General features: G+C 38.6%; 72 protein-coding genes and 1 pseudogene (1 of these 73 only partly in view). 31 read left to right on the top strand and 42 right to left on the bottom strand.

Annotation, left to right across the window (positions count from 1 at the left end):
* From GA0116959_RS14420 to epmA, 3 genes are all read left to right on the top strand, one after another.
* Nucleotides 1-90, top strand: a 90-nt coding sequence (locus GA0116959_RS14420) for a hypothetical protein (RefSeq protein ID WP_244878580.1), incomplete at its 5' end; no start/stop codon positions are given.
* 168 nt (nucleotides 91-258) lie between these two features.
* Complete coding sequence (locus GA0116959_RS07600) at nucleotides 259-1,326, top strand: 4-phosphoerythronate dehydrogenase (RefSeq protein WP_092719953.1); 1,068 nt, start codon at nucleotides 259-261, stop codon at nucleotides 1,324-1,326.
* Nucleotides 1,323-2,315, top strand: a complete 993-nt coding sequence (epmA, locus tag GA0116959_RS07595; RefSeq protein ID WP_092719951.1) for an EF-P lysine aminoacylase EpmA — start codon at nucleotides 1,323-1,325, stop codon at nucleotides 2,313-2,315. The genes GA0116959_RS07600 and epmA overlap by 4 nt, the downstream gene beginning before the upstream one ends.
* A gap of 87 nt (nucleotides 2,316-2,402) precedes the next feature.
* Here the strand turns inward: epmA and GA0116959_RS07590 are convergent, their stop codons facing one another.
* The 6 genes from GA0116959_RS07590 to ahcY form a co-directional block, all read right to left on the bottom strand.
* The gene (locus GA0116959_RS07590) at nucleotides 2,403-3,638 is read right to left on the bottom strand and encodes a multifunctional CCA addition/repair protein (protein ID WP_092719950.1); all 1,236 of its coding nucleotides are present in this window, start codon (nucleotides 3,636-3,638) and stop codon (nucleotides 2,403-2,405) included.
* Between the two features lie 86 nt (nucleotides 3,639-3,724).
* Nucleotides 3,725-5,995, bottom strand: coding sequence for an NADP-dependent malic enzyme (locus GA0116959_RS07585; protein WP_092719948.1), 2,271 nt, complete (start codon nucleotides 5,993-5,995; stop codon nucleotides 3,725-3,727).
* A 146-nt stretch (nucleotides 5,996-6,141) separates the two neighbouring features.
* Nucleotides 6,142-9,003 carry a bifunctional diguanylate cyclase/phosphodiesterase gene (locus GA0116959_RS07580; protein WP_092719946.1) on the bottom strand — a complete coding sequence of 954 codons (2,862 nt, stop codon included), beginning with the start codon at nucleotides 9,001-9,003 and terminating at the stop codon, nucleotides 6,142-6,144.
* A gap of 160 nt (nucleotides 9,004-9,163) precedes the next feature.
* Nucleotides 9,164-9,880 (bottom strand): 16S rRNA (uracil(1498)-N(3))-methyltransferase, encoded by a 717-nt coding sequence (locus tag GA0116959_RS07575; protein ID WP_092719944.1) that lies wholly within the window; start codon nucleotides 9,878-9,880, stop codon nucleotides 9,164-9,166.
* Nucleotides 9,881-9,926: 46 nt separating this feature from the next.
* The gene (metF, locus tag GA0116959_RS07570) at nucleotides 9,927-10,763 is read right to left on the bottom strand and encodes a methylenetetrahydrofolate reductase [NAD(P)H] (RefSeq protein WP_092719942.1); all 837 of its coding nucleotides are present in this window, start codon (nucleotides 10,761-10,763) and stop codon (nucleotides 9,927-9,929) included.
* A 116-nt stretch (nucleotides 10,764-10,879) separates the two neighbouring features.
* A complete protein-coding gene (gene ahcY / locus GA0116959_RS07565) occupies nucleotides 10,880-12,262 on the bottom strand; it encodes an adenosylhomocysteinase (RefSeq protein WP_092719941.1) in 1,383 nt (460 codons plus the stop codon).
* Nucleotides 12,263-12,511: 249 nt separating this feature from the next.
* Between ahcY and GA0116959_RS07555 the strand changes: the two genes are divergently transcribed.
* Nucleotides 12,512-13,051: a cysteine peptidase family C39 domain-containing protein gene (locus tag GA0116959_RS07555; RefSeq protein WP_092719936.1), complete on the top strand. Its 540-nt coding sequence runs from the start codon at nucleotides 12,512-12,514 to the stop codon at nucleotides 13,049-13,051.
* Between the two features lie 103 nt (nucleotides 13,052-13,154).
* Entirely contained in the window at nucleotides 13,155-14,090 is a 936-nt protein-coding gene (locus GA0116959_RS07550; protein ID WP_092719934.1) for a DUF4424 family protein, read from the top strand.
* A gap of 38 nt (nucleotides 14,091-14,128) precedes the next feature.
* Here GA0116959_RS07550 and GA0116959_RS07545 read toward each other — a convergent pair whose 3' ends face one another.
* From GA0116959_RS07545 to radA, 6 genes are all read right to left on the bottom strand, one after another.
* Nucleotides 14,129-14,644: a tetratricopeptide repeat protein gene (locus GA0116959_RS07545; protein WP_092719932.1), complete on the bottom strand. Its 516-nt coding sequence runs from the start codon at nucleotides 14,642-14,644 to the stop codon at nucleotides 14,129-14,131.
* Between the two features lie 91 nt (nucleotides 14,645-14,735).
* Nucleotides 14,736-15,074 carry a DUF3325 domain-containing protein gene (locus tag GA0116959_RS07540; RefSeq protein WP_092719931.1) on the bottom strand — a complete coding sequence of 113 codons (339 nt, stop codon included), beginning with the start codon at nucleotides 15,072-15,074 and terminating at the stop codon, nucleotides 14,736-14,738.
* Nucleotides 15,071-16,768, bottom strand: a complete 1,698-nt coding sequence (locus tag GA0116959_RS07535; RefSeq protein WP_092719929.1) for a PepSY-associated TM helix domain-containing protein — start codon at nucleotides 16,766-16,768, stop codon at nucleotides 15,071-15,073. Before GA0116959_RS07535 ends, GA0116959_RS07540 begins: the two co-directional genes overlap by 4 nt.
* A gap of 1 nt (nucleotide 16,769) precedes the next feature.
* Complete coding sequence (locus GA0116959_RS07530) at nucleotides 16,770-17,123, bottom strand: hypothetical protein (RefSeq protein WP_171256880.1); 354 nt, start codon at nucleotides 17,121-17,123, stop codon at nucleotides 16,770-16,772.
* A 429-nt stretch (nucleotides 17,124-17,552) separates the two neighbouring features.
* Nucleotides 17,553-18,527, bottom strand: coding sequence for a Tim44 domain-containing protein (locus GA0116959_RS07525; RefSeq protein ID WP_092719925.1), 975 nt, complete (start codon nucleotides 18,525-18,527; stop codon nucleotides 17,553-17,555).
* 114 nt (nucleotides 18,528-18,641) lie between these two features.
* Nucleotides 18,642-20,033 (bottom strand): DNA repair protein RadA, encoded by a 1,392-nt coding sequence (gene radA / locus GA0116959_RS07520; protein WP_053578366.1) that lies wholly within the window; start codon nucleotides 20,031-20,033, stop codon nucleotides 18,642-18,644.
* Nucleotides 20,034-20,316: 283 nt separating this feature from the next.
* On the opposite strand from radA, the gene GA0116959_RS07515 reads away from it, so the two are divergent.
* The 7 genes from GA0116959_RS07515 to GA0116959_RS07485 all read left to right on the top strand — a co-directional run bounded on the left by GA0116959_RS07515 (nucleotide 20,317) and on the right by GA0116959_RS07485 (nucleotide 26,518).
* A complete protein-coding gene (locus GA0116959_RS07515; protein ID WP_092719923.1) occupies nucleotides 20,317-21,720 on the top strand; it encodes an amino acid permease in 1,404 nt (467 codons plus the stop codon).
* A gap of 131 nt (nucleotides 21,721-21,851) precedes the next feature.
* Complete coding sequence (locus GA0116959_RS07510) at nucleotides 21,852-22,085, top strand: lipoprotein (RefSeq protein ID WP_092719921.1); 234 nt, start codon at nucleotides 21,852-21,854, stop codon at nucleotides 22,083-22,085.
* 56 nt (nucleotides 22,086-22,141) lie between these two features.
* Nucleotides 22,142-23,386 (top strand): diaminopimelate decarboxylase, encoded by a 1,245-nt coding sequence (gene lysA, locus GA0116959_RS07505; protein ID WP_092719920.1) that lies wholly within the window; start codon nucleotides 22,142-22,144, stop codon nucleotides 23,384-23,386.
* A gap of 13 nt (nucleotides 23,387-23,399) precedes the next feature.
* A complete protein-coding gene (gene dapF, locus GA0116959_RS07500; RefSeq protein ID WP_092719918.1) occupies nucleotides 23,400-24,245 on the top strand; it encodes a diaminopimelate epimerase in 846 nt (281 codons plus the stop codon).
* A 94-nt stretch (nucleotides 24,246-24,339) separates the two neighbouring features.
* Nucleotides 24,340-24,975: an alpha/beta fold hydrolase gene (locus GA0116959_RS07495; protein WP_092719916.1), complete on the top strand. Its 636-nt coding sequence runs from the start codon at nucleotides 24,340-24,342 to the stop codon at nucleotides 24,973-24,975.
* A gap of 1 nt (nucleotide 24,976) precedes the next feature.
* The gene (locus GA0116959_RS07490; protein WP_092719915.1) at nucleotides 24,977-25,894 is read left to right on the top strand and encodes a tyrosine recombinase XerC; all 918 of its coding nucleotides are present in this window, start codon (nucleotides 24,977-24,979) and stop codon (nucleotides 25,892-25,894) included.
* 255 nt (nucleotides 25,895-26,149) lie between these two features.
* Nucleotides 26,150-26,518, top strand: a complete 369-nt coding sequence (locus GA0116959_RS07485) for a hypothetical protein (RefSeq protein WP_409140022.1) — start codon at nucleotides 26,150-26,152, stop codon at nucleotides 26,516-26,518.
* 69 nt (nucleotides 26,519-26,587) lie between these two features.
* Here the strand turns inward: GA0116959_RS07485 and GA0116959_RS07480 are convergent, their stop codons facing one another.
* The gene (locus GA0116959_RS07480) at nucleotides 26,588-27,082 is read right to left on the bottom strand and encodes an Lrp/AsnC family transcriptional regulator (RefSeq protein WP_092719913.1); all 495 of its coding nucleotides are present in this window, start codon (nucleotides 27,080-27,082) and stop codon (nucleotides 26,588-26,590) included.
* A gap of 113 nt (nucleotides 27,083-27,195) precedes the next feature.
* Between GA0116959_RS07480 and GA0116959_RS07475 the strand changes: the two genes are divergently transcribed.
* The 4 genes from GA0116959_RS07475 (at nucleotide 27,196) to gyrA (ending at nucleotide 33,454) form a co-directional block, all read left to right on the top strand.
* Nucleotides 27,196-27,801: a LysE family translocator gene (locus GA0116959_RS07475; protein WP_092719911.1), complete on the top strand. Its 606-nt coding sequence runs from the start codon at nucleotides 27,196-27,198 to the stop codon at nucleotides 27,799-27,801.
* A 495-nt stretch (nucleotides 27,802-28,296) separates the two neighbouring features.
* Nucleotides 28,297-29,046: an electron transfer flavoprotein subunit beta/FixA family protein gene (locus GA0116959_RS07470; RefSeq protein WP_053578356.1), complete on the top strand. Its 750-nt coding sequence runs from the start codon at nucleotides 28,297-28,299 to the stop codon at nucleotides 29,044-29,046.
* 17 nt (nucleotides 29,047-29,063) lie between these two features.
* Entirely contained in the window at nucleotides 29,064-29,996 is a 933-nt protein-coding gene (locus GA0116959_RS07465; RefSeq protein WP_053578355.1) for an FAD-binding protein, read from the top strand.
* A 449-nt stretch (nucleotides 29,997-30,445) separates the two neighbouring features.
* Nucleotides 30,446-33,454, top strand: coding sequence for a DNA gyrase subunit A (gene gyrA, locus GA0116959_RS07460; RefSeq protein WP_092719909.1), 3,009 nt, complete (start codon nucleotides 30,446-30,448; stop codon nucleotides 33,452-33,454).
* Nucleotides 33,455-33,602: 148 nt separating this feature from the next.
* On the opposite strand, the gene gltP is transcribed toward gyrA, so the two are convergent.
* The 5 genes and pseudogenes from gltP to GA0116959_RS07435 form a co-directional block, all read right to left on the bottom strand.
* Nucleotides 33,603-34,898: a glutamate/aspartate:proton symporter GltP gene (gltP, locus tag GA0116959_RS07455; RefSeq protein WP_053578353.1), complete on the bottom strand. Its 1,296-nt coding sequence runs from the start codon at nucleotides 34,896-34,898 to the stop codon at nucleotides 33,603-33,605.
* Nucleotides 34,899-35,167: 269 nt separating this feature from the next.
* Nucleotides 35,168-36,277: an ABC transporter permease gene (locus GA0116959_RS07450; RefSeq protein WP_053578352.1), complete on the bottom strand. Its 1,110-nt coding sequence runs from the start codon at nucleotides 36,275-36,277 to the stop codon at nucleotides 35,168-35,170.
* Entirely contained in the window at nucleotides 36,274-37,404 is a 1,131-nt protein-coding gene (locus tag GA0116959_RS07445; protein WP_092719907.1) for an ABC transporter permease, read from the bottom strand. The genes GA0116959_RS07450 and GA0116959_RS07445 overlap by 4 nt, the downstream gene beginning before the upstream one ends.
* Nucleotides 37,404-38,390, bottom strand: a pseudogene (locus tag GA0116959_RS07440) (HlyD family secretion protein); the annotation flags it as partial. The gene GA0116959_RS07445 and the pseudogene GA0116959_RS07440, both read right to left, overlap by 1 nt.
* 246 nt (nucleotides 38,391-38,636) lie before the next feature.
* Nucleotides 38,637-40,142 carry a TolC family protein gene (locus tag GA0116959_RS07435; protein WP_092719903.1) on the bottom strand — a complete coding sequence of 502 codons (1,506 nt, stop codon included), beginning with the start codon at nucleotides 40,140-40,142 and terminating at the stop codon, nucleotides 38,637-38,639.
* Between the two features lie 279 nt (nucleotides 40,143-40,421).
* Here GA0116959_RS07435 and serC point away from each other — a divergent pair, with 279 nt between their 5' ends.
* Nucleotides 40,422-41,501, top strand: a complete 1,080-nt coding sequence (gene serC, locus GA0116959_RS07430) for a 3-phosphoserine/phosphohydroxythreonine transaminase (protein WP_092719901.1) — start codon at nucleotides 40,422-40,424, stop codon at nucleotides 41,499-41,501.
* Between the two features lie 337 nt (nucleotides 41,502-41,838).
* Here the strand turns inward: serC and GA0116959_RS14250 are convergent, their stop codons facing one another.
* Nucleotides 41,839-41,979, bottom strand: coding sequence for a hypothetical protein (locus GA0116959_RS14250; protein WP_171250307.1), 141 nt, complete (start codon nucleotides 41,977-41,979; stop codon nucleotides 41,839-41,841).
* Nucleotides 41,980-42,384: 405 nt separating this feature from the next.
* Nucleotides 42,385-43,314, bottom strand: coding sequence for a hypothetical protein (locus GA0116959_RS07425; protein ID WP_092719899.1), 930 nt, complete (start codon nucleotides 43,312-43,314; stop codon nucleotides 42,385-42,387).
* A gap of 269 nt (nucleotides 43,315-43,583) precedes the next feature.
* Between GA0116959_RS07425 and GA0116959_RS07420 the strand changes: the two genes are divergently transcribed.
* Together GA0116959_RS07420 and GA0116959_RS07415 are read left to right on the top strand one after the other, a co-directional pair.
* Complete coding sequence (locus GA0116959_RS07420) at nucleotides 43,584-44,054, top strand: YaiI/YqxD family protein (RefSeq protein ID WP_053578347.1); 471 nt, start codon at nucleotides 43,584-43,586, stop codon at nucleotides 44,052-44,054.
* A gap of 12 nt (nucleotides 44,055-44,066) precedes the next feature.
* Complete coding sequence (locus tag GA0116959_RS07415; RefSeq protein ID WP_092719897.1) at nucleotides 44,067-44,978, top strand: DMT family transporter; 912 nt, start codon at nucleotides 44,067-44,069, stop codon at nucleotides 44,976-44,978.
* Nucleotides 44,979-44,980: 2 nt separating this feature from the next.
* On the opposite strand, the gene GA0116959_RS07410 is transcribed toward GA0116959_RS07415, so the two are convergent.
* Nucleotides 44,981-45,550 (bottom strand): PilZ domain-containing protein, encoded by a 570-nt coding sequence (locus GA0116959_RS07410; protein WP_092719895.1) that lies wholly within the window; start codon nucleotides 45,548-45,550, stop codon nucleotides 44,981-44,983.
* Between the two features lie 23 nt (nucleotides 45,551-45,573).
* Here GA0116959_RS07410 and GA0116959_RS07405 point away from each other — a divergent pair, with 23 nt between their 5' ends.
* The 3 genes from GA0116959_RS07405 to GA0116959_RS07395 all read left to right on the top strand — a co-directional run bounded on the left by GA0116959_RS07405 (nucleotide 45,574) and on the right by GA0116959_RS07395 (nucleotide 50,000).
* Nucleotides 45,574-46,809, top strand: coding sequence for a lipoprotein-releasing ABC transporter permease subunit (locus GA0116959_RS07405; protein WP_053578344.1), 1,236 nt, complete (start codon nucleotides 45,574-45,576; stop codon nucleotides 46,807-46,809).
* On the top strand, nucleotides 46,802-47,485 hold the full coding sequence (lolD, locus tag GA0116959_RS07400) for a lipoprotein-releasing ABC transporter ATP-binding protein LolD (RefSeq protein ID WP_092719893.1): 684 nt from the start codon (nucleotides 46,802-46,804) through the stop codon (nucleotides 47,483-47,485). Before GA0116959_RS07405 ends, lolD begins: the two co-directional genes overlap by 8 nt.
* A gap of 85 nt (nucleotides 47,486-47,570) precedes the next feature.
* Nucleotides 47,571-50,000 carry a DNA internalization-related competence protein ComEC/Rec2 gene (locus tag GA0116959_RS07395; protein ID WP_092719891.1) on the top strand — a complete coding sequence of 810 codons (2,430 nt, stop codon included), beginning with the start codon at nucleotides 47,571-47,573 and terminating at the stop codon, nucleotides 49,998-50,000.
* Between the two features lie 52 nt (nucleotides 50,001-50,052).
* On the opposite strand, the gene GA0116959_RS07390 is transcribed toward GA0116959_RS07395, so the two are convergent.
* Nucleotides 50,053-51,009, bottom strand: coding sequence for a lysophospholipid acyltransferase family protein (locus GA0116959_RS07390; protein ID WP_092719889.1), 957 nt, complete (start codon nucleotides 51,007-51,009; stop codon nucleotides 50,053-50,055).
* A 129-nt stretch (nucleotides 51,010-51,138) separates the two neighbouring features.
* Between GA0116959_RS07390 and sppA the strand changes: the two genes are divergently transcribed.
* Both sppA and GA0116959_RS07380 read left to right on the top strand, forming a co-directional pair.
* Nucleotides 51,139-52,164: a signal peptide peptidase SppA gene (gene sppA, locus GA0116959_RS07385; protein ID WP_092719887.1), complete on the top strand. Its 1,026-nt coding sequence runs from the start codon at nucleotides 51,139-51,141 to the stop codon at nucleotides 52,162-52,164.
* Nucleotides 52,161-52,967, top strand: coding sequence for an alpha/beta fold hydrolase (locus tag GA0116959_RS07380; protein WP_092719885.1), 807 nt, complete (start codon nucleotides 52,161-52,163; stop codon nucleotides 52,965-52,967). Before sppA ends, GA0116959_RS07380 begins: the two co-directional genes overlap by 4 nt.
* 68 nt (nucleotides 52,968-53,035) lie before the next feature.
* Here the strand turns inward: GA0116959_RS07380 and purN are convergent, their stop codons facing one another.
* Together purN and purM are read right to left on the bottom strand one after the other, a co-directional pair.
* Nucleotides 53,036-53,665, bottom strand: coding sequence for a phosphoribosylglycinamide formyltransferase (purN, locus tag GA0116959_RS07375; protein ID WP_092719883.1), 630 nt, complete (start codon nucleotides 53,663-53,665; stop codon nucleotides 53,036-53,038).
* A 9-nt stretch (nucleotides 53,666-53,674) separates the two neighbouring features.
* Nucleotides 53,675-54,742: a phosphoribosylformylglycinamidine cyclo-ligase gene (purM, locus tag GA0116959_RS07370; protein ID WP_053578337.1), complete on the bottom strand. Its 1,068-nt coding sequence runs from the start codon at nucleotides 54,740-54,742 to the stop codon at nucleotides 53,675-53,677.
* A 134-nt stretch (nucleotides 54,743-54,876) separates the two neighbouring features.
* Here purM and cxpE point away from each other — a divergent pair, with 134 nt between their 5' ends.
* From cxpE to GA0116959_RS07350, 4 genes are all read left to right on the top strand, one after another.
* Nucleotides 54,877-56,097, top strand: coding sequence for a chloramphenicol efflux transporter CxpE (cxpE, locus tag GA0116959_RS07365; RefSeq protein ID WP_092719881.1), 1,221 nt, complete (start codon nucleotides 54,877-54,879; stop codon nucleotides 56,095-56,097).
* Nucleotides 56,098-56,112: 15 nt separating this feature from the next.
* Complete coding sequence (gene hda / locus GA0116959_RS07360) at nucleotides 56,113-56,817, top strand: DnaA regulatory inactivator Hda (RefSeq protein WP_053578335.1); 705 nt, start codon at nucleotides 56,113-56,115, stop codon at nucleotides 56,815-56,817.
* Nucleotides 56,818-56,937: 120 nt separating this feature from the next.
* A complete protein-coding gene (rbtA, locus tag GA0116959_RS07355; RefSeq protein ID WP_092719879.1) occupies nucleotides 56,938-58,752 on the top strand; it encodes a rhombotarget A in 1,815 nt (604 codons plus the stop codon).
* A gap of 13 nt (nucleotides 58,753-58,765) precedes the next feature.
* Nucleotides 58,766-61,198, top strand: a complete 2,433-nt coding sequence (locus tag GA0116959_RS07350) for a CSLREA domain-containing protein (protein WP_092719877.1) — start codon at nucleotides 58,766-58,768, stop codon at nucleotides 61,196-61,198.
* A gap of 242 nt (nucleotides 61,199-61,440) precedes the next feature.
* Here the strand turns inward: GA0116959_RS07350 and GA0116959_RS07345 are convergent, their stop codons facing one another.
* From GA0116959_RS07345 to GA0116959_RS07325, 5 genes are all read right to left on the bottom strand, one after another.
* On the bottom strand, nucleotides 61,441-61,845 hold the full coding sequence (locus GA0116959_RS07345; RefSeq protein ID WP_053578332.1) for a DUF3106 domain-containing protein: 405 nt from the start codon (nucleotides 61,843-61,845) through the stop codon (nucleotides 61,441-61,443).
* A complete protein-coding gene (locus GA0116959_RS07340) occupies nucleotides 61,835-62,155 on the bottom strand; it encodes a hypothetical protein (RefSeq protein WP_053578331.1) in 321 nt (106 codons plus the stop codon). The genes GA0116959_RS07345 and GA0116959_RS07340 overlap by 11 nt, the downstream gene beginning before the upstream one ends.
* A complete protein-coding gene (locus GA0116959_RS07335; protein ID WP_053578330.1) occupies nucleotides 62,152-62,766 on the bottom strand; it encodes an RNA polymerase sigma factor in 615 nt (204 codons plus the stop codon). Before GA0116959_RS07335 ends, GA0116959_RS07340 begins: the two co-directional genes overlap by 4 nt.
* 166 nt (nucleotides 62,767-62,932) lie before the next feature.
* On the bottom strand, nucleotides 62,933-63,709 hold the full coding sequence (locus GA0116959_RS07330; protein WP_092719876.1) for a TrmH family RNA methyltransferase: 777 nt from the start codon (nucleotides 63,707-63,709) through the stop codon (nucleotides 62,933-62,935).
* A gap of 51 nt (nucleotides 63,710-63,760) precedes the next feature.
* Nucleotides 63,761-64,735, bottom strand: coding sequence for a class 1 fructose-bisphosphatase (locus GA0116959_RS07325; protein ID WP_092719874.1), 975 nt, complete (start codon nucleotides 64,733-64,735; stop codon nucleotides 63,761-63,763).
* Nucleotides 64,736-64,923: 188 nt separating this feature from the next.
* On the opposite strand from GA0116959_RS07325, the gene GA0116959_RS07320 reads away from it, so the two are divergent.
* Nucleotides 64,924-65,112 carry an NF038105 family protein gene (locus GA0116959_RS07320; RefSeq protein ID WP_092719873.1) on the top strand — a complete coding sequence of 63 codons (189 nt, stop codon included), beginning with the start codon at nucleotides 64,924-64,926 and terminating at the stop codon, nucleotides 65,110-65,112.
* A gap of 48 nt (nucleotides 65,113-65,160) precedes the next feature.
* On the opposite strand, the gene pal is transcribed toward GA0116959_RS07320, so the two are convergent.
* The 7 genes from pal to GA0116959_RS07285 form a co-directional block, all read right to left on the bottom strand.
* Nucleotides 65,161-65,730 (bottom strand): peptidoglycan-associated lipoprotein Pal, encoded by a 570-nt coding sequence (pal, locus tag GA0116959_RS07315; protein WP_092719871.1) that lies wholly within the window; start codon nucleotides 65,728-65,730, stop codon nucleotides 65,161-65,163.
* A 43-nt stretch (nucleotides 65,731-65,773) separates the two neighbouring features.
* Entirely contained in the window at nucleotides 65,774-67,057 is a 1,284-nt protein-coding gene (tolB, locus tag GA0116959_RS07310) for a Tol-Pal system beta propeller repeat protein TolB (RefSeq protein ID WP_171256885.1), read from the bottom strand.
* A 202-nt stretch (nucleotides 67,058-67,259) separates the two neighbouring features.
* Complete coding sequence (gene tolA / locus GA0116959_RS07305) at nucleotides 67,260-68,648, bottom strand: cell envelope integrity protein TolA (protein ID WP_092719869.1); 1,389 nt, start codon at nucleotides 68,646-68,648, stop codon at nucleotides 67,260-67,262.
* Nucleotides 68,649-68,651: 3 nt separating this feature from the next.
* Complete coding sequence (gene tolR / locus GA0116959_RS07300) at nucleotides 68,652-69,101, bottom strand: protein TolR (RefSeq protein WP_092719867.1); 450 nt, start codon at nucleotides 69,099-69,101, stop codon at nucleotides 68,652-68,654.
* Nucleotides 69,101-69,799, bottom strand: a complete 699-nt coding sequence (tolQ, locus tag GA0116959_RS07295; RefSeq protein ID WP_053578322.1) for a protein TolQ — start codon at nucleotides 69,797-69,799, stop codon at nucleotides 69,101-69,103. The genes tolR and tolQ overlap by 1 nt, the downstream gene beginning before the upstream one ends.
* A 25-nt stretch (nucleotides 69,800-69,824) precedes the next feature.
* The gene (ybgC, locus tag GA0116959_RS07290; protein WP_053578321.1) at nucleotides 69,825-70,232 is read right to left on the bottom strand and encodes a tol-pal system-associated acyl-CoA thioesterase; all 408 of its coding nucleotides are present in this window, start codon (nucleotides 70,230-70,232) and stop codon (nucleotides 69,825-69,827) included.
* A 304-nt stretch (nucleotides 70,233-70,536) separates the two neighbouring features.
* Entirely contained in the window at nucleotides 70,537-71,886 is a 1,350-nt protein-coding gene (locus GA0116959_RS07285) for an amidohydrolase (RefSeq protein WP_171256884.1), read from the bottom strand.
* A gap of 305 nt (nucleotides 71,887-72,191) precedes the next feature.
* Here GA0116959_RS07285 and GA0116959_RS07280 point away from each other — a divergent pair, with 305 nt between their 5' ends.
* On the top strand, nucleotides 72,192-72,773 hold the full coding sequence (locus tag GA0116959_RS07280) for a hypothetical protein (protein WP_092719863.1): 582 nt from the start codon (nucleotides 72,192-72,194) through the stop codon (nucleotides 72,771-72,773).
* Between the two features lie 156 nt (nucleotides 72,774-72,929).
* Here the strand turns inward: GA0116959_RS07280 and ruvB are convergent, their stop codons facing one another.
* From ruvB to GA0116959_RS07260, 5 genes are all read right to left on the bottom strand, one after another.
* A complete protein-coding gene (gene ruvB, locus GA0116959_RS07275; RefSeq protein WP_092719862.1) occupies nucleotides 72,930-73,931 on the bottom strand; it encodes a Holliday junction branch migration DNA helicase RuvB in 1,002 nt (333 codons plus the stop codon).
* Between the two features lie 193 nt (nucleotides 73,932-74,124).
* Entirely contained in the window at nucleotides 74,125-74,727 is a 603-nt protein-coding gene (gene ruvA, locus GA0116959_RS07270) for a Holliday junction branch migration protein RuvA (RefSeq protein WP_053578318.1), read from the bottom strand.
* 99 nt (nucleotides 74,728-74,826) lie between these two features.
* Nucleotides 74,827-76,167 (bottom strand): deoxyguanosinetriphosphate triphosphohydrolase, encoded by a 1,341-nt coding sequence (locus GA0116959_RS07265; protein WP_092719859.1) that lies wholly within the window; start codon nucleotides 76,165-76,167, stop codon nucleotides 74,827-74,829.
* Nucleotides 76,168-76,343: 176 nt separating this feature from the next.
* Nucleotides 76,344-76,475, bottom strand: coding sequence for a putative transporter small subunit (locus GA0116959_RS14345; protein ID WP_213030764.1), 132 nt, complete (start codon nucleotides 76,473-76,475; stop codon nucleotides 76,344-76,346).
* A 13-nt stretch (nucleotides 76,476-76,488) separates the two neighbouring features.
* Nucleotides 76,489-78,126 (bottom strand): sodium:solute symporter family transporter, encoded by a 1,638-nt coding sequence (locus tag GA0116959_RS07260; RefSeq protein ID WP_092719857.1) that lies wholly within the window; start codon nucleotides 78,124-78,126, stop codon nucleotides 76,489-76,491.
* 721 nt (nucleotides 78,127-78,847) lie between these two features.
* On the opposite strand from GA0116959_RS07260, the gene purL reads away from it, so the two are divergent.
* Nucleotides 78,848-82,678: a phosphoribosylformylglycinamidine synthase gene (purL, locus tag GA0116959_RS07255; RefSeq protein WP_092719854.1), complete on the top strand. Its 3,831-nt coding sequence runs from the start codon at nucleotides 78,848-78,850 to the stop codon at nucleotides 82,676-82,678.
* A 306-nt stretch (nucleotides 82,679-82,984) separates the two neighbouring features.
* Here purL and GA0116959_RS07250 read toward each other — a convergent pair whose 3' ends face one another.
* Nucleotides 82,985-84,212: the 3' end of an acyl-CoA dehydrogenase gene (locus GA0116959_RS07250; RefSeq protein WP_092719852.1), read on the bottom strand. 1,277 nt of this gene lie beyond the right edge of the window; 1,228 of the gene's 2,505 nt are visible here — the last part of the coding sequence; the start codon falls outside the window, past its right edge; it ends in the stop codon at nucleotides 82,985-82,987.

Raw genomic sequence — 84,212 nt, 5'->3', positions numbered from 1 at the left:
GAAGTGGTGAATACCTATGAAGGGACGCATGATGTGCATGCTTTGATTTTAGGTCGTGCGCAAACAGGCATTGCTGCTTTTTGTAATTAAGAAATAAAGGATTGAGTGCTGAGATTGAACAAGTGATCTATCTTAAAAATATAAGACTTATTTAAGATAGATTGTTTTTGTTTTATGCATTTACAATAGTATGAACCAGCATAGTCAGGTTCACGACTTCACGTTATGATAGCAATCTTCATGTCATTGGAATGCGCTATGAAAATCGTGGCAGATGAGAATCTGGCTTTTACCGAATATTTCTTTGCAGGCTTTGGGGAAATTCAACACGCTGCAGGGCGTACACTAACCCGTGCAGATGTACAGGATGCAGATGCTTTGTTGGTGCGTTCTGTGACCAAAGTAAATGTGCAATTGATAGAAAATACCGCAGTTAAATTTGTTGGTAGTGCCACGATTGGTACCGATCATTTAGATATTTCAGCTTTAGAAAAAAATGATATCGTTTGGTCAAATGCTGCAGGCTGTAATGCTCAAGCAGTCGCGGAATATGTCATTACGGCATTGTTATATTTACAGCCCGATTTAATTGAAAAAAATGAACAATTCACTTTAGGCATTATTGGCTTGGGAAATGTCGGTTCGCGTTTAGCTTATATGGCAAAATTGCTAGGTTGGAACGTACTTGCTTATGATCCCTATATCAAAGTTGAGCAGGTTCAACAGGTTGAGTTAACTGAATTATTAAAAACTGCAGATGCTATTTCTATTCATGTTCCTTTGACACTCACAGGCGATTATCCAACTTTTCATTTAATCAATGCAGCTACTTTGGCTCAAATGAAACCTAAAGCTATTCTCATTAATTCAGCACGTGGCCCAGTGGTTGAAGAGTCGGCTTTGATTGCTGATCTTCAAAGCACCAAACGCCAAGTCGTATTAGACGTATTTGAGCATGAACCCGAAATTTCAGAACAATTACTCAACGTCATTGATGTGGTAACGCCGCATATTGCAGGTTATAGCTTGGAAGGAAAGGCTCGCGGCACACAAATGGTTTATGAAGCATTTTGCAAAAACTTTCATTTTATTGTGGATAAACAGTTTGAAACGCAGTTGCCTGTATGTGTACAGTATTTTGAAAATCATCATTTAAAACAAGCGTTGAAACAGCATTTGACTGAGATGTATGATATTTCGCGTGATGATACCAATCTACGAGCTTGTTTAAAAGACGGTAAAATAGACCAAAATGCTTTTGATCATTTACGTAAAAATTATCCATTGCGCCGTGAATGGGCTGCACATGGAGGTCCAAAAGCATGAGTTCGGAAAATAAGAAAAGTATCAATTATCAGCCCACTTGTGATCTTCACGCCTTAAAAGCCCGTGCCAAAATGTATGGACAAATTCGGCAGTTTTTTACTGAGCGTGATGTGCTTGAAGTTGAAACCCCGCTCTTATCTCAAGCTGGTGTGACGGATGTGCATTTAGCATCTGTTCAGGCGCTGCGCCATATTGGTGGACATAAGCAAATCCATTATTTACAAACTTCACCTGAATTTGCCATGAAACGTTTATTGGCCAGTGGCAGTGGTGCTATTTATCAAATTTGTAAAGTCTTCCGCGATAATGAACATGGGCGTAAACACAACAGTGAATTCACTATGTTGGAATGGTACCGTCCAAATTTAAGCTTAAAAGAACTGATGTTTGAAGTGACAGATTTACTCAATCTGACTTTGGCACAGCGTTTTGGTGAGGTGCGCCCGACTATTTTGAGTTATAAACATGCATTTATGGATCGTTTGGATTTAAATCCTTTACAAGCCAGTTTAAAAGAATTGAAAGATTGCTGTCAGCGTGTAGGTTTAAATCTAGATTTGGGTGATGATCGTTTAGGTTATATCGATCTACTATTTTCGCACATGGTTGAACCGAGTTTAGGTTTTGATACAGCGGTCTTTTTAACGGATTTCCCTCCTGAAATGGCATCTCTGGCCAAAGTCAAACTGGATGAAGATGGTGAACAAGTCGCTGCTCGTTTTGAACTTTATATTGAAGGTTTGGAATTAGCCAATGCCTATGATGAGTTGATTGACAGCACCGTTTTACGTTCACGCTTTGAAGCGGATAATCTTGAGCGAAAAAAATTAGCTTTAGCTGTCATGCCTGTAGATGAATATTTACTGGCAGCTTTAGCAGATATGCCAGAATGTTCAGGCATTGCTTTGGGGATTGATCGTTTATTGATGATTGCAATGCAACAGATGAAGCTTGAAAAAGTTATTACTTTTCCAGCAAATGTATCTTAGGCAGCTTTGGGTTCCTTCTCTTTTTGGCCTAAAGTGAAGATGGGGGGAAATGATAAAAAGCTTCCCCATGGAGAAGCTTTTTATACCCTATATATTCGCGACCACTTGTCGATGTTTTAACGCTTCAATCGCTTGAATACGACGCTGAATCAGCATTTCACCAATATCAGGACCACGAATGTCTGCAGGCAAGTCCTGTGCTCGAATCCCACGCACCACCTGCATAGCATCGAGTACATATTTTGCTTGTGGATATTCACGATTTTCTAGACCGAGACGACCGCGGGAATCACATTCACAGGCTTGTACATAAGCTTCGACACGTTCTGGACGACGTAACACATCAAGCCGTTGTAATAAACGCCATAAAGTACCTGATTTGAGCGTTAATGCTTGATGGCATTTTAAATGTTCTTTGCATACTGCCAGCGCAAGCTGCTTGGTATTGGTGGGAACTTTAAGTCGCTCGCACACTTCAGTGACAGGTTTTATTCCACGTTCTTCATGCATGATGTGGCGCGGTAATTCATCAACGGGTGTTAATGCTTTACCCAAATCATGAACCAAGACTGCAAAACGAACATCAAGTGAATAATTGGCCTTACAAGCTTGTTGAAGCGACATCATGGTATGAATACCACAATCAATTTCTGGATGGTATTCAGGCCGTTGTGGAACACCATAAAGCGCATCAATTTCTGGAAATAAAACTTTTAGTGCGCCACAGTTACGTAGCACTTCAAAATATTCATCAGCATGCTGTTCCATTAAAGCGCGTGAAGTTTCTTTCCATACCCGTTCAGGCGTTAAAGCCTGTAACTCACCTGATTCAGCCAATTGCTGCATCATTGCCAAAGTCTCTGCGGCCACAGTGAAGCCGTATGCTTTATAACGTGCGGCAAAACGTGCAATACGTAAAACACGGAGTGGGTCTTCTACAAAAGCAGGGGAGACATGACGCAAGATTCGATCTTTCAAATCTTGCTGACCATCATAAGGATCATAAATTTTGCCATCTTCATCCATGGCCATGGCATTAATGGTGAGATCACGACGAATTAAATCTTCTTCGAGAGTAACATTGATATCGGTATAAAATTCAAAGCCGTGATAACCCTGCCCAGATTTGCGTTCAGTTCGGGCTAAGGCATATTCTTCTTTTGTTTGAGGATGTAAAAAAACAGGAAAATCTTTACCTACAGGTTGATAGCCCTGCGCTAAAAGTTGTTTAGGGTTTGCACCGACAACGACATAATCTTTTTCGTGATAGGGGTGACCGAGTAAGTGATCACGTACCGCACCGCCTACTAAATAAACTCGCATGAAAAAACCTCTATTCTTCAAGCAATCATGCTACAGAATAGAGGTTTTCTCAAGTAAAGAACTTTAGCTTTTGCTAAAGAACTTGATTAAGCTTCAGTTTGTTGAATTTCAGCAACAGTTAATGCAGTCATATTAACCAAACGACGTGTGGTTGTGGTTGGTGTTAAAATATGAACAGGTTTTGCTACCCCAAGTAAAATAGGACCAATAGTCACATTATTACCTGAAGTTGATTTCAATAGGTTGAATGAAATATTAGCCGCATCCAAATTTGGCATAATCAACAAATTGGCTGTGCCTTTAAAGCGCGAATTTGGGAATGCAAATTGACGAATATTTTCATCCAGTGCTGCATCACCATGCATCTCGCCTTCAACTTCAAGGTCAGGTGCAATTTCAGACAAAATTTCAAAAACTTTACGCATTTTTTGCGCGCTGGCATCTTGCTGATCACTACCAAAACTTGAATGAGAAAGTAGTGCAACGCGTGGTGTAATCCCAAAACGACGAACTTCTTCAGCAGCCAAAATCGTCATTTCAGCCAACTGTTCGGCAGTTGGATTGGTATTTACATAGGTATCTGCAATAAACAGATTACGATCTTGAAGCATTAATGCATTTAGAGTGAAGCATGTGCTGCGACCTTCTTTAAGGCCAATCACGTTCTTCACAAAATCTAAATGAATGTCATAGCTTGAATATGTACCACACAACATTCCGTCTGCATGACCGTGTTTGACCAGCATTGACGCAATTAGGGTAGAGCGGCGACGTGATTCACGTTGCGCATATTCAGGGGTAACGCCTTTACGCTGCATGGTTTGATAGTAATCATCAGCAAACTTTTCATAATGTGGGTTATTTTCTTGGTCCACGATTTCAATATTGACACCGTGTTCAAGACGTAAACCCAATTTTTTGATGTTTGCTTCAATGACTGAAGTACGACCCACAAGAATAGGGAACGCTAGACCTTCATCGACCGCAATTTGTACGGCACGTAGAACGCGTAAATCTTCACCTTCGGCATAAGCAATGCGTTTTGGATCAGTTTTAGCCTGAGCAAAAATAGGCTTCATCATAAAGGCTGAGTTATAGACAAACTCAGATAGTTTTTGACGATAAGCAGAAAAATCTTCAATTGGACGGGTGGCTACACCAGAATCCATTGCTGCTTGTGCAACTGCGGGTGCAATTTCAAGAATCAAACGTTGATCCAATGGGCGTGGAATGAGATAGTCACGACCAAATGATGCAGATTTTTCCCCATAAGTTGCAGCATCGGCTTCAACATGAGCCATACGTGCAATCGCATGAACACACGCAATTTTCATTTCTTCATTGATGGTGGTTGCACCTACATCAAGTGCGCCACGGAAAATATACGGGAAACAAAGGGCATTATTCACTTGATTTGGATAGTCTGAACGACCTGTTGCCATAATGACATCAGGACGTACTTCGTGTGCATGTTCAGGTAAAATTTCAGGATCTGGATTTGCCAAAGCGAAAATAATTGGATTTTCTGCCATCACTTTAACCATTTCTTTGGTTAAAATACCTGCCGCTGAAAGCCCCAAGAACATATCTGCACCGGCAATAACATCTGCCAGTTGAGTGCCTTCAATATCTTGCACATAACGTTTTTTTGATTCATCCAGATTGTCACGTTTGGTCGTGAGCAAGCCGCGCGAATCGGCAACAATAATATTTTCCTTGCTCGCACCTAAAGCACAAAGCAAATCTAAACATGATAATGCAGCTGCACCCGCACCTGAGGCAACAATTTTGATTTCTTCAATTTTTTTGCCTGTCAACTGTAAAGCATTGAGTAAGGCTGATCCAACGATAATAGATGTACCATGTTGATCATCATGAAACACAGGAATGTTCATGCGTTCACGAAGTTTTTTCTCGATATAGAAACATTCTGGCGCCTTGATATCTTCAAGGTTAATTCCGCCAAACGTTGGCTCTAATGCTGCAATAATATCCACAATTTTATCAGGATCATTTTCTGCAATTTCAAGGTCAAAAACGTCAACACCCGCAAATTTCTTAAACAGTACGCCTTTACCTTCCATGACAGGTTTAGACGCTAAAGGACCAATATTTCCAAGACCTAATACTGCCGTACCATTTGTAATAACAGCCACTAAGTTACCGCGTGCGGTATAGAGTGCTGCTGTTGATGGGTCACGTTCAATCTCTAAACATGGTGCTGCAACACCTGGAGAGTAAGCAAGTGCAAGGTCATGTTGATTGACCAGCTGTTTACTTGGTGTAACACTGATTTTTCCTGGTGTTGGATATTCGTGGTAGTACAAAGCTTGCTGTTTTAATGATTGATCGTCCATCTGAATCTCTATTGTTGCTTGAGTTGCCCAGCCCGAGCTGGTGGTTTTTTACTTGATTGAGTCGAATATAACATTTGTTGTGATCTTAGCACAGTTGCGAATATACCTTTTTCATGCAAAGTTTTATTTCGTCAGAAGGATCCAGTTTAAAAAGGAATCAGCCGATGACGTTCAAGAAAAAGAGTCGCTTCATTTTCAGGTAAGGGTTTTGAAAATAAATAACCTTGTGCAATATCACATTTAAGTCCATGTAAATATTCCATTTGTTGTGTAGTTTCTATCCCTTCTGCAACCACGACTAAGCCCATCGCTTTGCCCATTGCAATCATGGCACTGACGATAGCTTCTTGTTTGTTTTCACCTATTTTTGAAATAAAACTACGATCAATTTTTAATATATCAATAGGAAAATCGGCCAGATAGGAAAGAGATGAGTAGCCTGTTCCAAAATCATCTAATGAAATGTTGATACCCCGTTTCTTGATTTCACCCAGCAGCGTTTTAACTTTGGTTGAATTTTCGAGCAAGGAAGACTCAGTGATTTCAAGCTCTAAACTTGAACCTGAAATTTTATATTTTTCAATGGCATTATCTAGATCTTCAAGCAGTTGACCGCGTTGTAATTGTTGAGCAACCACATTGACTGAAACACAAATATATGGAAAACCGGCATCGTTCCATTGTCTAATTTGTTGAGCCGTTTGTTGGATGACAATTTTACCAATATCCGAAATTAAACTGGTTTGCTCAGCCAAAGGAATAAATAAGTTAGGTGGAATAATGCCTTTTGTTGGATGATTCCAGCGCACCAGCGCTTCAAATCCATAAATGTTTTGGTCAATAAAATTCATTTTGGGTTGATAGTAAACGATCAGCTCATTGTTATGAATAGCGAGTCTTAAATCTCGTTCGAGATAGGTATCGTGTGCTGGCAAAGACTTATTGTGGTTGGAATAATAACATACTGTATTACCCCCCAAGCTTTTGGCTTCAGTTAAAGCTTGTTCTGCGCAATTGTTAAGATAATCAAGTTGACGACCATGCTCTGGATAAAAAGCGACGCCCATCGAGAGAGTAATAATATGATCTTGGCCAAAAATATTAAAAGGCGAACAAAATGCTTCGCTGATTTGAGTACAGTACTGTTGTATGGATGTTTGAGTGGGCAGATATTCATAGACTAAAGCAAAGTTGTCACCATTTAAATAAGCCAGCGTTAAAGCCTCAATATTGGTTTGTCTTAATCTTTGTGCAACCTGACGTAATAACTCATTGCCACCACTGTTACTTAAAAATTCATTTAAAGGTCTAAAACGGTCAATATTGATGTGAATAATGGCCAATTGTTGAATTGATTCTTGTGGATTGACTAAATATTGATGAAGTTGTTCACTATAATAAAAACGATTGGGTAAATCGGTAAGCAAGTCATAATTTTCTAAATAAGATAAACGTTGTTCTTGTCGTTTTCGTTCAGTTAAATCTGAAACAATACCAATATAATGCGTGACCTGATTTTTTTCATTGGTCACAGCATTAATATGTACCCATAGGGTTAATTCTTTTCCGGACAGAAATTTTTCATTCATTTCACCATCAAATTCACCTTTCTGATGCAACTGATGTAGTAGCAAGTCTTGAGTGCTATTGAGATGAGATTCACAGTTTTTGCTAATATCAAAAAGATATTTGCCTAGAATGTCATGGTGTGAAAATCCAGTGATTTGTTCATAAAATGGATTCACTTGAAGAAAGCAAAGATGCTCATCCAGAATAAAAATACCTTCTGCGGCTTTCTTAAATACACTCGCTGCAAGTTTAATTCGTTCTTGATCAAGCCGTTCTTGATGAATATCGCGGCGGATACCCACCATACGTAAAGGTTTTTGATTGACGGGATGGCGCGAAATGACTCTTCCGCTATCATGCACCCATTTCCAAGTTCCTTGACTATTTTTTACACGGTAACTTGCTTCATAAAGATCAGTTTGACCACGTAAATGCTGCTTTAATAAAGATTTAAAGGTACTAAGATCATCGGGGTGAATGATATTTTGTAATTGGTAATGGTGCTGTTTCGAGGGTTTTAATACCTTTTGATACTTATAATCAGTGACCAAAATTTCTCGATCTGTAATATTCCAATCCCAAGGTCTTAAACCTGCGGTTTGATGGGCCAACATTAAATTGTGCTGTTGATTTTCTAAATGATTGTTCATTTGGGCAATATCAAAAGTACGTTTTTTGACTTTTTGCTCAAGCAATTGATTATTCAGTTTTAATTGTTGTTCAATATCTTTTGACTTATTAATTTCAGTTTGGAGTTGTTTACATAATTCATCGGACCAGAGAACTTGCTGTTCTGCATTACGCACCAAACGATTATTTTTAGTATACAGTAGCGAAATACGCTGATGAATGCGGGTACTGATATTGCCGCAGAGTAAAGTCACAATTAAAATAAAATTGATGCTCAAGTAAAATAAATAGCTATAACTTTCACCTGGCATAAACTGTGAAACAAAATAAGGTAAAATAGTGGGAATAAAAGCCCAGCAAAAATAATTGAGTCGTTGGGTGAGAAAAGTTAGCGCAAATGCTTGGCTGACGATCATTAAGAGTGCAGATAAAATGAGTCCATGCACATGGCTAAAATTTTGATTATATTCAGGTAAATAATAATAAAGTAATGCAATACCCGTAGCAATACAGTTGCCTATTACGAAAAGTTGAAATTGCAACCAGCGATTTGAACATTTTAAAGACAAAGTATGAGGCTTGAAATACAGGGTTGTAATGAGTAAAGCTAGGCAGCACAATATTTCAGTAACAATAAACCAGAGGTCAAAATAAGAAGAATCTTTCGTGAAATAAAATTGATAAATACCATATATATAGACAGATACAATCATGATACTGATGAGGAATAAGCGACTAAGCCGAATCGTATTGGTAATTTGAGCAGCACTCACATGCTTTTGAAGATATTCATCCTGAATATTTGACATAAAAGCAGAAACCTTATTTTTATTTTTCCATTCATTAAAATTTCACGTTTAATCAAACTAAATTAGCTTTTAACCTACATTTATATATTTGAATCAAGACTAATTCTGTTATCAAAAAAAATCAATCCAATTAAGATCGATTTATTGAAAATAAATTGAACTAGACAGTTATTTTATAATTGAGAATAGAAAGTGCAACGATAGGTGCAGTTTCTGTACGCAGCACGCGTTCACCAATACACCAATTCACAAAACCAACTTGATTTGAGGCTTCAATTTCAGCTTCGCTTAAACCACCTTCAGGACCAATAAGTAGGGCAATATCTGCTGTGATATGACTTAAAACGTCAACTTGTTCTTTGTTGGGTGCTAAAACTAATTTGGTACTGGGTAATGCGCTGTCTAGCCAATCTTGTAAAGCAATAGGGGCTAATACTTGTGGAACTTGGTTCATTCCGCATTGTTCACAGGCTGCAATCGCGACTCCTTGCCAGTGATCTAATTTTTTTTGATCGCGGTCATATTTAAGACGCATCTCACAACGTTCAGACGTGAGCAATTGAATGTTAGACACACCCAACTCTACCGATTTTTGAATGGCATAATCCATGCGATCACCTTTACTCATCACTTGTCCCAGTAAAGTGGTAAATGCGGGAGTGCGATTATCAGGATTAAAACTATTGATTGAAACGCTGGCTGATTTTTTTAAAACTTCTGTCAGCGTTACTTCATATTCACCGCCTTGTCCATTGAACAAAGTGGCAGATTCACCGACTTTTGCCCGTAATACTTTGACCCAATGATGAAAAACTGTTTCAGTTAATTCAATTTGGGTATTCACCGCCAAATCAGCTTCTATAAAAAAACGAGGCATTTAGTATTACTCTTAAAATCGGTGAAAAAGATTTGATCAATTTAAATCAGGCTAAACCTAAATCAAGTATCAGTTGGCGATTAGGCTCAGTATGATTCATGGTATAGAAATGCAAACTTGGTGCACCGCCTGCAATTAAACGTTCAGAAAGTTTGAGCACGACTTCATGACCAAAAGCTTTGATACTTGCAGAATCATCACCATAAGTTGCCAGTTGCTTACGAATCCAACGTGGAATTTCTGCACCTGTACCATCGGCAAAGCGAATTAAATTGCTAGCATTGGTAATTGGCATAATACCCGGTGCAACTGGAATATCAATTGCTTGCTTTGCTAAACGGTCTATAAAATAGAAATAAGCATCTGGATTGAAGAAAAATTGTGTGATTGCTGCATTAGCGCCCGCTTTCACTTTTTCAACAAAATGCTGGATGTCCTTATCAAAAGTTTCTGCTTGTGGATGCATTTCAGGATAAGCGGCGACTTCAATTTTAAAGTGATCACCAGAATGTTCACGGATGAAACGAACCAAATCTTGTGCATAAGGCAGTTCACCTAATCCGACTTGACCTGATGGCAAATCACCACGCAACGCAACAATACGGTCAATGCCTTGCGATTTATATAGATCCAATAATTCAGCAATACGCGCTTTGTCATCACCAATACAAGATAGGTGAGGGGCAACAGGTGTGCCTTTGCCATTAAAATCATTAATTGCAGCAAGTGTGCGTTCACGCGTTGAACCACCCGCACCATAAGTCACTGAAAAGAACTCAGGCTTCAGCAATTGTAATTCTTGATGAACAACACGAAGTTTTTCTGCACCTATATCTGTTTTTGTTGGAAAAAACTCAAAGGAGAAAGGAACACGTTTCGTCATTTTAAAATCCTTTTTTATAAATACTCTTTGTATGACCTTTGACTAGGAAAAATCCTCTCTTGGACTCTTTTTAATGCAGTACTTTAAAAAAGGGTTTAAAGAGAGGATGTCGTCAATTAGTATTTATAAGCATCAGATTTGAATGGACCTTCAACGGGAACACGCAAGTAGTCTGCTTGAACTTGAGTGAGTTGAGTTAAAACACCACCAAAACCGATCACCATTGCTGCCGCAACTTCTTCATCTAATTTTTTAGGAAGGAGTTCTACGCGAATTGCCGCTTGTTTTTGATCGTCAGCAAGATCAGCAAATTTTTCAGCGAACAAGTGCATTTGACCCAATACTTGGTTGGCAAAAGAACCATCCATAATACGTGATGGATGACCTGTTGCATTTCCTAGGTTCACCAAACGGCCTTCAGATAACAGGATTAAATAATCGTTTTCATTTTCTGTACGATATACTTGATGTACTTGAGGTTTAACTTCAACCCACTTGTAACCACGTAAATAGTTGGTATCAATTTCAGTGTCAAAGTGACCGATGTTACAGACTACTGCACCCGCTTTTAAAGTATCAAGCATGGCAGAATCACATACGTGATAGTTACCTGTTGTGGTTACGATCAAATCAGTGTTTTGAAGAAGATCTAAGTTGATGTCTTCTTTCTTGCCTGTTTGCACGCCATTTTTATATGGAGATACAACTTCATAACCATCCATACATGCTTGCATTGCACAGATTGGATCAATTTCAGTAACACGAACAATCATCCCTTCTTGACGAAGTGATTGCGCAGAACCTTTACCCACATCGCCATAACCAATCACAAGCGCACGACGACCAGACAAGAGCATGTCAGTACCGCGTTTAATCGCATCGTTTAATGAGTGACGGCAACCGTATTTATTGTCATTCTTTGATTTAGTCACTGAATCGTTTACGTTGATTGCAGGAACTTTAAGAGAACCGTCTTTCCACATCTCAAGTAAACGTTGAACACCTGTGGTGGTTTCTTCAGTAATACCGTGAATTTTAACAATCAATTCAGGATATTTTTCATGTACAACAGCGGTTAAGTCACCACCATCGTCTAAAATCATGTTGGCATCCCAAGGTTTGCCATTTACATTGATTTGTTGTTCAAGGCACCACATGTATTCTTCTTCAGTTTCGCCTTTCCAAGCAAATACTGGAACACCTGAAGCCGCAATAGCAGCAGCAGCATGGTCTTGAGTTGAGAAAATATTGCAAGATGTCCAACGAACTTCTGCGCCCAATTCAACGAGCGTTTCAATCAGAACCGCAGTTTGAATGGTCATATGAATACAACCAAGAATTTTTGCACCAGCAAGTGGTTTAGCGGCTGAATAGCGTTTACGTAAACCCATCAACGCTGGCATTTCTGCTTCAGCAAGTTTGATTTCTTTACGGCCATAATCAGCAAGTGAAATATCAGCAACTTTGTAATCTGTAAATGAAGCAGTAACCGCGTTCATCAGGATCTCCTAGGAAAAAATAGATTGGATCGTTATGTTCGCGGATGCCGTTGTTGATCAAAACGGGTATTTCACCGAAATTTTGACCGAATGGTCGAGCCTAGCGATCTTACATGACTATTTTTTGAAAAATCAGCTTATAAGAAAGTCGCAGCATCCCTCGACGAGTGCGCTATTGTACTTGGAAATGATTACAGTTCCAATCGTGTTTTGGTTATTATCAGCACAATTATATTTTGGAACAGAACGATGGCGTTAAATATTCCTGAAGCATTGTTGAATTTGGAAGCAAACTGTGGTGTTTTTGCCTTGTGGATGATTTTTCAACAGTATGGTGTTGAAATGGATATTGATGAATTGGTTAAAGTAAGTGGTCATCATTATGAAGATGGCACATTTACCCTTGCGCTTGCAATCGCCTTGAAAAAATATGGTTTTGAGGTGTCTTTTTATAGTGAGGTCGATCCTCATGTCGATCCAAAAGAAGTCAGTTATTATGAAACTGCACAAAAAATGCAGCTCTCTATTCAAGCTGCTTTAAGTTATCAGCAGATTCAACAGATATTTGAACAAGGTAAGTTGATCATCGTCTATTACGATACTTTAGAGGGGGTTGGGAATCAGTCTTTGGTGTATTCAATGGACGATCAGGAAATCTGTTTTTTTGATAGTTTTGATCCAATGCCCAAGATGATCTTTGAACAGCAACGAAAAGCAGAAGGCATTTGTCAGCAGGTAATTGTAATTGATGGCCGTCATTTACAACTGCAATCAATTAAATTGAATTGATGTTTCTTTTAGTGTTGAACTGTTTACATTAGATAAGAGAATAAAAAATTAGAATTTGAATCGAATAAAACATGCTTAAAGTCAAATGATGGAAGTGAAGGATATGAATAAATACAACTTAGGTTTAATCTTGTTCTTGAGTACTTGTATTTCTGCCAATGATAGTACGGGTTATGTGGGTACAGGCGGTGTGAAATATCTGAAAAACAAAAATATTCAAATGTACAGTGAAGAACTCTTGATTCGCAAAAATCTGATTAAAGTGGATTATCAATTTAAAAATTTAACCAATAAAGACATTACTGAGACGATACTTTTTCCTTTACCCAGAATTGATAATACCTTCGAATCTGATTTCGCTGACACTGAAAAACTACTCAAAAGTTTTAACGTTCAGGTCAATGGACAGTCAATTCAACCAGAAATGCATGTTCGGGCATTTATCCAGAAAGATGAACATTCAAAGCCTATAGATGTCACAGCAGAATTTAACCAGTGTGGCTTTACTGAAGTAGAAATGTTGAATCCATGGAACCGAACAAACGATAATTCTGAAAAATTTGAGAATAAATTAAGAAACTGTAAAAATTCAAATTTACAGCGCATTTTACCCAAGAATTATGATGATTCGATTATGTGGTCAGCACAAGTCATTTACAGTTGGCAACAAAGCTTTAAAGCAAATGCAATCACCCAAGTTCAGCATCAATATGCACCTTTAGTCGGTGGTTCTGTGTCTTTATATCCTGCAGAAGATTCTAAAACTTATTGTATGGATCAAAATTTTAGAACTGGTTTGAAAAAAGCTAAATCTCAACATGCGCCATACCAAGCATTGGGCTATATTTTAACCACAGGAGCAAATTGGGCTAAACCAATTCAAAACTTTAGACTTACGGTTGAGCGTGATGCCAATGAACTGGTTTCCTTCTGCTGGAATGGCAAGGTGAAGAAAATAAATGCAACTCAGTTTCAAATGACAGAAAAGAATTTTATACCCAAACAGGATTTAGATATTATTTTTGTTCGAAAACTTTAGTTGAAAAAAGCCCATCAAAAGATGGGCTTTTAAAAATTTTATTTTTCTTCCGCTATATGGGCTTTATCATTCCAATAATCCGCTTTTGCAGCATCAACATCTATACCCAAACCATGTTCATAAATGCAAGCCAAATCACGCATGGCTTGAGCTTCACCCAATTCAGCTGATTGTTTGACCAACGCAATAGAGTGAGCAACATCTTTGTCTACGCCATGACCTTTTCGGTATAAAGTTGCCAACTCTAAAATTGCTGCGGAATGATTACTTTCACTGGCTTGTTTAAGCCAGCGGTAGGCATGTTCAAAATAAGTTTTAGCCTCGTTCGGCTCTTCTTCGAGTAAGTCCTTGGCATAAAAAGCATAACCTTCACCAAGCCAGTACATGGCTTCCACATGACCTAACTGTGCGGCTTTAAGCGCCCATTCTTCGGCAAGTTCGACATGCTCTTCATTTTCACTTTGCATATAAATTTCAGCAAGTTCAAATTGTGCTTCACTGTTGCCTGCTGTGGCACGGTTGAATAGTTCAGGGGAAATAGGAAGATCAGACATAATAAATCCAAAAGTACAGAATATGCATAGCCTAATCGCTTGTTATCAAAAAACCAATCCGAAGATTGGCTTTTGTGAACATTGGGTATATTTATAAAATATCAATGAGCCCAGAAAGTGTACCTAAGATGGCTATAATCATAGCTATGCGCTTAATTTTCGTTTCTAAATAACTTAAACATAGTCCCGTGAATAAAGCTGCAAAGGTTAAAGCACCTAGCCAATAACTGATCATATTACTGACTGAACCTGAAACTACACACACCATTAAGACAATGATCAATAAAGCCCAACCGATTATTGTGGCATATCTGGTTTTTTGGCTATTTAATTCATGACCGAATATCTGTTTTTGATGTTTGGTCATTGAACTTGCAAGGGCAAAAAAACCAAGACTACTGATGGACCAAATGAAGAAAAAGAACATCATGATTCATTCTCCTGTGGTATGGTTTTTGGCAATTTGCCTTTTTTAACTGGCATACTCTGATGCTTTTTCACTTTATAGAATGCATAGGCAAATAAGGCGGCAAGTACCCACATCGCAAGATCAAAGCTGGCAATCATCCATTGATCATGAAGAATACTATTCCACAATGCTTGACCACCAGTCATAAAATTCACAATCGGAAGAAGTACAAAAGCAATGCTGGCAACCATCAGGAGTTCTAACCAAGCTTGACGATGACTACGAATCATGGCGTAGAAAAATGTCATCAACCAGATGCTAAAGAAAGTACGAATTTCCCAATTTAATCGCATTTCGATATCGGTAGGAATAAAACGGTTAGCATAGAAATAGGCTGCGCAAGCAATCGGTAAACCAATAATCGCTGCAATATTGGTAACTTCAACGACACGGTAGCCGAAAGATTTATAACCCTGTTTCTGCTGTTGTGGTGCACGTTTTACACACCATAAAATTAGACCTGTCGCGACCATTATGGTTCCTAAAATCCCAGATAAAAACAGTAACCACCGTAATGCTAAATCGACACCGCGTGCTTCATGTAATACAGTCACCACGTTGTAAATGCCATTTGGAATAGAAGGGTTGCGAATCTGAGGATTTTCAGCCGTTAAATTTTGACCTGTAACACCATCATATTCCACTGTTTCATAAATATTACGATGCGCTACACTGGCCGCATGTAAAGCACGAATTTCAATTTTGGCCTGATCAGTATTGGGCGCAACAATGTTGATGCTGGCAATAGGATTGTTTTTCCATTGAGTTTGAACCTCAGTCAAAATTGGGGTCAGATCAGTTAAAACAGCAGGTTTCGATTCGGGTTTTTGACGACGACCTTCTCCTCGGTCTTGCCGCTTTTGTTCACCAGATTGACGTTCGGGCCGCATTTGTTCTGTGGATGTGCTTTTTTCTCGGAGCATTGCATTGCGTTGTTCTTGTAAAAATTGACCGCGATTATCATAAATTTGATTCACGCCCCAAGGCATCAGGGTAAAAAGCAGCAAAAGTAAACCACTGAAAGTAATCATAATATGAAAGGGTAAGGCAAATACTGCGGTGGCATTATGTGCATCTAACCAAGAACGTTGTCCTTTACCTGAACGAAAAGTAAAGAAATCTTTAAATATTTTTTTATGTGTGATAATTCCACTGACAATAGCGACCATCATCAAGAGTGTGGCAATTCCAACAAGCCATCGCGCCCAGATACGTGGCAAGCCATAAAGTTCAAAATGGAAACGATAAAGAAAACTGCCACCGCGAGTTTCACGTGTTTCTAATACTTGTCCCGTTGCACTATCAATAGTAATGCGCTCTCCACCACGACGTGCGCGCGGATCTTCACCAATTTTACGGATATTTAATAAGGTCGTATTTTGCCGTGAATTAGGGAGTTGAATATTCCAGCTGCCTGCATTTGCATGATGAGTTTGTAAATAATTCAAAGCGATTTGGGTTTGCTGAATTTGTGAAGTGGGAGGAACAGACTGATGTAACTCCGGTTTCATCCAAATGGTAATTTCATTTTGAAAAAAACTTAAAGTTCCAGTCAGAAAAATAGCATACAGTAACCAGCCTAAAATAAGACTGGCCCAAGTATGTAACCAAGACATGGATTGGCGTGGGCCTTCTACTTTTGCATCTGCTCGCATGTCAGTTTCCTATAAACTTATATAGGACAAACAATAAAATGCTGGGCACAATAATGCCTAAACTTGCGTGAAATGTTTTATTGACCATAAATACCCAAATGAATACTGCTGTATGTAGGGTAAATGCCAAGAGGGTTGCAGACATGGCTGCACTTGTACCGTACGCCATAAAATATTGTGCAATTAAGATGGCCAGTAATGCAGAAAGCACATAACCACCCAATAAAGCTAAAACGAAGCGATAGAAAATCATACAACGATAAGCCAATAAGGCGGGTTTAGTTTTGACTTTTGAAGTGTGCGAAGAAGTCGCAACAGGAGTGGTCATCGTATTCATTTGAGAACTTTTCATCATGCTGGAGTGAAGAGTGGTGGGGTGTAAATTTAATAATGTAAATGATAACAATTATTGTTTATATTTAATATGCTAAAAACAATATAATTTAAATATTTAGTTAAAAATAATCTTTTTAAAAGACAAACATGTTTTTAATTTATTTCATTTGAGGATAAGAGTTTTTGAACAAAGCATTTTTATGGAGTTAATAAGTTTTAATAGTAGCTATTACGCTATTTAAAAAATTAAATCATCTAGCTAAGTAACTTATTATCAAAGCAATAAACATGAGATGGATTGAATTAGAAATACATTTAAATAGAACAATAAGGAATGTTTGGATATTTAATTTTTAGAAGTGCATGAATAAAAGCAAAGATGATGAGGAACAATGAAGTAATAAAAAAGCAGCGAACAAAGTCGCTGCTTTTTTAACTTTAAATGATTTTAAGCTTCTTGTTGGATACCTGCAACCAACCAATCTTGGTTAGAACCTGCAGGTTTGGTGAAGTGCCAAACTTCTGCAAAAGGTTGCGGTAAGCTGTTTAAATCTTCGCTTACAGTACCAGTGAAACGTACACTGACTACGTATTGACCATTTTCAGTGGCAGAATCTGTCACCATTGCATTTAGGTTAGAAAATTCAGCTACATCTTGATCTTGGTTAGTCATAATGTCGTTATGCATTGACTGATAAAGATTAGGTGTTAAATAACGTTGAATCTCAGTGATGTTGCTTGCCGTATTCATCGATTGAATATGATTAAAACGCTGACGAGCAACACGCAAGAATGCGGCAGGTTCAGTACCATCAGGTAATTGATTACCATTGCTGGTTGAAGCTGCACCAAAAGGGGCTTGAGTTGAAGCAGCGGCAGAACCACCTACTGATTGACCAAAAATATTGCTATTGTCATTTGAAGTACGTGGTGCTGCGTTTTGCTGACCGAACGGTGCTGTGTTTCCAGCATTGTTCGGTGCATACGGGTTGTTAGCGGTTAGTTTTTTTTTTGCTCCGAATTTACGGAATAAGAAGAAAGCAACTGCAGCAGCTAAAAGAATCCAAATCCAACTTGGAAGTCCACCTTTTTCTTCTTGCTGTTGGGTTGTAGCATCAGCACCGCTTGCAGCAGGATTATCATCTGCCATCGCATTTGCTGCAACTGCACCAATCGCAGCACCAGCAACACCAGCAGCAACCATACCACCTACACCCGGACCTGATCTTTGTTGTGCAGGTGCTGTAGTCGGTTGTTGAGCAGGAGCAGCTTGACGCGGTTGTTGGTAAGATTGGCTTGGTGCGGCAGAACGGCTCATGCCATGGCTTTTACCACCACCTGCACGTTTTGCTTCTGCTAATGGCGCAACCATTAAAGCAGCCATTAAAATACCCGTCATCAAACTACGCTGTCGAACTTCCATTGATTTTATCCTAAATAAAAAAGTAAATAATAGCCTTACATTTATGCAGTCATTTACATCGAATTTCAATATCAAATTGATGTTTTTTTTATATCACTGTTTATATGCTTAAGCTTAAGACAATTCTTCACTTAAATTCATGGCTTCACTGAGTGCTTCATGCAGCCGTGCCACAGAAATAATCTGAACATTGGGAATCGGTTTTTGTGGAGCATTGCCTCTTGGTAAAATAATATATTTAAATCCATGTTTAATGGCTTCTTTTAAACGCTCCTGACCATTAGGTACAGGACGAATTTCTCCTGATAAACCCACTTCTCCAAATACAGCCAATTGTTGAGGCAATGCTTTGCCACGTAAGCTAGAGGCACAAGCCAGTAAAACTGCAAGGTCTGACCCTGTTTCAGTGATTTTTAAACCACCGACCACATTGACATATACATCTTGTCCTGAAGTCTGTACTCCACCATGACGATGCATTACAGCAAGCAACATGTTCAAACGATTTTGTTCTAAACCCAGTGCTACACGGCGTGGTTGTCCATGTGCATCATCCACCAAGGCTTGAACCTCGACCAATAAAGGACGCGTACCTTCACGGCTAATCATGACAATGGAACCAGGAATAGCTTCATCATAACGGCTTAAGAAAATAGCGGATGGATTGGAGACTTCACGTAAACCTTTATCAGTCATACCAAATACACCAAGTTCATTGACTGCACCAAAACGGTTTTTGACCGCACGAATCATACGGTAACGTGAGTCGGATTGACCCTCAAAATATAGAACACAATCCACCATGTGTTCTAAAACCCGCGGACCGGCTAAAGCACCTTCTTTGGTTACATGTCCCACAAGGAAAAGTGCTGTACCACTATTTTTAGCAAAACGAGTCAGGAGTGCGGCAGATTCTCGAATTTGAGATACACCGCCTGGTGCAGATTGTAATGTTTCGGTATATAGCGTTTGAATCGAATCTAGAATCGCTACTGCAGGACGCTCTTGTGCTAAAACTTCACAAATACGTTCCACACAGGTTTCGGCCATAACTTTAAGATGATCAGTCGGTAGATCAAGACGGTGCGCGCGTAAAGCCACTTGAGAAAGTGATTCTTCGCCTGTGACATAAAGTGCGGCACTTTGTGCTGATGCCATGTGCGTTGCGGTTTGTAGAAGGATTGTGGATTTACCAATGCCAGGGTCACCCCCAATAAGAACAACAGACCCTGTGACCAGCCCGCCCCCTAAGACGCGGTCGAATTCTCCAATACCGGTCATTAAACGCGTTTCATGTGAAACAGAAACTTTATTTAAAGTGGTAATCTTTGCCGCTTGACCTGCATATCCACCGCCTATTTTCGGTTGAGCGCGATGGGTCACGGTTGGTTCAATACGGACTTCAGTTAAACTATTCCATTCTCCACAATCTATACATTGACCTGCCCATTTAGGATGATCCGTACCACATTGTTCGCAACGGTAAACAGTTTTAACTTTGCTCATGGAAAGAGTATCTATATATTAAGAAGATTGATGAAGAATGTAGCAATAGCTGTATGTAAATACAATTTTTTGCCGTTTATTGGGTCAAACTTTATATTGGCATAGAAACTGCTTTATCAAAGGAAATGAAAAACAGGAAAATAACATGGAGTGGAACTGGGTGAAAAAACAGCAGATATCGCATTTGATTGATACAAAATGAGGCAAATGCTCAAAAAACTTTATTCCTCTATTTAAAATTGAGCTACTTTTACCCTACAAAATTTGAGAGACGAAAATAAAAATGTCAAATGAACACTATCCTTCATCTGCTGGGAACGGTGAGCTTCAGCGAAGTTTATCGAATCGACATTTGCAACTTATTGCGATTGGCGGGGCAATTGGTACAGGTCTGTTTATGGGCTCGGGTAAAACCATCAGTCTAGCAGGGCCTTCAATTCTCATTATTTATATGATTATTGGTTTTATGGTTTTTTTCGTCATGCGTGCGCTTGGTGAATTATTATTATCTAACCTAGAGTATAAATCTTTTATTGATTTTAGTACTGATTTGATTGGGCCTTGGGCAGGCTACTTTGTGGGTTGGACCTATTGGTTATGCTGGATTACCATTGGTATTGCTGATTTATCCGCCATTATTTATTATCTACAATTCTTTAATGGAGGACTGCCCTTTAGCCCGACCGAAGGGGTGATGATTAGCGTCGCGGCCATTTTCTTTATTATGGGACTGAACTTGGTGACCGTCAGATTGTTTGGCGAGCTCGAATTTTGGTTTGCTTTAATCAAGATTATTGCGATTGTGGTTCTGATTGGTGTAGGTTTGTGGATGATTTTTACTGGATTCACCTCTACAGCAGGTGAGGTGGCATCATTCACGCATTTGTGGGCGCATGGTGGTGTATTCCCAACAGGTGCGACAGGTTTCTTAGCAGGTTTCCAGATTGCTATTTTTGCCTTCGTTGGGGTGGAGCTGGTCGGTACAACCGCAGCTGAAACCAAAGATCCTGAAAAGAACTTACCTAAAGCGGTCAACTCAATTCCAATCCGAATTATCATTTTTTATGTGTTGGCTTTAGTGATTGTAATGTCGGTGACGCCATGGAATCAAATTGATCCATCAATTAGTCCATTTGTGAACTTATTTAGTCAAGCCGGAATTGCGGCAGCAGCCATTATTATGAACTTGGTGGTATTGTCTTCTGTCATGTCTTCTATGAACAGTGGTGTATTTTCGACCAGTCGTATGTTGTTTGGTTTGTCGCGTGAAGAGCAAGGACCAAAAGCGTTTGGGCATTTAAATAAACGTGCTGTTCCTGCGAATGCTTTGTATTTTTCAGCAGTGTGTTTGTTGTTGGGCGCCGCACTTCAGTACTTCGTGCCGAATACGATTGAAGCTTTTACCCTAGCGACAACATTATCGACTATTTTGTTCATTTGTGTGTGGTTGATGATTATCTGGAGCTATATTGTTTATTATAAAACTCGTCCAGAATTACATGCAAAATCAACCTTTAAACTACCAGGTGGTTTGTTTACTTGCTGGGTCGTCATCATCTTTTTTATTGGGATGATTTATGTGTTGTCACTTGAAGCAGATACCATGAAAGCGCTCATGGTAAGTCCAATCTGGTTTGTTATTTTAATCATTGGTTACTTTGGTTTCTACAAACCAAAAAATAAATAAAGTTTTTGGTGTGAAAACGTCAGTTCAAAACTGGCGTTTTTTTTTTACTCACGATAATCTCTAGCGTTTAATCCTTTGGTCACGGCTGTGATCGAGTTATACTTCTTTGAAAATATAGGATAGGTGGTCAGATGCGTCTTGTCATTTGCTACATCAGTTTGTTGGTAACAGGTTTTAGTGTTGTTGGTTGTGGTCAATCTGGAACTTTACATTTACCGAATGACCCAAATTATGACAAACGTGCTCAATATTTGTTATATCCCAATGTCGATTCAAAACAGAAATCTGAGCAGAAATTAGCATCAGAGCAAGAGAAAGTTTCCGAACAGAAAGAAGTTACCGTACCAGATACTGAATCGAATTAATCTTCAAATTATCGAACTTTTTAACCGCTTAACACTTTCATAGAAAGGATAGATTCATGAGTTTTACCCGCATTGATGGGGTTTTGCACGCAGAGCAATGTTCTTTGCAACAACTTGCGCAGCAATTTGGCACGCCACTTTATGTTTATTCAAAAGCAACTTTTGAAAAGCATTATCTTGATATGGATCGTGCATTTGACTTTATCGATCATCAAATTTGCTTTGCGGTAAAGTCGAACTCGAATATTGCGGTATTGAATGTATTGGCGAAGCTAGGCGCAGGTTTTGATATTGTGACAGGCGGTGAATTGGCTCGTGTGCTCAAAGCGGGTGGAACAGCCTCTAAAATTGTGTTTTCGGGTTTGGGTAAATCAGAAGCAGATATTAAAAAAGCGCTGGAAGTGGGCATTGCTTGTTTTAATGTTGAATCGTATGCAGAGCTAGATCGCATTCAAAAAGTTGCGGCTGAACTGGGTAAAAAAGCCCCAGTTTCATTACGGGTCAACCCAGATGTTGATGCGAAAACACATCCATATATTTCAACTGGATTAAAAGAAAATAAATTTGGTATTCCATCCGATACTGTGTTTGAAACTTATCAATATGCAGCATCATTAGTAAATTTAGACGTGGTGGGTATTGATTGTCATATTGGTTCACAACTCACTGAAACTCAACCTTTTGTCGATGCCCTTGATCGCGTGATCATCATGATTGATCAACTCAAAGAGTTGGGTATTCACTTAAAACACATCGATATTGGTGGTGGTTTAGGGGTGACTTATAAAGATGAGATTCCACCGACTGTTGCTGAATATGCCAATGCATTGAAACCTGCTTTAGAAAAATTAGGCTTAAAAGTCTACATGGAGCCAGGACGGAGTATTTCTGCCAATGCGGGCGTATTACTCACACAAGTCGATATACTTAAGCCCACCAATCATCGTAACTTTGCGATCATTGATGCAGCTATGAATGACTTGATTCGTCCAGCTTTGTACGAAGCATGGATGGACATTCAAGCTGTTACACCCCGCACTGATGTTGAAGAAAAAGAGTGGGATGTCGTCGGGGCGATTTGTGAAACGGGTGATTTTCTAGGCAAAGAACGTCAGCTAGCGATTCAAGAAAATGATGTTCTTGCGGTGATGGGGGCAGGCGCCTATGGTTTTGTAATGAGTTCAAATTACAATAGTCGTGGTCGTGCGGCTGAAGTGATGGTCGATGCTGATCAAGCGCATTTAATTCGTGAACGTGAAACCGTAGAATCATTATGGGATAAAGAGCGCTTATTGCCTTAAGGAGTAATTCGAGATGTTTTTAGAATTTACCAAAATGCATGGCCTAGGCAATGACTTTATGGTGGTGGATCTGATTAGCCAGCGCGCGTATTTGGATAGTATAACTATTCAGCGTTTAGCAGATCGTCATTTTGGAATTGGTTTTGACCAACTCCTTGTGGTTGAGCCACCTGATTTACCTAATGTTGATTTTAAATATCGTATTTTTAATGCTGATGGTTCTGAAGTTGAACAGTGTGGTAATGGTGTGCGTTGTTTTGCTCGTTTTGTACATGAACGTAAATTAACAACAAAAACTAAAATTAAAGTACAAACCAAAGCAGGAATAGTTGAACCAGAACTTGGACAAAATGGTTGGGTACGCGTCAATATGGGTTATCCCAAATTTTTGCCTAAGCAAATTCCATTCCTTGCAGATGAAGCTGAAAACTTATATAGCTTGCTTTTAACCAATGATGAAAGTCTAACCATTGATGTCGTCAATATGGGCAATCCGCATGCAGTAACGATAGTTCCTGATGTGTTGACGGCTGATGTGGCAGGAATGGGGCCGCAGATTGAGTCGCATGAGCGTTTTCCACAACGCGTTAATGCAGGTTTTATGCAAATTATGGATGAAACACATGCACGCTTACGAGTGTTTGAACGGGGAGTGGGCGAAACCTTAGCGTGTGGTACTGGTGCATGTGCAGCGGCAATTTCTGGTATGCGCCGTGGTTTACTGGCCAATGCAGTGGAAATTGAATTGGCAGGCGGTAAGCTTCAAATTGAGTGGCGTGAAGGTGAAGTGGTCTGGATGACCGGCCCAACTACAAATGTCTATGAAGGTCGAATCGATCTCAGTTTTTATCAAACATAATATTTTAAAAACCCTGAATCATCAGGGTTTTTTTTATATGCGTTTTCAGAATGAGGTGGTTGGTCTGAAACGCATCAAAATAGAGATATGAAAAATGACACAAAAATCCCCACAATTGCTGTTCCTGCCAGGAGCATCCGGTAACACGTCATTTTGGTATCCACTTATTCAGTGTTTAAAGACATCTTATTCCCATAAAATCATTGCTTATCCAGGATTTGGTGATACTCCTGTACAACCAGAAATTCAAAGTTATGAAACCCTCACAGAGTATGTTTTAACTCAAATCGAAGAACCTTCAATATTGATTGCCCAGTCCATGGGAGGGATTTTTGCAGTCGCTGCAACATTACAAAAACCCGATCTAATTAAAGGATTAGTACTGATTGCAACATCAGGTGGAATTAATCTAGAACCCTTTCATGCACGAGATTGGCGTCAAGACTATCAGCAGCAGTATGAAGATTATCCTGATTGGTTTATGCGGGCAAATGTGAACTATGAAACCTTATTATCTGAAATTCAGCTGAATATTTTACTCATTTGGGGAGATTGTGATCCTATTAGTCCAGTGGCAGTAGGTAAACATTTACAAAATCAGTTTAAAGATGCACATTTGAACATTATTCAAGGCGGTGATCATATGCTGGCAGAAGCTCATGCCGATGAGGTGGCGCTTTTGATACAGGATTATTTATTGAATAATCCACACATAGGGATGGAAATTTAAAATGAATTATACATCAATACAATTGCTCTCTATGTGGCTGAAAGCAAGAGAAATTCAAAATCAGTCAAAACATACTTTGCAAGCGTATCAGCGTGATGTTTCCGATTTTTTGAACTTTTGTGAAATTAAAAAACTCAGTTTAAATAATATTGAATCCACCGATTTACGTGAATTTTTAGCACAAAAAGTTGAACGCTATCAACTTAGTTCTAGCAGTTTACAACGCCTTTTATCCTCTATTCGTCAGTTTATGAAATGGGCCGAACAAGGACAATATTTGGCTTTTAATCCTGCCGATGACTTTCAGCTCAAACGCTTTCCTAGACCCTTACCCGGTATGGTTGATATTGAAACAATTAATCAAATTTTAGATCAAGCTAAACCTGAAAGTGAAGTTCAACAACAAATGTGGTTGCGCGATAAGGCAATTTTAGAGTTGCTCTACTCGAGTGGTTTACGTTTGGCAGAAATACAAGGTTTATGCATTCGAGATATTGATTTTAATCGACAATTATTGCGCATTACAGGTAAAGGAAATAAAACCCGAGTGGTTCCTTTTGGATCAAAAGCCAAAGACGCGGTTATGCAGTGGTTAAAAATATATCCCTTATGGAATGGTGATTTTGTACCAGAAGCCAATGTATTCATCACCCAAAAAGGTAATCCATTGGGTGCACGCCAAATTGAAAATCGCGTCAAATTTCAGGCACAACGTGCTGGGGTTAATATTGACTTACATCCACATTTATTAAGGCATTGTTTTGCGAGTCATATGTTGTCAAACAGTGGTGATTTAAGAGCTGTACAGGAAATGTTGGGGCATACAAATTTAACCACCACGCAAATTTATACGCATGTTGATTTTGATCATTTGGCTAAAGTCTATGATCAGGCACATCCGCGAGCACACAAGTCCTGACTTGATTAAGAATGAATGTTTGTAATAGATAAACAGATTACTGGATTAATATACTAATTTAAAAATATAAATTCAAAATTCATCAATCTGGAATAAGACTTGCTTATTCTTTGTAAGCCTATTCATCCATAGACGGACAACTTAATTTATTGTATGAATGAATGCCGAATAAAAAGGTCGTATTTCATTTTTGTGGAATAAAAATAAGATAGTCTGCAGAAAAAATGAAAAATGCACAGCAAGAGGATAGAAAAAATGACCAATATTGAACAGAAATATGCACAACTCACTGCGGCTCAAAAAGATATTTTTGCCGGTTATGGCTTACGTCAGGTTAAGCATTTTGTAGAAATTAGTTTACCCAATATAGAGCCGTCATTACCTGAAAATACTCAGGTACAAGGCGTCAATGCAGAAGGTAAGGTTCAGGCGATTAATTTAGATACTCAACAAGTGTATATTTGGATTTCTGACCTGCAATGGCAGGAACGTCAAGTGAAAGCTATGCATATTGATTTAAAAGAAGATATCTTAAAAATTTGGGAAATATTTAATCTTCAAGCCTATGAACTGATTGATCTGAGTCATATCCACCGTGACTTTTTAAATCAATTATACGTTTAGCTTAAAATGTTGAGTCACTGATTTTGACCATTAAAGGCATACCAAAATTCAGGTTTAATTTGTGAAGCGTTAAAGATTATCTAATGGCAGTTGAAAACTTTGTTTAATAATCTGGCTTGGCAAATCCGTTTTGACACTGGTAATGCCATTTTTCTTGGTTAAATGAGTAGATTGAAACTTACGATAACTGTCTAAGTCAGGAACCACGACTTTAAGCATTGCATCGCATTCGCCCAAAATAATGTAGCACTCCATCACATGAGGCAGCTCTTTCATGGCTTCAATAAAGCCATCTATCGTTTCAGCATCTTGGCCAACCAGCCAAATACGTGAAAACAAAATAAGCGGTAAGCCAATTTTCTGTGGGTCTATCACCGTGGTGTAGTTTTGAATGACACCTGATTCTTCTAATAATTTGACCCGACGTAAACATGAAGAGGGTGAAAGTCCTATTTCGCGGGCAAGATCATTATTTTGCATACGACCATTTTGTTGTAAAGCCCGAATAATATTTTTATCGGTACGATCCAATTTTATTGAAATAGAATGAGAAGATAATTTCATAAATTAGAATTTAATGCTAAAAATAACTTTAATTATAGAATATTTAGCATCCTATTTTGTACTGATTATTGAATACTAATTTTCACTTTCAAACACGAGAAAGGGGAAAGGAAATGTCAGTATTTGTACTCTTTGCTTTAACAGTTATTCCGCTGATTTTTACACCTGGACCAGACATGCTTTTTATTTTGTCACAGGTGGCAAGTCAAGATGCAAAAGCTGGCATGAAAGCGACAGTGGGCATTTGTCTGGGGTATTTAGTCCATTCTATATTTGTGGCACTCGGTATTGCTGCGATTATCGTTTCATTTCCAGTATTGTTTGAAACAATCCGCTGGTTAGGGATTGGTTATCTTTTATTTTTGGCGTTTGGATTAATCAAGTCAGTTTTCAATCAGAAGAAACTTACTCTTATAAAAGCAAATACTGCACAACCGATTCAAAAAGGTTTTTTTACAGCGTTATTGAATCCGAAAGGAATATTGATTTATTTTGCAATCTTACCGCAATTCATAGACAAGACAGGTGATACCGTAACTCAAGGTCTAATTCTCTCATTCATTTTTATTGGTTTAATTTTTGTAGTGTATTGCAGCTTAAGTTTAATTTTGGCCAAAATTACCCAAAAAACTGAAATGAATCAACGTAAACAAAAATGGATTGATGGCGGTTCAGGTGGATTATTAATATTGGCGGCCGCTTGGTTAGGCATGAATTAATCAATAAATAGAGAGCATGTGTAAAAGCATGCTTTTTTATCAAGCAAATTTATGGAGTAAACTTAATTTGTTACACCTTAAATGGTAAAAAAAGCATAATTTTAGAGCAAATATCTAAAAAAAAATTCATCAATCTATCTTAAATGACAGGCTAAAATAAGTACTATTGTGCAAGAAAGGTAAAAATTTGACGTACTAGAAGGATTGAAATTAAAGATTTTATCAGAACATTTGATGAAGTTAATCAGATAAAAATATAATAAAAATCAATATTTAAAAATGAAAAAATAATGAGTAAATTCATCTTAATAAAAAAATTACAAAAAAATATGAACGCTAAGGTCAAGAATTTTTATCTATTTTAAGCTTGTTTCGATAATTGTGACTTGACCGAAATGCCAAACGCATTGCAAGATAGGGCACCTAAAAATTTTAAGTGAAGAGTTACACTCACTTTTCTCAACATTTACTTTTGTTAAAACAGCCGAGGATTACATGAAGGCTCTTGTTGCTGTAAAACGTGTGGTTGATGCCAACGTTAAAGTTCGCGTAAAACCGGATAACACTGGGGTTGACCTCACTAACGTTAAAATGTCGATCAATCCATTCTGTGAAATCGCAGTGGAAGAAGCGGTTCGTTTAAAAGAAAAAGGAACAGTTTCAGAAATCATTGTGGTTTCTATCGGTCCTAAAGAAGCGCAAGAACAAATTCGTTCTGCAATGGCGCTTGGAGCAGATCGTGGTATCTTGGTAGAAACTGCTGATGAGATTGGTGCACTTGAAGTGGCTAAAATCTTAAAAGGCATTGTAGAACAAGAAAAACCAGAACTGATTCTTTTGGGTAAGCAAGCGATTGATGATGACTCGAATCAAGTCGGTCAAATGCTCGGTGCTTTACTGGGTGCTGGTCAAGGTACATTTGCGTCTGTTGTAAATGTGGCTGGCGACAAAGTTCAAGTTACGCGTGAAGTCGACGGCGGTTTACAAACTGTTGAACTAAACCTCCCTGCTATTATTACCACTGACTTACGTTTGAATGAGCCGCGTTATGCTGCTCTGCCAAATATTATGAAAGCGCGTAAAAAGCCGCTTGATACCAAGTCTCCTGCGGATTATGGCGTTACAGGTACAACTCAACTTAAAACCGTTAAAGTTGAACCACCAGCAGAACGTAAAGCTGGCGTGCAAGTAAAATCTGTAGATGAGCTTGTTGAAAAACTTAAAAACGAAGCGAAAGTGATCTAATACAGAAGGATAAAATCATGAGTATTTTAGTTATCGCTGAGCACGACAATAAAGCACTAAATGGTGCAACTTTAAACGTTGTTGCTGCAGCTCAAAAAATCGGTGGTGATATCACTGTATTGGTTGCAGGTTCTGGCGCACAAGCAGTTGCCGACCAAGCAGCTCAAGTTGCGGGTGTAAGCAAAGTATTACTTGCTGACAACGCTGTTTATGCACAACAATTGGCTGAAAATGTGGCGGCTTTAGTGGCTGACTTGGGTAAAGGCTATAGCCATATCCTTGCTGCATCTACGTCAAATGGTAAAAACGTACTTCCACGTGCTGCTGCACTGTTAGACGTCAGCATGATTTCTGACATCATCGCGATTGAAAGCCCTAAAACCTTTAAACGCCCAATCTATGCGGGTAACGCAATTGCAACTGTAGAATCATCTGAATCTATCGTGGTTGCAACTGTTCGTGGTACTGCATTTGATCCTGTTGCTACGACTGGTGGTTCTGCGGCTGTTGAAGCAGTAAGCGATGTTCAAGATGCAGGCATTTCTAAGTTTATTTCTGAAGAAATCGTGAAATCTGAACGTCCAGAATTAACTGCTGCACGTATTGTAGTTTCTGGTGGTCGTGGTGTAGGTTCAGGTGAAAACTATCACACTGTACTTGATCCATTGGCTGACAAGCTGGGTGCTGCTCAAGGTGCTTCACGTGCTGCGGTGGATGCTGGTTTCGTACCAAACGATATGCAAGTCGGTCAAACAGGCAAGATTGTTGCACCAGATCTATATATCGCAGTTGGTATTTCTGGCGCAATTCAGCATTTGGCGGGTATGAAAGATTCTAAAGTGATCGTGGCGATCAACAAAGATGAAGAAGCACCAATCAATGCAGTAGCTGATTACTGGTTAGTTGGCGATTTAAATACGGTAGTACCTGAATTGGTTTCTAAAATCTAATTCATTACTGCATATTTAAAAAACGCTCCTAGTTTCTAGGGGCGTTTTTAGTTTTATAATTGCTTATTTTTCAAATGATTTTTAATTTTTCTTAGCATATTTAATTTTCAATATGATTGATAAATTTTTAATCATGTCTAAGTCGATTTAAAGTGAGCTTCTTATTCGCTGCAATAGATCTAAAGTATGTATTCTAAAATTTAAATTAGGATCAAGCGAGAGCCTGAATTTACATAAATAATCGACAATTAAAATGGATAAAAAAAGAATCCATAAATTGTAGAAAATTAACAAGATTAACCACACTTACAAGAGACAAAAATAAGAGAATTTATGCTACAATTTACGGCTGTATTTTAGATTTTAGCTCAACAAATTTTGGGTTAATTTTTTGCTAGATTGATTATATAAAACGAACAACTTCGAGTTGTTTGTAATAAGGAGTATGCATGAGCGTATCGGAAATCCGACCGATTGCCATTGAGGATGAACTCAAAAGCTCATATCTCGACTATGCCATGAGTGTAATTGTTTCTCGGGCATTACCAGATGTGAGAGATGGCTTAAAACCTGTTCATCGTCGTGTGCTTTTCGCTATGCACGAGTTAGGCAACGACTACAACAAAGCTTATAAAAAGTCTGCCCGTGTGGTGGGTGACGTGATCGGTAAATATCATCCGCATGGTGATTCAGCTGTTTATGAAACCATCGTACGTATGGCCCAAGATTTTAGCTTGCGTTATCAATTGGTCGATGGTCAGGGTAACTTTGGTTCTGTCGATGGCGACAGCGCAGCAGCAATGCGTTATACCGAAGTGCGGATGCGTAAACTGACTCATGAACTTTTAGCTGATCTAGAAAAAGATACGGTTGAATGGGAAGATAACTACGATGGCTCTGAGCGAATTCCTCAGGTGATGCCAACACGTGTTCCCAACTTATTGATCAATGGTGTGACAGGTATTGCCGTCGGTATGGCGACCAATATGGCGCCACACAACATGACTGAAGTTGTGAATGCATGTCTTGCTTATGCCAATAATCCAAACATCAGTATTGAAGGCTTGATGGAACATATATCGGGCCCAGATTTTCCTACAGGTGGTATCATTTACGGTAAATCCGGTATTGTTGATGCTTACCGTACTGGTAAAGGTCGTCTTCATATTCGTGGTAAATATCACTTTGAAGAAGATCCTAAAAACGGGCGTACCACGATTGTTTTCACTGAAATTCCGTATCAGGTCAACAAAGCAAGAACCATTGAACGTATTGCGGAGTTAGTTAAAGAGAAAAAACTGGAAGGAATTTCAGAGCTACGTGATGAGTCTGATAAAGACGGCATGCGTATTGCGATTGACTTAAAGCGTGGTGAAAATGCAGAAGTTATTGTCAATAACCTGTTCCAAAACACGCAATTAGAAAATTCTTTCAGTATCAACATGGTGTGCCTAGATAACGGCCAACCGAAGTTGATGAATTTAAAAGATATCATTGCAGCATTTATTCGTCACCGTCAAGAAGTAGTGACACGTCGTACGATGTTCGAACTTCGTAAAGCACGTGAACGTGGTCATATCTTAGAGGGTTTAACGGTTGCTTTAGCCAATATTGATGCAATCATTGAAACCATCAAAACCTCTGCCAATCCTGCCGAGGCGCGTGAGCGTTTACAGGCTGGTGAATGGTCGGCTGGTGGTGTCGTTGCATTACTGGAAAAAGCGGGTTCAGTTTCTGTTCGTCCAGAAATTATTGAAGGGGAAGATCTGTCTAAACCTTATGGTTTTGATGGAGGTATTTATCGTCTTTCGCCTGTTCAAGTCGGTGCAATTTTAGAATTACGTTTACATCGTTTAACGGGTCTAGAACAAGATAAATTACATGCTGAATATTCTGAAATTTTGGCTCAAATTGCTGAACTTACCGCAATTTTAAATGACTTTAATTTGTTGATGAATGTGATTCGTGAAGAGTTGGCGCTTATCATTCAGCAATATGGTGATGGACGTAAAACATCAATTGTTGAATCTCGTATCGATTTCTCTCGTGAAGATTTAATTCCTGAAGAGCAAATGGTTCTCACTGTTTCAAAAACAGGATATGCGAAAACACAACCACTTTCTGATTATGCTGCTCAGCGTCGTGGTGGTCGTGGTAAATCTGCGACTTCAATGAAAGAAGATGATTTCATTCAACATCTGATTGTGACGTCAAACCATGCCACTGTTCTATGTTTTACCAATGTCGGTAAAGTCTATCGCTTGAAAGTGTATGATGTGCCACAAGCATCACGTGGTGCAAAAGGTCGCCCAATGGTGAACTTGTTGCCACTGGATGCGAATGAAACGATTACTGCAATTTTGCCTGTGATTGATGCGCCGAAGAAATTTAAAGATCGTTTAGCCGATTTCCAAGCATTTGTGAAAGCCAATAAAGTCAAACTGCAACAAAATGAAATTATTAATGGTCATTTTGTAGAACTTGAAGCTGCTTTAGCTGAACTTGAAGATGGCGCAAATGATATATCAGATGCGTTACGTATCCAATTAAAACAATTGGGTATTGAGTTATCTACGACTGATTTAGATGACGACATCATGGCTGACTTTGCACAGCAAGCTGAAGCAGTGCGTAAAAACTTCTATGTGTTTATGGCGACCGAGTACGGTACGATTAAACGTGTAGAGCTTGAGCAATTCTCGAATGTGCGTTCAAATGGTTTACGTGCGATTGAGCTGAATGGCGACGATACCTTAATTGGTGTAGCCATTACCGATGGTGAACAGCAAATCATGTTGTTCTCAAATGAAGGTAAAGCAATTCGCTTCGCAGAAACTGATGTTCGTTCAATGGGCCGTTCTGCCAAAGGTGTGCGTGGTATGCGCGTGACCATTGGTGCAGCCGCGCTGCTTGAAGATGCAGAAACTGAGGTAGATTCAGATGATGAAGATACTTCAGATTCGGCATTCATCAGCCGTATCGTTTCATTGGTGGTTGTGCCAGAAACTGGCGAAGTGCTTTGTGCATGTGCCAACGGTTATGGTAAACGTACGCCAGTCGGCGAATTCCCAACCAAAAAACGTGGTGGTAAAGGTGTAATCGCCATTAAAACCTCTGAACGTAATGGTGAATTGGTCGGTGCAGTATCTATTGATGAAAGCAAAGAACTGATGTTGATTTCTGATGGTGGTACGATGGTTCGTACACGTGCTTCTGAAGTTGCAACCACTGGACGTAATGCACAAGGTGTTCGTCTGATTCGTTTAGGTCAAGAAGAAATTCTAGTTGGGGTTGTTTCTGTAGAAGCCGTTGAAGAAGAAGAGTTTATTGAATCAGTTGAAGGCGAAGAAGTCATTGTCTCTGAAGCTTTAATTGATTCTGAAACTTTGGTTGATGATGAGACGATTGCTGATAAAACTGAGTCTGAAACAGATTTAAATACGTCTGAAAAAGAGTAAGTTTTGGTTTAAAAAAAGAGCGCTTAGGCGCTCTTTTTTATATGCATAAAATGCAAGATGGTAATATTCAATTATCCATGTGATGCTCGTTTAAAGTTTTCATCATCATAAGAAAGGAAGCCGAAGCTTCCTTTTTTGTTTTGATTAATTAAGCAGCTTCTTTCATTTCAACTTGATATTCTTTTTGTTTTTCAGCATCGAATTGACCTTCCCATTTACTAATTACAAGAACAGCCAAAGAGTTACCAATCACATTCAGTACAGTACGTGCCATATCTAAAATACGATCAATACCTGCAATAAAGGCTAAACCTTCCAACGGAATACCGACACTTCCTAATGTTGCCAATAACACAACAAAAGAAACACCTGGAACACCTGCAATTCCTTTAGAGGTAATCATTAAGGTTAAAACCAAAACCAGTTGTTGTGTCAAACTTAAATCGATACCGTAAAGTTGCGCAATGAAAATAGCCGCAATACTTTGGTAAAGTGTTGAACCGTCTAAGTTAAATGAATAACCAATCGGAATAACAAAACTCGTAATCGATTTAGGAGCACCATAGGCTTCCATTTTTTCCATAATACGAGGTAAAACGGCTTCAGAACTTGCAGTTGAGTAAGCTAAAATAAGCTCATCTTTAAGAATTTTAATCAATTCCCAAATATTGAAACCACAGAATTTGGCAACAAAACCTAAAATGACGAAAATAAAGAATAAAATAGCACCGTATACCAAAAGTGCCAATTTAACCAAAGGCAGTAAAGAGCTAAAGCCAAAAGTCGCAACCGTTGCTGCAATCAGACCAAATACACCAAATGGTGCAAAAAGCATGATCATATGAGTCACTTTAAACATGGCTTGAGAAACAGCATTCAGTACATCGAGTAAAGGTTTTTTAGTTTCATGTGCTAATGAACCCAAACCTACACCAAAAATGACACAAAAGAAGATAATCGGCAGCATATGACCATCAGTCAACGAGCCAAAAATATTGGAGGGAATAACCGATAAAATCGTATTGACTAGACCATGTGCATGGCTACTGACTTCTTGTGAGGTCTCTTGATATTGGGAAATATCTGCTTGTGTTAAAGCTGACATATCAATACCAGCACCTGGCTGGAAAATATTAGCGGCAACTAAACCCACAACAATTGCAACAGTGGTAATAATTTCAAAATAAACAATGGTTTTAAAACCCAGTTTACCGATGTTTTGACCATGACTTGTATTGGCAATACCTAAAATCAGCATGGAGACTACAAGTGGAACCACGATCATTTTAATTAACGTAATAAAAATTGCACCCAATGGGCGAAGAAAATTATTAATCAATACATCACGGTATTCGGGAGAGTAGTGTAAAAAAGAGCCTACAAGTACACCTAAAATGAGTGCAATTACGATTTGCCATGCAAGGCTTATCTTAATTTTCTTCATGTTAATCCCTTAAAATCAGATATTTAGTAAATAAAAAGCTGTAATAACGCTGTCGATTTCATGGCGACATGTTAATGGGAGCATGGGGATGAGTATAAATATATACTCTGGGAGTATGGAAAAAACGCTATTTTGCATTGATAACTGCATACAATCTAACTTTTTCTATTTGATCATGGTTCAATTGATCAAAAATATTTCAGTTTTAGTTGAATATTCGATCTATTTATTTAGTTTTATTTATTAATCTTATCAGGAGTGCGCAAATTTTAATTTTTGGGGTTTTGCGTTAACCTAAAATATGACCAAATTAAAAGGATTGCTGCCATTGTTGATAAATAAATCATTTTAGGAATGACGATTTGTAGAGGGACACCCATTTGGTTGAGTTGAATAAACATTTGTATCCCTTGAGTTGAGGGAAGCAGATTGCCCAACCATTGAATCCATTCAGGCATGGCTGCATGTGGCCACGCAGTTCCTGAAAGTAAAAATAAAGGAATAGAGGTAAATACAAAGACATGGCCTGCGCGTTCAGGTAAATCTAAAAAAGATGCAAACAGCATGCTCAGACCAATCACACTGCTGATGAAAATAGGAACACCGAGTAACATACCCCAAAAATTTCCACCATGTGGATAATCATATAACCAGAAAGTAAAACCAAATAAATAGAAACAACCCAAACAGCCAATTGTTAAAATCGAGCTAAATATCGCAAAAAACTCCATTTTGTTCGGACGCCAATGCTGTATACGATATCCCGCAAGTAGCATGCCTAAGCCTAATAAAATGGTTTGGTGAACAATGAGAGGTGCAATAGCAGGAAAAACATAACTGCCATAACCTGACAGAGTGTTAAATAAAGGAATTTGATGAATAGAAAGTGCAAGGTTGAAATGTGAGATCTGTCCAAACTTTTCTGCTTGTTGCGCAACAGCATGTTCAATTGAGCTTGCTAGTCCTAAACCTATTTGCTTAGTTTTTAAAAAATTTGCTGCACTTAAATATAAACCCACGCCACCAATCTCTCCACGTCGTATGCTATTCGTCAGATTGTTTGGTAAAAGTAAGATACCATCAGCCTGTTGATTTTTGATCATCATTTCAGCTTCAGCAAAATTACCCGTAACTGCCTTAATTTTAACGTTTGGGCTGTTCGACACTTGAGTAATAATACGAGAACTTATCAGGCTTTGTTCTTCATCTACAATGACGATAGGCAGAGACTCTGCATGTTCAGCTTTATAAGCTGTTGGATAAAAAAAACTATATAAAAAAATTGATAAAACCAAAGTGGTAAAAATTGAGCTATTACCCAGAATATCTTTAAATGTTTTGAGATAAAAATGCAGGAATTTTTTGAAATTATTTTTCACGTCAATTTTTCCTTGAGATTTTTTTTAAGGAAGAAACAAGCACAAGCAAAATAAATGATGGTGTAAAAAAATAAAATGCCAAGCGGTAACAGTGAAACAGTGATTGGACTGCCAATGACCCATTGTTCGATTTGTAATTTTGCATACGGCGTATAAGGAATAATATTGGCCCAAAACTGTGTAAAGAGTGGGGCATTGTTAAGTGGTAGAGTAACTCCAGCAAAACTTAAAGACGAACCACCATAAATTGCAATAAAACCAAACGATTTAGCCAAGTTTCGTGTAGCTAACACAACGGTACTGCTCATAAATGCATAAGCACTGTATAACAAAAATTGACCGAGTAAGATGCTCCATAATTGACCTGCGACAAACCAACCGCGAATCTCAATTAACCAGAACATCCACAGCCATGTCCACACTGTAAAAATCAAAACATAAGTTATATTTTTGGAGAACAAAGCTTTAAGAATATTTTGCTGATTGAGCCATTGTTCTGTGGTATTAAATTTTAATTCTTGTCCGACTGAAAAAGCTACACAACAACACAAGAGTAAATGCAGAATTGCCAAAATCATAAATGGTTCAAGATAAAACTCATAACTTAAACTGGGATTGTACAAAGTAGAAATTTTAACATTTGGGGTAGGTACATCTAGATAAGGAATTCTATTTTCTAAATAACTTTGTCCACTAAATTCGGCAATGGCTTGCAAAGTACTGACCAACATGGCAGAGGATATGGTATTGCCTACACTAAAATAACTTTGGTTAAAAGCAATACTGATCTCTGCATCTTTGGCCTGTACCAAGCGTTGTTCTGCACCTGCAGGGATGACAATATAACCCCAAATTTTAGTTTGATTAATGAGACTTTCTACTTCCTCAGGGTTTTGGGAAATCAAGGCTATTTTTAAACTGGAATGATGACTGAGATGCTTTTCAATAGTTCGACTGAGCTCACTTTGATCTTGGTCAATAATCGCGATAGGTAAATGTTCAGCTTTACCCTGATAAAACATACTGCTAAACAATACAATAATAAATAAAGGTGCAAGTGTGACTAAGCACAAGTCCCATTTATGTGACAGTAAATAACGGAATTCACGCAGTAAGCCAGACCACATTATTTTGACTCTTGAATTTTAAACAAGACACTCATACCGACTTTTAAATCTGCGATGGGTTCGATGGGGACAAGATGAACTTTAAAACTGCGAATATCATAACCACCTGTTTGTCGTGTGGTTTTAATGGTGGCAAATTCACCCTCGGCATCTATATGTTTAATTTTAAAAGTGGCAGTTCTGTTTAATGCGGGAATAAATCCCTGCATAGTTTTGGTTTTGTAGACCTGTGCATACAGGTCTTCACGAATATTTAAGCTTACCCAAGCATCATCATCTTGAATAATACTGACGACAGGTACAGCAGTTGCCACCAATTCAGAGGTTTTTCCGTAGACTTTAGATACTGTTCCAGAAACGGGAGAGCGTAATTTAGTTTCAGCTTCTAGCGCATTGGCTTCGGCAACGGCAGCTTGCGCAATTTGTACCTGTGCATCAGCAGATGATTTTTGCTGCGGTGTACTGCCACGTTTGGCACGTGCATATTGTTGATAGGCCGCTTCGGTCATTTGACTGGCAGAAGTTGCAGCAGCCTGCAGTTCATCACGACGTTGACGCGAAATAACGCCTTCTTTAAATAAATTTGCGCCGCGCTGATACGTGGTTTTTGCTAAAGCCTGTTGAGCTTTTAGACTCTGCCAGTTGGCATAGAGCGTTTCAATATTTTCTTGTTGTGAACCACGTTCCGCAGTAGATTGCAAAGCGATAGCAGATTGTAAGGCACCTAAGGCTTGCTGTTTTTTTGCATCAATTTCGGGACTAAATAAGCGCACTAATTCTTGGTTTTTAGATACTTTTTGTCCATCCTGTATATAGATTTCTTCAATTCGACTGGGTACTTTGGTACTGATATGAATCGTTTCAGCTTCAACGCGTCCTTGTAATTCAATTACTGAGGGTTGATAACTTTTCCATAGACCAAATGCTATTAAGCCTAAAATTAGACATAAAATAATCAATCCGATGGCTTTAATGGCGGATGATTTTTTTTGCCTTGTCTCTAACTCAGCAGCAGTTTGAGGCAGATCAGATGATGAAGATTGAACATCTGTTTTAGACTGCGCTATCGTTTCTGAATCTGTGCGCTGTTCAGAATGCTCAGGCAGAGGAGAGGGCTGGTCTAACTGATTTTTTTGAGCTGATATATCTTTAGACTCACCTTCTGATGAGGTATTTTTTATCTCTTGATCTGACTTATTTTGATCGTGGTTCATATTTTTCCCCAACAAAAATTAACGAATATAGTCAGTTTGTGCTTGATTTACATAGCCTTGAAACTGGTCGATTGAACCGTGACTTTGTAATAACGTTGCAAGTGACATAATATATTTATAAGCATTTAAAGCCTGCTCACTTTCTAAAAATGCCAAAGCATTTTGAGCATCGATAACTTGGGTCGCTGTGCCCATATCCTCTTTAAAAGAAAGGGTTTGTATTCTTAAGTTTTCTTGTGCGGCTTTCATGTTTTGCTGTAGTAGCTGATGACTTCGTTGTGCAGTACTAATTTCGCTATATGATTTATAAATGATATTTTCTATTTCTTGCTTGGTTCGTTCAGTCAGAAGTTCAGATGCGTAACGTTGTAACTCAGCCGCCTGAATATTTTTATTCTTATCAACTCCTGAAAATAAGTTGTAACGCGCGACTACTCCGACAATCCAGTTTTGTTTTTCATCTAAACTATATTCGCCAAATGCAAAAAGATTGGGTTTTTTAGCGGCACTTTGTACTTTAACATTGGCATTGGCAAGTTGGGTATCCATTTGCATTTTACGAATCAAAGCGGATTGTTCTTGATAGGTTTTAAGTAAACTATTTAAAGTTTGGTTTTGTGTTGAATTAATAAATAAAGGCGTACTCAAGTCTGTAATTTGACTGGTTTGTAGAAGATTATTCAATTGAAACAGGCTGGCTTTAAAATTACCTTCGGTGTTTTGATAAGCGCGTTCAGCATTATTTTGGGCCACTTCAAATTGCATACGTTGGCCTTTACTAATAAAACCTTGCTGTTCAAGTTTGATTGCATTGCGGTAATGTATTTGCATCGCATTAAAATGAGAACGATTTGATTGCAAGAGTTGCTGTTGTAACTGGGTGTTGAAATAAACTTGAATCATTTCAAAACGCTGTACATCTTGTTGTTGTTTACTGGTCAGTTGACTGCGCTTGGCTTGAATGTTAGCGACTTCTTTACTACTAGAAGTCAGTCCACCTGTATAAAGTGGCATAAGTATTGAAACAGTCGGACGCACAACTTGATCTTCTAATATTACATTTGCAGAATCTGGAAATAACCCCACACCACTGTGAATAGTCTGGTGAATACCTTCTTTTAAAGGATCAGAAATATTAGGCGGAAAATTTTCTTGATCAATACGATCATTAATTCCTTGAGAGAGTGTTTGTTCTAAATTATTTTTAAATGAATCCAAATCAAGATCCGTTTTATTATGAAATGCATAGGCACGTACATTTAAATCGACACGAGGTAATCCTAGGCCTTTTAACGCTTCAGCTTGTAATTTTGACGCTTGTTGCAAAGCTTGATTAGCTTGTGTGCTATATGAATCAGTTGAAATAGATTGTTCAGCCTGACCATAACTTATACTTTGCGCAGATGCGAAAGTTGAATACATCAAGGCTGTAGAAATAAGCGTTTTTGATAAAAATGAAATGATTAAAAATCTTTGACTGGACGGATTAATTTTTTTTTGTGTCCATGTTAAATTCAGTAACATAGAGTTGTCTCTCAACATCGTTGTAACAAATTATACATCGCTCTATCTGTGAATAGGTATCTTTCCTGAGATAGAAAATGGTGATTTATACATTTTATAAAGTATATATTTTATATTTGTATAAACCAATTTGCTTCAAGGTTTAATCGATCTTGAGTGAAATTTTGACTTTAAATGTCCGACAACACTGAAATATTTTCAGGTTAATTTACTGCACGTCTCGGCTATCTGTGGTTAAATGCCGTTATTTTATTGTGTTCCCCTTTGAAAGGAAAAATCATGCGCGCGTACAATTTCTGTGCTGGTCCTGCTGCATTACCTACTGCCGTTTTAGAAAAAGCCCAAGCTGAAATGCTCGATTGGCATGGCAAGGGTCTTTCCATCATGGAAATGAGTCACCGTAGTAAAGATTATGTCGCGGTGGCAGAAAAAGCAGAAGCAGATTTACGCCAATTAATGAATATTCCAGAGAACTATAAAGTATTGTTCTTACAGGGTGGAGCTTCTCTACAATTCTCTGCCATTCCTTTAAATTTACTCGGTAAAAATACCAAAGCTGATTATATCCATACGGGAATTTGGTCTGAAAAAGCGTTAAAAGAAGCCAAGCGCTATGGCGATATTCATACTGTAGAAGCAGGCATAAGCATCGATGGTAAATTAGCGATTAGTGAACAAAGTCAGTGGAATTTATCGGATGATGCAGCTTACGTTCATTATGCCGATAATGAAACCATTGGTGGGTTACAATTTGCAGGAATTCCTGAGGTTGGTGCACCGTTAATTTCTGATTTATCTTCAAGCATTTTATCTGCCCCGATTGATGTAACTAAATTTGGTTTAATTTATGCAGGCGCGCAAAAGAATATTGGACCTGCTGGATTAACGTTGGTGATTGTTCGGGAAGATTTACTCGATCAAGCCAAACCTGAAATTCCAAGTATCTTGAAATATTCTGCTCAGGCAAAAAATGATTCAATGGTAAATACGCCGTCGACTTATGCTTGGTATTTATCTGGCTTGGTATTTGAATGGTTACTTGAGCAGGGTGGTGTAGATGCCATGCACAAGATTAATCTAGAAAAATCCAATCTTCTTTATGGTTATATTGATTCTAGCGAGTTTTATGCAAATCCAATCGCTGTTCCGAACCGTTCTATTATGAATGTGCCGTTTACTCTGGCAAATCCTGATCTAGAGAAATTATTCTTGAAAGAAGCCGAAGAAAATCATTTGTTAAATCTTGCAGGTCACCGTTCAGTCGGTGGTATGCGTGCAAGTATTTATAATGCTGTGCCTTTGGCAGGTGTACAATCTTTGGTTAGCTTTATGGATGATTTTGCAAAACGTAATGGTTAAATGGTCATTTAATCCATAAATTGAAATGTGTTGAATAATGTCAGTCAGTTAAAATTGGCTGACATTTTTTTAATTTTAATTCAGTATCTTAGCTACCAATAGAGCAACTTATTCGATAAATAAGCTATACAGGTCTGAAGATTAAAAGAGAATTTTTTGATAAATTTCTTCTACTTTGAAATAAGTGAATAGATTTGATGATGAATCATCTAAGCAAATGCTTTTAAAGATTAAGATGATATTTTTCTTGTGACGCTTCAAGTCACACTTGACCTCTAATAAAGGATTGGAATGGTATTTTATAAGGGTATTTAAGGTCTTGGATATCGTAATAAAATTAGAGAATGAAGTGATGCAAAAGATAAGCCGACATAAACATGCCCAACACAAAAAATAGACATGAAATAGGGTCTAATTGGAAACGTTTAATGAGTTGATGTTCAACTTGCTGTATATTTTCTTCTTGCACGATTTTCATGGAAAACTCTATTCCGATTTATTTATCGTTAATTTATATTGCTAGCTTATCTTTTTACCATAAAGAATTGATGAAATAAAGTGCCAAATAAAAATAGGCAGTTAAAATCACCATTTTATAATAATGAATCTTTTTAAAACTAAAAATATTGCTTATTTGAGTATTACTCTATGCAAAGTTTAAAACTGACAATATTAAATATGTTTTAACAGTAGAGTTGAAATCAAACAATAAAAACACATTTTTGAATTTAAGTTGTGGATAAGTTAGTTAAGTTAAATTCATGATATTAAATTATCAGAGATGAATTATAAATAAACATTAAAATAATAAAAAACAGAGCTATTTCAAAAACAGCTTAATATAAAAACTGTCTGTTTATATTAAGCTGAACGTCAAGATTAATTAATTTTTAGTATAAATATTGACCTGAATCCACAAATTTCCACGAATAAATTGGCCAATTTGAAATTTTTTATACGCTGCATTTTTAGTGGCAATTCGAATTAATGTGGCTGCTTGGTCTTCATCATGAATTAATGCGACATCATACAAGGTATAGTCTTGATCCATAAACTGCATGGAGGTTTTTCCAACAATATTACCTTGGAACCAAGCTTCATCTTCTTGCCCCATATTTTCGCCATACAGATAGGCCACCATTTTTGAAAAGTCGACGGTGACAGGTTCTTTATCATCATCGGATTTGGGTTCCCACGCCTCAATTTGTTCCTGCAAATTTGGTGGAGCAACACCATCATGAGCCGCCAAAATGTCATTTAAAGCACGGTGATGTTTAATTGAGGCAGGATCATCTACCACCAATTGCTCATGATCAGAAACAACTTCTAATTCATACGCCCAAGCGTTGAGCTGAGCCTGATAACTCTGGTCTTTTTCATAGTGTTCACGGTTAACGCTATATAATGTGTCAAAAGCGTAAACAATAGTATTTGAGCCTAGATTTAAGCGCAGTACCGCTTGGGAGTTAGAGGTGTTACAAATAATACGCTCAATACTTGCAGGTACTTTATAAGGACTTTCGAAACTTGGAAATGCGGTTTTGACCGATTGTGGTTTATTATTTGCAACAGCAACGACTTGGGTCATTTGTACTGGCGCTTTATACGGGCCTTGGATCAACCAACTTGCTTGATCCATATCGCTTTCTGCCTGACACAAGCCCATAGGCATAACAGGAGCATCAAGGGCAAGACCCAACCATTTAGGCACTTCTGTACAGGGTTGATCGGTCAGTAAATTCCAATGTTCAACATGGCTGCCAAAGTTCTGATCGTCAATGGTGATCACTTCTGGTCTATTCTGATTTTTCATATTCACCATTAATATTAAATTGTATTTGTATATTAAATCGAGGGTTATTCTTAAATTTCAAGTCAGAAGCAGAAAATTAATCTGATCAAATATAAAAATTGAGGTAATTATGATGAAATGAGCAAAAAAATTGTGATTAATTTGAGCTAAAAACTCACTTGAGCAGAATGGAATATAAAAAGTTGCACTGAATTAATCCATTTAAGCATCATATTATCATTTGGAATTTGTTAGACTAAGTCATCCTCATTTTTCGTTATGGATGTCTTGTGCTGCCATTTAAACTTTGGGTAGATGCCGATGCATTGCCTAAAATTCTACGTGAAGTCATCCTGCGTGCTTCAGATCGTTATCAGTTAGAAGTCACTTTTGTGGCCAATCAAAATGTTGGTATTACGCCTTCCATTCGGATTAATTCCATTCAAGTGATGAGTGGGGCAGATGCAGCAGATCAAGAAATTATTGAGCGTATGAAAGAGAATGACATTGTGATGACACAGGATATTCCTTTGGCGGCTCAAGTGATTGAAAAGGGTGGCATCGCTATTCATCCTCGTGGGGAAATTTACACCACAGCCAATGTCAAAGCGCGTTTACATTTGCGAGATTTTATGGATTCTTTACGTGGGGCAGGCGTGAATACTGGGGGACCACCACCTCTTTCTGAACGGGATAAACGTGAGTTCTCAAGCGCACTGGATCAAACCATTCAAAAACAGAAACGCAAAACTGCCCTGTAAACCGAGCCTATAATGCCTTCTAAAGCAAATATTATTTTCACCTATGCCTTACTGGTCTTTATTTGGTCGACCACACCGTTAGCAATTGTGTGGAGCGTTTCAGATCTTCATTTGCTTTGGGCTTTAGTGTTGCGATTTTTTATCGCACTTCCGTTGGCACTTGGTTTGTTGGTGATTTTGAAAATAAAGCTTCCGACCAGTCGCTCAGCTTGGCACAGTTATTTAGCGGGTGCGATAGGCTTTATCGGTTCACAAATTTTCACTTATATTGCGACAGGTTATTTAAGCTCAGGCATCATTGCTTTAATGTTTGGTTTGGCACCTATTATGGCGGGTTTGATTGGACGTTTTGGTTTTCAACAAAGTTTAAATCGAATGCAATGGCTAGGCATGCTGATCGCGGTAATTGGGCTGGCAATTATTTGTTTTGGGGGTGAAAACCACCATGTAAATCCAATTGGTATTGCGTTGATGTTAATCAGTGTATTTATATATGCACTGTCCATTTATTGGGTTAAAAAAGTCAATGCACAAGTTGAACCCATGGCGCAGGCGACGGGTTCTATAATGGTTTCAAGTGCGATAGCTTTATGTATCGTGCCGTTTATTTGGGAATATGCGCCGACTCATATTCCGAATATCAAATCATTAATGGCGCTGTTTTATACGGTTGTGATGGCTTCACTGTTGGCAATGTTCTGTTATTTTAAATTGGTACAAAATATTCAAGCTACAACATTATCGTTGACGACAGTCATGACACCTATTATTGCGTTACTGGTTGGCGCACTTTTAAACCATGAGGCTTTGTCAGTGATGGTTTTTGTCGGTGCATTTATTTTACTCTTTGGTTTATTTGTTTACTTTTATCGTGATCTTAAAACAAGTCGAAAACTGAATCAAAAAATCAAAAATCATATTTAAGTTTATTCATCTTTAGGTTTGCTTAAAGCGATACTTTCAGACAGTTTGACCCGATCTTGTGGATGCAAAGTAATAAAATAAGCACCAATACGGAATTTATTATTTTCTTCACGGCTATACGCCACCTGCGCTGTTGCCGCAATATGAAAGAAATTTTCAGGATGACTTAGAGTCACATGAACATAGGTGCCTTCTTGAATTGGACGTTCATTAAAAAAACTAAATCCTGTCTCAGAAAAGTTAACATGCTCAGGAATGGGTAACATGGATTGTACAATTGCGTCGTACAAAGAACCTGTAATAAGGTTTAATTTTTGATTGAATAAGGATAGTATTCGAGCAATTTGTTGATCTCTTTGAGTTAATTGTTCTAATTCGTAGTTTACAGCATGATCAAATTGATCTAATTCTGCGAGTAGTAGAAAATAACGTGGCAACACAAAGTTTGAATCGTAAGGATCATTAAGTGCAACATCATCAGAAATAATCTGATAATTAATTCGTAAAGCAGCATCTATACGCGACATAACGCGGCGTTCTGTATTGTGCTCTTGATGCTGTATATTTTCCATAATTATTCCTTGGACTTGATGGTATGTTTAAACCAATCTCGCTGTACATAGGGTTAAGATATACCCGCGCACGGCGTAGTAACCACTTTATTTCTTTTATTGCTTTGGTTTCTATGATCGGTCTCACCTTAGGTGTGGCTGTACTTATTACTGTTTTATCTGTAATGAATGGTTTTGACCGAGAGTTGAAAAACCGTGTCTTAGGAATGATACCTCAAGCTACTGTTTCCTCAACACAAATTTTAACAAATTGGCCAGAACTTGCAAAGAAAATTCAACAACACGAACATGTCAAAGGTGTAGCTCCCTTTACCCAATTGCAGGGAATGCTCACCGCACAAGGGCAAGTGGCTGGAATTATGATTTCAGGCATTGAACCTGAATATGAAAAAAACGTTTCCATTATTCAGAATCATATGGTCGAAGGAAGTATTGACCAGCTTAAAAAAGGTGAGTTTGGTATTGTTTTAGGTAAACAAATGACCGATTCACTTGGATTGGGTCTCAATGACAATATTACTTTGGTGCTTCCTGAGGCTACGCCATCACCTGCTGGTGTGGTACCACGTTTCAAGCGCTTTAAAATTGTGGGTATTTTTAGTATTGGTGCCGAAGTTGATTCGATGATGGGTTACATTGCCTTAAACGATGCTTCAACGTTGTTGCGGCTACCAGATGGGGCACAAGGTATTCGTTTAAAACTAGATGATATTTTCCGTGCGCCAGAAGTTGCTGATGATATTGTCAAAGATTTACCAAGTAATTTTTATGCGTCGAATTGGACATTCACACATGGCAATCTGTTCAGTGCGATTCAGATGGAAAAAGCCATGGTGAGCTTGCTTTTATTCCTGATTGTTTTAGTCGCTGCTTTTAATATTGTGTCATCGCTTGTGATGGTGGTCACTGATAAAAAATCAGATATTGCAATTTTACGGACTTTAGGTGCTTCACCATCCACCATTACTCGAATCTTTATGGTACAAGGAACGATTATTGGGGTGATAGGAACAGTTTCTGGCGCTATTTTGGGTATTATTTTTGCTTCTAGCATCAGTGGCTTTATTGGCTGGTTAAACAGTGCTTTTGGGTTAAATTTATTCGATGCGTATTTTATCAATTACTTACCGTCTTATTTACGTTGGCAAGATGTCGTGATCATTGTGTGTCTATCATTACTGTTAAGTTTCCTTGCAACGATTTATCCTGCTTTTCGCGCTGCGAAAACTCAACCTGCAGAGGCTTTACGTTATGAGTAATATTGTCCTCGAAGCCAAAAATATTTCGAAAAGTTTTACTGATGGTAAAACCACGGTAGAAGTAATTAAGAATTTATCCTTACAAGTCAAAGCGGGTGAATTCGTTTCTATTGTTGGGTCGAGTGGTTCAGGTAAAAGTACCTTGTTGCATGTATTGGGTGGTTTAGATGGCCCAACAGAAGGGCAAGTCTTTTTGAATGAGCAGCGTTTTGATATTTTGGGCGAAGCTGAACGTGGCTATTTACGTAATCAGCACCTTGGTTTTGTTTATCAGTTCCATCATCTGCTACCTGAATTTACTGCCTTAGAAAATGTGGCTATGCCGCTGATGTTACGTGCAGGTACGACGTATAAACAATCGAAGGAACAGGCAGAATACTTGCTCAATCGGGTTGGATTGTCACATCGTATGACTCATAAACCAGGTGAACTATCAGGTGGTGAACGTCAGCGTGTAGCTTTGGCACGCGCTTTGGTAGCGAAACCTGAACTGATGCTGGCAGATGAACCTACGGGTAATTTAGATCGTAAAACGGCTGTGAAGATTTTTGAGCTTTTGAGCGAATTACGCAGTGAGTTCAATATGGCGATGTTGATTGTTACGCATGATGAGCAACTGGCGCAGGCTGGGGATTCCATCTTACATATGCAAGATGGTGTCTGGATTGATACTTAGACATTGATCGATAAATTAAAAAATTGATTGAAGCTCACCTTGGTGGGCTTTAATATTGCAGCAAATAAAATAGTTTATAAAAATAATGATTCAATTTATATGTGTCGGTTGGATAATTGGTATTGCAACAATGGGGCGAAGTTTTCCTACACTAGAGTTATTGTTGCTGCCCAGTATTTTTCTTTTGATTCTCACTTTAATTTTGCAACTGACTATTTTTAAAAAAGTTCACTCTTTGTGGTTTAAATTTTTTCAACTTGTTTTAGCATTTACTTTTAGTCTCACTTTGGGTGTGCATTTTGCAGCACTTCAACTGAATGAGCGGTTGCAATTTCGAGAAAAAATGCCTGAACAGACCGAAATTATTGTTCATATCAAAACCTTGAATCAATTGAGTGATCAATCGATTCAACAAAAAGTTCATGTGTTGAATCGGCATAGTGAAGTTGTGCAATGGCAAACATTTCAAAAAAAAGAAGCAGTATTGAATGTTCAACCCAAACTTGAACTGGGGCATTACTATCGTATGCAAGGTCAAACGCGACCTGCTCACAGTTATGCCACTCAAGGTGCATTTGACCAAGAAAAATGGTATATCCAGCAAAATATTATGTCAGGTTTTAAAGTTGTAACCGTGCAAGAACTCTCCGAGGAAGATATTTATCGTTTAGGATATAGTCGTTATCTGAGAGCTCAGCATGGTTATCTTCAGCAGATTAAACTTGGCATAGAACGACAGCGTTTGGCCTTAAGAAATTTTATTGATCAGCAACCATTACGACATAAAGGACTGCTGTTAGCCCTGTTAACAGGTGATCAAAGTTTACTTCACGCTGATACCGAAAATTTATTTCAACGTTTTGGGATGAGTCATTTATTGGCGATCTCTGGGCCACATGTACTGATTTTTGCTTTGTTATTCTGTTGGGCGACGCATCATTTAATTTGTCGTTATTGGCCTGATCTTTATTTAACATGGCCAAAGCAATATCTGTTGATTGTGCCGTTTTGTATCTGTGTTTTGTTCTATTGTGCCTTTGTTGGATTTGAAATTCCCGCGCTAAGAACATTACTGAGTTGCTTATTAATCAGTACATTCATTCTATTGAAACAAAAAATTCAACCGCTCAGTATTTTGCTATTGAGTGCCTCTATCTTATTAATTTTTGATCCATTCAGTATTTTATCCGCGGCTTTTTGGTTGTCATATGGTGCATGTTTTTTACTATTAAGAATTTATCAAACTGTACAGCAGCAAAGCCGCACGGCAGAGGTAAAAAGTAAGACGCAAACACTCAAAATACAACTGAAAATATTAATCGAAGCCCAATGGAAAATATTTTTAGCCTTATTTCCTTTAATGATTATTTTCTTTAAACAAATTGCGTGGATTACGCCTTTGAGTAATCTGTTTGCTATTCCGTGGATTAGCGTAGTGATTGTGCCTTTAGATATTCTTGCAGCACTGGGTTATTTTATTTTTGAGCCTTTGGGTAGCATTATTTTTCAGATCAATGATTTATGTATCGTTATCTTACTCATGTTTATGCAGATTTTAGATCATGTTTTTTCACCAACATTACAGCCTGTTGCGATGAATTTTTGGGTATTACTGGGCATGTGCTTAGGTTTGATTATCCTATTTTTACCCCGTGGTATTGTTCCTAAAACATGGTCTATCTTATGTTTTTTACCATTCATTCTGATAGATTCGACGAAAAATGGGTTTGAATTGTCTGTGCTTGATGTCGGTCAAGGACAAGCAATTTTTATTCGTGATCAAGCACAAACTTTAATGGTAGATACAGGTGGGAATTATGATGAAACTAAATTTAGTGTCGGTAAGCAAATTATTCTGCCATTTTTGTCCGTTAAAGGGGTAAGCGAGTTAAATCAACTGATTTTGACTCATTTAGACCAAGATCATAGCGGTGCATATGAAACCATTAAACAAGATTTAAAGGTTCAACAGGTCTATTCCAATGAACAGATCGACGTAGCAGAGTCAAGCCAGTTTAACTATTGTCATCAAGGGCAGGAGTGGTATTGGCAAAATAATGAAATTAGAATGACAGTTTTATCACCAAGTAAAGAACATTTGGCAAATGCGAAACATGAAAAAAATGAATATTCCTGTGTGCTTTATTTACAAGTAAAAAATGCTCAACCCTATCAAAATTTTCTGTTAATGGGCGATGCGGGATGGCAAACTGAATATAACATTTTACAAGATTATCCTGATTTAAAGGTTGATGTGCTCGTGCTTGGACATCATGGAAGTCGGCATAGTTCTGCCTATGCTTTCTTAAAACAATTAAATCCGAAAATTGCTATTGCATCCGCAGGTTTTACGAACCGTTACGGGCATCCAAGTGTCATACTTGAAGCACGTTTAAAAGCTTTGAATATTCCTTTAGTTACGACGATAGAAAAAGGCAGTATTCATTTCTCAAAGCATCAAAATACGATGTTGATTGAATTTGAACGTGATACAAGGCACTGGTTAAAGCGTTAAAGCGTTAAAGCGTTAAAGCGTTAAAGCGTTAAAGCGTTAAAGCGTTAAAGCGTTAAAGGGTCTTTTTATCAAGAGCTTTAGCTCGGAGTTCAGCAACTTTCTCTAAGGCTTCTGTTGTGCTTAAATGATACACATTGTGTAATTCTGGATTCGCTTTAAAGCGTTTGTAACTCCAGTGATAATGTTCAGGGTAACGACGAATCAAGTTTTCAATGGCTTTAAAAATAACCGCTGTACCATCATTGGCATTGCCTTGATAAATAGATTCATCTAAAGGTTCAATATACAGATCAAAACCTTGTTCTTCATTGCGCATTGCATATAAAAATAAAGACTTCGCTTTGGTCTTTTGAATCAGTTTCGCACTTAAGTTGCTGGTCGCTAAAGGGATCCCAAAATACGGAATCATTTCTCCGCCCAGATTGGGCGTATGATCTGGCAAAATGACAGTGGTTCCGCCTTGTTTTAAAGCTTTAAAAATTTGTCTCACGCCAGATTCATCCGTAGGCACCAAATGGGCTTTTTCTCGACTACGTGCTTCACGAACAAATTGATTGGTGCCTGGGTTTTTAACAGGTTTATAAAGAATAGTCATTTCGGTAAATTGGGAAAGATAAGCATTCATAATTTCCCAAGTGCCAAAATGAGGAATAACCAACACTAAGCCCTTTTGGGCTTGAATAGCATCGAAAAGCAAATGCTCGCCTTGGATAGAATGAATACGGGCAATATTTTTTTTATTGGTTGACCCCCAAATACTAAAAAATTCAAAATATGAAGTCAATTCATTGCGAATTGCTTCTTGAATAATTCTTTCATTTTGCTCATCAGTAAGTTCTGGTAATGCAATTCGAAGATTAAGGCGAATTGTTGCTGATGTTTTTGATATTTTAAGCACATTAACTAAACCCGCCAAACCTCGAGCAATAAATCTTGAAATTTGAATCGGTTGTCGACTTACAAATTTGAGTAAGCGATATGCTGCATTAGGTGAAGTATGATCAGTCATTACCCATCGTCAATCTAGAAAAAAGCCAAAAAGAAAAAATATTATAGGGGAAATTATATTGTTTAAACAGATTTGTGTGATTCAATGTATATAATGAGATCAATTTAACTCATCATTGGATTCTTTTCCATGTCCGATTGGCCACCAAAACCAGAAAATGACCATCAGAACAGACAACATAACACGTCAAATACCACTGGCAAAGAATGGCAGATTTTAGAAAAAGCTGTTTTAGCTTCTGTTCAAGAGCAGCGTCGTGCCCGTCGTTGGGGAATCTTCTTTAAATTTCTGACTTTTGCTTATATCCTGTTTGTTTTAGTTTTACTTGGCAAAAGTTGCAGTATGGCAAGTTCAGACCCGACCGCAGCTGCTGGTTCACATCTTGCAGTAGTGGATATTATTGGAACGATTGCTGCTGATAAGCAGAGTGTCAATAGTACTGATACTGTCAAAGCATTAAAGAAAGCCTTTGAAAATAAGCAAAGCAAGGCTGTGGTTTTAAATATTAATTCGCCAGGTGGTTCACCTGTTCAGTCAGATGAAATTTGGCAGGAAATCCAATATTTGAAAAAAAATCATACTGATAAAAAACTCTATGCTGTAATTGGTGATACTGGTGCTTCAGGTGCTTATTATATTGCCTCTGCCGCTGATGAAATTATTGTTAATCCTTCAAGTTTGGTCGGCTCAATCGGGGTTATTATGCCAAACTATGGGGTAAATGGTTTAATGCAGAAACTGGGTGTTGAAGACCGCACTATGACTTCAGGTGAGAATAAAGCCTTACTGTCTATGACTCAACCTGTTGATGCTGCACAAAAAGCACATGTGCAAGGCGTATTAGATAACGTTCATGATCATTTTATTAATGCTGTAAAACAGGGCCGTGGTAAAAAGCTCAAATCACAAGATCCAGCCATATTCTCAGGTTTGTTCTGGACAGGTGAGCAAGCAGTGAAATTGGGAATTGCCGATCGTACAGGAAGTTTAAACACGCTTAAACGCGAGTTAAATGTACAAAAAGCGGTTAATTACACCATCGAATATAGTCCATTCGATTCCGTGCTGAGTCGTGTAGGAAGTTCAATCGGTCAAGGTTTTGCGAGCTCACTTTCTCAGCAGGTTCAATCAGAACAAAAGATAAATTTACAATGAAGCCAATTATCCATTTTGCGCATGCCAATGGTGTGCCTTCAAAAGTATATCAAAAGTTATTTGATTTACTTAAAGACGAATATGACGTGATTTATCTACCACTTATTGGGCCAGATAAACGTTATCCCATCAGCAATCACTGGACCTATCTCGTTGATCAAGTCATCGATAGTATTGTAAGGCAAGCAAAAGGCCGTCCAGTGATCGGTTTAGGCCATTCATTAGGCTCTGTGCTGACATTGATGGCATCTTATCAACGCCCTGAATTATTTTCACAAGTGATTATGCTGGATCCACCTTTGATCTTGGGTAAAAACTCTTTCGCATTTCATTTAGCCAAACTGTTTAAACCGAAATTGGTCGATCAAATGACACCAGCAGGTTTATCAGCACGACGCCGTGACCAGTGGGAGTCACGTGAACAAGCAGCTGAACTTTTGCGTTCTAAAGGCTTTTATAAGGATTTTGATCAAGACTGTTTCGATGCGTATATTGAACATGCTTTAACGGATGACCATGTCACGGGTGGTGTGACACTCACCATTCCTAAAGCAGATGAAGTTGCTATTTTTCGGAATAATCCTTCGTTGTGGTGGTTACCTATGCCGAAGCCAAAAATGCCAGTGCATTTGGTGGTGGGGGAGCAAAGTGTATTCCTTAAAAGAGGTTTTCCTCAAATTGCCAAGAAGAAATTGGCAATTCCTTTTACGATAACCCCAGGTGGGCATATGTTCCCATTAGAGCTTCCTGTTGAAGTTGTGACATTGGTAAAAACGCTGATTCAATCACAAGCCAAACAATAAGTAGGGTTATAAAATTTATGATAAAAAAACGCATCCAAGGATGCGTTTTTTATTCAATCAAATTTAGTTTAAAACGTACAGAATTGAACAGGTTTAGACAGTGGTTGACCCCGATATAACACACCTTGTTCAGTATGTTGAATGGTTTGTGTGCAAATCCACTCTACCACTTGTGGGTAAATGATGTGTTCAAGAATATGTACACGATTTGCCAGTGTTTTAACATCATCATGTACATTCACTTGAATTAAACCCTGAGCTAATGCTTGACCTGCATCTAATTCAGCAGTCACGTAATGCACAGTACAGCCATGCAAAACATCACCTGTGTTTAAAACGCGTTGATGTGTATGCATACCTTTATAAGAAGGCAAAAGAGAAGGGTGGATATTTAGCATTTTCCCTTCCCACGCCTGCACAAACTTAGCACTTAAAATCCGCATAAAGCCTGCAAGAATCACTAAATCAACATCCCATTCGAGCAATTGTTGATGCATGACATCATCAAAAATTTCACGGTTAGGATATTGTTTGTGTTCAATGACCGCAGTTTGAATGTGAGCATGTTCCGCACGTTTTAATGCATAAACTTCAGGTTTATTAGAAATAACCCCCACAATTTTCCCTGAAAGATCGGCATCGATCAGGGCTTGTAAGTTACTTCCACTGCCTGAAACAAGGACAGCAATTTTAATCATGCGAGATACTTAAGCAAATATAACGCGAATTTTTTCGTCAGCACCTGCCACAGATTCAGCATTATCAACAATGTGACCCATGTTCCATGCTTTTTCACCAAGCTTCGTCAGTAATTCAACTGTTTTTTCAGCATCTGCAGCATCAACTGCAATCACCATGCCTACGCCACAGTTAAAGGTACGATACATTTCAAACTGTTCAACTCCGCCTTCGCGTTGCAGCAGTTTAAATAATTCTGGCCATTCCCAAGAAGATTCATTGACAATTGCTTGAGCACCGTCTGGAAGTACACGAGGTAAGTTACCTGGTAAACCGCCACCTGTAATGTGCGCCATCGCATGTACATCAACTTCTTTGCAAAGTTGTAGCAACGATTTAACATAAATACGTGTAGGCTCCATTGCGACATCGGCAAGTGGACGACCATCGACAATTTGAGTTAAATCTACATTTTTCACATCAATAATTTTGCGAAGTAAAGAGTAACCGTTTGAATGGGCGCCACTTGATGCCACACCAATTAAAACATCACCTGATTTTACTTTGGTGCCATCAATAATTTTGCTTTGCTCAACGACACCTACACAGAAACCAGCAAGATCGTAATCTTCACCTTCATACATGCCTGGCATTTCTGCAGTTTCACCACCGACCAACGCACAGCCTGCAAGCTCACAACCTTTACCAATACCTGTTACAACATTTGCAGCCACATCAACATTAAGATGACCCGTTGCATAATAATCGAGGAAAAATAATGGTTCTGCGCCACAGACCAAAAGATCGTTTACACACATTGCAACCAAATCTTGACCAATTGTGTCATGACGGTTTAAGTTCAATGCTAAACGTAATTTTGTACCTACACCATCTGTGCCAGATACTAAAACAGGTTCTTCATAACCTTTCGGAATTTTACAAAGAGCGCCAAAGCCACCTAATCCGCCCATAACTTCAGGACGTGAGGTGCGTTTAGCGACAGATTTGATACGGTCAACAAGCGCATCGCCTGCTTCAATGTCGACGCCTGCATCTTTATAGCTTAAACCAGTGTTTGGGGAAGTTGAGTTGCTCATTATGAAGTCTCCGCATTCGCGCCGCGATTATACCTGAATATACGAAATTCTTATGCTATTTATGCGCCAAAATGCTATCTTTATTGAAATATTTTAATTTCTAAAATGAATAAACCAAAAAAAGGCCAGAATCTATGGTTGATCGCACCTTGCGTCGTATTTTTATACTTTCAGGAATTGCATTAATCCTTTGGATTTTGTATTTGCTCAAGCCTGTAGTCTTGCCGTTTATTGCGGCATTCTTAGTTGCTTATTTATTCAGTCCTTTAGTCGATAAGTTGCATAAAATAGGATTACCACGCTGGTTGGCAATTGGTATTGTTTTTATCGGAATTGGCGTTCTTGTTACTTTAGCCATTTGGTATGTTGTGCCGTTGGTTTGGCAGCAATTAATGTATGCACGGGACAGTATTCCTGCCGGTATACATTGGATAAATTACACTTTTTTACCTTGGATATCGCAAACTTTTAATGTCGAAGCCATGGAAATTGATACTGAACAAATGTCCAGTGTGGTGATGCAATATATCCAGACCAATTATAGTGCTGACAGCATTCAAACCGTCTTATTAAGAGTGGCTCAATCAGGTTTGAATTTTATTCAAATTGGTGGGGTTGTTGTTCTTATTCCGATTATTGCATTCTACTTCTTGCTAGATTGGGATCGTATGCTTGAAAGTTTACGCCGCCTTATTCCGCGTTCGTATGAAAAAAGTACCTTAAGTATTGTGGGTGAATGTCATAGTGTATTGGGTGCATTTGTAAAAGGACAATTTTTAGTCATGTTCCTTTTGGGCATTGTATATGCAGTAGGTTTGCAATTGATCGGATTGGAAGTTGGTTTGATCATTGGCATGATTGCAGGGCTTGCCAGTATTATTCCTTATCTCGGATTTGGTGTGGGCATTATTGCTGCTGTGATTGCAACATTATTTCAGTTTGGCTTAGATTGGACGCATTTGGCTTTGGTTCTAGGTGTTTTTCTGATTGGTCAGGCGATTGAAGGTTATGTTTTGCAGCCCTTCTTATTGGGAGATAAAATTGGTCTATCTCCAGTAGCAGTGGTTTTTGCTGTACTGGCAGGTGCACAATTGGCAGGATTTTTAGGAATGTTAATTGCATTGCCTGTTGCCGCTGTGATTGTAGTTCTACTTCGCCATGCACGTGATTATTATGAAAGAAGTCGATTATATGATCCTTCGATGGTCATTATTCAAGGGACTTCATCTGGTCGTGTGAGTGTAGAATCCGAACAGGTCGATGTAGATGTACAGATTAAAACTGATCCTTTAAAAAATCTGCAAGATACTGAAAAAAACAGTAAGATTGAAATAATCGAAAATAAAAAACCTTAAGGTCAAGATTCATATATGCGTCAATTGCAGTTAGATATAGAACCTCAGCTTGATGCCCGAATTGGTGACTTTTCGGGTCCGAGTTGGGGACATGTAATTGATGCAGTTCGACAGCTGCATGCAGGTTTAATGAACCGATTTTATGTCTATGGTGGCGCAGGTTCTGGTAAAAGTCACTTACTTTCAGCCATCTGTGATTCTTATTTAGATGTCGGGAAGTCTGCAATTAAAGTCTCTTTGCTTGAATTACTGGATGCACCCACTGAAGCCATTACTTCTCTAGATCGATATGATCTAGTTGCTTTAGATGATATTGAAGCCATCAGTGGTGTTCCACATTGGCAAAAAGCAGTATTTCATCTGATTAATTACAACAATGAAGGGGGCGGTCAGTTGGTTTTCTCTTCGCGAGTAGCACCGATAGAATTGAAGCTTGAACTTCCAGACTTACAATCACGACTAACTCAAGCTGTGAGCGTTAAAGTTCCAACTGGAAGCTTATATGCAGATCGTTTGGCTTTGGTGAATTCAGTATTGATGCGTCGAGGTATTCATATTGATCAGCAAATTATTGACTATTTACTGAATCAAGGGCCTCATCAAACCTCTATTTTATTACAGACTTTAGAACAATTGGTTCAACTGCTCAAAGGTGAGAAAACTAAAATCAGTCATGCCAATTTAAGACAAATTTATGCTTTGATCGATGAATATCGGTAAAGCATAAAAAAAGTTGAGAAATCGTTCAAGCTGTGACAAAGTACAGCAAAATAGTTCGAGGTTGCAAGGAATGTGCAACTTAAGAAAAAAAATATAGAGAAAGAATACAAGGAGAAGGTTATGCTCAAACGGAGCATAGGCATAAGTATGTTATGTCTTGCAGGACATGCTTATAGTGCTGATATCGTCGTTACAACGACTGAAGATGTCGGAGCAGAAAGTCAGGAGTGTTCATTGCGTAAAGCGATTGAGTACGTGAATAAAGGTTTACCTGAAGCTGGCTATTCTGGTTGTGGTGGAAAAGAATCTAGTTCAACCATCGTGCTAAAAAAACAATTAATTTATAAGTTAAACAGTCATATTAACATTACTGCTGCACTGAGTTTAAAAACCATTGATGATACAGCCGAGGGCGAAAAACCTGAAGCGGGTATCAATAATGCTATCGTTCAAATGACAGCCAAAGATAATATATTTCGAATTGACGATAAAAAAGATGGGGTAATTTCAGTTAACCTTATTGAAGTGAATTTGCTGGGTTGTAACCAGTCAGTTTGTGCCGAGAAGGGTGGGCTGATTTATAACAATGAATTCTTGTTTTTGGATCATGTGAAATTATCTGGAGGCGTTGCGACTCAAGGTGGTGCTATCTATAATATGGCTACACTTCCAAATAAAGAAACGACAGTTCGAAGTCTCGTTGAAATGAGATTTAGCTTAATCGAAAAAAATAAAGCGGCTCAAGGAGCTATCCTTTATAGTCAAGTGCCTCAATTTAGAATATACAATTCAGTTCTTCGTGAAAATGAAACGACTTTGGCCAATAGTGCTAACGTTTATTCTGCGAATACTCTAGATCCCGCAACAATTTCTGCTTTCCCTTCAATGTCATTTAGAATTGCAAATAGTACTTTTTATAAAAATAAAGGGTTCATTGTCAATGTTCGGGATGGTATGGGGTTAAATAATCTGACCGTGGTTGGAAATAGTGCGGGTATTCAATTTAATGCACCTGCAGAAAAAGCTTATTTGGCTAATAGTATTGTTTTAGGGAATCCGTATCCTGTAAGTCAAGATAATAACTGTAGTTTTACGGCTGGAGACAAAAGCTTTAATCAAAACAATTTGGTTACAAGTAGCTGTACCACTGGAGATATCAATTATCCCAATGATATTTGGAATGGAACTCAACTCATCGCAGGCGAGAGTATAGACGGAAAATGTAAATCACTCAGTGCAGATAAAAACAGTTTATTGTGTCCATATTTTCAATCAGAAAATACTTTTTTAGGTTACTTCCGTCCACGTATTTTAATGAGCTATCAGTATCTATCAGATTCACTCATTATTAATAAAGGGCGTGAGCAGCGTGAAGAAGAGAAAAAATTAATCGGATGTGAATTTGCAGATCAGCGTAGTCAAAGTCGTGATCTTGATAATTCTTTTTGTGATCGAGGTGCAATAGAAATTATTGTACCTCCAACTGCTGGTTTAGTCGGTAAAGATTTATTGATTGGTGAGATAGCAGAAATTTCGGTCGTTGAAAAACTCAGCGATAGTGATTTGGTTCCAAAAGAAGAATGTAATGCGATATTAGGTGAAAATCCTACAGGTGAAGCTTGGCAGCCAGGGTGTATGCAGGTGGTACAACTTCAAACACCTTCTAAGGGTAAACTGACCATTGATGAAGAAGGAAACTTGGTCTATAAACCACAAGGTGCATGGCATGGGGCAGATTTATTTAAAATTCGTTTGGTAACATCCTCTACACGCTTAAATAAAAATAGACCGTACTTGGAAGTGAATGTAAATGTTGTGCAATCACCTAAAAATGAAATGGAAAGTAGCAGTGTAAAAGCCTCAGGTGGAGCAACAGGATTATTCGGATTATTGACCTTATTAGGTTTAATCGGATTACGTCGATATAAAAAATAGTTAGGGATAGTCGATGAAAAATTATAAAAAGGGATTGCTGTGCGTCATGGTATTGTCTGCTATGTCATTAATGGCTGCAGAGGATAAAACGCTTTACGTTAATACTTTTGATGATGAAGATGGTGAAAATTTAAATAAATGCTCATTAAGAGAAGCCATTAAAACAGCTCAGATGAATAAAGCTTACGGTGGTTGTGGAGCAGGTAATACGAGTCTGGGACAAGGTGATAGAATTCAACTTGAAGAAGGCGAATATATTCTTAAAAGTGAATTGAGACCTGCTTCTCAGATTACTATTTCTGGAAAACTACCCGTTGATTATTCAAGTAAAGATGTATTGACCAATGAATATCCTGCGACTGTGAAATTGAAAACTAAAATCAGTGCACAAGGTAATTCAAGAATTTTCAATACTTTAGATAGTCAGTCAGTACTTGGTCTTGAATATATTTCATTGGAAAATGGGAAATCGACTGGTGGAGGTGGAGCATTACTGCTTGGGGGGCCTTTAAATTTAAGTCATAGTGCAATCTTAAATTCTAAATCGGACCAAGAAGGTGGTGCAATTTATTTCGTTGCACAAAACACGGAAAAGAAAATTGATATTCGTTATACGCTTATTGAAGGGAATGATGCTAAGCGGGGTAGTGTCATTGCGATGGACTGTGAAGCAAACTTACTCAATACGCAACCGACCTTAAGTATTATTAATAGTAGTATTGTCAAAAATGGATCACCTACCAGCTTAAGTACAATTGATATTTGTGGTAATCCAAAAGTAAGCTTAAGTGCAAATACTATTGCGCAAAATGTAGCAAATAGTACAAATGGTCATATTATTTACGCAGTGAATGGAATAAATCATAAATTAAGTTCAGCTTATGTTTTTACTGCATTCAGTAATACCATCGTAGAGAATAATGCTTTTAGTACTTTTTATTATGACAATAACGGTATAATTGGTTTAAGTTTTAATATTCTGGCCTATAACCAAGGAAAGTCTTGTCGCTATGCCTTAAATAATGGCAATGTAAAAGATGTTGAGTTGCCACTGGTGGCTTCACAAAATGCACTTCAACTTAATGCGGGAGTGGGGCAATGTGATTTACCAGAAAAGGCGACCAGTAATTCTGATAATTCAAATAAAAATAAAGATTTAAGTGGCATAAGTCTCGCGACAGTTTTATCCCCTTTACAGACAGCTTCAAAATATAATTTATTTTTGCCAATGTATTATCCTAAAGATAATCAGAATGATACAGATTTAGTTAATATTGGCGATGTAAAAGGATGTAGCGAAATTGATCAGCGAGGTGTAACACGTGTAACTGAAGAAACGTTGATGTTAAATCCAACACTGAAAAATACATGTGATATCGGTTCAATTGAATTAATGCGGTTAACTGCAACTGATGTAAGCGATTTGAAGAATCAGTCTTATGCTACATTAATAGAGAATTATCAAAAAAATATTGATGTGTTAAAGGAATATCTGGCTAATCCTGAAAACAATCAAGATTATATTGAAAAAGATAAAGAAGACTTAAAAGCATTTGAAGACTTGCTAAAATATACGAAGCAGTATGCTCAGTATCGTCCTATCTATGTTGATCCATTTGCGCTAGCTTTGCCAACAGAAGAACTTGTTTCTACTGACATGAATGGTCCCACTCAATTAAGAGCGTTAAATACCAGTAATTATAATGTTTCGACTCGTGTATATGGGGTAGGTGCATTTATTGAAAAGAATGGTGCATTTGAGTTTGTTGGTAAGGAAGATCCTAATTTAAAATGCGAATGGAAAGCTGATTTAAAACGTATCATCATTTATCGTTTAGATGGTAAGGCAGATTTATTGGAAGGTTCAGGATATTGCTCTTATACCCTTACTTCTAATAAAGTTGGAGATTCATCCACTTCTTCTGGAATATTAGGGGTAAGTTTTTCAAACACGGCTCCAATTGCAAAAAATGATACTTATTCTATTACTCCAAGCTCAAATACGGTCATCAGTGTCAATCCATTAACCAATGATAGCGATGATGGTGATGGTGTCACGACACATTTAAATGTACCCTATATTGGCAAATTTTATAAAAATGCGGATGGAGTTGAGTTACCTATAAAATTGGGGCCTATGCCTCCTGGTTTAACAGTTACAGCAGACCGCAGTGGACCATGTCCGGGTAATAATATTAAAGATACATGCTATGGTGGACAGCTGCGATTCGAAGTTAAAAATAGCTTTAGTCAGTTTGATTATGAAATTAAATATACTATTTTTGATGCAGAAGGCTTAATTTCGAATGAAGCCACTATTGATTTAATCAATACGGTAAAAAATACCAATTCAACTGCTTCAGGTGGCGGCGGTAGTGTCGGCCTATGGAGTATTTTGGGGCTAATCGGGCTTGGTCTGTATAGAAGTCGTAGAAAATACGTATAAACTCAATAATTAAAATGCCTCACTTGTGAGGCATTTTTTATGAATGATTTTTATAAAATAGAATGAGCGGAGTAAGATTTGAGAATGCTAATCTAGTATATTTTCAAATCCATCAAAAAATTCTGCTTGCTTTAGATGAAAACGAAAATTATTAAAATGTCATTTTTACTATATTTAAAGTATAAATTTTGTTTGGGGAATAATTTCTAGAATTAGAAACTGTGGGTCATATCTTTTTAAAATTAATGACTTAAAGATTTTGGTGCTAAATATTTGTCCATATATTCAGCCCGAATAGCGGGTCTCTCTTCGGGGCTGGCTTCTTGCATACGTAAACCCAAATCTTTACGCTCCTGACTACTCATTTGTTGCCAAGTCTCGCGCATTTTCTGTTTTTCTTGTTCAGGGAGTTGAGTAAACCAATCCATACGCTGATGTAAAGCAGTGCCTTGGGCTTTAGGGAGCTCTTTTAAGGATTGATAACGTTGAATGAGTGCACGTTGTTCAGCCTCAGAAAGAGTTTCCCATGTTTCAGCAACTTGTGTATTCGCATCTTTAGAAAAAATCCAAAAACGCTCAAAACCCGCGAAACTAGTTTGCAAAAATCCGAGTGCACAAAAAGCAAAGACTAATCTTTTAGCTGCCATGTGAAGCATTATCCTCACCTAGAACCATTAACATTTCCAAATCTTCAACCATCTGTGGTGAAAGTTTCGGAGTGATAATAACTTGATTTTGTGGCTTATCTGCAATATCCATTGCATTTGGAAATATCATAAATCCTGTAATGGCCGCAGCAAGTGCAAAACCTGACATTTTCCAAAGACCATAGCGAGATGTCTCTCTGTTTTGAATTTTTTCAATCACCTGCGTCATCACCACAGGTTTATTTTGGTGATGCTGTGCAAGTCCATCAAGTTTGGATGTAAGTTTTTTTAAGAAATCATCTTGTTTCATTCGGATGACCCTCCACCATATGGGTTTAAATGTGCTAAAGAAGTTCTAAGACCTTGAATAGCACGGTGATAATGTGTTTTTACACTACCTTCACTACATTGCATAATTTCTGCAGTCGTATGGGTATCAAAACCTTCCCAAGCTCGGAGCATAAAAGCTTGTTGTTGCCGTACAGGAAGTTGACCAATCGCATCTTGTATTTCTTCGGCAGTGACTGCTTGATCAAGAAAATCGAATGGATTCAGAGTATTTTCATCAACAATCTCGTTGAGTTCAATGTCATCGTCATCAAGATTAATCTTTTTAAAAAAAGAGAAAGGTTGAGCGCGACGTGCTTCCTTTCTACGCCAATCTTGTAGTTTGTGGTTTAAAATGGTGTAAAACAGGGGGTACCATTCGGTAGTTGATTTTTCTGCATATGATTTATGTAGGGAAATAAATGCTTCTTGCACTAAATCCATCGCTATACCATGTTGACCTTGTGTTGCACTTTCCATCATGACTAAGGCCCGTCCAGTCACATCTTGCATAAAAACTTTTAAGCGTTGTTCTGCCGTACTCTTTAGAATACTCAAGTTTTCCGATTCAGACTGTTTGGGTGCTAAATCCATAGAGATGGAAAATCCTGTCATTGGATACCCACCATTATTTCCACATTCATGCACATATAACGTTGGAAATAATGGTTTGGTTGACACAAAATTTATTATTTTTCTAGTGTAATCTATTTTAAACCTTCACAACGGCTGTTTAAAATAAAGTAACGAAAGAAATGGATTATAAGCGCTGACGTACCATTTCAAAGAAACAGATCGAACCTGCAATAGCCACATTTAAGGATTCTTGTCCGCCCGGTTGCGGGATTGAGACAGCTTCTGCATGTTTTAATGCATAATTAGATGCACCTTGGCCTTCGTTACCCAAGATCCAGACACATTGTTTTCTTAAGTTTTTAGAATAAACACTTTCAGATTGATGTGAACTTGTCACATATACAGGAATCGTGAATTTTTCTAACAAATCTTCAAGCGCAATATTTTCATAAGTTTGCAATGAAAAATGAGCACCCATACCTGCCCGAAGCACGCGAGGTGACCAAATAGAAGCTGAACCTTTAGTACAGACCACTTGTTCAATACCTGCTGCGGCAGCAGAACGTATTAGTGTTCCGACATTGCCTGGGTCTTGAATATTATCCAGAATAAGAGTGTCTTCTTTAAAATTTAAGGCTTGATTTGAACTGGGTAAATCAACAATCGCAAGACACGCTAAAGAAGTTCCGAGTGTGCTGATATCATTATATAAAGATTCACTGAGTACAAATACATTACCCTCATACATCGATACAATTTTTTCTAAATCAGGATGGCTATAAGCAACTTCAGTAGTAAAAATGGAATGAATGCTACGGTTTTGTTCTAACCAAGCAAGGCTTAAATGTGTGCCTTCTAATACTGTTTGACGATTCTTTTTTCGAAATGAACTTTGTTCAATTAAACCCCGTAGGTGTTTAATCTTAGGATTATCTTTAGATTCAAGAAAAAAAGCTGGCATATGAAAATATCCATGGAAGTCAGTGAAAAACACAAACTTCCATTGTTTAAATTAATGGTGATAGTGACTGACTAATTCGACTTCATTTTTTGAACCGATAATAACAGGCACACGTTGATGCATTTCGGTAGGTTGAATATCAAGAATACGAACACGGCCTGTCGTAGATGCTCCACCGGCTTGTTCGATGAGCATACTCATTGGGTTTGCTTCGTACATTAGGCGTAGACGACCCGCTTTTTGTGGATCTTTGGTGTCATACGGATATAAGAAAATACCACTACGACAAAGAATACGATGGATATCACCGACCATACACGCCACCCAGCGCATATTAAAATCTTTAGCACGTACTGATGTTTTACCATCTTGAAGTTCGCCAATATAGCGTTTTACAGGTGCTTCCCAATGACGTTGATTTGATGCATTAATGGCATATTCCTGTGTATCAGCTGCCACTTGAACTTGGTCAGAAGTGAGTAAAAATGCTTGAGTTTTTGGATCAAAAGTAAAAAATAGAGTGCCCGCACCGACAGTCAGTGCCATCATTGTTGAAGGACCATATAATACATAACCAGCAGCAACTTGTTCGGTTCCTGCTTGCATAAAGTCTTCAGCTTGAGTCACTGCATTTTTTGCTGAAAGAATAGAAAAAATTGTGCCTACACACATATTAATATCGATGTTGCTTGAACCATCAAGTGGATCGAACAAAACCAGATATTTACCATTTTCTTGTGCAGGCGTGAATTCGTCTAATTCTTCTGATGCCAAACCACCGACTTGAGGATGAATTTTTAACGCATCAATTAAATAATCATTTGAGATGACATCGAGTTTCTTTTGAGTTTCACCTTGTACATTTTCATTTTCTGCGCTACCTAATACCCCAGCTAAAGCACCTTGTTGCAACAATTGATCAATTGTTTTGCAGGTATTTACAATTGTTTCAATCACTTGTGCAAGTTCAGGTGTCAAATTCCCTGTTTTTTGTTCTAAAAATTGGGAAAGGGTGAGGTGCGACATGATGGGAAAACTCCAATAAAAACTGATAAAAAATTATCAAAACAATATGGGAAGTCATTTTAGATGAGAATGCAGCAAAAGAACAATTAAACTCGATTATTTGTCGCGATTTTACGCTTGTAAGTTCTGTGGAAGGTGCTATGTTGATATGAAGAGAGAATATTGCAGAGCGTGATAGGAGCACAAGGATGACAACGCAAAGGTTCGATGCGACGCCAACGCCAAATGAAGCGATGAGCTTAGATGAGATTTCTACTGAAAATGTAAAAGAAGCATGGAAAGATTATGAGGCTAAACCTGAATACAAAAAATTCAATAAACATGACCTGATAGAATCTATGCAGTCATCTTCAGAAGAAACAGAACAATCTGAGTAAATATAAACGAAAAAAAGCGCTCATAATGAGCGCTTTTTGATGCTTAAATTATTTTAATAAAGGGGGCACTGCTTCGTAGTTAATTTCTACACGACGATTTTCTTTCCATGCATTCTCATCATGACCTGCATTAATCGGCATTTCTTTACCATAGCTCACAGCTTCTAATTGTGTTGCTGCAACACCATTGGTAATTAAGAAACTTTCCACAGCTTTGGCACGACGTTCACCCAAAGCCATGTTGTATTCACGCGTGCCGCGCTCATCTGTATGACCAGTTAAAGCGACCTTAGAGTTTGCATTTGCCATCAGGAATTGTGCATGGGCTTGCAAGGTTTGATAATCTTCATTAGAAAGATCACTGCTGTCGTAATCAAAATGCACCACACGTTTTGCTAAAAATGCTTTATTGGCGGCAGTTACACCTTTTGCAGAAGCGCCCGCTAAGTTTTGTGCATTTAACGCTGCATCTTCACTTAAACCATCAGTACTGACCGTAGTTGCACTATTTGGATTTTGACCTGCTTGAATGTCTGTTGCAGGTTTACGACTTGCACAACCTGTCATGACTAAAGCTGTTGCAAGAACAGGAAGTACCAAGAATTTGATTGATTTCATTTTGATCTCCATGATGATCGTAATATTACTTTAAATTAATCTGTTATTTAGGCGCCCAAGCAGGTTCGCGAACCTCACCTTGTTCACTTGGTAAGTTCATACGGAAACGGCCATCGAGTGACATAATCGAAAGTAAGCCACGATTAGCTTCGCGTGTTGCATAAACCACCATTTGTCCATTTGGAGAGAAACTTGGTGATTCATCTAGACTGGTTGGTGTCAGAATATTGGTAATACCTGTATTAATATCTTGAATTGCTACTTTGTAATTACTACCACTTGGACGATGGACTAACGCAATTTTTTTACCATCTGCACTTAAAGAACCTCGTGCATTAAATGCACCTCTGAAAGTCAGACGTTTGCTTGAAGCATTGGCAAAATTATAAGTATAAATTTGTGCTGAGCCACCGCGATCAGAAGTGAAAATAAAGGATTTTCCATCTGGTGCATAGCGTGCTTCAGTATCGATTGCACTGTCATTGGTCATACGTTGTAATTGGCGTGTTTCCAAATTCATTTGATAAATTTCAGGATTACCATGTATAGAGGCGGTAAATAACATCATTTTACCATCAGGCGAAAAACTTGGTGCACCATTTAGACCACGGAAGCTTGCCAATTTTTCGCGTTGACCTGTTGATAGATCTTGAACATAAATTGCAGGACGTTTTGTTTCAAAAGAAACATAAGCAATTTTTTTCGCATCAGGTGTCCATGCAGGAGACAAAATAGGATCACGTGAAGTCAGAATAGTTTTCGGTTGTTCACCATCTGTATCTGCAATTTGTAAAGTATAACGCTGCTCAGGAGTAGCAGGATTACGTAGTACATAAGCAATACGTCCACTAAAATCACCTGGAATACCAGTCAATGCTTGGTAAATGGCATCACTGATCAGATGTCCAGCTTGACGAATACGTGAAGCGGGTACTGTTAATAATTCATTGAGCAAATATTGCTGTTTTTCCACATCATAAAGTTGATAGTGAACTTCAAAGCTACCATCTGCGGCAGTTTTTACTGTACCTGTCACTAAGTAGGGTACACCCGCAGTTTTCCATGCATCTGCATTTGGGGTATTCATACTTGCGGTTGCAGGTAAGTTCTTTGAAGCACTCGAAAATTTACCCGAACGATTTAAGTCATTTTCAACAATGGGATAAATACTTTGATCATTATTGAATGGAATGATCGCAATTTTAGGGGCTGCTTCTGGTGCTTTAGCAATTTCCAAATGCAGTTGGGCATAGGCATGGGTTGTTAAAACTGGACTTAAAACTGTTAAAATAGTGAGGCAAAGTAAATGCTTACGCGTCATTTCCATCATCCGCTACGTACTCTAGAATATAAATTATTGTCATTTCAGGTTTGACACATAATGGCATGATTTTGAATTATTAAAAGCATAGCATTATAGGAAAACTGTTATAAGACTGTGAAAAATGAATAAATTTAACTCTTTTTTAGCAAAATTTAATAGGCTATGTCAAAGAACCATATCCCCATGCCATGGAGGGGATAGATTTTTATTTTGCTGTAAAGCTTGAGGTAAATGTTCTGGCTTCGCGTCTTGCATCTGGGTCAGAAGGCATTGGATAAGGCGCCGCTGCTCGAACGGCTGCTTCTACACTGGCTTTCATGTCTGGATCACTGGCGTTGACAATAACAGATTGAACCGCCCCACTATCACTCAAAGTTACTCGTGCTGTGGCTTTTTGACCGGATGAACCATTTGGAATATCCCAAGCACGTCTCACTTTATTTTCAAAGTCACGTTTTGCAGTTGAAGCAATTTTCTTTGATTCAGCTTTTTTAGTTGCAGCTTCTTCAGCCGCTTGTTTCGCAGCTGATGCTTTGGCATCTTCTGCAGCTTGTGCTTTTGCAGCAGCGTCTGCCTTGGCTTTATTTGCCGCATCGGTTTTTGCTTTTGCAGCAGCATCTGCCTTTGCTTTGTTTGCTGCATCAGTTTTTGCTTTTGCAGCAGCATCTGCCTTTGCTTTGTTTGCTGCATCAGTTTTTGCTTTTTCAGCAGCATCCGCCTTGGCTTTATTTGCCGCATCGGTTTTTGCTTTTGCAGCAGCATCCGCCTTAGCTTTGTTTGCCGCATCGGTTTTTGCTTTTGCAGCAGCGTCTGCCTTGGCTTTGTTTGCAGTATCGGTTTTTGCTTTTGCAGCAGCGTCTGCTTTGGCTTTATTTGCTGCATCAGCTTTAGCTTTTTCAGCATTATCCGCCTTAGCTTTATTTGCTGCATCGGTTTTTGCTTTAGCAGCAGCGTCTGCCTTAGCTTTATTTGCCGCATCGGTTTTTGCTTTAGCAGCAGCGTCTGCCTTGGCTTTATTTGCCGCATCGGTTTTTGCTTTTGCAGTAGCGTCTGCCTTTGCTTTATTTGCTGCATCGGTTTTTGCTTTTTCAGCAGCATCCGCCTTAGCTTTATTTGCCATATCGGTTTTTGCTTTTGCAGCAGCGTCTGCTTTGGCTTTGTTTGCCGCATCTGCTTTGGCTTTTTCAGCATCATCAGATTGCGCTTTTAACTTATTTGCTTCTACTAATTTTTCTTTTTCAGCAGCAGCTTTCGCTTGTTGTGCTACTAGGTTTGGCTCGGGTTTGACAGGAGTTACAGGAGTAGGGGGTGCAACTGGAATAACAGGTGCAGGTTCAACACTTGGTTCAGCAGTTTGCTGGACTTGCTGCGCGACTTTTTCACTTGCAGTCTCTACCGAATCTGTCTGCTCTAAAGGTTCAGGAGGAAGCAAATCTTCTGGTTTGACTAAAACCATTTTAATTTGTTTTGGGGGTTCTACAGGTTGACTCATTCCTAAAAAAAGTAAGCCCGTAATAGCCACCACATGAACACCTAGAGTAAACCCCAGTGCAATTTTTTTTTCTTTAGATTGCGGCTTTTTCAAATCTTTCATACTTTATTCTAAAGGCTGAGTGAGTAAACTCACTTGAGTTAAACCAGCATCTTGAAGACCCGACATTAACGCCATGACATCTCCATATGGGCGGGTATTATGCCCGTTAATGACCACATTCAGTTCTTTATTGTCATTTTTGGCTTGTGCTTGCGCTTCAATTAAAACACTGGTTAATTGATCTAGATCAACTGGGCCATTTTTTTGGTTTTTATATTCCAAGTAATAAAGACCGTCTTTATCTAAAGTGACAATAGTCGGTGCATCTTTAGATTCAATAGGATTGCCATTGGCTTGAGGTAAATCGACTTTAATGCCACTGGTGATCATAGGTGCAGTCACCATAAAAATCACCAAAAGCACCAGCATGACGTCAATATAGGGGACGACATTCATCTCACTTTTTAGCGGTTTCTTGATGCGCTCAAAGCGTCCAGCACGCTGAATTGCCATTAGTCATTTTCCTGTGTGGAGCTCACAGTTTGGCGTTGTAATAGCGCCACCATTTCTTCTGCAAATAAAGCACGATCCGAATAGACTGTTTCACCTTTGGCTGTGTAATGGTTAAATGCCAAAACTGCAGGAATAGCCGCAAAAAGACCGATTGCTGTTGCAATTAGTGCTTCGGCAATACCTGGTGCTACGGTTGCAAGGGTCACTTGATCAACATCTGCTAAGCCAATAAAAGCATTCATAATGCCCCAAACGGTTCCGAATAAACCCACATAAGGAGCAACAGAACCAATACTGGCAAGTGCACCTAAGCCACGTTCAAGTAAGCTTTGGTCGCGGCTTAAACCAACACGTAAAATACGTTCTGTGCCTTCAATGAGTTGTGTATTCGGTGCTTGGAATTTTTTGAGTTTAAAAAACTCACCAATACCTTGATAGAAAATATCCTCTAAACCAGTACGCTTTGAGTTAAGTTGCGCATTGTTATACAAGGTATTGAGTTCAGCACCAGACCAGAAGATTTTTTGAAAATGTTCATCATCTGCCTGTGCTTTTTTATAGCTCATATGTAACTTAGCAATTAGATACCAACTATATAGCGATGCTAGTAACAGCACCAACATGACCAGTTGAACGACAGGACTTGCTTGTAAAATAAGATCTGATACGTGTAGAGAAGATTCTAATTGAGTTGCCATAAGTTACATGTGCCAATAAATTTTTTTAATCTTGTTCTAACTCATTAAGAATTAGGCTGCGAATTTCGTCTGGCAGGCGACAAGGTTTCATTTCAGCACTAATACATGCCAATTCCACCTCGCCAGATGCCAGCATGATTTCACCACGATAAATATTTTGTTGCAATACAAATGATGTCGCTTTACACGAAACTACACGCGCTGTAACAGTAATGAGGTCATCCATGAGGATTGGACGTGAATATTTTACATTTATTTTATGGACGACAAAGTGATACTCTTTCTGGTGCCAGTAATGGTCAACACCAGCCGCACGTAGCCATTCAGTTCGAGTACGCTCCATAAAACGAATATGGTTTGCATGATATACAATGCCACCTGCGTCAGTGTCTTCAATATATACACGAATGTTGAATTCAAATTTATTCGCCATGATGGTGTTCCAATATTTAATTTGGTTTTATGGATGAAGCTTGAGATTTAATGGAATAAAAAGTTTCTAAACATTATTTTTCCGCTAAGAAGCAAGCTGTGTAACGCATTGCAGTTTAGCAGCTTAAGGTTTTTGACCAATGGCACAAGGTGTCAAAACCAAATAAATCAAAACAGAGGTAAAAAATACCTTGACCAAATTGATTTATTTTAAAGGTGAATTGAATAAATATTCAAAATTTTAATGAATTTTAGAATAAAAAAAGTGAACCCTAAGGCTCACTTTTCATCTTTCTATTCATAGACTAAATTTTAGTAGATTGTGTTTTTTTCCAATCGGCCTGAACTTGTTCAGCAACTTTAGGATAATCCATCACGAAGCGTATGTGGCTTTCCACCCCAGTTTTTAAAGTTGCATCATCCACAATAAACAGTGGATTATGGTTCGGTGCCGCTTTGGACATATCTTGGTCGGCTGGTGTAGCACCAACGAACACAAATAAAGACGGCATTAACTCACCATAATAGGCAAAGTCTTCACTGGCACTAGAGTTATTTTCAAGCACATGTAGTTTAGAGTCACCTACAACTTTGGCTAGAGTAGGTTGCATCAGTTTCGTTAATGTTTTGTCATTCATCGTCACAGGTGCATAAGGTGCAATTTCAACTTTAGCCGTAACATCATTGGCCAGTGCATTATATTCAATCATTTTCGGTAAATCTTTGAGAATGTTTTGACGAATATTTTCACTATTTGAGCGAATGGTGCCGGTCATATTCACTTGTTCAGGAATGACATTGCCCGCTGTACCGCCTTGAATGCTTCCAATACTCACCACACCCATACCTTTGCTTAAGTCTGCTTTACGGCTAATCAAGCTTTGTATGTTGTTAATCATTTGTGATGACGCATAAATTGGGTCGCGACCCAACCAAGGCATAGAACCATGTACTTGCTTACCATTCACTTGAATGCGCAGATGATCGCCACTATTTAAGATAGCACCATCTTTATATGAAATAGTGCCGCTTGGCATACCTGCCATCACATGCATGCCAAAAATCACTTCAGGCTTTGGATTATTTAATGCACCATCAGTAATCATTTTGCGTGAACCAATCAAGTGCCCTTGAGTAAAGTTGTCCACATCTGCACCGCCTTCTTCTGCAGGTTGGAAGACAAAGACCACTGTACCTGCAATTTTATCTTTATTGGCTGCAAGTGCTTTGGCCGCGCCCAATAACATGGCCGTATGCGCGTCATGTCCACAGCCATGCATGACATGGGTTTCTTTACCTTGATACATAGCTTTAACTTTGCTAGCAAAAGGAAGTCCTGTTTTTTCTTCAATTGCTAAAGCGTCCATATCGGCACGTAATGCCATGACTGGGCCAGGTTTAGCTCCTTTTAAAATCCCAATAACACCTGTTTTGGCATATCCTTTACGCACTTCAATCCCATAAGATTTTAACTCTTTTTGTACCAGCTCAGAGGTTTTGAATTCCATATTGCCAAGTTCAGGATGCTGATGAATATGTTGGCGTAGCTTGATGGTATGCGCCTCAACATTTTGAGCTGAATCATTAATCCAATCTGCAAGGCTGAGTTGGCTGCAAAAAAGGAAAGGAAGAGAAAGCGCGATCTGCTTATAGATGTGCATAAATGGAAGAACCTTAAGATTTTGAGATAGTTAAAGTGATTCTCTAGAATTGCATACTGTTTTAAAATTAACCAAAACTATCGAAGTGTTTTTTTATACTTTTAAGGTATTTTAAGCGTTAAAGCTTGGTATTAAAGGAATTTATCGCAATATTATACATTGTAAAATTATGTATTTGGTTTAAATTTTAATTTCACTACGCGAATTATAAATCCTTATTTTCAGACCTGTGGCGCAGAGCTTTGATTAAATTTAATTTATCATCAGTACATGATAAAAATGCGTATTAAAGTTTAAAAATGAATCGTTTTTTCAAATGCTTAATTATTTTGGCTATTGGTTATGGATTTTGGTCATATTGGCTTAAGCCAGATCATGTTAATTTCAATACGACCAGTGTTCAAAGTATCAATGGTATTCAACAATTTCAGGGTTACAACCTCACGAACTTAGAGCCTTATGCGGGAGAGTTTCGGGTTCTCGCAAAAGAAAACTATCATTTGGGGCGTGAAGCAGAAATTAGTCCTGTTGATTTTGCTTTGGGTTGGAACAAAATGGCTGATCCTCAAGTCTATAAACAATTATCAATTCGGCAAAGCAACCGTTGGTATTATTGGCGCTATGAAAACAACCCGCCAATTCCTGTACACGATATTCAGATACAAAGTGCCAATACGCATTTAATACCTGCTTCAAAACACATTGAACAACAACTTAAAGTCATTGATAAGGATGATTTGATTTATCTAAAAGGGCAGTTAGTAGAGGTGAAGTCACAAGATGGCTGGACTTGGCGTAGTTCTTTAAGTCGTGAAGATACAGGCGGTGGTGCATGTGAATTGATGTTGGTGCAAGAGGTGAGGGTCATTGCGAAATCTTAGGTTTTAAGAACCATAATTTTGTTAAATACACGAGGCTAAAAATCACTTAAACACTGCAGTTTGCAGTCTTTATCTGTAAATGAAAATAAAATAGTTCACTAGATGAATGATCTGATTAAAATAATCAGGGAGAATAAATCTCCCTATTTGTCGCGCTTACTTTGGTTCAGGCGGTGTCATGCCAAACTGCAAATAGGCCATAGTGGTCGCAATACGACCTCGAGCTGTTCGCATCGCATAACCTTGTTGGATTAAGTAGGGTTCAATCACATCTTCTAAGGTTCCCGAATCTTCCGCCATAGCCGCAGCCAAAGCTTCTACCCCAGCCGGCCCACCATCAAAACGTTCAAGCAACATACTTAAATAACGACGGTCTAAGGTATCTAAACCATCTTTATCGACATTGAGCATATCGAGTGCACGCTGAGCCATGTCTTGTGTAACTTCACCATTGCCTTTGACTTGTGCGTAGTCACGAACACGACGCAATAAACGGTTGGCAATACGTGGTGTACCTCGGGCACGACGCGCAATTTCTTTTGCGCCTTCGAGTGTAGTGGGGACATTCATTAAATTGGCAGAACGCGACACAATATGGGTTAAGTCGGCCACAGAATAGAATTCTAGACGTTGCACAATACCAAAACGGTCACGTAACGGAGAAGTTAATAAACCCGCACGCGTGGTGGCTGCAACCAAAGTGAAAGGTGGCAAATCCAGTTTGATCGAACGTGCACCGGGTCCTTCACCAATCATGATATCAAGTTGGTAGTCTTCCATTGCAGGATATAAAATTTCTTCAATGACAGGAGAAAGACGATGGATTTCATCAATAAATAAAACATCACCTTCTTCTAAATTGGTGAGCATGGCGGCCAAATCACCTGCCCGTTCAAGGACTGGCCCAGAGGTGGATTTCAGGTTTCCGCCCATTTCGCGCGCAATAATATTGGCAAGTGTGGTTTTTCCTAAACCGGGTGGGCCGAAAATGAGGGTATGATCGAGTGCTTCACCGCGACCTCGTGCTGCGCCAATAAAGATTTCCATTTGCTCACGCACCACAGGCTGACCAATGTAATCATCTAGTGAAGTGGGGCGAATGGCACGATCAAAATGATCTTCGGGTTTTTCAGAACCACTGATGAGACGGTCTTGCATAATGATTTAGATTTACCTTTAGGCATCCATTGAGTCTGTGATGATTCATACAGCCTCAGATAAACATTTGAGTTTAAATTTTTTAGATTAAGCAGAGAATAGGCTTTATATGCTCTGTTTAATTAACCATATTTATGCGGTATACACGCATCACAATCTGTTTTTAGGTTCATTTGAAAGTATATATATCACTTTAACGATTCATCGATTTTAACGCTGCACGAATAATATCACTGGCTTCAGTAAAATCAGCCTTTACGGCATTAATCAATTTTTGCGCTTCAGCTGGTTTATAACCGAGTGATTGTAATGCCGCTTCGGCTTCGGCTACAGCTGAGTTCCCTGTAAATTGAATTTGTAGCGCAGTAGAGTTGCTTGGTGCATGGCTTGAAGACATTGCCTTGAAGCGATCACGAAGTTCAATCATCAAACGTTCGGCAGTCTTTTTACCCACACCTGGAACTTTAATTAAAGTATTGAGGTCCTCATTTTCTACAGTATGAATTAACAGGTCGATACTTAAAGTCGATAAAATACCCAGCGCCATTTTTGGTCCTACGCCGTTTACTTTAAGTAAGGTCCGAAAAATGGTTTTTTCTTGCGCATCTAAAAAGCCATAAAGTAATTGTGCATCTTCACGCACGGTTAAATGCGTCCACAGTGTTACTGTTTGTCCTTTTTGTAGTTGGCAAAAAGTAGAGAGAGGGGTATCGACTTCATAGCCGACTCCATTCACATTCAGTAAAACTGTCGGTGCTTCCAAAGCAAATACTTCACCAATAAGACATCCAATCATTTTGAATTTTTCACTTGTTTATCGTTGCCTGCATAGTAGTGAGCATTTGTCATAAAGGCAAAATGCTCCAGTGTAATTTTTTAAATATCTTGAAGATTTTTAGATTAAACCCGCTTTATTCCCTTGTAGCTCTTGCGACAGATTATAGGCTTGATGGTCTGAGAATTTTGAAATAATGTCCAGAACTTGCATAATATTCTCATAATGATCACTTTGAAAATTGACGCCAGCACGTTGCAACATCGACATTAACCGTTGTTCCTTAAAGCTTAGGGATTTATGGGGTGTTGTTAATGGAATAAACGCATCTAAGATATTTTGCAAACTTTGATGTGCAATAATTTCAAGTCCTGCTTTTTGTGGATGCTCAAAAATTTTATCTCGGGCTAAATTTTTGGCACGCTCAATACCGCGTTCAATATCTTGAGAACAATACTGCAGTAAACTGCCTTTGAGTTGACCGGTTAAAATTTCAAAGTGATGTTTGGCAAATGCCGTGGTGACTTCATCTACCAGACGTTTCATGACGCGACCACGTAAGGCGGCAATTTTTTGCTGCCAAGTGGTACTGGGCATAGAAAGCTCTGAGGGTTTGCCATAATCTGCAATTAAGTCTAGGAAAATGGGTTCAACTTCTTCATAAGACAGCATATTTAAAATAATGCCATCTTCAAGATCAATTAAGGCATAGCAAATATCATCTGCTGCTTCCAAAAGATAAGTCAGTGGATGACGACAATAGTGATATTCACCCAGTTGAATTAAACCCAATTGTTCCGCAATCTGTTGCAATATGTCCTTTTCAGATTGATAACAACCAAATTTGGCGCGTTGGCTGGCAGGACGATCACCTTGCGACGCAATGGTTTTAGATAACCATGGATACTTTAAGTAAGCCCCTAAGGTTGCATAAGTTAAACGCATACCGCCGTCATTGGGATGATAATCAATCTTAGTCAGTAAGCGTAAACCTTGTGCATTACCTTCAAACTGGCGCACATCGGCTTGTTCTTTGTCGCTTAGTTTTTCTAAGAAGTTTCCATGTGAAGCATCATCAAACCATTCGCGGATGGCATATTCACCCGCATGACCAAAAGGTGGATTACCAATATCATGTGCAAGGCAAGCCGCCTGAATAATCGCACCCACATCGGCAGGAGAAATCCAAACCGGCAATTGATCTTTAATTTTTTCAGCAGCAAGCATGCCTAAGGAGCGACCAATACAGGATACTTCTAAAGAATGGGTCAAACGTGTGTGAATGCCGTCATGTTGGGTCAGGGGATGAACTTGAGTTTTACGATTTAGTTGTCGAAAACTTTGTGAAAAAATAATGCGATCATAGTCTTTATGGAAGGGGCTACGTGCCTGTTCTGTACTTTGTTTTTTGCTACCAATACGAACTGTTGAAAGCAGTTCTAACCAACGCATTTGTTCCATGTATCATGATTCAGTGATGACCTAGATTCATCATGCCAAAAAAAAGTCTTACAGACCAGTATGGGGCGACATGAATTGTCGGTAAAATTTATTTGAGTGAAAGCTGTGATTTTGAATCAGAATTTCAGTATGAAAAAAACAGATCTTGAGATCTGTTTTTTTAATGATACGACGATTTAAACTAAGTCTTCACCATTGGCTTTGGCTTCTTGCGTATCTCGATACACTGCCAAACATAAGGTAATGAGAATACCTGTAGCCACCATGGGCCAAAATAAAACATAGAGGGTGAGAAATTGCGTATTCATAATATAAAACTCCTTATTTGTTTTTGTTGGATAATTGATGGAACTCAATCACCATTTGATTGATTTGTTTGAAATCAAAACGATCTTCTCGATTGAACAAGGTGATGAGCGTACATACCAAAGCGCTCGTACCATAAGCAGTGAGAGAGCTCAATAACGTGGTGTAATCGCGTAAAAATCCGATTGTCCAAGGCAATAATGCGAGAGTGGCAAAAATACCGACCCATAAACCCACTTTCTTGCCAAAAAAGCCAAAGCTCATCAAGCCAAGCACCACGCCAGCACCTAAAGTTGCAACCAACTCAAAGCTATAAGCCGTTAGACCTTGAATTGGAATCCATTCAAAACGCACAATCAGGAAGCTGATAAATGCAACAAGTACTGCCCAATTAAAGGCACGTGCATTTACTTTGTTCCAATACAGACTGGCAATAACGGGGAAAACAATCGCTCCCCATAAGGCACCCACAAAAATTAACATCGATAAAATATCGAATTTTAAGGTTGCAATGAGAATACCGAGTAGCGTCGCGACTATCATGGTCATACGCCCGATGAACAGCATTTTCTTAGGATCAGGACGGTTTTTAGCAATTTGTTTGCCATAAATATCGGTCATGACCAAAGCAGCAAGGGCAGACAAATCAGAATCTGCTGTAGATGACAATGCACCAATCACCATAATAAACAGGAGAACCACCATAAACGGCGGAAGGTATGTTGCAGCCATTTGCGGAATCAGATTGTTTAAATTGCCATCAATCGGTTGTACGCCTGCGAATAGCGCCAACAAACCGAGCATGCCTAATCCAATCACAATCGCGGCGTAGCCAATCGTTGCAGTAATAAAACTGGGTTTTATTAAATCTTCACGAACGGCAAATAAACGCTGTGCAATGGTTTGGTTGCCAATCGCATAGGCAAGCACTGCAACAAAAAAAGGCGCACCTTGTTCTAAAAAAGCAGCTTTAGAAAAGAAATTGAGTTGGTCGGCAGTTAAATTGTGCATGCCGGTTTGGAATAAAGTTGGCCCACCCAAAGTGTAAAAAATAACAGGAATAATGATCACTGCGGCTACAATCATCGCTACCAATTGACCAAAGTCGGTAAATACTGAGGAACGAAAACCTGACCAAAGCGTATAGGATAAAACGCCAATACCTGTAATGAGAACACCATGAATAAAGCTGAGTGGTGAAAGAATTTCAACCAGTGCACCCGCAGCAGTAAAGTTCACCATCAAACTAATAATGCTACCAACAATATTTGAACCTGCCAAAATAAGCTGGCTTTGCGTGCCGTGACGGGCGTGCATAATTTCGGCTAGGGTATGGGCGTTGGGTGCAAGTTCTCGAAACCGCTTACCAAAGGGATAAATAAATAAAATCATCAGCGCACCCCAAAAACCATAGTGCAATGCGCCTGAAACGCCATATTTATAACCCGAAGAAGCCGCTGCATAAAATGAGGCAGCCCAAATCCAAGTGGCCGTCATACTTGCGGCTGACATACCAAATCCTATGGAACCATTGGATACCATATAACCATCGACATTTTCATTTTTTCGTTTAATCCGTAACGAAAGTAAAAAAGTTATGCCATAAAAAAGCACCATCAATAGTACAGTGGTTGTACTAGAGAATTGAAACATAATGACTCCTTAAGCGCGTCACAGTCTGGTCAAAATAACCGAAGAACTGAGTGACAGATTAAGGCTCTAATGAAGAAAGAGCAGAAATATTGAGATAAACACAAGAGTGTAAGTGTATGAATATATTATTGATATATTCTTATTTACAATATAGAAGAACATCCACGAATAGTTGTTGTGAGAAGAACAACTGCATACGTGCGGAAGGCGAGTGTAACATAAGTTCATCAAATTTACTGATGAACGCTATCATTGTAAAATTTTTTTACTTATATAGCGGTTTAGGGCCTTTTGTTCATATTAATAATCAGAGGCCAAAGTCTAAATATTTTAATGAAATACAGTTGCTTATTTTTTATTTCAAGTTTTAAAAGAAGCATTCATTGTATAAGCAATTAAAATGTAACAATTTTTAAATTATTATTCATTTTTTCTCCTCGATTCGTCGTTATATCAGATGAATAACTTGCTTAATTAAGTTAAAGCATAGAATTTTAAAGATTTAAGAGCATTTGAAAATAACATAATTCAGGATTAACTCAGGAGAGATGTATTTTTTAACCAACAATAAAGCGAAGCTGTGGGGGGAATATCCGATATACATGACACATTCATGAATTTCTATCTAGCTGATTTGGTCAATACGAAGTAGAATATGCGCTCTCTCTAAGTCACATTGGCGGCATGGTTCAAAAGACCTGCCCGTGGAGCCAAAATCAGCATGTTTATCGTGGCCGGTGCGCAAGCACACTCTTCTTTTAAGAAAACTCAACTCTTAAACCGCCTCGCGTCATTGAGTTCTGTTCAATCAATTGAAAGTCAATGGATTTATCTGTTTGATCAAGCGCTCAACGAGCAGCAGCATCATTCTGCATTACAACTATTAAATGACGGTGCTTCTTTTGAAATTCGCCAAGTCGAAAGTGACGAAATTCAAGTGCTGGTTACGCCACGTTTGGGAACAATTTCTCCGTGGTCATCAAAAGCAACCGATATTTTTGCCAATTGTAATACACCAATTCACCGCTTAGAACGTGGTGTTTTGTTTACTTTAAAAGGTATTTCTGAAATATCGGATGAAGTGAAATTATTGTTACATGACCGTATGACGGAAAGTGTGTTCAATCAAATTGAGGATGCCTCTGCACTATTTTCTGAAACTGAGCCAAAACCCTTAAATAGCATTGATATTTTAGGTCAAGGTAAAGATGCTTTAGTTAAAGCCAATTCTGAGTTTGGTTTTGCTTTGTCTGATGAAGAAGTTGATTACTTAACAGCTGCCTTTACCAAAATGGGTCGTAACCCGCACGACATCGAACTCATGATGTTTGCACAAGCGAACTCAGAGCATTGTCGTCATAAAATCTTCGGTTCAGAGTGGACCATCGATGGTGAAAAACAACCTTTATCATTGTTCCAAATGATTAAGAACACCTATAAAGAATCGCCTACAGATGTTTTGTCGGCATATAAAGACAATGCTTCTGTGATCGTCGGTTATGACACACAACGTTTTTATCCAAAACCAGATGAAAACGGTCATTACGTTTATAAATATAAGAGCCAAGCTGCTCACATTTTAATGAAAGTAGAAACCCATAACCATCCTACAGCGATTGCGCCATTTGCAGGTGCAGCGACGGGTTCGGGTGGTGAAATTCGTGATGAAGGTGCGACAGGTCGTGGCGGTAAACCTAAAGCAGGTTTAACCGCATTTACCACGTCTAACCTGAATATTCCGGGCTTCGAACAACCATGGGAAGAGAATTACGGCAAACCATCTCGTATGGCATCTCCGCTACAAATTATGATTGAAGGCCCACTGGGTGGTGCTGCATTCAATAATGAATTTGGTCGTCCTGCTTTAAATGGTTACTTCCGTACCTTTGAACAAAATGTAAATGGTGACGTTAAAGGTTTCCATAAGCCGATTATGATTGCTGGTGGTTACGGTAACATTCGTCCTGACCATGTAGAAAAAGATGCAATCCAACCGGGTGACTTGCTCATCGTGTTGGGTGGCCCTGCCATGCTGATCGGTTTAGGCGGTGGTGCAGCATCTTCTGTAGACAGTGGTAAATTGGGTGAAAACCTAGATTTCGCTTCAGTACAACGTGAAAACCCAGAAATGGAACGCCGTTGCCAAGAAGTGATTGATACCTGCTGGCGCTTTGAAGATGCCAACCCAATCGTTTCTGTACATGACGTGGGTGCAGGCGGTGTTTCCAATGCCATGCCTGAGCTTGTGAATGATCACGAACTCGGTGCAGTGTTAAATCTTCGTAAGATCCCTTCATTAGAGCCGGGTATGTCTCCAATGGAAATCTGGTCAAACGAAGCGCAAGAACGTTATGTATTGGCAATTCGTCCAAGTTCTTTAGCATTATTTGAATCGATTTGTGCACGTGAACGTTGTCCGTTTGCTGTGTTGGGTGAAGCAACTGAAGCGCGTCACTTAACTGTTGAAGATCCATTGTTTGATAACAAAGCTGTGGATATGCCAATGCAAGTCATGCTGGGGGGTACACCACGCATGAGCCGTTCTTTTGAATCAATTGAACGTCAAGGCGATGACTTTGATGCATCAAAAGTTGATTTGAAAGACGCGATTTACCGTGTTCTTAAAAATCCAACAGTTGCGTCTAAATCGTTCCTGATTACCATTGGTGACCGTTCAATTACGGGTATGGTTGCACGTGACCAAATGGTCGGTCGCTGGCAAGTGCCCGTAGCGGATGCTGCGGTAACCACCACCAGTTTAGTGGGCTTCACTGGTGAAGCAATGGCGATGGGTGAACGTCCTCCTGTTGCATTGTTAAATCCTGCTGCATCTGCACGTTTGGCTGTGGCTGAAGCAATCTCCAATATTATGTGTGCCAACATCGAACAGATCAGCGATATTAAATTGTCTGCGAACTGGATGGCCGCTGCTGGTCAAACAGGTGAAGATCAAGCCTTGTTTGAAGGTGTTAAAGCCATTGGTATGGAAATGTGTCCTGCACTTGGAATTGCAATTCCAGTCGGTAAAGACTCATTGTCTATGCGTACCACGTGGAATGATGAAGGTGTTGATAAGTCAGTCACTTCACCAATGACCGGTGTAATTACCGCATTTGCACCCGTAGGTGATGTGCGTAAAACATTGACACCTGAATTGAAAAATGAAGATTCAGTATTGGTACGTATCGACTTATCTAAAGGTCAGTTCCGTTTGGGTGGTTCGATCCTTGCACAAGTGTATAAAGCAATTGGTTCAATCACTCCTGACGTTGATAGTTTCGATGAGTTCAAAGCATTCTTTGCATTGATTCAAGATTGGAACAACCGTGGTTTAATCAAGGCTTACCATGACATCGGTGATGGTGGCTTGCTTGCGACTGTTGCAGAAATGATGTTTGCATCACGTTTGGGTGTAGCACTACAAGATCAATCTACAGACAGTTTATTTGCTGAAGAAATTGGTGCAGTGCTTCAAATCAGTGTATCTGATTGGGAATCACTTCAAGCAGAAGTTGCCGCATCGATACTGAAAGATGCAATTGCTGTAATGGGTACAGTCAATACAACGGATACTTTAACAATCAATGGTTTGAACTTAGACCGTGCTGATTTACAACAGGCATGGACTGAAGTATCGCATCAGATCCAACGTTTACGTGACAATGTTGAAACAGCAGATCAAGAATATAGCTTGATTGCCAACAAAGAGCACAAAGGTATCATCGCATTACCAACATTTGATTTAAACGAACCTGTTGAAGCGCCGTATATCAATTCACGCCGTCCAAGTATGGCAATTTTACGTGAACAAGGTGTCAATGGTCATGTAGAAATGGCAGCGGCATTCGATAAAGTCGGTTTCAATACTATTGATGTTCACATGAGTGACCTGATTGCGGGTCGTATAGATTTGAATGATTTTGAAGGTCTGGTGACTTGTGGCGGTTTCTCTTACGGTGACGTATTGGGTGCAGGTGGCGGTTGGGCTAAATCAGTTTTGTTTAACCCGAAACTTCGTGACCAATTTGAGAAATTCTTTAATCGTGATGAAACCTTCTCTTTAGGTATTTGTAATGGTTGTCAAATGTTGTCGCAATTGGCTCCCCTTATTCCTGGTGCAGATGCTTGGCCACGTTTCCACCGTAACACTTCCGAAGTTTTTGAAGCACGTGCTGTTAACGTTCGCGTTGAAAAGTCTCACTCGATTTTGTTAGATGGCATGGAAGGTTCAATTTTACCTATCGCTGTTGCGCATGGTGAAGGTCGTGTGGTTGCAACAAGTCAGCATCTTGCTGCTTTAAATGCCAACAACCAAGTGACTTTGCGTTATGTGGATAGTTTAGGTAATGCAACCCAACAATATCCATTGAATCCAAATGGTTCACCAGAAGCCATTACAGGGGTGACCTCAATGGATGGCCGTGCAACGATTATGATGCCACACCCTGAGCGTAATTTCCGTGCAGTTCAGCATTCTTGGAAACCTGAAGAATGGACGGAAGATGGCGCATGGTTACGTATGTTCCGCAATGCACGTAAGTTCATTGGTTAATCTATTTTAAGATGTTCAAAACCACCTTCGGGTGGTTTTTTATGGGTTAAAATTTATTGAGTAGAGCTAAGCGTATTGTTAAGTTTGAAGGGCAAAGAGTGAAGGAATATTTTAACTTCGAAATGTCAAAATACATTTTGGGTGGGAAAGAAAGGTAGTATTTCTTTATTTTGTCATCATTTTAAAGGTAAGCAACATCAATATTTAGGTCTTCCACTATTGAATTGAATAGGATAAATAAACCATAAATTTGATGTGATTAGAGTAAAAAACGGCTTAAGAAAGCCGTTTTTATTACTAAAATTTTTATGGTGCTAATGGTTCTTGCTGTTCAGGATTAGGCAAAGGAGCCGATTCTTGCTCTTGATTATAAGGATTTTCCAGTTCTAACGTTTGATTAAGTTCAGAGTCAAAAATGTCCGTTAGCATACTATCGTAACGTTTTGCATTATAAATCATCAGGCTAGCAGCTTCTTGTTGAGTCAAAAAACCAATACTTAACGCATCACTAATACGTTCATCAAAAGTTAAGCCTTTAAATTGTCCTTTAGATTCAGCTTTTTTAAACTTATCCCAAAGTGGTTCTAATTTAATTAATAGATTAAACGTAGATTCCATACGACCCGTGACATCATCTTCTTGGGTCGTATAGAACACATGTTTTTTGAGCTCATCACGGAAAGCATTATCCTGCATAATGATTTCACCTGCCTGTTGTTTTAAAGCATCACTTGATTTTTTGATTGGACGTCCAAGTGGGAAGCAAATAAATTTGACCAAACCTGCTGCAATTCCGACTGGAAAATTAGCAAATAATCCATAAAAAGCTTCTTGTGCATTGAATAGGGCTTTTTCTAAAGCCAGTTTTGCATGAATTTGTTCAGCTTCCGTCTGTTTACCATGTTCATAATATTTCAAAATAGCAGTACTGATAAACAAATTGGCATGGATATCGGCTAAACGGCCTGAAAGCATTTCTTTACGTTTGATATCGCCGGCCAATAAACCCAAACACATATCTGCAGTTAAGGCAAAGTCAGCGCTTAAACGATTGATAATTTTATAATAAGGGCGAGTAAAATCATTTGCGCTTTGCGGCGTATCTGATGCACCACCGATATACCCATAAGCAAAAGCACGTGCGGTACGATTAAATGTATAGCCTAAATGCTTAAACAGCATGTCATTAAAATGATATAAAGCAGTGTTTTTATCTTCGGCTTGTAAAAGTTGTAATTCCTCAAATAAATAAGGATGACAACGCATAGAACCTTGACCGAAAATCATCAGAGAGCGACTCAGAATATTTGCACCTTCCACTGTAATAGAGACGGGAATGGCCTGATACATTAAAGCAATAAAGTTACGCGGCCCCATTTGTACGGCACGACCACCGACCACATCCATACCATGATTGACTACACGGCGCATGGTTTCGGTCGCATAATATTTTGCCATGGCCGTCATTACCGCAGGTTTACCACCTTGATTTAGCCCACAAGTGACCAAATATCGGAAAGCTTCTAACATATAG

Source organism: Acinetobacter albensis (assembly GCF_900095025.1).
GTDB classification, from domain to species: Bacteria; Pseudomonadota; Gammaproteobacteria; order Pseudomonadales; family Moraxellaceae; genus Acinetobacter; species Acinetobacter albensis.
Note: the sequence above shows the minus strand (reverse complement) of the source record. Positions and strands in the feature narration are given on the sequence as shown.

Bases quoted from the DNA above. Each gene is read 5' to 3' on its own strand.
- GA0116959_RS07525 (WP_092719925.1), bottom strand. From the start codon at position 18,527: ATGGAAGTTCGACAGCGTAGTTTGATGACGGGTATTTTAATGGCTGCT.
- GA0116959_RS07330 (WP_092719876.1), bottom strand. From the start codon at position 63,709: ATGCCAGCTTTTTTTCTTGAATCTAAAGATAATCCTAAGATTAAACAC.
- GA0116959_RS07540 (WP_092719931.1), bottom strand. From the start codon at position 15,074: ATGATGTTCTTTTTCTTCATTTGGTCCATCAGTAGTCTTGGTTTTTTT.
- GA0116959_RS07535 (WP_092719929.1), bottom strand. From the start codon at position 16,768: ATGCGAGCAGATGCAAAAGTAGAAGGCCCACGCCAATCCATGTCTTGG.
- GA0116959_RS07580 (WP_092719946.1), bottom strand. From the start codon at position 9,003: ATGTCAAATATTCAGGATGAATATCTTCAAAAGCATGTGAGTGCTGCT.
- metF (WP_092719942.1), bottom strand. From the start codon at position 10,763: ATGACGAAACGTGTTCCTTTCTCCTTTGAGTTTTTTCCAACAAAAACA.
- cxpE (WP_092719881.1), top strand. From the start codon at position 54,877: ATGGTTGATCGCACCTTGCGTCGTATTTTTATACTTTCAGGAATTGCA.
- purN (WP_092719883.1), bottom strand. From the start codon at position 53,665: ATGATTAAAATTGCTGTCCTTGTTTCAGGCAGTGGAAGTAACTTACAA.
- GA0116959_RS07350 (WP_092719877.1), top strand. From the start codon at position 58,766: ATGAAAAATTATAAAAAGGGATTGCTGTGCGTCATGGTATTGTCTGCT.
- dapF (WP_092719918.1), top strand. From the start codon at position 23,400: ATGTTTTTAGAATTTACCAAAATGCATGGCCTAGGCAATGACTTTATG.
- GA0116959_RS07260 (WP_092719857.1), bottom strand. From the start codon at position 78,126: ATGTTTCAATTCTCTAGTACAACCACTGTACTATTGATGGTGCTTTTT.
- GA0116959_RS14345 (WP_213030764.1), bottom strand. From the start codon at position 76,475: ATGAATACGCAATTTCTCACCCTCTATGTTTTATTTTGGCCCATGGTG.
- GA0116959_RS07390 (WP_092719889.1), bottom strand. From the start codon at position 51,009: ATGACTGATCATACTTCACCTAATGCAGCATATCGCTTACTCAAATTT.
- GA0116959_RS14250 (WP_171250307.1), bottom strand. From the start codon at position 41,979: ATGAAAATCGTGCAAGAAGAAAATATACAGCAAGTTGAACATCAACTC.
- GA0116959_RS07495 (WP_092719916.1), top strand. From the start codon at position 24,340: ATGACACAAAAATCCCCACAATTGCTGTTCCTGCCAGGAGCATCCGGT.
- GA0116959_RS07470 (WP_053578356.1), top strand. From the start codon at position 28,297: ATGAAGGCTCTTGTTGCTGTAAAACGTGTGGTTGATGCCAACGTTAAA.
- ybgC (WP_053578321.1), bottom strand. From the start codon at position 70,232: ATGGCGAATAAATTTGAATTCAACATTCGTGTATATATTGAAGACACT.
- lolD (WP_092719893.1), top strand. From the start codon at position 46,802: ATGAGTAATATTGTCCTCGAAGCCAAAAATATTTCGAAAAGTTTTACT.
- sppA (WP_092719887.1), top strand. From the start codon at position 51,139: ATGTCCGATTGGCCACCAAAACCAGAAAATGACCATCAGAACAGACAA.
- GA0116959_RS07320 (WP_092719873.1), top strand. From the start codon at position 64,924: ATGACAACGCAAAGGTTCGATGCGACGCCAACGCCAAATGAAGCGATG.
- GA0116959_RS07585 (WP_092719948.1), bottom strand. From the start codon at position 5,995: ATGGACGATCAATCATTAAAACAGCAAGCTTTGTACTACCACGAATAT.
- GA0116959_RS07425 (WP_092719899.1), bottom strand. From the start codon at position 43,314: ATGAAAAATCAGAATAGACCAGAAGTGATCACCATTGACGATCAGAAC.
- gltP (WP_053578353.1), bottom strand. From the start codon at position 34,898: ATGAAGAAAATTAAGATAAGCCTTGCATGGCAAATCGTAATTGCACTC.
- GA0116959_RS07475 (WP_092719911.1), top strand. From the start codon at position 27,196: ATGTCAGTATTTGTACTCTTTGCTTTAACAGTTATTCCGCTGATTTTT.
- GA0116959_RS07545 (WP_092719932.1), bottom strand. From the start codon at position 14,644: ATGTCTGATCTTCCTATTTCCCCTGAACTATTCAACCGTGCCACAGCA.
- GA0116959_RS07445 (WP_092719907.1), bottom strand. From the start codon at position 37,404: ATGTGGTCTGGCTTACTGCGTGAATTCCGTTATTTACTGTCACATAAA.
- GA0116959_RS07335 (WP_053578330.1), bottom strand. From the start codon at position 62,766: ATGGATTTAGCACCCAAACAGTCTGAATCGGAAAACTTGAGTATTCTA.
- gyrA (WP_092719909.1), top strand. From the start codon at position 30,446: ATGAGCGTATCGGAAATCCGACCGATTGCCATTGAGGATGAACTCAAA.
- GA0116959_RS07395 (WP_092719891.1), top strand. From the start codon at position 47,571: ATGATTCAATTTATATGTGTCGGTTGGATAATTGGTATTGCAACAATG.
- GA0116959_RS07480 (WP_092719913.1), bottom strand. From the start codon at position 27,082: ATGAAATTATCTTCTCATTCTATTTCAATAAAATTGGATCGTACCGAT.
- tolB (WP_171256885.1), bottom strand. From the start codon at position 67,057: ATGGAAATGACGCGTAAGCATTTACTTTGCCTCACTATTTTAACAGTT.
- GA0116959_RS07575 (WP_092719944.1), bottom strand. From the start codon at position 9,880: ATGCCTCGTTTTTTTATAGAAGCTGATTTGGCGGTGAATACCCAAATT.
- GA0116959_RS07590 (WP_092719950.1), bottom strand. From the start codon at position 3,638: ATGCGAGTTTATTTAGTAGGCGGTGCGGTACGTGATCACTTACTCGGT.
- GA0116959_RS07380 (WP_092719885.1), top strand. From the start codon at position 52,161: ATGAAGCCAATTATCCATTTTGCGCATGCCAATGGTGTGCCTTCAAAA.
- GA0116959_RS07465 (WP_053578355.1), top strand. From the start codon at position 29,064: ATGAGTATTTTAGTTATCGCTGAGCACGACAATAAAGCACTAAATGGT.
- GA0116959_RS07435 (WP_092719903.1), bottom strand. From the start codon at position 40,142: ATGTTACTGAATTTAACATGGACACAAAAAAAAATTAATCCGTCCAGT.
- rbtA (WP_092719879.1), top strand. From the start codon at position 56,938: ATGCTCAAACGGAGCATAGGCATAAGTATGTTATGTCTTGCAGGACAT.
- epmA (WP_092719951.1), top strand. From the start codon at position 1,323: ATGAGTTCGGAAAATAAGAAAAGTATCAATTATCAGCCCACTTGTGAT.
- GA0116959_RS07485 (WP_409140022.1), top strand. From the start codon at position 26,150: ATGACCAATATTGAACAGAAATATGCACAACTCACTGCGGCTCAAAAA.
- GA0116959_RS07265 (WP_092719859.1), bottom strand. From the start codon at position 76,167: ATGGAACAAATGCGTTGGTTAGAACTGCTTTCAACAGTTCGTATTGGT.
- ruvA (WP_053578318.1), bottom strand. From the start codon at position 74,727: ATGATTGGATGTCTTATTGGTGAAGTATTTGCTTTGGAAGCACCGACA.
- GA0116959_RS07550 (WP_092719934.1), top strand. From the start codon at position 13,155: ATGAATAAATACAACTTAGGTTTAATCTTGTTCTTGAGTACTTGTATT.
- GA0116959_RS07490 (WP_092719915.1), top strand. From the start codon at position 24,977: ATGAATTATACATCAATACAATTGCTCTCTATGTGGCTGAAAGCAAGA.
- GA0116959_RS07340 (WP_053578331.1), bottom strand. From the start codon at position 62,155: ATGAAACAAGATGATTTCTTAAAAAAACTTACATCCAAACTTGATGGA.
- GA0116959_RS07325 (WP_092719874.1), bottom strand. From the start codon at position 64,735: ATGTCGCACCTCACCCTTTCCCAATTTTTAGAACAAAAAACAGGGAAT.
- serC (WP_092719901.1), top strand. From the start codon at position 40,422: ATGCGCGCGTACAATTTCTGTGCTGGTCCTGCTGCATTACCTACTGCC.
- GA0116959_RS07410 (WP_092719895.1), bottom strand. From the start codon at position 45,550: ATGGAAAATATACAGCATCAAGAGCACAATACAGAACGCCGCGTTATG.
- GA0116959_RS07515 (WP_092719923.1), top strand. From the start codon at position 20,317: ATGTCAAATGAACACTATCCTTCATCTGCTGGGAACGGTGAGCTTCAG.
- radA (WP_053578366.1), bottom strand. From the start codon at position 20,033: ATGAGCAAAGTTAAAACTGTTTACCGTTGCGAACAATGTGGTACGGAT.
- purL (WP_092719854.1), top strand. From the start codon at position 78,848: ATGTTTATCGTGGCCGGTGCGCAAGCACACTCTTCTTTTAAGAAAACT.
- ahcY (WP_092719941.1), bottom strand. From the start codon at position 12,262: ATGAACGCGGTTACTGCTTCATTTACAGATTACAAAGTTGCTGATATT.
- GA0116959_RS07600 (WP_092719953.1), top strand. From the start codon at position 259: ATGAAAATCGTGGCAGATGAGAATCTGGCTTTTACCGAATATTTCTTT.
- GA0116959_RS07510 (WP_092719921.1), top strand. From the start codon at position 21,852: ATGCGTCTTGTCATTTGCTACATCAGTTTGTTGGTAACAGGTTTTAGT.
- GA0116959_RS07530 (WP_171256880.1), bottom strand. From the start codon at position 17,123: ATGATGAAAAGTTCTCAAATGAATACGATGACCACTCCTGTTGCGACT.
- tolQ (WP_053578322.1), bottom strand. From the start codon at position 69,799: ATGGCAACTCAATTAGAATCTTCTCTACACGTATCAGATCTTATTTTA.
- GA0116959_RS07555 (WP_092719936.1), top strand. From the start codon at position 12,512: ATGGCGTTAAATATTCCTGAAGCATTGTTGAATTTGGAAGCAAACTGT.
- GA0116959_RS07280 (WP_092719863.1), top strand. From the start codon at position 72,192: ATGAATCGTTTTTTCAAATGCTTAATTATTTTGGCTATTGGTTATGGA.
- pal (WP_092719871.1), bottom strand. From the start codon at position 65,730: ATGAAATCAATCAAATTCTTGGTACTTCCTGTTCTTGCAACAGCTTTA.
- GA0116959_RS07345 (WP_053578332.1), bottom strand. From the start codon at position 61,845: ATGGCAGCTAAAAGATTAGTCTTTGCTTTTTGTGCACTCGGATTTTTG.
- hda (WP_053578335.1), top strand. From the start codon at position 56,113: ATGCGTCAATTGCAGTTAGATATAGAACCTCAGCTTGATGCCCGAATT.
- purM (WP_053578337.1), bottom strand. From the start codon at position 54,742: ATGAGCAACTCAACTTCCCCAAACACTGGTTTAAGCTATAAAGATGCA.
- tolA (WP_092719869.1), bottom strand. From the start codon at position 68,648: ATGAAAGATTTGAAAAAGCCGCAATCTAAAGAAAAAAAAATTGCACTG.
- GA0116959_RS07415 (WP_092719897.1), top strand. From the start codon at position 44,067: ATGCCTTCTAAAGCAAATATTATTTTCACCTATGCCTTACTGGTCTTT.
- GA0116959_RS07405 (WP_053578344.1), top strand. From the start codon at position 45,574: ATGTTTAAACCAATCTCGCTGTACATAGGGTTAAGATATACCCGCGCA.
- tolR (WP_092719867.1), bottom strand. From the start codon at position 69,101: ATGGCAATTCAGCGTGCTGGACGCTTTGAGCGCATCAAGAAACCGCTA.
- ruvB (WP_092719862.1), bottom strand. From the start codon at position 73,931: ATGCAAGACCGTCTCATCAGTGGTTCTGAAAAACCCGAAGATCATTTT.
- lysA (WP_092719920.1), top strand. From the start codon at position 22,142: ATGAGTTTTACCCGCATTGATGGGGTTTTGCACGCAGAGCAATGTTCT.